The following is a 115,343-nucleotide window of genomic DNA, read 5'->3' on the forward strand; positions in this document are numbered from 1 at the left end:
GGATCGGTTCGACCTTGACATTGCCTTTCCCACCCGCCGAAGATCAGACCGTAACGGTCTCGGGAATTCTAAAAGAAAGCGAAAGCTTGTCCCGTCTTTTTATTTTCAATTATGATTGGATCAGCAAGCTGACAGATCATACCGGACAGGCTAGTGCGCTGATCCTGAAGCTGGATAACGGGAATGTAAAGAGTGAGGTCATCGAGCAATTGAATGACCATTTCGACGGACTTACTATTGATCGCCGCAGCGCAAAGGAAGAGGAACAAAAAAATTTGGGTGGGCTTCGGCCGCTGGTAACCGGACTGTCCGTTATTGTTCTGCTTGGGAGTATTTTGATCGTCATTAGTACTTTGCAAATGTCCGTCCAAGAGAGACAGAAGGAACTGGCGGTTCTCCGGCTTTTGGGAGGCACACGGAGACAATTGTTCGAGATGGTCATTTGGGAAGCCTTGTGGATCAGTATTCTGTCCTCATTCATAGGATCCGCGGGGGGGATTATGCTGTGTTATGCTACTTCTGGGGTGCTTGAAAAATGGATGGGATATCGTGTGGATTCAGTTGTGGTATCCTATCCGGTGATTGCCGCTGTCATGCTCGGAAGTATTCTCGTTACACTGCTTGCTTCCTTCATCCCGGCTTATTCCTCCAGCAGAATGTCTCCACTTGCTGCCCACCGTCAACAGCCGGCACGTCTTACACAGCACTCTTTGTGGAAGCATATCGCCGTGTATTCCCTATTTGTTGGACTTATTGCACTTTCCATTCTGATCCCCGGGGGCAAGGAAACGTCCAAAACCGCGGTCATTATCGTCGGTGTACTGTTTGTTCTCCTATGTTTTTTGTGCATTTCCTTCCTGCTTAAGCCATTAATCAAAGGGATTGCACTGTGCCTGAAGCCTTTATATGCCATGGAAGGGACCATTGCTGGCAGAAATGCACTTAGCCGCATCGGACGAAGCAAACAAATCACCCGGGTAATCATGCTCTCCGTTATTGTCGGATTCGTAGGGTTCAGCGTTCTTGATAGCATAGTGAAGGAAACAGAAAAAAATATGGCCAATCAATTCCCCCTGGATTATATTATCCAGTCGGCCGAAGCTTCATATGAACCTGGATTCTCACCCGAACTGAGCAATCAGCTGAACCGCCTGAAAGGAATAGACAGTATTACAATAAGTTCAAGTCTCCTCGTAGATATCCCGGTTAATCAAATGTCACCGGATTGGAACGGTTCTGTGTTTAAAATTGATAACAAGGATCACGTGTTGGCAAGCCTGCAATCGATGGATTTGATCAAAGCTCAGCAGTTTTCTTCTTATCAGGTCGTTGAGGGTAAGATTCAGGATCTGCAAAAGAACCAGATTGTAGTCACGAAGGATTTCTGTCGTTACTTCGGGTACTCTATTGGGGATACACTGGAACTAAAGATGGATGAAGTCAGCGAGGCAGCTGGCGCTGCTCCCTTACAGATGAATATTGTGGGTGTTATCGATCAAAATCCATTGTTTCCGGGAGACGAAATGACCATGTATACTTCCGTTGACGCCGTTAACAGCTACCGGGAAGCCAAGGTGGAACAAATTCTGTTCAATATCACGGACAAGAATCAGCAGGAAGCCATAAAAGCACAGGTTCAGTCCCTACTTGAACAGCCCGAATATCAAAATACTGTATTTTATGACCGCATGGCGGAACTGGAGACGTTCTATCAGCAATACAAACAGCGTACGGCTTTTTTAACGGCCTCCATACTGCTTTTGACGCTTATTATCCTTGCCGGACTAATGAACATTATGTCCAGCAATCTAAGAGAAAGTCAAAAAGAGTTTGCCACGATGCGCTCCATCGGAAGCAAACCCTGGCAGGTCATCCGTTTAGCCTGGTTCGAAGGAATAATGATAGCGGTATCCGGGACTGTCATGGGACTCATTGCTGGCGTACTGTTACGTTATCAATTTTTGAGTGCTCTCGATGCCCAAAGCCCTGCTCCATACGGAATGATATTCGTCATCCTGGCGATCAGTCCCATTATAGGCATTGCCTCTGCTCTGCCATCAACGTACTGGTTGTCCAAAATCCAATACAATCGGGATTAAAAAAAGAGCTGCCATTGCATAACATGCAGGCAGCTCTTTTACTCACTTTATTTTACAGCAACGTAGAACAGGCGCTGCGCCTCCGGCCCGGCTTCATCCCACTCAAAGTCTGCATAGACACCGACTTCCCTGAATCCTGCCTTAAGCAGCTCAAGCTTCATCCATTCCGGATCGTAGGCCCGCTGTACGTGCACTTCCTCGAAGCGCTGATACATGTCCTTGCCGGCTTCCTTCATGCGTGCAAAGATGCTCAAATGATGTTCGATTTCGCACCGCTCCCGGTCCATGTCGCATGTCCAGATATAGGACACGGCGCGTTCGTCCAATACAAAAGGCTGTTCGTCATCATATCGAATCAGGGTATTCGGATGATGCACGTCGAACATAAACGTGCCTTCCTCCTTCAGCATCGCGTACGTCCGCTGGAACGTGCGAACGACATCCTCTTTTTCGAGCAAATAATTGATGCAGTCGCAGAACGAAATGACCGAATCTACCGGCTCGGGAACGCTCCAGTCCCGCATGTCCTGCTGCACCCACCGCACGCTGCCTCCACGGTACATGCGATGGCCCTGCGGCGTGGCATCCATTTTGTTTCTTGCCACGGACAGCATGTCCGCTGACAAATCGATCCCGATCACTTCAAAACCCGAATTGACCAAAGGAATCGTGATGGAGCCCGTCCCGCAGCCCAACTCGACCACGCTTTTCGGCATGCCGTGCCGTTCCCAGGCCGTCCGCGCAAATCGGATCCAATCGGGATAGGGCATATCCTCCATTAATTCATCGTATACGTAGGCAAATCTACGGTAAGACATGTCAGACACCGCACTTTCGAATTCAATTTAAAGCTTTTCCAAAAAGAAAGCAGGGCATCCGGCTTTCGTCCAGTTTACCCTGCCATCTTTATTCGGCATTCAGCTTTATTCCGAGAGGTGACCAGCTGCCGGATCGAGCCAGATCCAAGCCCGTAGGGTGCAGATCTGCATATATCCTGTCGCAAGCCCGTCAAGGAATGGAAGCGAAGCGCCTATTTAGGTTGATCGTCGTCCGCAGGAACCGCGTCCGCGAGATATGTCCAGCTTTCTTTTTGCTTCACGAGCCCTTCTTTCATCAGTTTGCCAAGGCCCCTCTTAAACGCGGATTTGCTGATGCCGAACCGTTTCTTGATGATGTCCGGCGGCGTGCTATCGGAATATGGCATGCCGCCTGTCGGACGTTCCTTGAGGAACGCAAGCAGCATGTCCGCGTCCTCATTGCGTCCAACTTCCTTGCGAGGCGACATCGCAAGATTTACGCGTCCATCCTCGCGAACGAGCGTTACCCGGCATTTCACCTTTTCGCCAAGGCGCAGCATCCGGTTCCGTTCGGAAGAATGAATCATGCCGATGGCCCCGAAACCGAGCACTCCGCCTTCGACGAGCACGAATGTACCCATTTGCAGCGGCTTGTACACAAGGACGTCGACCCATTGATTCAGCCAGGTCGTCGGTGCATGGAACGCCAGCGGAGCAAGCTCCCGTTCGCCGGCCAGCTTGGCCCGCAAACGCCCTTGCTTATCATGCTCCATGATCACGAACACTTCATCGCCAACCTGCGGGTGAAGCTCAGGCAGCTCAGGCAATTCGCGAATCGGGAGCAGCAGCTGCCGTCCAAGTCCCATCTCGAGGAAACAGCCTAAACGAGGATGAACATCAGCCACGACGAGGCGGCCCATTTCCCCCAGCGTCAGCAGCGGCTTTTTCATCGTAGCCGCGAGACGGTCCTCGGTATCAAAAAACAGAAATACTTCCAACGTTTCGCCAATCTTGATTTCTCTAGTCAGTTCCGTGTAATGGAGCAATACATCCTCCGTGCCTGTCGTCAGGAAGTAGCCGTACGGCGACACTTCGCGCGCAACGGGCAAAGAAACGATCGTACCCGCAATCAAACTCATACCGTCTCCACCACTTTGGCGTCAGACCACAGACGCTCGATGTTGTAGTATTCGCGTTCATCCCGATGGAATACGTGAACGACCACGTCTCCAAGGTCCATCAGTACCCAACGCGCCGAATCCATGCCTTCGATGCCGCGGATATTGACGCCGGCAGCGTGTGCCTGTTTGCGAATTTCCGTGGCGATCGACTGCACCTGCGTATCGGAATTCCCGTGACAGATCACGAAGTAATCCGCTACAAGGGAAATGCCTTTCAGATCCAAGGCAACGATGTTGGACGCTTTTTTATCGTCGGCGGCAGTAACCGCCATATTCATAAGTTCTTTCGATGATATTGTCATGAACCAACCTCCATGTTCGATAGTTGTAAAATCAAATCATTCCGGGCCAGCATCGTCAGCGGATAAATGACGCGCCGCTGGGAGATCAGCAGGCTGATCGTCGAATCAAAACCGGCAATGAGCCCCGCCTCCAGGCTTTTCTCGGCCTGTTCGCGGATCAGATCCACGCCGGGAAAATCCCTGCCCGGTTCAATATAGTCGGCAAGACATACCACTTTATCAAGCAGGCTCATCCCCACTCTCCCTGAGGTATGCCACTGAATGGCATTAAGGATTTCGGGGTCGTCAATGCCGTAATCGCGCCGGGCAACGAATGCGCCGACCTCGGAGTGCCACAATTGTTTGTCATGCCGCAGCAGTTCCTCGTTCAATCCGTTATTGCGAATGACGGCCTCCATCTCCGAGACGGGCCAATATTTGGCCACATCGTGCAGAATCGCCGCCAAGTCGGCTTTTACCGGATCAGCGCCATACTTTTCGGCAAGGCGCACGGCCGAATCCATGACGCCTTGCGTATGCTTCCATCGCTTTTCGGGCATCTGTCCGGAAACGGCGCGGATTAATTCATCACGGCTTAGCTCCATATAAACCGCTCCTTACAATGTATTCGTAAACCGAATCGGGAACCATGAAGCGGACGGAATGGCCGCTTGCCAATCGTCTGCGTATGGCTGTCGAGGAGATGTCCACCAGCGGCATCTCGGCCAGCAGCACTCGGCCTTGCAGCTCGTCAGGAAGATCATCCAGATGCAGCTGGAATCCGGGTCGCCCTACGCCGATGAAAGTAAGACGGGCTGCCAGCTCTTCGATCTGTTCCCATTTGGGCAAATAGTTCACCATGTCCGCTCCGATAATGAAATAAAAATCATGCTCCGGGTAGCGTCTCCAGAGCTCTCGCATCGTATCGATCGTATACGAGACACCGCCCAGCTCCATTTCGATATCCAGCACTTCGTACTGCTGCACATCTTTCACGGCAGCCGTCGTCATGTCCAGACGCTGCCGGCCCGAAGCTCCAGCCCCGCGTTTGTGCGGCGGCACATGCGATGGCATGAACCAGACTTCGTCGAGCGCATGCGAATCCCGGGCCGCCTCGGCCGCGAGCAGATGCCCCATATGGATCGGGTCGAACGTTCCACCCATGATGCCGATCTTCACCCGCTTCACCGCCTAAGGGAGTTCAATTTGCTTGTTGTCGCGCGATTCCTTGTACAGAACGATCGTGCTGCCGATCACCTGAACGAGTTCGCTGCCCGTCTCGCGCGCCAGCTCTGCGGCGATTTCGTTTTTGTCGTCCAGGCAGTTGTTGAGCACCTGCACTTTCATCAATTCACGTTTCTCGATCGCTTCCTCGATGTGACGGAACAAATGCTCGTTGGTTCCTCCTTTGCCGATTTGGAATACAGGGGTCAAATGATGTGCTTGCGAGCGCAAAAAGCGCTTTTGTTTTCCGGTTAACATAAATCCTTCATAACTCCTTATGCCGAGCAGGTCACGGAAAAAACAAAAACAACCTCGTTCAATGTCATTTCCGAACCTGAGCGTTCAATTATATTTTTAACAGGTTAAAACTGTTCAATACCGCGCGCCGCATCGTTTCTACCGGCGCAGGTACGCCGAGCCAGTGCTCGAAAGCCACCGCTCCTTGATACACAAACATGCCCAAGCCGCCGTGCACGATGCAGCCGCGCTTCTTCGCTTCCTGCAGCAGGCGGGTTTCCAGCGGGTTATAGATCAGGTCGCTTACGGCCGCCCCCTCCCGAATAAATGCAGGATCTACAGGAACATCGTCCACATAGGGATGCATGCCCGCGGACGTTGTGTTGATGACGATATCCGCTTCGGCCAATATCGATTCGGCTTGTTCCATGCCGCTGCCCACGATTTGTCCGAGACCATGGCTGCTCAGATCCGCAGCCAATGCAACAGCCCGGGCCGCAGTGCGGTTCAAAATGCTGATCCGTTCGGGCATTTCGAGGGCCAAAGCGTAAATGACGCCCCTGGCCGCTCCTCCGGCACCAAGAACGGCGATGTTCTTGCCTTTGAGATCAGGCACAGCTTCTTCCTTAAGGGACCGGACATATCCGATACCGTCCGTGTTGTAGCCCGTCAGCCTGCCGTTTCTATTGACGATGGTGTTCACGGCCCCGATGAGCCGCGCGCTCTCGTCGATATGGTCGAGATACTGCATAACCTGTTCCTTGTGCGGAATGGTCACGTTAACGCCAAGATAACCAAGGGCAACAATGCCTCGAACAGCCGCCTCCAGCTGCCCTGGCAGTACATGCAGCGGCATGTACATGCCGCTCACGCCTGCCGCCTGCAGGGCCGCATTATGCATGGCCGGGGATTTGGAGTGCGCGATAGGATCGCCCATTACCCCAAGCAGGACAGGAAGCGCAGCATGCTCTTTCTTCGATTCCGTCATTCGATTCGCCTCCGATCGGCCGGGATGCTCGCCGCAACCGTCATTTTAAATCAAGGATGGGCGGAGAAGCACGCGGATGCCTTTTGGCGCATGCACCGCAACCAGTGCCCCGTTCTCTCCGTTCGCCTTGATCCAGCCCAGACCGGAAATAAAAATGTCGGACTGGCTGCCGCGTTTGATGCGGAACTCGTGCCGGGTCCATTCAGGCATGTCCGCCGCGTTCTCGCGCGTCGGCGGCGACAGCAGCTCCCCGGCATGGTCGCGGTACAATTCGTCTGCACGCTCCAGCTTCGTGCGGTGAATGCTTAATGCGTTGCTGATATAACACGTAAAGGATTGGCGGTCTCCCTCGATGAAATCGAAGCGAGCCATGCCGCCAAAGAACAACGTCTGGCCTGCATTCAATTGATATACCGCCGGTTTAAGCGGCTTTTCCGGCATGATCGCGCCCAGATCCTTGCGGGACACGATCTCGCTGAATCGCCATGGATACATGATTCCGGGCGTATCGATGATATGTTTGCCATCGTCCAGCGGAATGTTCACCATGTCCAGCGTCGTTCCCGGATAACGGGATGTGGTCAGTTCCTGCTCCAGATCGCTGTAGTCGCGGATCAGCCGGTTGATCAGGGTCGATTTGCCGACATTGGTTCCGCCCACGACATATACGTCGCGGTCCCCGCGGTACTCGGACACCAGTTCAAGCAAACGATCGAAGCCCTGATTCTGCTTGGCGCTGCACAGCACCACGTCCACGGTGCGCAGCCCTTGCTCCTTGGCCTGTTTCTGCACCCAATTGCGGACTTTGTTCCAATTCGTTACTTTGGGCAGAAGGTCCGTTTTGTTGACGACCAGCAGCACCGGATTGTTGCCGACGAAACGCTGCAGTCCGGAAATGATGCTGCCGTCAAAGTCGAACAGATCCACGATATGGATGACAAGCGCGTCCTTATTCCCGATTTTGCTGAGCAGCGCCAGGAATTCGTCCTGGTCTACCGTAACGGAAGAGGATTCGTTATAGTTTTTAATGCGAAAACAGCGCTGGCAAATGACCGGTTCGCGATCCAGCGCTTTCTCGGGGATGAAGCCGGGTTTTTCCGTATTTTCCGTCTGCAGATGCGCACCGCATCCGCTGCATTTCACGGCAAGTTGGCCGTTATGCGTTTCTGTCATTTCTTTTTATCCTCCTCAAGCCATAAGCCTTTCTTGCTCAAACGGGTAACGGCTATTCGCTCCACGCGCCGATTGAACCGGGTCATGAAGCCTTCGTCATCGATGGAGATGGGCAACACCAGCACCGTGTACAGTCCGAGGCGGTTGCCGCCAAACACATCCGTAAGCATCTGATCGCCAACGACCATCGTTTGTTCCGGCGTCAGGCCCATCATGTTCATCGCTTTGCGGAACGGCACGTTCGACGGTTTGCGCGCGCTGTGCACGTATTGGATGTCCAGCGGCGTCGCAAATACCGATACGCGGTTCAAATTGTTATTGGATACGATGATCAGCTTGAAGCCGACCTCTTTCACGCGCGCAAACCATTCGATCAGCTCCGGCGTGGCGTCGGGCGCTTTGGCTCCGACGAGCGTATTGTCCAGGTCTGTAATAATCCCGCGATAGCCTTGGGCATACAGTCCTTCCAAATCAATATCATAAACCGTGTCCACCCGAAGTTTGGGCATCAGCATTTTAAACAAAAAAAGTCACCTCAGTTTCATACGACACACTATATCACAAATCCATCTTCCCTGAAAATGCATCCAGCCCTGCCGGACAAGAAAAAGGAAAAAACGGGACAGGCCGAGGCTTAGGCCTGTTCCGCTTTCAGTTCCTTGCGCAGCCTCTGGGCTGTCTCATAAACCTTCTTCCAGTCATCGGCATGAACGGTCGCCGGACTATATCTGGCCTGCTCGAACGTGCGGAGCAGCTCCCCGAAGGTCCCCGCCGCCGCCGGTTTCGCCTGGCTCCAACGAACCACCGATTCCCGCAGCGTTTCGTCGCCGCTCCGCTTCAGCCCTTTTCGCTGCGCGTAACGAAGCCAGCGCTCCGTTTCCGCAATCACTTTTTGCTCTGGCGTCAGCGGGCCGCCGCTCCGAAGCCGGAGCAGCAGGAAACGAAGCGACAACCGGCTGCGCCAAAACATATATCCGATCCACAGCACAAGGATTGCACTGGCCATCCAGATCACGAAGGACGGAAGCGCAGACTTGGCCTGCTCCGGTGCCGCTGCCTGCTCCTCTTCTTCCTGCACCTGCTCTTCTTCCGGTTGCTCTTCCGGCTCGTCCGCAGGCTGCACCTCCGGCAATTCGGTCAACAGCGGCATGTCAAAGCCCGGCGTCGCTTCAACCGGAATCCATCCGTATTCGCCGAAGTAGATTTCGGCCCAGGAGTGGGCATCCGCATTCGTTACGGTATACGTCGTTTCGATATCGGCACCCGGCTGGCGCGGAGCCTGCATGTCCGAGTTCAGGGACAGCTGCCCGGGAGCATATCCTTTAACCCAGCGTGCCGGAATGCCCTCGGAACGGGCCATCATGACAAGCGCCGTAGAGAAATAGTCGCAATAGCCCTCCATCACTTCGAACAAAAAACCATCGACGAAGTCATCACTGACTTTCCGGGACAAGTCCGGGTTGTTCGTGTAACTAAAGTTTTGCTGCAAATAGTTTTGCAGTAATGCCACCTTTTCATACGGCGTGCTTGCGGCCCCCGTAATTTCGCTGGCGAGATCTTTAACCCGCTGCGGAAATTTGGAAGGCATCTGCAAATACATGTCGTCGGCCGGATGACTATCGTACAAATCGTCGTACGTTTTGGTTCGTAGCTCATCCACCACGATGACCGGGGCCTCGGATACCACTGTATATGTTTTGGGATATTGGGGCTGATTGCGGTTCGTCACCACATGCAGTTCGGCCTGGTCGGCGTTCCAAAGCATGCGGTTCGACTGCTGCTCGCCTTCCACCGAGCTTACCTCGGAGATCGAATAGGCACCGAACAAAATGGGATAAACGTTGTCGTTCAGCATCGTGACTTTCTGCGTAACCTGCTTCGTTTTCCCGCTGCCCGCATCGTTGTTCTCCAATGCCTCGCCAGGCTGCACGGCCTCGGCCGATACTCTGCGGTTGTCGTCCCAGCCCGTGCCTGTATATTCTTCCCGCGTTTCCCCGCGCCAATAACTGCGCTCACTGGTCGTGACCGACATGACGGGAGTATAGTCAAAATTGAATCCTCCGCCCAACTGGTTGTCTTCCCGGCTGTACCCGGACTCGGTGGAGGTTGGGATGTCCAGCGTACCGTTTCCCGCCTCGATCGAACCGCTTCCGGTATAGTTCCGCCATGCCGTATACGGGTCCGTCAGGGTTGGCGGAACCTCGGGCATATTTACGCTCGCCACGATGATCAATGAAAAAATGATGGCAATGTTGGCGATAATTTTGTACGGATACCGAATCAGCCGTTTCCACCCTTGCGGATATTGCAATTGGAAGCTGCGGAAATGCTGGCATACCAGCCACCCCATCCCCGCAAACATGACCCAAGCCACTTCGGTCCAGAGCGGAATCCGGGTGAACGAATCCAAAATGCCCATGGACACGATGTTGATCCCTAAAAAGACAAGAATGCGCCGTTTCGTTGTCACCAGCCGGTGCGCCGCCTCCAGCATGGCCCATGCACACAGCGAAAACCAGACATAAGGAACCATGTGCAGCAGAAATTGCTCCGTTCGCTCCGTAAACGTTCCGTAAGGGATATATACCGAGTAATCCACTAAGGTTTTATGCAAAATAAAAAAGATAGCGATGACTTTGATGACCGTTCGATACAACAGTTTAAGCGGCAATATAATCTCCAAAACGCATACCGCCGCCATCGTCCAAAGCACCAGCGACGTCGTCTCCGTGTACCAGGATTCCTCGGTAAACGAGATCCACTGCAGCCCGATCAGGAAAATCCAAAGCAGGGATGCCGCATGGTACCAGGACCGTTTGCCTCTCGACAAATCTATAGGTGCGCTCATGCGGCTCCTCCTCCCATCACGGTCGGAAGCTCCTGCAGGCTGGAAACCGTAAACGCCCTCGTTCCCCGGCTTCGCAGCAGGGCAGTCCATTCTGCGCTTTGCCGCTCTTCCTTGATATCTACTAAAATGTGGCACGGCGTCATGCCGCGCTGATCTGCCCAACGCAGCAATTCAAGCACCTTCTCATCCTTCTGGGGAGAAACGACGACAAAATAGGCTCCTTGCGGCAGCTGGCGTGCCAATCTTTCCACACCAGGCAGCAAGCGTGCATCCCGACCGTCATGTTGAACGTCCACCAGATGATGAATCATCCTTTGCCGATCCAGCAAGCTCTCGCTGGGCGGAATCAGGGAAGGCTCGTCCGACAGCGTCATGAGTCCCATCCCCATTCTCTCCCGCGTGCCATACTCCAGCAGCGAGGCTACGGTGGATACGGCCAGTTCAAACGCCTCCGATCCCGCGTAGCTGGCGGCAAGCGCATCAAGTACAAGCACCGTTTTGGGAATGGATTCGTGTTCGAACTCCTTCGATTTCCACGTTCCCGTCCTTGCGGTTGCGTTCCAATGGATTCGGGATAACCGGTCACCGTATACGTAATCCCGCACCCCGTTGATTTGGGTCGTTTCGCGCCGCGAACGCGTCATCGCCGTCTGCGGCCCTGCCAATCTCGACTTGCGGTCATACAGCTGCCAAAACGGAATGAACACGGTTCGGGGGAGAACCCTGAATTCGCTATGCGCCTTGAAGGTGCCTTTGTGCTGAACGAGACCGAATATATCCTCGCTGGTGCACTCGGTATCCAGAAACGCATATTTCCCTCTTTCCAACGGAGGCGTCTGAAAGGTCAGTTCCCCCGTCCCCCGCATATTCGGCAGCAGGCTTTCCCGGAAAGACCAGGATTCGCCGTTATGGCGTCGCAGCATTTCCTTTACGACGACATAAGGAAGAGGCAGAAATCCTGGAATGCTCAATCGCAACCGAACCTGGACCTGGTCTCCCGCGTGCAGAAGCTCCTCGTGATCCTGACCCGACGAAAGGAAACGTTCCCCTCTGGCACGCCTAACCCCGCCCAAACCCGCAATGACGAGATACACGCACAACAAGGTTACCATCGACAACAGCATAATGGACGTTTTGCCTCCCTGAAACAAAACGTAAGCCAGACAGCACAGCCACACTGCCGCGATGCTCCACGCGCGGGGATGGCGTAGCTTTTTTCTGACCGAACCCATGATCTGTTTCATGATTTTATTGCCCCATCGTGACAGGCACGCGGACCTGATGCAGGATGGAAGCAAGCGCGGCTCCTGAACTCATGCTGTCCAGCCTTGCCTCCGGACGGAGCACGATTCGATGCGCCAGAGCGTAAGGAGCCATCGTTTTCACGTCGTCCGGAAGCACGTAATCGCGTTCCTGCAAAAACGCGAAAGCTTTCACGGCCATCATAAACGAGATGGCTGCCCGCGGGCTGGCACCCAGCAATACCGACGGGTGGGAGCGCGTGCTGCGAACGATGTCGAGCAGATAGTCCATGACCGGCTCGCCAAGGAACACATCCTTGATTTCCTGCTGGATCACCGAGATCTGTTCCATGTTGGTCACCGACTCGAGCCGGTCGACGGGCTGTCCCGACTGGTGCTGCTTCAGCAGCGTTTTTTCAATATCCTTGTCCGGATAACCCAGACTGATCTTCAGCATAAAACGGTCCAGCTGCGCCTCGGGAAGCGTATACGTCCCTTCAAAGTCGATGGGATTTTGCGTGGCGCAAAGCATGAACGGATGTGGCAAATCGTACGTATCGCCGTCCACGGTCACGCTGCGCTCCTCCATGACTTCCAGCAGAGCGGATTGGGTTTTGGTGGTCGCCCTGTTGATTTCGTCCGCGAGCAGAATGTTGGTCATGACAGGACCCGGACGGAAATAAAAGCGCTCGTCGCGCGGATGGAATACCGATACTCCAGTAATGTCGCTTGGCAATATATCAGGATTACATTGAATGCGGCGGTATTCGCCGCGCATCGATTTGGATAAGGCCTTGATCAGCTGCGTCTTGCCGGTTCCGGGTACGTCTTCGATCAACACGTGTCCACCTGCAAGCAATGCTGTGAGCAAAAGCTGGATTTCAAAGGATTTCCCCATAATGCACGATTCCAGATTGGAACGGACTGCCGAAATGATTTGGATCGATTCTTTGCGCACAGGCATTTGGTCTAAACCTCCTAAAAAAGCAAACAGATTTCCTTTTATTGTACATGATTGTAGGTCCTGAGTACACTCGAAGGAAATCGCAATTTGTTTCCAGCCGCCGCCTCTGCCGCAAAGTTTGTCCATTTACGACAAAAAAGCCCGGAGATTACCGGGCCATTGCCATTTTGCTTTTTGCCGCTGAACGCCCGGCGATTATCCTTTGGGACGGACGACCAATGCCGCCAGAAAGGAAAAAATAATCGCCGAGGAAATGCCCGCCGCGGTCACGTCAAAGATGCCCGTAATGACACCGAGCCATCCATCGCGTTCCAATTCGGTCAGCGCCCCATGAACCAACGAGTTGCCAAAGCTCGTAATCGGAATGGATGCCCCCGCGCCAGCGAACTTGACAAGCGGATCGTACCATCCGAACGCATCAGCCAACGCACCAGCCACGACCAGCGTACTCATCGTATGCGCAGGGGTCAGCTTGACGCCGTCCATCAAAATTTGCCCAATCACGCAGATGAGGCCCCCGATGATAAAAGCCCACAAAAACTGCATCGTTTAATCCTCCTTTTCAATGGCGACCGCATGCGCGATGCATGGAATGCTTTCACCCTGTTGGTACGATAGCGGGGACAGCAAAGCCCCTGTAGCAACGACGAGCACCCGCTTCAGTTCGCCTTCCTGCATTCGGTTCAATATGTGGCCATACGTTACAGTCGCCGAACAACCGCAGCCGCTGCCTCCTGCAACGACTTGGGGCTGCTTGTCCCGATCATAGATCATCAAACCGCAATCGTTGAACGTCGTCTGCTCCATAGAGATACCTTCCTTCTGAAGCAATTCCTTTGTGATCGGCAGTCCCACGGAAGCCAGATCGCCGGTGACGATCAGGTCGTAATAACTGGGGTCAAGCTGGGTATCCCGGAAGTGGGAGACGATGGTATCGGCTGCTGCAGGAGCCATCGCAGCGCCCATGTTGAACGGATCCTTAATGCCCATGTCCATGACTCTTCCGATGGTTGCCCTTGTAACGGCAGGGCCTTCTCCGGTACGAGCCACGACGCCGCAGCCTGAACCGGTAACGGTATATTGGGCATACGGCGGCTTCTGCGAGCCGTATTCCGTCGGATAGCGGAACTGCTTCTCCACCGTGCAATTGTGGCTCACCGTACCGGCCAACACGTAATCTCCGGCTCCGGAATCGACGATCATGGAGGCCAGCGCCAGCGTTTCCATCGATGTGGAGCACGCCCCGAACACGCCCAAATAAGGCGCTCCCAGCTGCCTTGCGGAAAAGGAGCTGCTAATGATCTGGTTCATCAGGTCACCGCCAACGAAGAAATGAAGCTCCTCCTTGGTGATATTGGCATTGATCAGCGCCAGTTGAGTCGCTTTTTCCAGCAGTTTGCGCTCCGCTTTCTCCCACGTCTTCTCGCCCATTTCAAGCGTGTCGTATACATAGTCGAAATCGGAAGCGAGCGGTCCCTGCCCCTCGTCCGGCCCTACGACCGTCGCTCGGCCGATGAGACGGGGACGGCTGTCGAACTGCCAGGTCTGACGGCCGACCCTTTTCATAAATGCCCACCCCCGAATCCGAGAAAGGCATACACGACGCCGATAATAAACGCGGCGACGACGCCAAAGACGATGACCGAGCCGGCCAGCTTGAACATGTTCGCACCGACGCCGAGGACAAGGCCCTCCGCCCGATGCTCAAGCGCGGCGGAACACATGGAGTTGGCGAACCCGGTTACAGGCACGGCCGTTCCCGCTCCGGCCCATTGGGCGATTTTGTCGTAAACGCCCAAACACGTCAAAATGACCGAAATCAAAATCATGACCGCCACGGTAGGACTTGACGCTTGCTTGGACGTCATGTCAAAGCCTGCCATAAAAGCCTGTTGGATCGCTTGTCCGATCAGGCAGATCGTGCCGCCCACAAAAAAGGCCTTAACGCAATTGCCCCAGATCGGCCGTGCCGGTTCATGTTTTTTGGCAACCTTCTTGTACTCCTGCTCGCTGATGGATATGGACGATGCTTTTTTCCCACTGCCGAATCCCTTCGTTTGAGTTGGCAAGGTGAAGACCTCCTTCGAAATGGAATCACGCTGCTCACAGCATGTTGGAGTCAATTCCTCTCTACATTGTTTGTTATTGCTCCCAAGGTTATGTATCCGGCAAATCGAGGCATTTATTTCCAAAGCAGCTCAAGCCCGCAACCGGATGTCGGAGGTTTCAATACTCTAGCGTCACAAATAAATCAGGACGATCACGAGCAGCATAAACAGTACGATGATGATGATCTCTTCTTTTCTCTGGTAATCCGGCTTCATCGTTGTCTCCATCTCCTTCAGGGGTCCGAGTCCGTTCCAGTTATGCATATTCACAAACCATGCTGCCAGACAGGGGCATGTGCGGAGATTTGCAGACCTTCTACGCGGCTGTGGGTTATTCCACCTTTCCTATACATGACGCAAACATGGACATTTGGGATAACAACGTTCATACTATGATGTGACCAGTGGTTAATTTGTCTTTCCTTTTCCGGAAAGCCATCCGTCCGGCAGCCGTTCTGCCGCGACTTCGTTTACCTTACATACAAACAGAGGAGTTGGTTATGCATGAATCAAAAAACGCTGGACATGTTTCGCACATTGACCGAATTTCCGTCCGTTTCGGGTTTTGAGCGCGAACTGCGCGCTTGGATGAAAGAACAAATGTCGGCTTACACGCAAGAATTCGTTCAGGACCGATTGGGAAGTCTTTTCGGCGTACTGCGCGGGGAAGAAACCGGACCGAAAGTCATGGTAGCCGGTCATTTTGACGAAGTGGGCTTTATGACGACAGGCATTACGGAGACCGGCATGATCAAGTTCCGTCCACTCGGCGGATGGTGGAGCCAGGCCGTGCTGTCGCAGCGATTGCAGATCATTACGCCCGATCGCCGGATTACAGGCGTAGTCGGATCGACACCTACCCATTTGCTGGACGAATCCCAACGCAGCAAACCCGTCGATCTGAACCACATGTATCTGGACATCGGAGCGGATAACCGGGAAGAAGCCGAATCATGGGGCATCCATCCAGGCATGCAGATCGTGCCGATCTGCGAGTTCACACCGCTCGCCAATCCGAAAAAAATCATGGCGAAAGCTTGGGATAACCGTTACGGGGTTGGCTTGGCGCTGGAACTTTTGGAGGAACTGCACAAAGAACAGCTGCCGAACACGCTCTACAGCGGCGCAACCGTTCAGGAAGAACTGGGTCTACGCGGTGCTCGTACGGCAGCGAGCCTCATTCAGCCTGACATTTTCTTTGCACTCGATTGCAGTGCAGCCAATGACATGACCGGCGACAAACAATCGTTCGGACATATCGGCCAAGGCGCCCTGCTGCGAATCTTCGACCCGACCATGTTCACCCACCGCGGCATTGTGGAATACGTGCAGGATACGGCTTCCACGAATCAGATCAAAATGCAGTATTTCATCTCTCCGGGCGGCACGGACGCCGGACAGGTTCATCTGAGCGGCATCGGGGTGCCTTCTACGGTCATCGGCATTTGCGCGCGCTACATCCATACGTCTTCTTCCATTATCCATACGGATGATTACGATGCGGCGAAAGAGCTGCTCGTGAAGCTGGTCAAAGGTCTGGACCGGACCACGCTGAATACCATTATTGATAACGCCTGAGCGATCGTAATAACAGATTGGGGCTGTCCCGTAGGTCATGAAAATGACGAGGGTCAGCCCCTATTTCTTTTCAGGTCGAGAACCTTTCATCCGAAGATTTCATAAGATAGAATACATAAGCAAGTTCCAAACCGAGAAAACAGCAGGTGATCCGTGATGGCAACCGGAAGGAAAGGGAAAACAACCAGATCATCCAATAAAAATTCAAATAAAACGAACGTAGCCAACGATCTGCTGAACGGAAGCCTTTCAAGCAAAAAACTGGCTTTCATCGTCGCGGCTTTGCTTGTTAGCGGCAAATTAAGAGTTGACGCCGTTACGCTATTCCGGGGAGCAACCTTGCTGGTTACCTTGACGGGACGATATAAAACGTTGAAGGATTTTCAACCGAGCAATGCGGATCAATTGAAGGATTTTCTGGATCAGAATGGAGATATGACCATCAATGACATCATTCAGGTTTTCCAGCAGCGAATGAATTCCTGATGCAGGATGCGGAAGGTGAGGGATTGTTGTGGAATCATCCGCTTTCGATGGCGTCGGCTTTGCCGAATTGCTGATTGCTTTCATTCTTATTATGCTGTTCGTGTTCGGATCAACGGACATCGAAACTCTGTCCGGTGCACCCACCAGCGGCTAAACCATTCAACATGCGAAGCGGATTTGCTCTATGGCTGCGCATAGTTAAAAAAACGCCAGTCCCGCATCATCGGAACTGGCATTTTTGGTTCGAACGTCATTTGCGGTTGCCTGGCCGGCCATTCATAAAAACATCGGCGAAAAGGCGATCCAGGCCAAAATCAGCGTCAACACGATACATACGTTTTCAACCACGGCCCCATGCCTTGATCCGGTGCTCATCAAGTTGGCGCGGATCCGCCACTTCAATGGCGGCAACGGCTTGATGCCGCGATTCGTCAGCGAATCGGCAAGAAGATGCATGGCATAAGCCGAACCTCCGGCCAGCCAGATGGCATCCCCCTGCTGCTGCTGGGTTGTCGCATACAACAGCCCCGTCCATACGGCGGTTCCATACAGCGTATGCGTAAGCCCCCGATGCGTGAGCGTGGTGCAGAGCATGAGCAAGCTTCCCCCGATCAAGTTCCAGGGTGCAAGCGAATGGCCATAAAACACAAGGCCAAGCCCGATCGCAAACATCAACACCTTGCGCAGCGACCTGGACGGCAAAAACGAAACGAGCGCGATCAGCGCGGCAAGCAGCAAATTCCACGGTTTGGCCGGAACGACAAAATAAACGAACACGGCCGCAGGAAGCAGAATCGTTTGCAGCAGCCGAAGCAAGCCGTTTGGCAGCGCCTTGGACACCAGCAAGGAATTCGGTTCGTCGATGTCCGGCAGCAGCGAACCGATTAACGCCGCGGCAACGGCAGGAACGGTTACAGGCACGCCCGCAAATTGAAGGACAGAAAGAGAAACGCCTGTCCCGATAATGAGGTGGGATCTTCCCATCATGATGCCATAACATCCTTTCGCAAAAATAGGGAACAGGGACGGTCCGTCTTTTATCATACAATGAAAGCGAAATAAGAACAATAGTTCGCATTCATCGTTTGCCTTGATCCTCCATTTTGTGGTAGTAGCGCGTATATCCCATTCATACATGAAAAACACAAATAATAAATTTTCGTTTTCGTGAGCCCCGTCACACTTTTAAATTAGTGATCGTTTTATCGTTATTAGTGAAAAATATCACATAATATGTCGGCTATGTCATGTATGATTCAAATATGGACCACTAAAATTCGTGGTAACGCACAGTGTACATCCAAGGAGGCATATACACATGAACGGGAATAGAGAAAAGTTAGTTATTATCGGAAACGGCATGGCAGGAATCAGCACGGTGGAGCAAATTCTGAAACTCAGCTCCCGCTTTGACATTACCGTCATTGGAACAGAACCTTATCCCAACTACAATCGCATCATGCTTTCTTATGTGCTGGAAGGCAGCAAAACGATCGACGACATCGTGCTGAACGATCTGCACTGGTATGCGGACTACGGCATTACACTGCATACAGGCACAACCGCTACACGGATTGACGCGGAAACACGCGAAGTCGTAACCGACGCGGGCACAACCATTCCTTATGACAAAGTGATCATCGCAACAGGCTCCAGTTCGTTTATCCTTCCGGTTCCGGGACATGACAAACAGGGCGTCGTCGGTTTCCGGGACATCGCGGATTGCAACGAAATGCTCGAGGCGGCCAAGCAATACAAAAAAGCGGCGGTCATCGGCGGCGGACTCCTCGGCCTCGAAGCGGCTAAAGGTCTCGTGCAGCTCGGCATGGACGTTACCGTGGTGCACTTGATGCAGGACTTGATGGAGCGTCAGCTTGATCCGCAAGCCGCAGCCATGCTGAAGGCGGAACTGGAGCGACAAGGCATCAAATTCAAAATGGGCGCGGAAACGAAGGAGTTGATCGGCGGCGAGCGCGTGCAGGGCCTTCGATTCGCCGACGATTCGGTGCTGGATGCGGATTTCGTCGTGATGGCGGTCGGCATCAAGCCAAACACAAGCGTGGCCCGCGAGAGCGGCATCGAAGTGAACCGCGGGATCGTGGTTAACGATTATTTGCAAACCTCGATGGAAAACGTCTATTCTGTCGGCGAGTGTACCGAGCATCGCGGCACCTGTTACGGCCTCGTTGCCCCATTGTTCGAACAGGGCATGGTTCTGGCGAAACATATTTGCGGCGTGGAAACCGCCCCGTATGAAGGCTCGGTGGTATCCACGAAACTGAAAATCTCGGGCGTCGACGTGTTCTCGACAGGTGAATTCCTTGATCGTCCCGAACATACGATCATTTCGCACAAAGACGACTGGAAACGCACGTACAAAAAAATATTGCTGCGCGACAACATCATGGTCGGGGCCGTGCTGTTCGGGGACATCTCCGATTCGGCCGAGCTGCAAAAATGGATCAAACAACAGGCGGTAATGACCGATGACCTGTACGCTTCACTCATGGGTACCGGCTGCGGCGGCCACAAAAAGGCTACCTCCGTGGAAACGATGCCTGAAGACGAGATCGTTTGCGGCTGCAACGGCGTTACCAAAGGGGCCATCGTGGATGCCATTACCAATCAAGGGCTGAGCAGCGTGGACGAGATCAAAGCCTGCACGGGTGCAACCCGTTCTTGCGGCGGCTGTAAACCGGTCGTGGAACAGATTTTGCAATATGTACTTGGAGACGGCTTCACAAGCGGAGCCAAACAAGGCATCTGCAGCTGTACCTCGCTGAGCCGGGACGAAATCGTGGCCGAAATCCGGGAAAAAGGACTGCAAACAAGCAAAGAAGTCATGAACGTGCTTGGTTGGTCCCAGCCTGAGGGATGCTCGAAATGCCGTCCAGCCATCAACTATTACCTGGGCATGATTTACCCCGACACCCATGAGGACGAGAAAGAATCTCGTTTCGTGAACGAACGCATGAACGCCAACATTCAAAAAGACGGTACGTATACCGTTGTACCTCGCATGTATGGCGGGGTAACTACGCCGGAGGAACTGAAACGCATTGCCGACATTTCGGTGAAATACGACGTCAAAGCCGTGAAAGTAACGGGCGGGCAGCGGCTCGACCTGATCGGGGTTAAGAAAGAAGACCTGCCACAAGTATGGGCCGAACTGGATATGCCTTCAGGTTACGCGTACGCCAAATCGCTGCGCACGGTCAAAACATGTGTTGGATCGCAATTCTGCCGCTTCGGTACGCAGGATTCGATGGCCATGGGCGCGCTGCTGGAGCGCAAGTTCGAACGCCTTGATCTGCCTGCCAAATTCAAGATGGCCGTGAACGGCTGCCCGCGGAACTGCGCGGAATCGTGCACGAAGGATATCGGGATCGTGGGCAACGATGGCGGCTGGGAGCTGTTCATCGGCGGCAATGGCGGCATCAAAGCCCGCTTGGCCGACTCGCTCTGCAAAGTGAAAACCGACGAGGAGCTGATCGAGCTGTGCGGCGCGATCATCCAATATTACCGCGAAACAGGCAATTATCTGGAGCGGACGTCGGAGTGGGTAGAGCGCATCGGACTAGAGCAGATCCGGTCGGTCGTGGTAGACAATATCGAGGAACGCAAAGCATTGATGGCCCGAATCGAGTTCGCCTTACAGCAAGTCGAGGACCCTTGGAAAAAAGCATTGCGGAACGAACAAGGACAAAGCAAGCTCTTTCAAGGCATCGAGGTGGCAGCTCGTCCATAAACCCAGGCACCTTCCGCCCCGGCCTCGGTCGGGGTTTTCATAGATGATCATTACAGACAAAGGAGAGATTCATATGACGACCAAGCAAACGGGAACGTATTTCGCAGCGGGAGAGATTGAGGAATTTCTGCCGCGCATCGGAAGAGTGGTTGATATTGAGGGCCATGAGCTGGCCGTTTTCCGTGCTTCCGACGGGACTGTATTCGCTGTGGACAACAGCAATCCTCACCCTAAAGGCGGACCGCTGGCGGAAGGCATCGTGTCAGGACATTATTTGTACGACCCGCTCTACGATTGGAAAATCGACCTCAGCACAGGCTTGGTGCAAGCTCCCGATGAGGGTCAAGTCCGCATGTATCCGGTAAAAATTGAGGATGGCCGAGTCTGGATCTCCATATAACTCGCCAGCGCCTTCGCTGTATCGCAAACCTTTTATTTGAGTTCCTTAATGGGGGAAAACGACATGTACACACCTAATGTTGAAGGCATTATTGAAGCCGCCGTCAAAAAGCGGGACGCGATGAACAACAGCCTGCCGCGCTATATGGTATCCGCCCTGATGGCGGGCGCTTACGTGGGTCTGGGCATCATTCTCATTTTCAGCATCGGCGCTCCGCTGCTTGCGGCCAAATCGCCCCTGCAAATGATGCTGATGGGCATGTCCTTCGGACTTGCGCTCACCCTGGTCATTTTTGCCGGTTCCGAGCTGTTTACGGGCAATAACATGTTTTTTACGATGAGCACGCTCGCCGGGCGCACCACCGTGAAAGATACGCTCAAAAACTGGGGCCTCGTCTTCCTTGGCAACCTGATCGGCGCCGTGCTGCTCTGCCTGCTGATATTGGGCAGCGGTCTATTCAAAAGCGCGGCCCCGGAGCATATTATTTTTGCCGTATCGGCCAAAAAAATGGCCGCCCCGGTTACCGAGCTGTTCTTTCGCGGCATCCTGTGTAACTGGCTCGTCTGTCTCGCCATCTGGATGTCCGCCCGCTCCAAGGAAGACATCGCCAAGCTGGTGCTGATCTGGTGGTGCCTGTACGCCTTTATCGCCAGCGGATACGAGCATAGCGTGGCCAATATGACGCTGCTTTCCCTGTCCTGGCTTCTTCCGAACCATCCGGATACGATTACGCTCGCAGGCTGGTTCCATAACATGATTCCGGTTACGCTGGGCAATATCGTCGGCGGAGCGCTTTTTGTCGGCATGGCGTATTGGTACGTGTCCCCTGTACGCAAAAAAGCAAGGCCGTAAAAGCTAACACAAGAAAAAGGCAACCCTGGGAATGTTGCTCTCCCCGAATGCCTTCTCATTACAGAGGCATAATAAAACCACGGAACTCAGCAACCGCTCACATATGGAGCGGAAGAGAACTCTGTGGTTTTTGTGTTTCCAGGAAGACGCTGATCCCGTTATTACCGAATCGTCTACGTTCGTTAATACTGCGTTGACAGATCTGGAGTATAGTCGGTTCATACTACAGCAAAGGATGATCACTCCATGGGCATTCATACGTACTTTCGATCACTGAACGATCTTGAACGCATTATCCGTACTCCGGGCAAGTTCAAATTCGAGGAGCACAGCGTCTCGGCGCATTCCTGGAAAGTCGTGCAGTACGCCAAAACGTTGGCCGATATCGAGGAATTGAATGGCGTGGCCATTGATTGGAAGAAGCTCTACGAGATTACGAGCAGCCATGATTATGGCGAAATTTTCATCGGCGACATCAAAACCCCGGTCAAACATTATTCCCTTGAACTTCGCTCCATGCTGCAGCAAGTCGAAGAAGGCATGGTGGCCCATTTCATCGATGAGAACATCCCCGAGCAATTTCAACCCATCTTCCGCAGACAACTGCGCGAAGGCAAGGATCACAGTGTCGAAGGTTTGATCCTTGAAGTTGCCGACAAGATGGACCAGGTGTACGAAGCATTCGCTGAAATGCAGCGCGGCAATACCGAGAAAGAGTTTATCGTCATGTACCGCTACGCCCTGATCAAGATCAAAAACATCGACCTGCACTGCGTGCGTTATTTCCTCGATCACATTCTCCCCGATATCGTGCAGGAAGGACTTCTCTCCCCGATCGACATCCGCAAAATTACCGAAGAAGCGATGGCCCAGTAATAGCCCTGCCGATCAGCTCACGTCACCCTGATGCGCAGACTGGGCTTTTTTTCGTTGCGCGCACTGCTGCCGGTAATCGCTGGGATACAGTCCCGTTTTGTTTTTGAAAATCCGGCTGAAATAGTGGGAGTCCCCGTACCCTACCGCTCTGCCCACGCTCTTGATATCCATGTCTTCATGGGCAGCCAGCATCCGCTTGGCCTCGTTCAGCCGCAGCCCGGTCAAATATTTGAGCGGCGTTTCCCCGGTGACCTTTTTGAAGCATTTCCCCAAATAATCGACGCTGAAATGCAGCTGCCCCGCCATGTCCTGCAGCGTGATCTCATGCATGTAATTTTGTTTCAGGTAGAGCTTCACCGCATCGGCGATATCCTCCGGCTGCGCCTGCTCCTCCGTCACGGCGCTGACATGGGTGAGCGAATCCGCAGCATGGCCCAGCTTGATTTCCATCGCATCCAGCAGCGCTCGCAGCTGATCTTCCCTTAACGGCTTGAGCAGATAATCCTCCACTTTGTAGCTGATCGCCTGCCGCGCGTACTCGAATTCATGATGGCCGCTCAAAATGACGATCTTCACATGCGGGTAGGCGAAATATAGATGTTTGGCCAACTCCAACCCGTTCATCACCGGCATCTGAATGTCCGTCACTACGAGATCGGGGACCGTTTGCTCCATCAATTGCAGCGCTTCACGGCCGTTCCGCGCCTCTCCGATGACTTCGAACCGGGAATCCAGCTCCCGAAATTTGCGCGACACATTGCGACGAATCAACGCCTCGTCTTCTACGATGATCGTTCGATAAGTCATTGCCATCGTTATCCCTTCTCCTTTCGAATGGAACCGCCGATCGTGATGCGCATCCCGCCGGACGGCAGATTCACGATGTGCATGCAGGCCGCGTCACCATACCATAATTTCAGCCTGATCCAACTGTTTTTGAGCCCCATGCCGTTGATCTGCATGTCGGGCATCCGCTCCCAATCGTGCGAGGATTCGATGTACTGTTCCATCGCCGCGAGCGTCTCCGGCTCCATGCCTGGGCCGTTGTCTTCCACTGTCATGCTCCATGTCCCCTGTTCCTCATCCTGCTCCCCCGTAATTCGCAATTTCCATGGCGGGACGTCGCTCAGCCCGTATTTCATTACGTTTTCCAGCAAAGGCTGAATGAGCAGCATTGGAACGACCTGTCCTTTCATGTCTTCTGGAATATCGAACTCATACTGCAGATCATCCTCAAACCGGATTTTCATGCATTCGAGATAACGTTCGCAGTACTCCAGCTCTTCCGCCAACGTAACGCCGTTTCTGCCGGAAGCCGATATATAACGCAGCATCGAAGCGATGTGGCCGCAAAAAGCAACAATTTCTTCGTTCATGCCTTCCTCGGCCATAATGCTGATGTTCGTGATGTTGTTGTATAGAAAATGAGGATTCATCTGCGATTGCAGCGCCAGCAGGCGAGCCTGCGTTTCTTCCGACTTGAGCGCCAGCATGTCCTGGAAGGACTGTACCAGCTGCTGGTTCAGCCGAATGAACGTATCGTTCAATTCATCCATCTCCCGAATGGAGCCTGGGTGCTCCAGCTTGAACATTTGCGCAGGGTCCTGTCCCGTTTCGAGCTGCTGAACGCCCGTTTTCTGAATGATGCGCTGCAGGCGATGCAGCGGCAAAGTGACCCTCTTCGAGATCAGATAGGATAAAAGAAGAATAAGCATAAGCGTGCCCACGGTCACCCCGATGATCAACAGCGCCATCCGGTTCAGGCCGGCAAACAGCGATGATTTCGATTGCGTCAAAATGACCGTCCATCCCGTCTCCCCGGACATCGCGTAAGTCATCATCTGCTTCGCCCCTCCGTCAAATGCGGCTACTTCCTGCATCGTTTCGGGTGCATAACCGCCACTGCGAATCATTTCTTCGTAATAATTGGCTACCGCCGCCGAGGAACCCTCTCCGTCCGCAGAGAACGGATACAACCGTCGGCTTTGGTCATCCAACACGTAGATATGCAGCTCATTGTTGCTTGCCTGCAATTCGTCCAGCGAACCAAATACGGTGTGTGCATCCTGCAATATTTCGACGATGCCCTGACTGACATAATTGCCGTCTTTGTACACCCGTGTTAACGAAAGGTACTGGCTCGTCGGTCGTCCCTGCCCGGTCGGCATGGGTAAGGAACCGCCCTCCAGAAGCTGCAGGACGCGCCATCCGTTTCGCTTCCACGTTTCTTCGTACCACGGACGTTTGGTCATGTCGACGGACAGCTGCCCGTTGAACGCCCCGGCGCCGATCATTTTGCCGTTTACGTCATAAATGTTCGCCTGCTGCGCCGTATTCGAGCTGCTGATGACGGCAAGAATGACATCGATGAGCGTGGTCGTATCCTTGTAAAATGCCGAGTCCGCAATGGGCCGCTGAGGATCTTCCTCCGCAGGGGACAAGTAATGGCTGAAATGCTCCTTGACCAGGTTCGAGTAGACGATGCTCATCGAAAAATTGTTCATTTTAATGATTTCCTGATCGAGATTGCTCACGATCGACATGCTTAGCTGTCTTTGCTGGTCGGCGCTGCGGCTGCGGATGTCGTTTGCGAGAAACATGTACAGCAAGCTGGCCACCAGCAGCGCAAACACGATGAACACGGCGGAGTAATACGTAAACAGGCTTTGCTGCAATGTTCTAAAACGATATCGGACCATGGTTTATCCACCCCGTCAAAATGATCATGTCTGGCGCCCGGCGAAAATGTCCACCTCAACAGAACGCTTTTGTCTATTGAGCGATGTTCCCGTTCACAGTAAAGTTATGCACATAAAGAATACGCTTACATTAAGCGTTATGCAAGACATCATATCTTATTCCATCGGGAGGTTCAATGATGAAAACGAAATTTCTAGCTACGCTCGCAGGCTTGCTGCTTCTGTCCGGCCTGCTGCTTGCCGCATGCGGCTCGGGGGACAAATCCGAAGGTTCGGGCAAGGTAACGCTGACCTTTGGCACAAGCCAGACGGGCATTCCGCGCACAGGCATCATGCAAGAAATGGCCAAGGAATACGAGAAGGAAACCGGCGTCAAAATCGACTTCCAGGTCGTTCCGGATGCCCAGTGGCGCGATCTGATCAAAGTCAAGCTGGCTTCGGGAGAAGCGCCCGACATTTTCAACGTGGACGTGGACCCGCTCAGCATGCCGGCGAACGTAAGACCGGAAGAAAATGCGATTGACCTGACGAGCGAGGAGTTCACCGGCCGCATGTCGGAAGAGATTTTGCCAACGGTCAGCCACAACGACAAAGTGTACGGGGTTTCCTTTGCCCCGACGAAAATATGGTACGTGTATTACAACAAACGCATCTTTAACGAGCTCGGCATCGAACCGCCGACCACGTACGCGGAATTTAAGGAAATCAGCCAAAAGATCAAAGAGAAAGACATCATTCCGTTCTATCAGGCTGCGGCAAGCGGCTGGTACCAGGTGCTGCCTCTGTTCGAAACCGGACCAAACTACGAGAAAAGCACGCCTGGCACCTACGACAAGCTGAACAGCAACGAAATGAAGGTCGCCGACCTGACGCAGCTCAGAACGGTATTGGAGCAGCTGAACGAATTTGCCGAGCTGGGTTACTTCGGTAAAGACTTCCTGTCCAACACGGTTGAGGCGGGCATCGAAGCCTTCGGCCAGGAAAAGGCAGCCATGCTGCTTCGCGTTCCGGGCACGGAGAAGGAAGTCGCCGAGGCCTACCCGGCCATGAAGGACAACATGGGATTCTTCGTGATGCCATGGGGCGATAACCAAACGATCGGCGTGAACCCGGGCGGTTCGGCGGCCATGTTCGGCAACAAAAACAGCAAACATCCGGAAGAAGTGTTGAAGTTTTTCCGTTGGATCACCAAACACGAGAACCTGCAAAAAGTATTTGACGGCGGCGAAGGCAATCTGACCATCTGCTGGCCGGAAATCGAACCGAAGCTGACCCAGGATTACATCGATTACGAGAAAGCGCACGAAAAGGGCACGGTGATGCAGGCCGCAGTCAAATATATCGATCCGCAGTGGATGGATATCGGTAAAGACATCTCCGGCATGTTCGCCGGTGCAATGACGCCGGACCAGATTCTGCAGAACATCGATAAGCGCCGGGCCGAACAAGCCAAGGTATTGAAGGATGAGGCGTGGCAATAAGCCGCGTCCGGCATCGCCGCGCGCGAATGCACGCAAAGCGCGCGGCAGGAAGGAAAGGTGTTGCTTGACATGAATGCAAACAAAATTTACCCATGGTATTTCTCCTCTGGCGCGATCGTGCTGTACGTTCTCTTTATCGTCGCTCCCGCGGTGCTGGGCATCTACTATTCCTTTACCGACTGGAACAGCTATAGCCCGGAGAAAAACTTTATCGGGTTCGAACATTTCCGCACCATTCTGGCGGGAGACCCGACATACCTGCTGTTCATCAAAAACACGGTGATCTTCACGATCGTGACCGCCGTGGCCAAAACGGTCATGGGCCTGTTCCTCGCCCTGCTGCTCGTCAGCGGGGTGAAGATGGCCAACCTGCACCGCATGATCATTTTTTCGCCGCAAGTGCTGTCGTTCCTGATCATCGGCCTGGTGTTCAAAAGCTTGCTTGATCCGAACAACGGCTTCGTCAATGTGACGCTGCGTTCGCTTGGACTGGACGCATTGGCCCAAAACTGGCTCGGTTCGCTTACCTGGGCCATGCCATCCATTATGGCGGTCGATACGTGGAAAGGCATGGGGTACATCATGGTATTGTTCATCGCCGGTCTGCTCTCCATCCCGCGCGATTATTACGAAGCTGCCGCCATTGATGGAGCCGGGTTCTGGCAGCGTTTATTCAAGATTACGATCCCGATGCTGATGCCAACCATCACGATTGCCACCGTGCTGAACATTACCTACGGGCTGCGCGTGTTCGATGCGGTTTACGTACTGACCAACGGTGGACCCGGCAACGCCACCGATGTCATCAACACAGCTGTATATTCCTCGTTCGCGAAGGGATACTGGGGCCTTGGCAGCGCGCTGTCCACGATTCTGTTCGTCATTATGGCAATCATTTCGTTCTTTATCATCCGCTTGATGAGCCGAAAGGTGGAACTGTAGATGCAACTGAAAAAAAGACTCGTGTCCATCGGCCTCAACGTGGTCGCGTGGATACTCAGCCTGATCGTGCTGATTCCGTTCGTGGTCATCGTGCTGAACTCATTCAAGTCGGACGCGGAGGCCAAGGTACTGAAGCTGACGCTGCCCGAAACCTTCATTTTCGACAACTACCGCATCGTCTATGAACAAGGGCATCTCGGCGGCTCATTCTTCAACAGCCTGCTGCATTCCACGGCCTCTTCCCTGCTGCTGGTCGTCGTTGTGGCCTTCTCGGCCTTTACGCTGTCGCGCAATCATTCGAAGCTGAGCGGTTTCCTGTACTTCTTTCTCATTCTCGGCATTACGCTGCCGCTCAACTACATTCCGCTGATGGAAGTGATGAAAACGCTGGGCATGATCAATTCCCATATCGGCATGATCCTGTTATACACCGCCATGGGCATTCCGATCTCGCTGTTCATCACGTACGCATTCGTTTCGGGGATCCCGAAGGAGCTGGACGAGGCGGCCATCATGGACGGCTGCAATGCCATCAAGCTGTTCCTGAAAGTGATCATGCCGCTGCTGACTTCCGTGCTCGTCACGGTATTCGTGCTTAATTTCCTAAGTGTGTGGAATGAATTTACCGCTCCCCTCTACATGCTGAACACGGTGGAAATGTGGCCGATGACGCTGGCCGTGTACAATTTCTTCGGGCAATTCAGCGCCCAGTGGAATCTCGTCAGCGCCGATATCGTGCTCACGTCGCTGCCGGTGTTGATCGTTTTCCTGATCGGGCAAAAATACATCGTCGGCGGCCTGACGTCCGGCGCGGTGAAAGGGTAAGTCGCAGGTTTGATGAAAGCGATGTGCGCTCTACCTTTTCTAGAGGCTTGAATGCCTATATAAGTTGAACCCATAATTCTTACACGAAGTCACTACGGGGGCAGAACCATCTTCCGATCGTCATTATCCCCAGATTTTTTGATCCCTTTTCAAAGGGAAAATCCGGTGATAAACACGAGGTGTATGCTTCCGATAGAGCTTTCTTACAGAAAGCTTTTAGCTCCGCTTCTCCGGATTCTTTCTGCCCCCTTCGTTTTTGTGTAACGGTCTAGTTCAACTTATAAAGTGCAATACGTTTTAATGACGCCTGACCACAAAAAGCTGCCCCCATTTAGCCAAACGTAATGGCTTCCAAGGGGCCGCTTTTTAATGCGTTTCTCGCCTTAATCATGCGTCAAGTCTGTTTCGCCCGAACAACTTATATGCGAATCATTGTTCCAGCGCTTTGATCGTTTTCAGACGGGACGTGATGCCTGCGATGATCACAACGAACAGGCCGGCAATGATAAACAGCAGAGCGATGCCCCTTCCTTCTCCCGTACCCGTCACCTGACCCACCGTGGATGCCAACGGGCCACCCTCCACCAGCAGCGGATTGAACACATGATCTGCCAGGAAACCAGCCAGGCTGTAGGCAATGATAAAGCCAAGCTGCGACAGGATGCCGATGATGCCCCATACCCTGCCCTGTTTTTCGTTGGAAATATTGCTGCGCACCAGCACGTCGGCGCTCATGTTGACGAACGGCAGCGAAGCCAGGAACAGGAAGCCTGCGGAGATCATCAAATACATGTTTGTAGATACACCGATCAGCGAGAATGACAGACCGCACATCACCAATCCGGTAACCAGCACGCTTGCATATTTCTTGGACATCCTAAACACGCCAATGCACAGGCTGCTGATCAGCATGCCGACGGCGCTTACCGACTGAAATGTCCCGAGCGTTTTTGCATCAGCAAAGGCGAGGATCATCGGACCGATGAGCGTCTCCAGAAATCCGATGTAAAAGGTAATCAGCGAAATAATCATGACCAGCAGCAGCACGCCTTTATTGGTGACCACTTCCGTCCAGCCTTCCCGAAGATCCGTCAGCCAATGACGGTTTCTCTCCTCCTCCATGCGTTCCACCTTCAAGCTTTTGCGGATAACCAGCACGGCCAGAATCGCCACCACGTAGGTCAATATGTTGACAACCAAAATCGTTTCAATGGTCGTTATGCTCAGAAGCATGCCTGCGATAATCGGCGAAAACAGAAACTTGGAGGATTCCGCGAGCTGTACGAGGCCGCTTCCTTTGGAGAATTGCTCTTCAGTCAGCAGATCGGTTGCCGAAGCCTTGTAAGCCGGGCTTTGCAGGGCTGAGAATACGGAGCTGAACGCTGCCCCTGCATAGATATGCCATAGCTGGATATCTCCAGTCAGCATGAACGACAAGATGAAAACCAGCCCGGCAGCCGAACCGAGATCGCCAATGATCATCATCAGACGTCGGTCGAACCGGTCGGCCATAACGCCTCCAATCGGCCGCAGCAGAATGTTCGGCAGGAAGGTAAAGAGGGTGATCAGCGCCACGCTTGTGGCGGTATTGGTTTTCTCGAAGGCATACACGCCGAGCGAAAACGCCGTCAGCCCGATGCCGATCATCGAAATCAGTTGGCCGAACCATACCAACAGAAATTTTTGAAACGATTTTTGCACGTTTGGTTCCATTGTTCCGACTCCTTTCAGAATAACGCTTCAGGTTAATGGGACAGATACCTTTGGCTCATATAGGCAAAGCTGCCCTTCTCCGCACCAAGCACACGTCGAAGGTACCTTTGGTTTGGCAATCTCGCATGCGCGTAAAATATCGTTTACCGTTGCTTTGCCGTATTTCCGGCGATGAAGCGCGCTTCTGCAGCTTCAAGAATGTCGTTGCGCCGCCGTTCTTCCGGGTGTTCGACGACTCTCATGCGATCCTCCAATCCACTCGACCGACTGTCGGTCTATTCTAGTCATCAGAGCGCCCTTTTAGAACCCCATCTCTGCCTGCCATTGCAACAATCGTCCTCTCTCTTCCACCATATACAGGCTTACGCCCCGACCTTGCCGCTACCTCCACATCATGAATAGCTGATGCGATCCATCCCGCTGATGTTGTACGAAAGCGCTGATTTGCCAAAGTCGGAAAGCCCCATGCCCATCAATAATTGGATATATATGTATGAATTAAATGGATTATAGCAAGGATGACAGTAAGACAAATCGGCCTTGGGTTCGGATTCATGCTCCGCCCGGAGACCGATCCGCAACGTCTCGGATGTTCATTTGACGAAAAAGGAATTGACTTTTATTCATTTTGTAACTATTATGGTTACAACGGTGGTGATGATCGATGAAACAGATCAGCAGTCGCTTTTCCATCGCGGTGCACACCCTATCCCTGATCGCAACGATGCCGAATGAATGCACGGGAGACCTGATCGCGCAGAGCGTGAACACTAATCCAGTCATCATTCGCCGGATCATGTCGAGCCTGAAGAAGGCGGGCCTGATCGACGTAAGGCCAGGCGTGGGCGGTGCTTCCCTGCTGCGGGACCCGGCAGAGGTTACGCTGCTGGACGTGTATCGCGCCCTCGATGTCGTGGAGGACGGGCAGCTGTTCAACTTCCACAAAAATCCGAACCCGGCATGCCCGGTCGGACGAATGATCGAGCATTCTTTGCGGGCCGAGCTTGACGAAGCCCAGAAAGCGATGGAACGGCGTTTGAATAGCGTAACTTTGCAGCAGATGATGGATCAGGTCGACGTCTCGGATTAAAAGCTCCTCAGGAGCTTTTTCTTCCCCCTTCGTTGTAATCACTTCTGTTATAACTATATTGATAACAACAAGCAAAACCATACAAACTACTTTTTGGAGGGACATTTATTATGAAATATCTCGTTACTGGTGCTACAGGTCATTTGGGTTCATTCGTCGTGGAGGCTTTGCTGAAAAAAGTGCCGGCCTCCGAGCTCGCTGTCAGCGTGCGCAATCCGGAAAAGGCACAGCATTTGAGCGCTCAGGGCGTAGAGGTCCGCCACGGCGATTTCGACCAGCCGGAGTCGCTGGCTGCGGCATTCGCGGGCGTGGAGCGCCTGCTGCTCATCTCCGCGGACGGCGATAACGAAACGCGCATTCGCCAGCATGAAACAGCCGTACAGGCTGCCAAAAACGCCGGGGTGCAATTCATCGCCTATACCAGCGTGGCCAAAGCCGACGAGAGCACGCTCGGACTCGCCGAAGTCCATCGCGCAACCGAGAAAGCCATTCGCGAATCCGGCATTGCATACTCCCTGCTGCGCAACAACTGGTACCTCGAAAACGAAGGCGGCAGCGTTCAAGCCGCGGCGCAAGGCGCGCCGTGGGTGCATGCAGCAGGTTCAGCCAAAGTAGGCTGGGCTACGCGCAGCGATTATGCTCACGCGGCGGCGGCGGTACTGGCGGGCGAAGGGCACGACAACACCGTATACGAGCTTTCCGGCAAACCGATCACGCAAGCCGAGCTTGCTGCCATCGCCGGCGAAGTGCTTGGCAAGGACATTCCGGTGCAAAACGTGGACAGTGCCGCTTACGCGGAAATCATGAAAGGCGCCGGCTTGCCGGACTTCGTCGTCTCCATGCTGGTGGATATGCAAAGCGCGATCGCGCAAGGCGCGCTCGATGTCGAAAGCGATACGCTGGAACAGCTGCTGGGCCGTCCGGCGCAACCGCTGAGCGAAGGCATCAAAGCGCTTCTCGGTTAATCGAAAGGAAAACGAGTACGACCGTTTAAAAAAAAGCATTGCATGCACAAAAGGAGCACCCAAGGCGAATCATCTTCGCTGGAGGTGCTCCTTTGTATATTGCGTTTGTATTCGTGTCGACATTCGGCCTAATCCCGGTGAATGTATTTCACGGGAACGTGGTCGGCCAACCAGATGTTCTCGTTGCCATGATAAAAGGAAAGGCCGTCCGCTGCAGCCGCCTGTGCATCGATGCGCAGGATGACCGGCTTCGGGTCACGCCGGCTGCCCACCAGCGAAGCCGTCTCGACGTCGGCAGACAGATGCACGTATTGTCGCTGCCGCGGCTGCAATCCCTGTGCCATGATCGAGTCCACCGCGCGCGTCGGCGTTCCGTGATACAACCATTGCGGCGGCTGCGCAGGGGTTCGGCTTATTTTTTGCGGCGTCGAATGGCCGTATAATGCCCGTATGCGGCCGTCCGCGATCTCGTGGCGCTGCTTGTCCGAGGCCTGAATCATGCGATGCAGGTCCGCTTCCGTGACGGCCGTCCATTTCCTGCTCTCATGCAAAGCCGCCAGCAGCTGGCTGATCTCGACCCAGCCTTCGTCGTCCAGCTCCAGTTCATACTCCCAAGGCGCGTGCCGCAGCGCGTAAGACAGCTCCTTGCTTAATTTCATCAAATCCATTGGACTCCCCCCCCTTTTCCATTCGCTGCTGCTATTGTTCTAAACTCTTATTACGTTAGCTGGCAGACTGCACTGCCGCCAAAATCTCCTGCATGTTCCGCCCCAATCCTTCGTCATCGTTCTGGGTGAACTGCGCATATCCATCTATGCCCCGGTGAATAATCGTATTCATGACAGGGTGGGCATCACGGTTGGACGCAACCTTGATCAGGTCGTCCGCGAAATCAACTGCCTGCTGTTCGCTGTAACCAAACGGCTGAATCAGCATGCGAATGCTCAGGGCATGAGCCTGGTGCTCGGCCAACCGATCCCGGTGCGTAATGCCGTAAACGGCTCCGAAACCAAAAGCGGCAATAACCTGGCGCTGCAGCTCGGTCGTCCGTTCCAAGGGTATATCGATCAATTCGCATATTTTATGTACCATCTGTTCGAGCTCCGTCGCCGCCGCAGCCAGAATGGCATCGCTCAAGTCGCCGAAATTCATATCGTCTGTCATTATTATGTCATCCTTCCTTCCCACAATGGCACGCTGAATGTGCCAAATCCATGGAACCATTGTAGCGAGTTGGGGACGCAAATTCAAATTGCTTATTGAAAGGGAAAAATCCGGTGATCAGCCTATACTTCCGATGCAGCTTTCTTTCAGAAAGCTTTTAAGCGACCGCTTCGCTTCTCCAGATTCTTCTGCCCACTCCGTTATCGTGTAAATATTCAGTTCAACTTCATCACGTTATTTAGATCTTCGTCGTCGGTGCTGGCAGTTGCTCGTACGCCTCTTCAGTAAAACCACGCTGGTTCATCATGTTCCGCAGCTTTGCGGCCACTTCCGCAAAATAAACGGCTGGCACGCGCTCCCCCGCGTAATCTCTAAAATCATAATCTCTCTCCATCTGTGGATACAGATCATGCAGATCGTCCACTAGCACCTTCCGGATCGCCTCGCTCGTAATCGACGAGTCCATGGCGCACTCATTCACAAGCGTCTGCAAGGTTACCCGCAATGCCTGCTCATCATAAGACGGATGGGCCAGCAAAAATGTCAAGTCGTACAGATCCTTGAATCTCGGTCTGACGATCGTCTGATGCAATTTCCAGGCAACCTGCGTAGACAGCGGGACGGTATGCGGAACAACGAATGCTTCCCCAACCGACGGTTGATAGGTCAGCGGCACGGGTTCGTTTTCCAAAGGCAAATTAAACGAGATGTCGAGATACATCTCATCCGCATACGTGCTCTCGCCAGTGGAAGTCCGGGAGAAACGATACGCCAAATCGGTGTTCACCGTCGGGAAGTCGTCCGCCATCGCGTAGTCGATGCATCTCCAGAACGCATTTTCCCGGAAGCTGCGGAACTGAACGCCGTCGTTCAGATCCATTTCGGTCACCTCGATCATCCAATCCGTGAACATACGTCTGGCCTCGTTCTCGTCCCGAATCGTCTCCAGGCACAAAAAATCGATGTCGTCCGCATCGCGCACGCTCCGGTCCGCCAAATACTGCCTCGTCAACAGGCTGCCCTTCAAGGCAAACGGCCCATTCACCAATGCCGCCCTTCGCAACAACGCTTCCAGACCGATTAACAATCGTTCCTCGTAACTCATCTGATCCAAATTCATAATGCCAGCCATTTCGTGTCCTCCTTTGGTTTACATGTGAGTATCCTAACAATGACTATTCTGCGATACCCAACCTTTATCCAGCTCTTCCCGGCTATCGTGTACGCACAATTCGTGCTGCTGCTTCAGCAGCTTGATCCCGTTCTGACGGAGCACTTCTTCAATGCCGGCGATCCGTTCGTAAAAACGAGCGGCAGAGCCGTATTCCCGCAACGTAATGAACCTTACTTTACCATTGGCATTCAATGAATTGCGCGAGATATGCCCGCCATAGGGCTCGCATTGCTTTTTCAAGTCTTCGATATTGCCGACTTCCACCTTGCCATGCCATTCAAAATACGGCTTCGAGCCTGCAACCATCGGTTCGTGAAAATAACATTCTTCCTGCGCGGGAATTTCGATTTTGGTACGCACCACGTTAAACCCTTGTTTCCCGAAAATCGCAGCCAGCGCATCCATGCCTTGTTTCACTTCTTCATAACGGTCGCTATGTACGATCCCCGTAAACATCGGCTGATGCACATACTCCCCTTGATCGAGCACAATCATCACCGGTTTGACCTTCTGTTCCTCGCATGTCCGGATGAACGCCTGCTTCTCCTCCAGCTTCAAATCCTCTACCGTTACGTGAAATTCAAATTCCATACTGTGAGACACGCCCTTTCTAGTTTTCTATGTAAAGTCTATATGAAGTCGGTATGAATGTTTCTCCGATAATTCGTAATCATTTGAGTTTGTAGTTTCTACTCCTCATTCAACCAATGTTTCAAATTCCGTCTTCCAAAAAGAGGAGTCGGAAAAAGCCGCGCCATCTATTTCTTTTATTTTTTTCATGGTTATAGACATCAAATGAGATGGAATGGCATTATCAATGAATGCATCTTCACCATTTATTTTGATCGCTTCAGAGATCATTTCGGAAAAGAACAACAAACATGAGGCAAGCTGGGTTACAGATGAGTTCACAAATACTTCTTTGCAAGAATTCATTTCAGAGATCAGCACGACTTCAGTACCTTTCTTTATGCAAACTGGTTCGCCTGAAGCGGTTGATCCCAAATACGTATAATCAACATAGCAATTAGACATATTTAATTTGGTGGATAACGATACTAGTCTTCCTTTAGAAGAAACAAATTCAAGATAAGGAGCTGGCGTCTCCGGTAACCCCACATTTACCAACCATTCTTTATCACTTTCTTGTATATTTATATTTTCCAAATCGCCCCGGTTAAAAGTAATTAAAGGACCATAATGCTCGATATCCCATACCCTCTTGAATTCCTCTGCCTTCATTTTGCACCTCTTTTTTCTCCATCTTTGTTTTCAGCTTTCATCTCTCAGACGTAATACTGAATATAGCGCGCCTCATCAGGACTGCCCTCATCTCCCAACAGATCCACTTGAGTCAAGGCTTCCTTATGCTCAAGTTCAGTGATGAACAAAGCGTAGGTGTCATCGAGGGTAGGAAACGTAAATAATCCATAGCCTTTCGATGCAAACACTTGGTTCACTGCCTTGATTTTGTCAGGCAAAAACTCGTATTCCAGTTCGGCCAGCCTCTGCAACTCATCCTCCGAAGCCAGTTCAACATCATAATTTGACTCGTAATCCATCATGTAATCCGTGATTTCGCACGAAAATTCCCCCTTCCAATCCAACACCAAAAATTTCTCTGTTGAAGTTCCGTATTTCAGCATGCTGAAAAATGCAATAGACTCATCCGGATTATTCAGAATTTGCTCGACGTCCGCAGCATCTTTGAAAATTAAAGGAACCAGATCTTTTTCTTGTACGGAAGGATCGTTCTCCTTCAATGTTGGCTGTATATTGGCTTCATCATTCTTTGTTCCTTTAAAAATGCTTTGTATGTACGACTTCCATCTACTCATGAATATTATTCCTCCATCAGACTCCAACGTTAAAAGCGATACTTCTAAGAAACCTCCCCCCATTTCCTTGGTTCTTCTTCTTAACCCTCTTCACCCAATCTTTCACATAATATATATCGGTTTCAAATGAAGAGAAAAATAGGATTTAATCCGTCCTCAATCGTGTTGGCTACAGTCTTCAGATCCCTCATTTTTCAAATACTGATCGAGCGCCTTCGATTCCCACCAATTCACCTTTGGGCCAATTCGATGTCTGACAAGGTAGCTTAACCCCTTTTTAGAATTGATCTTTGATAAAGCTATAATGGCAAATGCCGAAATTGCATTAAGCTTATATTTTTGAAGAATCAGTAACTTATCTTCTACTTCGATCAGAAGGTCCTCAGAAAAATGGGAAATCCAATATGAAGCTTTTGCAGATGCATCCGTCGAATAATCATCCATAGCGATTTTGATTAACAAGTCCAACAATAGCTTGTCATTTAATCGTTCCTGAAAGTAATGGGTTGCTTCCTCTATACCATGGACAGCATCAATAAGCTGCTCTCTAATCAATTTTCTTGAATACGTCACAAATAGATTCCCTCCTTGCTCTTTTATAACGAAAGCTCTTTCGCTGAAGAAAATATTCTCAGTAACACTCCATAGACGCATTGTTCTGCTTTTTGTCACTTACTGTTATACAGAACAGTTGCCTACTTCAGGTGAAAAAGTATCTACAAAAAAACTCTTAATATCCACACCGTGAAGCTTTAATTTTTTTTATCGACACCTAATTCAGCCAGTAAAGTTGCGCCAATAGTGTCGATATGTTTATCTAAATCACCTGCTATAAATCCATGCAAAGCATTATTTTTACTATCAATGTAAACGCTTATACCGTCCTTATAACCGATATGATGGGTCGGGTCACTAAACCAGGCTCTTTGAAAATCATAGGTTTCGAAAAATGGATCAATGATGTCCCTTGCATCTGATACATGGTGCCTTTCCATTGCTTCTTTAAGCATGTAACGGGATCCAGCAAAGATAATACACTTATCATAATTCAATCTTTCGTATTTACTAAACGCACATTGAAATAAGAGCTTTTCAAAATTTTCGGCAAAATAACTGACAAACTGGCTTTCTTCATTAGTCATAACAATTTGAGGATGATCAGTTTGGGTAAAATCAAAGGATAGTTGACCATAAAATAATTCAGTTTGAAAAAAATGTATATATCTATCACTTAAAGTGTCTGGTTCTTCTTCATGGATCCCTTCATACGTTTCAATGATCTCTGAAATGGAAGCATATCCCGGAAGTTGAGTTTTGAGTAACCCCTGGTCGTTCTGCCCCATATAATTCAAATACACCTCATATTCTTTAGGGTAATGATACCCGTGATTTTTCATTTGTGTCAGATGAATCAGTGTAGTTATATCCTCTTGTTTTGCTGGTTCGATTCGATTCACCCAATCCTCATCGATTCTGGATATATATTTTAACAGTCGATCAAAAAGATTTGTAGAATCCCCTATAGGTGGGATATGGTCACTTTTTAATGGCATTTGCATAGTAGTTTATGTACTCCTTTCCCTGGAAGAACACAGACTTGCTGTGACATCCATCCGTTGTATAACCCAATGCAGCCTCAGGATGAGGTTCATAATCCAGTTGCATAGTCCTCAATTAGATGTGACCAATATCCTTCAGCATCTTTCATTGCCAGAGGATCTAATTGTTTATACAGCCTATGTAGTTCTTGCGCATATTTTTGTGTAGTATATCCACCTTCTCGTTTCATTTCCATTGCCAATTCATTTTTTATTAAATGAAACCAAAAAAATGTTTTCAAGTTTTTATTTAGCATATAAATTTGAGGTTTACGATAGCTTGTAAAAAGTTCATCATCCCCTTCTTTTATGTACAGTCCAATTGAGCCAAGTATCCCGTAACACGCATAATGACCAATTTTAATAAAAACTGTACCGTCAATTAACATTTTTTGAATAGCATCCGTTCCATAAAATACAAAATCATCATAATCCTCTGGCACTCCCACAGAAACCATGAACTCAGCGTTATTTCGGCTCACACCAATTTCTATCAATTGATCGTAATCATATACTCGCAAATCTGAATCGTAATATTGAAGAATCTCACGAATATCATAATGCATAAGCTCCTCCTTCAATTTATATCTTGTTATATAAGTTGAACGAATTTTTTACACGAAGTCACTAACGTGGTCAGAACCATTCAAATACAATGTTACATTTGCATATTTCACTATTTTTGTTACCATTTCATCTGAGGTCATTTTTATTTTATATTCACATTTTGGATACTCTAATCCTACCTGAGAAATTTTTGTTTCTTCAATTGTTGTGCTTTTTACTCCAATTACTATAGTAAGCATTTCATAAATCAACTCAAGAATCTCTTGATGTGACTTGTCTCTTAGACTTCCTTCATAAACGACATTACCGTACGTATCACTTGAAGTGTAATTTCCCTTTACCGCATCATCAATAAACATCATTTCCTCATTCAAGAAAAAAATTGACGTTTGATGGCGGTAAAAACTAACGTGAACTCTTCATGTTCTCCATCTAAAACAACGTATTCGATCCGTTTCCCTGAAGCAGGTATAAATTCTTCATCACCTGAAAGAACTCTAAGCTCTACCTTCGGATGTTTGCTCAAAGGTTCTACCAGATATGTAATAATCTCTTCATTGGAGAAGTCCATACAGAGTTGACCATTGTCATAGACATAGCTCATTACAATGCCTCCTTTATCATGGGTATAAAGTTTCTCATGACGATTAACCCCCAAAAATCAAAGTTGAAATGAATACATTGGTATCTGACCATAATCAACCTGTTTGATGTATCTGGAATAGCGTTAGATGAGTTATAAGTGTTATTGGTTGAATGATGGGTTCTTTCGGAACTGGGTAGCCCCACTTATTAAATTAATGTAGTTTTGATTTGGTTTGACGGATTGTCAAGCCAAGTGCGACAGTTCCTCTGAAAAGGATTCGTGAGCGGTTCTCCAGTCCAGACATAATGGGTTAAATCGTCTATTTCAGTAGCCCCTTTAATGTTTTTCGACTGTAGTAGCGTAGAGTTTTTTCAGGGTCAATGAAACATTTTTGCTTAGAAAAGCTTTCATCGCTTTGGGATTGAATGCTTAAACAAAATTTCGATTTATTTAAGTTCATGTAATTCAAGAATCTTATCAATTCTATTTAATAAATCTAGGCTTTCCTCTTGAGAAAGTTCAAATTGGGAATTATCGATGTAATTATCTATAATCTCATTTATGACATGGTCAGGTACTTTATAATTGCCTCGCATTAAATTTTCAGCTATTGTTGCAAAAACAATTTTTTTGGCACATGCTTTATTTCGAAATTCACTCTTGAAATAAGCGATCACATGATCAATAGTTTCCTCAATATTTACAGACTTCACAAATAAATCATTCACTTTATCTGTGATTTCTTCATAAAACCATCTTGCTTTCGGGCAAAAATCCGTTGGCATTTTTTCAATTTCCACAAGTACTCTGTTTCTTCTTAAATAAAGATCCTCAAATTCTTCTTTTGTTAGTTGCTTTTTTTCTATATATTCTTTTACCACTTGAAAATTTATTGACTTAAGTTTAAAAATGTAATTATCCTTAGCATTCTTATATATTCGAGGCTGTTGTAACCTTAGTTCAGCTACAATAATCCAAAGGACTGCCTTTTCCATTTCATCAGAATTTTTTTCGCTATAATTCTCATCAAACGCCTGAGATACGGCCTCATAGTGACTCAGATGATTAATATTTTTATATCCTTCGCACTCTTCAATAAATGACTCTATTAATTCTTGATAGTTCCATGCCATATTTTTCAAATCCTTATAATGCAGATTTCTATTAAATTCATAGTAAAAGAAGGTTGGACTCTAAATACTCATTATCAATCGCGGCTATGTTCATTATATGTATTGGAGGTGAGGCCCATTGTTCCCTTCTTCTGAAGCTATAGATATAAATCAGCCTGTTCATGTCTTTCGAAATAAAACATTTATATCTACACCATACGCATTTCGCCTTCTGATAACGTTCAGTATAGTCTTCATCATCATCCTCTAAATTATTGCTCATTGAAAAATACGTGCAACCAATTCTTAGCCTCCCTCCCGCTCTAATTACTTGACAAGGTACAAATCTCGCTGGGGTGAGAATCACTCACAACTTTTTAGAGGAACTGCCACACTTGGTTTGACAATCAATCCCACAAGATTCTTGTGCTACTATGCAAACAAAATAGTAAAACCTGTTCCATAGGTTATACTATTTTAAATCTTTGTTTAATTTGATGTAACCAAGATTCAATTGCATCCTTGTCATTAGAATGTCTCGACAAATATGCTTCGCTTGCTTCTTTAAGATAAACATAAAAAGTAGGGTAATCCAGTACAATGGCTTCATCTTCAGTTACTGCAGGGTGATCAAAATAATAACAAACTCCATTTTCTCCGAAATATCCTTCTTCCCACTCTTCTAGTTCGCCTGCAAACAAACACCAAATATGCTCAACTCCAAACCCCTGCCCTTTACTATGCTTTTCCAAAGCTCTAAGTAGATTCCCGCCTCCAATAGCAAAATAAAAAAGATCTATCATTTCTTTTTCATGTGTTTTTTTTACATTTGACATAGAGCTGCCCCTTGATTATTTTTTTCAAATCACGGATGAAAATTTGAAATTTTCCCATTTTCATCAAGATATTTCGTAAACCTAAGTCCATTTGAAGCGTATCCAATTACTAATCTTCCTTTAACCACACCACTTTCATAGCCTCTTTACCTCAAATAATCATTAGCACATTTGATATGATCTTAGGATCGTAGACAGTCTTGGGTTTAGAGATATTTTTATATTCACCAGGAATTTCCTCTAAAGCTCTATTCAATGCAGGAATTCTGTAAGATCTACCCCCATCCTTCTTCTTCGATGCTTTAGGTTTCCAAGAGTTCATCTCATTTGGAGCTTCATCTTGGTTATTTTTATTCTTCGACGTCGTACTATTTTTTGGCGTTGTCGTTGTATCTGTCTCACTTGTTTTAGATGAAGGTATGCGACTCGTATTTTTGCTCTCCGACTGGGATGCATTCTTTGCTGATTTACCGGTTGATCCAGAGCCTGCTGCATTATCAGCTACTTCTCTGCTTCTCGAAACAGTCTCTCCCGTTTTACTTTTCTTTTTATTGCCCCAATTGCTGCCTCCACCATACACGATCCTCATCATGTGACTATTTTCCAAAAACTTTTGGGAAAACGTCAAGGTCCACAGTGTTTATTCCTCTTCGGTCCATTCCTCAAAACATAAGGTAATAGTTTTTTGCTTGTAATGCATGACTTCATCAATTGGTAGGTTAACAGATACTGATTTTTGATTGTCATTCTTAAAGTAATGATCAAGCGACACCTAAGCCTTCTTCTAAGCATCTACTTGTTCTATTTTTTCTATAAACTCTTCAAAAGTATCTGCTAAAGGGAATATTGCGTAATCAATGCTCTCAAATGCCCGCTCATAGCACCATAATATAACTTTTGGTGGTAATTTTCGATCAATAAAATATAGACATATATAATCTTCCTACCCAGCATTTGCAATAGGGATACTGCCTTCCTACATCAAATCTCTAAATTCGGTATATACTCTAAAAATACTCTGCTCTTTTTCCGAATCAAATTCTAAAACCTTTATTATTGAAATAGGACCAATTCGATTGTTCAAGACAAGCTTATTACCACAACAAATTTTTTTTTGAGATATAACCCATTTTTTCACTAAATTTATTTGGAAATTCTACATTAAAAACCTTTTCTAATATAGTAATACTTCGCATCTTATTTACCTCCATAAAAGGGAAATTGTGAGTCTCTATTGGTCTTTGGCGGCTTTTTCTCAAGATTAATAAAGACCCTATGAGATCCAGTCGGAGTAGCTGGTGTACTTATATTAAATGGATACTCTTTTTTATAGATCATCAGGATTATACAAGTGTTTTTCAGAAATCTGCGGCATTCATGCCTTCATTTTCTTCATAAAATTGCTTAGGAATGGAATTGTCAAGTTCACCCGTCCCCTAAGTTGTAATCTAAAATAGAAATATTAAAAAGATGATAGCTGTTCTACCAACTATCACCATGTTATCTCTTAATTCAATTTGATTTTGTTTGAAGAAAAGGTATGTCTTTGTCTCTAGAATTCACACAAAATTATTGATATATCTAAATAAAAAATATTGATTGCTATAATAATATCCTTAACTATTTAACTCAAGTACTTTTTTAATTCGTGACTCTAAGTCATTTATCTCTTCAAATAGCAGCTGATCTCCAATATCATCACGATTAAACTGTACCAATTCTTTTAATATGCTATCTGGAATGGATGTATGTTCTTTAACTAATTTTTCTCCTAGTAACATATATATAGTCATTTTTTCACTAGTTGTGTTGTTGCAGGCCCTATCAAAATGTTCTAATACATCTTGAACAATAAATTCTGGCCTCTCATTCTCAACTGTTACAAGATATTGATTTACTTCATTTATAAGTTCCTCATAGTACCATCTTGTATCTGGATATAAATCCACCTGAATAGTATTAAGTAGTTCTAACGCATTATCTCGACGAATAATCAATTCATCAATTTGGCTTTTAGTAATTTGTTTCATTTTGATTTGACTTATGATTTTTTCGAAATTAATTGACTTTAATGCTTTCTCCCTATTCTCCTTTGCCTTAATGAAAATCCTCGAATTTATTTGAGCCAGTTCTACATATAACACATTAATTATTGCCTTCGTCATTTCATCCTCCATGTTCGGACTATAAAATTCACCAAAAGTTCTAACTAAAGCCTCGCTATTACTTACATTGTCTCTCTGCTTCCGTTCTGAAAATTCTTCCATAAATGCATCGATGCACTCTTCATATTTCCACATTTAACTCATTCCCCTTCTGTCTCCATTTTCGGAATCTTATTTCCGTTATTATGAATCACTTCAATATCGAAATTCGGAAAATCTTTTTTAAATTGACTGATAATACTGTTGCAACTAGTACATGTATCTTTTTCAGTAAATAATTTTATTGTTCCTTTTGCACTGTAGTTATTCTTTAGCTGTGATGCTATATCATTTATAATCTTATACTCAGTATCATCATCTCTTAAATATGGTATTCCATCATCGTCTGCTGCTTTTTGCGCTTCGTATTTTGGCTTATTTTTCTTATTAGGTTTAGGAGAAAAGTCCATTAAGTTAGGGTTTTTACCGTGTTCTGTAACTTGACTATGAGCAAAAAACTCTGTTTTATTTATTCCTTCAATATTTACCTCGGCATAGCCCATATTAGCACCAGATTTATTCAAAACCCTATTTGATAGAGTTGACTTAATTATTGTTTCTTTTTCATTTTGTTCCCTACTTCTATCCAAGTTCAAATAGGGGTTTAACAAAAGAGGAAATTTACCCCTATTCCCATCATCCCTATGGAGCGGTGTATTCTAAAGTTCCGAGTAAATTAAAAAACGCAAGAAAACGAAGATAACTAAAAACAGGTCAATTACGGTAGTATCTGACCATAATCAACCTGTTCAATGTAACGGAATAGCGTTATTTAGGGTATAAAATTCAAGCATTAATGTGCTTACAAACGAAATGTAGAATCTTTATTCGGGTATTATATGGGATAAATCTGCTTGGCTCAGAGCCCAATACACTCCCTACTTGGTGGGGTCCATCCATCAACAGCTGATACAGAGAGAACAGGGAAAAAGAAACCATAGCACTGGCGGCTATTTCACTATTTCCTCACTTCAATATTTACATTTTACTGTTTTGGATTCTGAAGTCAATTTCACAAATTCCCTCTTGAGCAGCTTCCTTTATCTCATCATCATTGTAGTTCAGATATTTTTCTAGTAGCTGTCTGTACTCCTTTTTACCTGAAAAGCCCAGAAAGGTCAAAACGTACGTCAAATGATCTTTTCTGAATTTTCAAACAATCGGGCGATCCCGAGGCAGAATAACGACCAAAATACATGTCATAGTCGACGGTCTTGCTAACCCGATTTGTTACGAGTTAACCGGCGGTCACCGTCATGACTGCGTAACAGGGTGTGAAATGCTTCAGTCGATGGGTCTTCAAGGGATGAAGGTAATTGCTGACCGAAAATACGACATGAATAACATTCTAAACCTCCTAGGTGAGAAGAAAGCTATGGCGGTCATTCCAAGCCGAAATCATTGCAAAATCTAGCGTGAATGCGATTGGGGGTTGTACAAAGAACGCCATCTCGTAGAATGTTTGTTTAACAAATTGAAGCACTATCGCAGGCTGGCTACACAATATGATAAGTATCCTGCACGTTTGGAGCCTTTTTAACGCTGGCTTCTATTTTGCTATGGTTAAATTAGGTTTGAAAACACGCTCTAATTTAAGGCCTTTTTTTTCAAATATCACTTAGACGGAAATACTTTTAAAACAACCACTCTAACAGCATCTGATATTGTTGAAAAATCGACCACCCGGATTACAATGGTTATTCCCAAGTAGTAAAAAGCTTAACCGGGCACACTCGATTAAGCTTTCACGTCATACATTTAATACAGATTCTCTTACAGCTGGGCTGTAGTTAATATAACCATGTTCAAACATGGCATCCGCGACAATGTATATATCATCTTCCGTTTTGGCAATCTGAAGTTCCTCAGCGGTTACGCCTAATAACAAGTTAATTCTACCGTAGCCAGAAGCAACAGGTATAAATTCAGGTAAGTCTATAGGTGGAACAACGATGAACCCACTTAAATCTGTATTCGGAATCTTCCCTTCCCGATATTCTACAAACTGACCAGGATAAATATGATTGTTGGTTTCTTTCCTCCCTTTACCAAAGATCAAAATTCCAGGGTTTAAACACCCATTTTCCTGTATGATCTACGTAACCCCATTCTCCATTATACGTTACATGCCCAAGCCCATTGCAAAGTTCACTAGCTGTAGTAAACACACTCTTCAAAATGTATTTTCCTCTTTTATCCACATAACCATACATATCTTTATGTTCAACAGGGGCCACATTATTGTGAAATGCACCTACGCTCTGAAATTTAGTTTTAATAACAACATTCCCTGATTTATCAAGAAATCCCCACTTCCCCCCGGATTTCAGTCTAAATCCTGCCAGTCCTTCTGAGAAATCAGACACTTGATAATACATAGGTTGTATAACAAACTCCCCTTGCTTATTGATAAATCCATAAAGATCTCCATCTACAGAAGCTGCAGCCAGTCCTTCTGAAAAATTCGATACCGAATAAAATTGATAATCGATTTTCAGTTCACCCTTATTATTGATATAACCGTATTTGGACCCTTTTTCAACCATTGCTAAACCATCTGAAAATGTACCGATAAAATCAAAGATCGGATCGATCATAACATTTCCTACCACGTCAAAAACGCCATATTTCCCGTTTCTCTCGGCAATAATTGAACGATCTTCATTTATACCTTGTATTCGATCATAGATTGGTTCGATCTCAAAATCCCCTTGCTTATTGATACACCCATACTTTCCTTTATGATAAATCATGGCCAACCCATGTTCAAAATCACCTAAATAATCAGCATTTAATTCAATGACCCATTCGTTTTCAGTATTTATATAGCCTTTCTTATTATCAAAAGTCCAAACATACGCTAAACCTTCATGAAAATTGTTCACTTCCTTATATGAAGGCTCAATAACAATATCTCCTTGCCCATTAATAAAACCATATTTTTCATTTACCTTAATTTCAAATAAATTAGCGTTGCTCATATAAAATACCATCTCCTAGTGAAAAGGTCCTGGAAATCTACACCAATCTTTAGGCCACTTTTGTATATTTGTTGAAACAGGATTGTAAACTACATCTATATTTTTGCCTGGCATGCCGACTCTCTACAAGCTCTTTTTTTTCTGTCCAACTAAGTGTAGCCGATCCAATGCACAATTAAATGAGTATAACGCTCTCGTTCCATAGATATTTTCATCTCTCAATAAATCGACCTGACTAAACGCATGGTTATGCTCCAGTTCAGCGATAAACAACGCGTAAAAGTCTCCTGTCGTCGGATAGGTAAACAAACCATAACTTTCAGGTGAGATTAACTTGTTCACTTCCCTAAGTTTTTCGGAAGATATGTATGGTCAAACTCTCCCAACACCTTCTGAGCTCCTTCAAATCGATTTACAGCTGGATCTACGACGGACGGCTGGTTCAAAGGGAGTTACAGGTTCTCCGCCATAAAGGAAAGCGTCAGAAACCCAATAAAAACCGTGGTAAATTTACCATTGAATATTTATAAGTAGATTTGTATCCACACCATAAGCTTCAAGATTCATGTCTCGAAAACGTTCTAAATATTCTTCATCTTCATCTTCATCTAGATTAATATTTAAAGAAAAGTAAGTAGCAGTCATACTTATCTGTCGATCACCCGACCAATCTTTTATATATGCATCATAATTTATTAGTTCTACAAATAACACTTCGTATAAAACACAATGGATAAGTTTCCTCAATTCTTCTTTAGAGAATGGGCAATCAAAAGATAATCTAAAATCCATTTTATTCAAACCTCCAGTAATAACCGGATGAACTGAGTTCATTTTGATTTTCACAGAAAAGAACCCACAGCAGTGTGTCAAGTTCGCATTGTGAGTAATTAGTAATCTCTATTTTTCACTTTCCTTTAAAAAGTCTTCTTTATCATAAGGATAATTCAGTAGTTCTAGATTTTCTGTAGTCAAATACCACCATCGATAATCTAAATTACTGTTTATTAATAAACGCCCCTTAACCCTCTTCAATAGCGGATATGAGGTATCGTCCAACACAAACAAATCCGAATCGTTTAACTGTAATAGTTTTCCAATGACTTCGAGCAGCTTTAACCATCCGATTTCAAACGAATATGATTTAAATTGAATACTAAAAAAGACATTCGTATCCACACCATATGATTCGAGATTTGCTTTCCTAAAACGTTCAGTATAGTCGTCATCATCATCTGAATTAGTGTCCATTGAAAAATATGTGCACACGACATTTACCTCCTGAGCAAAGGACGAATCCCGTACCTCGGCCTCATAATCGATTAATTCTACAAATAATACTTCAAATATCATACTGTAAAGCAATTCCCCCAATTCTTTTTTGGGCAAATCAGAACCAATATATAATGAAAAATCCATATTACTTATACCTCCAATACTGATCTAGTTACTTTACGAGTATATCTCCAGATTCAATTATCATTAAGGTCAATGCTCTCCAAATTCAAATCGCTAATATCTTTTTCTATTCTACTATTGTAGATATCAACCCATTAATATTTGCTACTTTTAAAGCTTCTGAATGCCCCATTTCAACAATACTTGCTGCCTCTAAATAATTTCTACAAATTTTATAATGTATAGGATTGTTGATCCTGTACTTCTTACTTCTTCAGCTTTCTTTTCAGCAACAACATCAATCTTAACTTTAAATTCTTCCCAGGAGGGTCACCATACCTCTTCGTAAATTCATCCGTCCCCTAAGTTGTAAACTTAAAATTGGGAGTAATGAAGGTGGTAACCATTTTTCTAATTACCACAATTATATCAGCTTGCTTGGCGTTCTATTAGAGTTGCCGCCGCTCTATAACTAAAAACAGCTCTATCATGGTAGTATCTGACCATAATCAACCTGCTGGATTTATCGGAATAGCGTTATTTAGGGTTTAAAATTAAAGCATTTGATGTGCGTACAACCGCAATGAAGAAATCTTTATACGGGTATTACAAGGGTTATATGTGTTATTGGTTAAATGATGGATTCATTCGGCACTGGGGGTGATCTATTTCATCTACCGCCATACATATGGAGGATAAAAAAAGACCACAACACGGGCGGCTAGCTCATATTGTGGCACTATTGGTTATTATTGAATTAAACTCGATATATATCAGTCATACAATGAAATTAAAAATTCCGAAAGTGTATCACTAACTTTCTTGAAATCAGTTAGATCAAGACTTTCATCATAAAGATACACAGGTGGATTATCACCCTCATCCAAATTGAAAAACCAAAACATATATCCTTGGTGCATCATAAACACAAACTGATTATCTGTGAGTTTTTTTGAGAAACTATTTTCCTCTAAAAGTTCTACAGCCCATTCTTTTAACTCTAATATATACTTCATAGTATAATGTGTACCAGTCAAAAACTCTGCGCCATTCCCAAACTTACTCATAAAATCTAAATAATTCGAGGGCAGCGTTTTTGTTGGAGAAAAATGTTTTAATTTTGTTAGCTCATCTTCACTACAAGGCTTCATTGGGTATGATTTTTTTTCTAATGTTAATAAGAATTCCTTTAAATCACCCTTATTTGAAATATCCATGTTAAATCTCCTCCATATTCTACTCAATTCAAGTCATCCAAGATTTGAACTCTCGTGACTTTGATATTCGGAAAATCAATTTGAAATTGATCAATAATATCATTACAACTTTTACAAATAGGGTTATGTGACATAATTTCAATACTGCCTTTAACATGAGGATTATTTTTGAACCTTTCTCTCAGATATTCTATCATCTTTTGCTCTGTATCTTGCAACCTTCCTTTATTATCTGACCCTCTATATTTATAGTGATTTTTAGGTGGTCTAGGATAGTTATCCTTATGATTTGGATGATTTGGATGATTTGGATCATATCCACTCATTGATTCAAGATTTATTGATACGTGTTGTTTTTACACTTACTGATCAGAATTATCTTTTTATCAAGAAGACGCACTTACAGTAGTTATTGATCTCAGGTTCGGAAAAAATGGGCACCCGCTTCTTGAGCGTAGCAGATGAAATCGGCGAGTAATAAAAAAACTGCGAGAAAACGAGGGTAACAAAAACAGGTCAATTATGGTAGTATCGGACCATAGTCAACCTGTTTGATTGTATCGGAATAGCATTATTTGGTTATAACTGTACTTGCCCAAAATTGGTTCCATGAAATGTAAAAAGAGACACACCCGACTCTCTGCGTAAAATAGAAGTATCACCAACCCCCCCGCGCAGAGGTGAACAAGCTTTGCTTCCTACATCTAAAAATCGAAAACCAACCTGGTGACCGTTAGCTCCTCCGCTTATCGAATATATCGTTATGAAGGGAAACTCGATCTCTTGGAATACGCCGTCCTGCTGCTGTATTGGAAAGAGGGGAAAGGTTTTGATCCCAAGCAAATGAAAGCTTTTCTAAGTACGGATGTTTCACTAAGCAATGATGAGATTCTGAGTTATTATAGTAAACGTTGGGCGATAGAAACGTATTTTCGAACCGCGAAAGTCCATCTGGCCATGGATTGTTACCATTCTCGATCAACTCAAGCGATTGATCATTACCTGACCCTGTAGATTCCCTCGCTTGCAGAAGCTTTTAGCCCTGAACCGAGTCATGAGCTTCACCATCCGTTAATTCGAAACGTAGTGGATTTCCTAACGCATCGACGATGGCATGAATTTTGGTACTTCATCCACCACGGGAACGTCCGATCGCTTGCTTGCTTTTGCCCCTCTTTGCGCCCGATCATGGTGATGAACACGCACAATCGTGGCATCAATCATAATACTTTCTCATTCGTTATCCAGGGAGACAGCCTTCATCACCTTATCCCAAATCCCGGCGTTCTGCCAACGTCGAAAGCGAGTGTACACGGATTTCCAATGGGGAAAGTGGTCAGGAAGATCACGCCATGGGGCGCCTGAACGTGCAACCCAAAGCATTGTATTTAACATGATTCAGTTGTCCAAAGCGGGATGTCCTCCTTGTGGTTTTCGTTCAGGTGGAAACAGATCTCGGACTCGCTGCCATTGGTCTCTTTGATCTCATATCGAGTATTCATCTAAACTATTTAACCCATGCATTACTATATTAAACGGTTTGAAGACACACCTTAGCTGTTTTGACACTAGTAGCACGATACTACAAAACCGATTTTCGTTCAATATCGAAAATATCAATCTGCTTCTGCTCAAATAGGTCTTCAAGTTTATTGGAGCCATATTCTTGAGCAAATAAGTATTCATTTTCAGAAATTGGGACAGCAAGCAACCATGCAACTTTTTTATCTTGAAAATCAATTGTTTGTAATTGCTCTTCCCAAAGAAATGGAGGCACGAAGAGCATATGTTTCATGTCTATATCAGGATAATACATCTTCACCACATCATTGAATATTGCGCCTGGATAAATCGGCATTTTTGAATTAATTATACAAAATGCACAAGTTGCTAAAATATTCGAAAATTTTTTATGGCTTGTTGCACTTGCCCCTACAATTTCTACCCTCAAAAACTTCCCATCTACAATTTTTCCTATTGAATGCATATATAATCCGAGAGTTGCATATGACGTAATACCTTCCCATGGTCTATCAACAGTTGATAAAATATCAATATTACCCACTTCATCATCATCCCAATATTTGTGAATAACGGGATTCCCACCTAATGCTTTTAAAGCTGATTTAGCGAGCAATTTACTATCATTTGGTATTTCCATTATACCCCTCCTGCTCCAACACTCCTAAACTTAATCTCCGAAATAATTGTCCGTTAAATCTTCACCCTTATGGCTGTGATTGGATTCTGGGAGCTCCGGATAGTAGTGTTTAGGATTGTTGTGCTCATCTAGAAATTGTTCTCTTGTTATACCTCTTTGTTGTGCACTTTTCTTATGCTTTCTAAATTCATAACCTGGCTTATGCCCCATTTCCCATGGCTCGTCTTTGTTCATTATGACATTAGTCAATGGATCTCTTACATTACCATCTTCATCTTTAGCATTATCCCAAACCGCATCTCTTACACCATTTCTATATATTTTCAATTTGAAACTCATTCCATGTTATCGTGCTAGAAGCACTATTATCCATCCCCTCAACACTTTCCGAATCGTCCTTCCGTTGATCCGAACTCCCCCTAGGTTTCTCCGATGTAGTGGTGGATCGGCTACACTTAGTTGGACAGAAAAAATAAGGGCTTTAGAATAGAACTATCATATTAAGGAGCGGATTTCTACAATGCCTAAACAACAACGACGCACATTCACAACGGAGTTTAAAAAACAAATGGTAGAGCTCTATGAAAACGGCAAGCCCAGAGCTGCCATTGTGGAGGAATACGACCTCACTGCTTCGGCTCTAGACCGTTGGATCAAGCAATCGCAGGCCACTGGCTCTTCCAAAGAGAAGGACAACCGTTCACCTGAAGAAAACGAATTAATGGCTATGCGTAAAGAGCTTGAGCGTCTACGGATGGAGAACGACATTTTAAAGCAAGCCGCGCTGATCATGGGACGAAGGTAGCTATCATCCAGAATAACCGTGAACAATACTCGGTATCAGCAATGTGTAATGTCCTCGAAATCGCCAAAAGCACCTTCTATCATGAAGCGAAGGAAAAGCCCAATGTAGATGAGCTCACGGAAGCTATTGTGGAGATATTCCACAACAATCGAAAAGTCTACGGTACACGAAAGATAAAAGCCAAGCTTCAGGTCGAATCATGCAAGAGCAAGGCCTCGTCTCCGCGTACACCGTTGCCCAGTTTAAACCTCACAAAACGGCCTGTAATGAGGCAACAACGGCGAATGAACTGGGTCGTGAGTTTAATCAGACGGAAGCAAAGCGCTTCGTGGTAAGCGAGCTCACATATGGGAAGGTCGGGTATCGATGGCATTACGTTTGCGTCCTCATTGACTTGTTCAATCGCGAGATCATTGGCCATAGTGCAGGTCCACATAAAGACGCTGCTCTGGTTTCCCCTGCCTTCGCAACGGTAGAAGGCGACTTGAGCCAAATCCAGTGGTTTCATACGAATCGTGGGAGTGAGTTTAAGAACCATACGATGGACCAGCTTTTAGGCATGTTTGGTATTGGCCGATCACTCAGCAAGAAAGGATGTCCTTACGATAACGCCGTGGCCGAAGCCACCTACAAGATCATGAAAACGGAGTTTATTTACCAGATGGAATTCCGAAACCTCCGTCATTTGGAATTGGAATTATACGACTACATCAACTGGTTTAACAGGCACCGAGTTCATGGATCACTGGGATATTTGACGCCTGTTCAGTATCGTCAAGCAGCCCTTAAAAAAGTTGTCTGATCTAATGTTGACAATCCACTTTCGTGTGTCTTCATCTATCAAATGAACCTAAAAAAACTCACTCCTAATTATAGTTTTATATAGGAGTGAGTTCTGTATGTTATAGAATCTACAGACATTTATTAATCATGCAAGCTCTCAAGTAGTTCAGTGAATGAATTAGCCACAAAAAATATGTTCTCTCGCGCTCTTTCTTCAGCTTGTTCGACAGACAAACCTTCGTCCTGGACGAGAATTGATTTCTCCCACGCTCCTTCATGCTCCCAAAAAACGATCTTCGGCATATCTTCACTCTCTTTATAGTCAAAACAAATTAAGTTTCCAGCCGGATCGAATGCAAAAGGAATTACTCCAGTCGGTAATGTTTCTTTATAGTTCTCATAGACCTTCAAAAAGTTGTCTGGACTTGACTCATCAAATGACAGGAGAGAACCAAACACCTTTTGTTTATGTCCTACATCAAAGACTTCAGGTTCTACATTCGCACCATGATTAACCATCGAACATAATATATAGTCTAGTGGAAATCTATAACCTATTTTTTTTGAAACTGCATCAATTTCTTCTCGACTCACTTCTTTATCAGCAAATTGCCATTCAACATTCATCATCTTATTCCATCCCCCCATATCGCATTTCCACCCAAGTGATTTACGCCATGTGTATCTGTGACCACTAATTGCATTTTTCCAGTTACTTGATGATGATGCCAAGTTAAACCTTGAATTCTAGCTTTCCCCGCTTCAATCTGTGCTAATTGTTTCTCATTAAATTTACTTTTGGAACCTCTCCATTTTCAATTGCTCTTTGAGCAATCCATTCATTTTCTTCTGATGAACGGTTATCCTCCTCTTTGAAAGAACTCGAGGTCTTGGCTTGCTTGATCCAGCGATCCAGAGACGAGGCAGTGAGGCTATATTCCTCAACCAGATCCGCTTCTTAGGAAGATAGGTTTATTCTACAAGCCCTTATTTTTGTCCAATTAAGTATAGCTGATCCAGAGATTTTCTACAGTTGCGAGTAAATTGAAAAATCGTAAGAAAACAAAAAACAGATGAATTAGATCTGTCCGTAATCCACCTGTTTGATTATACTTTTTTTCTACACACGTATCTTTTAGTACATACAAGCAAAACATAGGTTATTGAGGTAAGGGGAGACATTTCACTCGACATTTGGTAGCCTATAAGTGGAAAGAGTACACTGAGTTTATTATCGCCTAAAGAATAAAAAAACTACAACACTAAAAATCCACAAGAATTCGGTGAGAGTTTTTTGAATACCACAAGATCAATTCTCCCCTTACTCTCCTACAAATTTTATATGTATAATTGGATATGACGTTCCTTTTTGGGTATGTCTTCATCTTTCAATAAATCCACTTGCGTTAATCCTTCCTTATCCCCAATACTAGCAATGAACAGAACATAGAAGTCCCCTGCTGTCGGATAAGAAAATAAACCGTACCCTTTTGGATAAATCAGCCTATTCACTTCCCTAATTTTCTCAGGAAGATATTTATATTCGAACTCCCCCAATAATTCCAACTCATCCGAGGTTCCCAACTCGAGATTATGGGCAAACTCATAGTCCAAAATGTAATTGATGATTTCGTTGCCCTCTTCCCCTTTGTAATCCAAAAACAAAAATCTTTTGGACGCCAAACCATAATTCAGCATACTGTAATATGTCGATGATTCGTCTGGGTCATTCAATATTTTATCAACGACCTCTGCATTTGCAAATATGATAGGTACCAAATCTTTCTGAACCATATGCTCGCCGCGCTCCTTTTCTATTCAAACAGATTTCCATACTGATTTGGGATATACTCAGGGTAATTTTCACGATAAAAATCATCAATCATTCGTAACATAGGGTCCCATTCTGGATAAGGTTCTGGATGTTTAATTTCCATTTTAGCCTCTGGTGTATTCATTAGGTAGTCATTGAATTCATCAGGGTTGGTTAAACCTAGACTTTTTCGTACATAAAGCAAAAACAGAATTTCGTAAGGATAAAATCCATACATATAATCACCAAATTCCTCAAACTGACCAATTTCCGCTGCTAAGTTGAGATGATAAATAGACATATCGGTGATTAGCACAGTGATCAATCCAAGATCAGATGTTCTCCATTGTTGCAACACATCTTCATACACACTCAGGTTCTCTGGAATCAAGCCTGTGTTTATGCCCTGCTCATTCAATCTCTTTATTGTATTTTTCGAAACCTCTATGTCCGTACCCCATATCTTCTGATTTCTAAATTGTAAATAAAGCTCTAAAAGAAACCATAGATGTTTATGGGTCTCCTTTACATTCAAATATTTTGTCCCAAATCGTTTTTCCATGAAGTTAAATAGTATGTTCTCCTCTTTCTCCCACCCAAAAATAACAAAATGGACCAACGCAATAATAATTTTTTCAAAAGAATACTCCAGCATCATATTAGGATACCGATCCTTATAAACATCTTGAGCCATGCATTGATAGAATACAACCTTTTGAACTGTTTTAAGATGCTCAGGGATGTTTCCTCCGTTAATGAGAACATCTTGTTTCCACAACGAGAGATGATAAGACAATACTGATTCAAGATTAATTAATAATATGTGATCTACAGCTTTTTTATTTTGCTCAATTATTTCTTTTATTTTTTTAAAATCCTCTGTGTACTCTTTTTTCACATCTTCCAACTTAATGCCATCTATAAAGTTTTTCCGATATTTTTAAAGGAAATATCTACTTTCTTTATGTTTATCATAGCCAACCTCCTTATATTTACTTTAATGCATTTTCCACGTTTTTACTTTAACCACATTCACACCAAAACCAACTTTCGTATATTTACATCGGCCTCCACTCTATAAAATTCAAACCGTAAATCAGGATACAGCTCCTATGGTAATCCATCTCTACCCGTCCGAAGAAAGTCCGTTCTCGTGAAACGTTTAGGCACTGGGGAACTGATACGTGGTTTCAGGTCGTGGAAAAGGTAAAGAGTGCATAGCCACACTCATTGAATGAAAAACGCATCTGTATACCGCGTTCCCATGCCTGATAGAACTGATTGTGTTTACGCTCTCTATGTTGAAGTTGTAGACAAGATTTGATTATTATATCTATCTAAGTCATGATATTGGTTAGAAATGTTCTCGCCAACTTATTCAATGTTGAACTTTTGTTTGATTTCCATTAATCGAGCTTCAACCTCATCCTTAACAATTGGATTCCGTATTAAATAATCCATACTTGCTTCATTTAGATACTGATAGAAAGTTGGGTAATCTAATACAATTCTCTGATCTTCCTCTACCGCAGGGTAGTCAAAAAAATAACAAACTCCCTCATCTCCGAAATAACCTTCTTCCCACTCATCTAACTCACCAGCAAAAACACACCAAACACTCTCACTACCACCAAACCCATTTCCATTGCAGTAGTTTTTAAGTGCATCTAAAAAATATTTCCCCTCAAGGTGTCGATAATACATATCTAATAATTCTTTCTCTGTTAATTTGACACTCATCAAATCACCCTCCTAGAAATTAGTCTGAAGTGGTCGGAAAGAAATTAGTCACTTTTCCATTTTCATTGAGGTAACCCGTGAATTTCAAGCCATTCGATGCTGTTCCTCGAATTTCCCTACCCACAATTTCTCCATTCATCATCGCTTCTTTCCCCCATTGTATTATTTGATCATTCGAGATTACACTTGGATCATATACAGTCTTAGGATGTGATATATTTTTATACTGATCAGGTATTACTTTCAATTCCCTATCAAGTGCTGGTATTCTATACTGAATTTGATAGACTCCAGGGATTGTGGGGTGTGGCGTTTTGGAAACAATAAGGTCATCAAAATTCCAACCTTGATCTGTTAAAATCTTTTCGAAACTATCTAAATTGTGACCTCCCACAACGCCTTTATTCCCTTTCCTTACAATACTCTGTGCATTTATTAGATGATCGTCAAAACCGTCTACATACTCGAATTTATTCTTAGTCACCCATGTAACATTATTATCTCCGTATTTAGATCTAAAGTATGCATCCCAGTCTTCGCCAAACATAGGTTTCTGGGCTTCCCAATTGTCATCTTCTCTATCATCGAAATCTTTCGTATCTTCCTTCAGCTTATGGACATTCGAATTCTCCTTAGGTTTATCTGTCTTGGAGGATTCTGGCGGTTTAGAATCATCTTTCGGTTTACCCTCATCCTTCTTCTTCGATGCTTTAGGTTTCCAAGAGTTCACCTCATTCGGAGCTTCATCTTGGTTATTTTTATTCTTCGACGTCGTGCTGTTTTTTGGCGCTGTTGTTGTATCTGACTCACTTCTTTTAGATGAAGGTGTGCGGCTCGTATTAGTGCTCTCCGACTCGGATGCATTCTTTGCTGGTTTAGGAGGTGATTCTGATTCATTTTCGTTTGGTTTGTTCTTCGACGCTGTGTGATTCGTTGATGGTTTTGTCGTGTCTGACTCACTTGTTTTCGACGAAGGCGTACGACTGGTATTATTCTTCTCCGTCTCGGATGCATTCTTCGCTGGTTTAGGAGGTGATCCTGATTCATTTTCGTTTGGTTTATTCTTCGACGTCGTACTGTTTTTTGGCGTTGTTGTTGTATCTGTCTCACTTGTTTTAGATGAAGGTGTGCGACTCGTATTAGTGCTCTCCGACTCGGATGCATTCTTTGCTGGTTTAGGAGGTGATCCTGATCCTGTTTCATTATCGTATACTTTTCCGCTTTCTGAAGCAGATTCGCCTGTTTTATTTTTCTTTTTATGCCCCAATTGCTGCCTTCACCAGACACGGCCCCCATCTTTTGACTATTTTCCAAAAAATTCTTACCGATAAGTTAAAAAACGCAAGGAAACGAAGATAACAAAAAACAGATCAATTATGGTGGTATCTGACCATAGTCACCTGTTTGATGTAAAGGTATATAATTATTTTAAATTATAAGTTGTTTGGGATATGACTTATCAACTTGGAACACCACCACGCAAGTCCAAGAACTGGCACTGGGCCGTGGCTGATTCAAGTTACATATTTTATTAATTCAAGGGGCTTGCACCCTAAACATTGTTTCATTAAGATCAATTCTCTCCAAATTGAAATCGCTAATATCTTTTTCTATCCTACTACTATGGAAATCAACCCAATTTTCAAGAACAAAAGCAGCACTACCACAACTCAGTGCCCTGTCGCTATCAAATCTTAAATTTCCACCCCTTTCAAAAAAATTAATAATGGGTTCATAAATATTTGCTACTTTTAAAGCTTCTGAATGCCCCATTTCAACAATACTTGCTGCCTCTAAATAATTTCTACAAATTTTATAATGTATAGGATTGTTGATATTGGGTAATTTTTCATCAAAATTCCTATCGATCTTTAGCAACAAATTATTGTCATCTATATTGAAAATTTTAAGCGGACTTCCTATCGGGTTATGGTTAGAAGAATAAGTTTTCACAAAAACAGCCATTCTTCTCAAGTATTCGGACAACAAGACCGAATGGGATTCTTTGGGTTCTTCTTCAATAGACCAGTTAATATCCTTTATCCTTTTTACTGCACTACTAAAAGACAATATCATAAAAGTCACCTTTTCTAATTTGATGAAATTTCGCACTTTCTTCCTTATAACCCGGGAATGTTCCAAATTTAGGTTGAGGTACAGCATTCTCATGTGCACCTGGAGGCTTTGATCTCCAAACTTTCTCCTCAAAATCCCAAGATTCTGGATTTCTATAATATTCATTTCCTGAATCCATTCGGGCTTTTTCATCTAATTCATGTGCTTTTAACTGCTGAAACCATTTTTTCTGTTCTGGCGTTAGTTCTCCTTCCATTGCCTTATGAAAAGCATATATTACTTCAGGATCCGGTGTTAATTTAGAGTTATAAAAGTACAAACCTTTCTCATCGTAAGCTGGAAGATCATATTTATTAAGAAAAAGATGTGATTTTAAATTTATTGCCTCTTGTAACTCCAAACCAGTATTCATTGCAAACTCCTCTATATTTTTCAATCCTGTACTTCTTACTTCTTCAGCTTTCTTTTCAGCAGCAACATCAATCTTAACTTAATTCTTCTACAGGAGGGTCACCATACCTCTTCGTAAATTCACCCGTCCCCTAAGTTGTAAACTTAAAATTGGGAGTAAAGAAGGTGGTAACCGTTTTTCTGATTACCGCCATTATATCAGCTTGCTTGGCGTTCTATTAGAGTTGCCGCCGCCCTATAACTAAAAACAGCTCTATCATGGTAGTATCTGACCACTATCGACCTGTTCATTGCGACGCAATAGCGTTGTTTAGGTTATAAAATTAAAGCTAATGTGCGTACTCCCGAAATGACAAAATCTCTAAACGGGTATTACGTGGGTTATTCGTTGAACTGTTGGTAATTCGGCACTGGTTGGGATGGACTACTTCACCAACTGCTGTGCCCATACCAAGGAACGAAAAAAACACAACACGGGCATTGCTCGTGTTGTGGATCCGTTCATTGTATTGTCCAATTCCTGACGCTCTTATGGATTATACTCGCCAATTCAATTGTTATTCTTTAATATTATATTTTTCTTTTATTCTTAATAAAGATTTGTTTATTAAATCTTTTTGGTCAGCGTTCTTTTCAATATAAAAACTACATGCTACCTTCAAGTAATCATACAGTTCTTTGTAACTTACAATATCATAATTATCATCTACACCATAATAAAATAAAACACTATTCTCGCCAAAGTAACCTTCTTCGCCAACATCGTATTCATCTGAATATATAACCCCCATATAATCTCGTCTCTCAACGTATTCGTTTAAAAATCCATCTAATACCTTAACAAAGTCATACTCTAATACAAAATCGCCAAGAACATCAATAACTGAGCCTTTTTCAAGTCCGTTTTCTTCGTACCTGAGAATAAACTTATTCTTATCATCGTAAACAGTGGTCATTATGGCTTCACCTTAGTTTTCTCCAAATTTTAATACCGGATAAAAGTTTTCAATTTCACCAGTATCAATATTTTTTATCCCTTCAAACTTCAACCCATTACTTGAAACTCCTCGGATTATTTGCTTATTATTTTGACTTTTCAATTGACTTACTCTTTTCGAGTTAATTCCTTCCTCCATTGCCTCTTTTCCTAATCGTATAATTTCGTCATTAGAAATTATATTAGGATCATATATAGTTTTTTTATACGGTGGTTTATCTTCCTTGGGTATATACCTAAATTTACCTGTACCTTTCCCTGTATAATCTTTTATTTCAACCATCATTCTATATTCCAAATCATAAATGCCAGGAATGTCGGAATGTTCTACTTTTTTCACCTCTTGTAATGAGTACTTCTCATTTGCGCCAAAAAACTTCCTAAATTCTTCGTAGTTATGACCACCGCTAACACCCTTCCATTCTGTTACTTTTTCTACCTTTCCAGTTAAATGCTCAAAATAATATCCTTCTTTGTATTTAACTTCACCCGTCCCCTCAGTACCTTCCGAGCCCTCCTTCGGCTTATTAGTATTTGAATTCTCCATAGGTTTATCTGACTGTGAGGATTCTGGTGGTTTAGAATCATCTTTCGGTTTACCCTCATCCTTATTCTTCGATGCTTTAGGTTTCCAAGAGTTCACCTCATTCGGAGCTTCATCTTGGTTATTTTTATTCTTCGACGTCGTGCTGTTTTTTGGCGCTGTTGTTGTATCTGACTCACTTGTTTTAGATGAAGGTGTGCGGCTCGTATTAGTGCTCTCCGACTCGGATGCATTCTTTGCTGGTTTAGGAGGTGATTCTGATTCATTTTCGTTTGGTTTGTTCTTCGACGCTGTATGATTCGTTGATGGTTTTGTCGTGTCTGACTCACTTGTTTTCGACGAAGGCGTACGACTGGTATTATTCTTCTCCGTCTCGGATGAATTCTTCGCTGGTTTAGGAGGTGATTCTGATTCATTTTCGTTTGGTTTTTTCTTCGACGTCGTACTGTTTTTTGGCGTTGTTGTTGTTTCTGTCTCACTTGTTTTAGATGAAGGTGTGCGACTCGTATTAGTGCTCTCCGACTCGGATGCATTCTTTGCTGGTTTAGGAGGTGATCCTGATCCTGTTTCATTATCGGCTACTTTTCCGCTTTCTGAAGCAGATTCGCCTGTTTTATTTTTCTTTTTATTGCCCCAATTGCTGCCTTCACCAGACACGGTCCCCATCTTTTGACTATTTTCTGAAAACTTTCGGAAAAACCTCTTGCCCTTGGACGGCGTAGTTTCACCTGATTGCGGGATCGACTTCGGTGGGCTTACAAAGCCGCCTCCAGAACTCCCCTTTGTTCTAAAATTAGCTTGACCATGCAAGCCTTTTTGCATTGCATCATGTTCATAATAGCCATACCACAAGTCTACAAAAGCTTCATCACTCATGGGGGCTTTCAGTCTCCATGCCAAATACTTCATTTCATCAAGGCTCAGCCCTTGAGACTTCCAATAGTCGTAACTCCCTAGCTCTTCCTCAGTAATATAAGGTCTGCCAATGTCAAAGGTAATGTTTGCAAATTGAGCACCTACGAGTAGCACATTATATTCATCCGGATTCTTCATCATTTTTTTGAAGTAATCCAGAGAGTCCCTCAGTTCCTGATCCGCTTGTTGATATTGTATAAATTGACTTGCCCACTTCTCCCGAATATACGGAGGGGTTTCATAATACGCCGCACTAACTTCGTTACTCTGTTGATGCAGTTTCTTCATGAAATCCGTCAGTGAGGTGGAAGTGGTCAATTCTTTGGCAGCTGTCAAAATTTTTCCCAACAAGTTTCGTTTGGCGTCATTCTCTTGCTGTTGTAACTCGGAAAATCCGCTAATGAAGCGATTCAGCAAATTCAGCGCCGATGGCTTAATAAACATACTGTTTCTTTTTCATTTTGTTCCCTACTTCTATCCAAGTTCAAATAGGGGTTTAACAAAAGAGGAAATTTCCCCCTAATCCCATCATCCCTATGGAGCGGTGTATTCTAGAGTTCCGAGTAAATTAAAAAACGCAAGAAAACGAAGATAACTAAAAACAGGTCAATTACGGTAGTATCTGACCATAATCAACCTGTTCAATGTAACGGAATAGCGTTATTTAGGGTATAAAATTCAAGCATTAATGTGCTTACAAACGAAATGTAGAATCTTTATTCGGGTATTACATGGGATAAGTCTGCTTGGCTCAGAGCCCAATACACTCCCTACTTGGTGGGGTCCATCCATCAACAGCTGATACAGAGAGAACAGGGATAAAGAAACCATAGCACTGGCGGCTATTTCACTATTTCCTCACTTCAATATTTACATTTTACTGTTTTGGATTCTGAAGTCAATTTCACAAATTGCCTCTTGAGCAGCTTCCTTTATCTCATCATCATTGTAGTTCAGATATTTTTCTAGTAGCTGTCTGTACTCCTTTTTACCTGAAAACCCCAGAAAGGTCAAAACGTACGTCAAATGATCTTTTCTGAATTTTGACATATAAGGTAACAATATATCAAAAGAAACCTCTGTCCCTACATTTTGATAAACCAAAGCGTTATTCACAGCATTTAATAGACTTTCTTTCACCGAAATACCAATTTCTCGAACTATAAATGATAACATTAAATTAACTGCAGCAATTAATTCTTCTCTCTCTAGGCTGCCATATTCGATAATGTCCCCTATCTCACTAATCTTATTTTTTTGTTCTAATTCAGTTTTCAAAGTGAATATATGATTTATTTTTTCAACTAAATTCATAGATATCCCCCTCATCATTCTTTAATATTCGGGATCTTTAACGCTCTGACAATGTACCTACGGTTTCCCCCTTTACCCAGGTATATAGTTGTTGGGCTCTATCTTCACTGCCTACATTTCCTATGTTGGAAATACCTGTATCTCTCCGCCTATCCAAGTGGAAAAATCGCCTTGATCTTGGACAATAGCCGGATTCATCACGCTACGGAGTTACAGCCTTTCTTGAAGAAACATCCGCGTATGCAGTTGGTGTTTTCACCCCCTTACAGCCCAAACTTAAATCCAGTTGAAGGGTTATGAGTGTGGCTCAAAGCGGACATTGTAAACAACGTTTTCTTTGACAAATTTTATAAAATCAGGCTTTATGTGAGTCAATTATGAAGAGAATTAATCAGTATCCGATGGAAATGATTGATCGTCTGCTTGTCAGGTTATGATCTTAATTGCGGTTTATATATCAATGAGTCTACTATTAAATAGATAAATTTTCCCTTCGATATAATGAAGACAATTTTAATTAGACTCTGGCGCCTGAACAATCGACTCAGAATAATTCGTCGTTGTCCAACTTAAATCGGATATCCGGATATTCTTCTATATACCTGTTTATTAATCCTCTCATCTCTTCATCCTCTGGTAAATTACCCAAATATTTATATTCCCAAATAAGCAACTGATCATCAAAACTATAATTCGTATCAAACCAATTTGTATAATCATAATGAATCTTGAATTTACCATTCCTACTAAGCGATAATGTGAATGAATACCAAGGTTCTTGTTCATTTTCTATAAAAGTCTTTCTTAGTTTTTCACTTAATTCGAGTAGAATTCTGCCTTTAATTTTATTTCGTTCTTTATAATTATCATAATAGTAAGGGATTTCTAAACTATATTTAAAATTTTGCACATCCTCAGGTGTGTTATAAAAAAAGTAAGTCCCTCCACCTGTTTCAGAAATTTGAGCATAGAAATAAAACGTTTCCCATTCTTCTGGAATCATTTCATTCACTGTTTCAGCTATTCGATTATAAATTCGATTCATTTCTTTTTCTATACTCAACGAAATCAACCTCCGACTTGATTTTTAATTGTTTTTTGTACTGGCTTCTTTCCTTCAATTTGATAAGTTACCTCAAAGGAGTCTGGTCTCATGGAGGTCCCTGAATAAACCGGTTCAATCTTTACAGTAACTTTTTTCGGAGGTGTCTCACTCAAAGCCTCTGCCCACTTAGACTCCATATTATACCATTCCCCACCAGAGCGGTTAATTTGGCTAATTTGTGGAACCAAGTTGTCAATATCCTTTGGACCTTTAAACTGTGCTCCTATCAAGTGTCCACCATCGTCATCAGGTAACCTACCTTGCCCTTTCCCTACCGTCCTCTGGGCATATTCACTTCGGTCTCCTTTACCAAGCACAAGTGCCCCTTCACATTCAATAACACGCCCTTGACTATCCGTACGATAAGTATACCCATCTGGTGATGTGTATTCTATATTTGGTTTTAAAACTTTTTTTCTATTTTTTCTTGTAAAATGATCACCATACTTAACTGTTTCATAGACTATTGGTGGCGGTTTAACAGCTTGTCCCGTCCCCTATGTTGTAAAGCTAATCTATTGAAAAGTAACGGTGGTTGCTAGAATACTAGCAATACCACCTGTCAGCTCGCTTGTTTTTCTACTTGTTCGGGGAGACGAAACGCTGTCTTGTGCTTCATCATGCCGTAAATAATGTTGACTAGTCTCCGCATCACACATACCAATGCTTGCGTTGGTGTTTTGCCTTCTTCTTTCTTGCGGTTGAAGTATTCGTAAAACAGTGGATTACGTGGTTTCTTGCTACCTTTTGAAACTTGTACCTGCTGGACAGCTAGGTTATAAAACAAACCATGAAGTATCCGATTACCCTGTCTGCTTTTTTGGTTCGTACCTTTGCCGCCGGAACTGAAATTGACAGGGGCTATCCCTGCAAAACGTGCCAGTTTATCTGCGCTGGCAAAACGGCTAATGTCGCCTATTTCTGCCACTAGAGAAGATGCCGTTACCAAATCTATGCCTGGCATCGTTTCTAGTTGGTAGTCTAGCCGTTTCATCATACCTTGCAGTTCGCCTTCTACATATTCGATTTCCTTCTTGTTGAACTGTATGTCCCGCATATGGCTCTTGATTAGAAAATCTCGTTGTTCCTGATAGCTTCTGGTTGTGTCTCCATCTGCATGCACGAGTGCCAGTATTTCTTCTGCCTTCCTTGTCGAACACGCATTGTTACTTGATCCTGGGCAATAGACCCCACTTCTTTTTCTACTTCCTGTGCTAGTTGCTGGTTCTTCAACTCTTCTGCCACTACCTGTTCACGTTTTGCCATTGGTTACATCCTCCTTTGATTTTGGGCATGCAAAAAAAGCTCATTCCTACTCATGGTTCAAGTGGGAAAGAGCTTTTGAAAGTTTATCAAGTGTTTGAATTATTTAGTGTTTGGTTTGTTGGTTGTATTGTACGATCTTGCTTCTAAAATGTAAACCCGAGATATAGCCTAAATTTTTTCAAACCTAAAGTGTACTACCCTTGTGACTTAATCTCTTCAAACCATTGTTCGAATATATCGTCTGGAAGTAATTCATCATCATTTGAATATACCAGATCATATTTAAAATTTGCCGCTAAACTATTTTTTTCAACGTTGTAATGTAATTTCATTTCAGTCGGCATCTCTCGTCTGAAAGCTTTACAAACCTCATGAATTTTCTTTAGATCCTCGGTGCCAATATCTAAGAGCCCTAATTGTCTATCCCTTGAAACATCATAGTTATATTCTGGTGTACCATTTACTACTTTAACGGCATCGTTAATCTTATGCTTTAGTACAAATGTCTTATTAATCCTATAAAACACATTAAAATAATAGGCCTCTGGTTCATAAGAACAATATAAATAAATATCATCTGCTTTGCGATCTACGTACTCCAAACATGTAGATACCATGTCAGCCTGCAACTCTGAAAAGTAATCTTCAAAACTCTTAGTCAATAGAATCTCTCCTTAATTTTTTATAACAAGCTTATCAATAGCTCCATCAATTTCATAAATTACTTCAAATTCTGTAGGTCTAGGATTCTCGCCGTCATACTTAATTTTAACCTCAACCTTTACATTTTTGTTGTTTTTTAATGCTTTTGCCCATTTGTTTTCAAGTTTTTTATATTTGCTTAAATTTACTTCACTTGATTGCGAAACAAGGTTGTCTAAATCAGGAGAACCGCCGAACCTATCCCCTGCCAAGTGACCTGCATGGTCGCCAGGCTGCTTACCTGGTGTATTTGCAGCATGCGGTAATCGTTCATCTCTTGTAGTCAATTTTAAATCATCAGCAGTAAATTTTTCAATTCTCCCCATATGATCCGTTTCGTAGTCATATTGGTGCTCACCAGCTTTATATTTCACATTCGGTTTTAGCTTACCTGCATCGTCAAATGGATTATCAACATGAGTCTTATTAGGAGCTTTAGGCGTCCCCTCAGTGGCTCCAGAGTCATCCTTTGGCTTATTGTTATTCGGATTCACTTTAGGTTTCTCTGACTGGGAGGATTCCGGCGTTTTCGAATCAGCTTGCTGTTTACTCTTATCCGTCTTCTTCGGTGCAGAAGACTTCCATGAGTTCACCTCATTCGGCGGACCATTTTGGCTGGGTTTATTGTTCGACGTTGTATTGTTTTTCGGCGTTGTTGCCGTCTCTGACTCACTAGTTTTAGATGAAGGCGTGCGACTCGTATTATTGCTCTCCGACTCGGATGCATTCTTTGCTGGTTTAGGAGGTGACTCTGATTCATTTTCATTTGGTTTGTTCTTCGACGTCATGTTGTTTTTCGGCGGTGTCGTCGTGTCTGACTCACTTGTTTTTGACGAAGGCGTCCGACTCGTATTATTACTCTCCGATTCGGATGCATTCTTTGCTGGTTTAGGGGGTGATCCCGATTCGCTATTGGTAACTTTTCCTGCTGGCTTTTTGATGCTCCCTACTCGATTTCCCGTACCTTCTTCTTTAGACCAAAAGTACCCAGGTACGATCCTGATAACCGAGTGGTCTTCCCAGTACTTCTTGCCAAAGTTCTTCACCCCAGTGATCATCGTACTCGTCACACTGGTTTTTGTACCTGTACTAGGTATAGCCTTCGATCCAGACAATGCCTTGTTAAGCTGTGCTCCTGATACTCCCTTGGCACCATACACGCTGCCTACCATCATTTGAAGTCCAGAAAAAGCTTGATTTACCTTCAGCCAAGTTATCATCATTTTAGCATATTCTTCGCTAACCGGTCTTCCAGAAAAAGGCTGTTTCCCTTGCTCAAGATCATCAATCTGCATCTGATAGAGATCCACAACAGGTTCTACCGGGTATGGGCCTTGTAACAAGGGACCCATGTCTATCTTCCCTTTATCCTTCTGGTACGCCTGCAAAGCAGCCTGATCCGTAACTCCCTGCTCATTAACAGGCAACCACAATCGCCATTGTGAGTTGTACACCAGACGATAACCCGGATCTGCGGGTTCTGGTGGCGCAGAAGCTTTAACCCACTTCTCCCGAATATACGGCGGAACCTCATAATAAGCAGCGCTCATCTCGGTGCTCTGTTGCAACAGTTTCTTGACCCAATCCGTAGGGGACGTGGCCATCGTGAGCTCTCGGGCAGCCGTCAGCATTTTACCAAGCATCATCGCCTTGGCATCGTTCTCCTGTTGTTGCAACTCAACAAATCCGCTTGTGAGACGATCAAGCAAATTCTGTGCGGAAGGCCTGAATGACCCTGTTTTGGGGATGCCCCCAATGACGCCTGCCGCCGCAGCTACCATTCCAACGGCTGGAGCTCCAGCGGCCGCTCCTACAAGTGCACCTACGATCGGTATCATACCGGCAACAGCGAGCGCTGCTCCAAACAATGAACCTGCCTTGGGGTTGGTCGTCGATGCTTGCGTTGCCGCGGCGGCTTCTGCGGCTGCAGCAGCCTGGGCCGCTTCATACTCCTCGATCGGCATTAACGGCGGCTCCGGCTCTGGCGGCAAATCTGTTACATGCACAGGCGCTTTGTTGCTGCCTTCCTGCTGAATCACGCTCCCCCGAACATTCGCTTCTCCGTCCAATATGAAGCTGCCTCCGCCGCCAAGCAGCCAGATCGCTTCCGGTGCCGTAGCTTCGATCTGTCCAGCTTTAAATGTAATATTGCTTCCCTGAATGGACAGGTTTCCCGGACTTTCCAGGATTACACCCTGGTCGTTCAAGGTGATCGTCATCCCCGATCCGGCTTGCAGCGTAACCTCCTCAGGCGACATACCGATGGAGCTTCCAGCAGGATGCCCCCACACCTTATGATCCGATCCACCGCTGACAGATCGCTTCCCCTCAGGAACAGCATGGCGGATGTATGCTCCGGACTCCCGGCTCCCCGGAAAATAGAGTTCCACCGTATCCCCGATTTCCGGCATGATGTACAACCCGCTATGTCCTTCAGCCGCATAAGCCGGAGCGATCGGATAGGGGCAGGCCGCCCCTTGCGTCATAGGGCCTTCGTCCATCGGCAATGAAAGCTGAACATGATCGTGAATGACACGAACCACCTCACCGTATAAGGACAAGCCAATCAGGTCCGACAAGTCGCAGCGCGGAACGCGAATCTGATCCTCGGGAACCATGCGATAGGTGGTCATCAACAGACCCGATTCCAGACGGGAATATGCATACACGACGGTTAGCTCCCTGCCATCGGGAAGCTCAACCTTGTCTCCGAGTGCATAGGTCTCGGAACTTTCCATGGTATATTGTAATACGCCTTGCGTGCCTTTCGGCCCACGGATGATATAACGATGCTCTACATCGGAGCCATGCCAATCCATTCCGCCCAGCTCTTTGCGAACCTGGTAAGGCTGGTCCTCCGGCCACTTCCACAACTTGCCTACCGGCAAACCGATAAAGAGCTTGGGAGACGCTGCCGTAATCTCGGGCACCAACACTGTGCCGAACCTTGAGGCGAGCCGGCGCAGGAACATCCAATCGGTCTCCTTATATTGTAAAACAAGGTGGCTTAATTTGGTATCACCAGTCACCTGATCCAGAACGTCCGAGTTCGGATAGGGTTTCATGATGAATTGGATCAGTTCTTTGAACGTCCAGCCTCTGTTTTGAAAGGCCCGTTCCTCCAGGCGAATATCCATTTGGTAGGAATTGGACATCGCCTCAAGCTCAAACCGATAAATGCCTCCCGACAGATGAACCGTGAACGAAGTCAAGACCCCATGGAAGAGACGCCGCACGGATCTGCCGCTTTCATCGATTTGCCTGAGCACAATAGGTTCTCCCTCTGCCTGAACCCGGAGAATACCCGGTCCATCCTCTTCTGGAAGGATGCCGCTAACATATAGCTTCGCATGCTCGTTTACCTGACGGGTGATTTGCACGTTTTCCAGCCACTGTGCACGATAAGGCCAATATAGGCGAAGTTGTTCGTATCCGATACGATCAGGCTTCTTCTCCGTGATTTCACTCATCGTCAAAAGTCCAATTGCTGCCCGTCATCCTCAATGACGATATCGCCGCCATACAGACACTTATGCGTACAGTGACTCAGCAGCGCAGCCTTCCCTTCCACCTTGGTATCTCCCTTTCCGTGAAGCCAAGGCATAGTCAATACAGGTACGCATGGGGCTTTCTTGACCCCATAGATGTCAACCATTGTACTTGCCGCCACTGCTGGATTCAGTGGATTGGAACAATTGCCGAATGAACCGATATGAATGCCTGGTACATAATCTTCGACCGTCATCTGTGCCTTGCCTTTAATATAAACTCCATGGCTGAATGGAATCTTCAATCGTGTACGTTGCGTCCCGCAATTGCATTTAAGGATCGCTCCTGCAACGACGTAACCTTTGGAGGCTTCTCCAGACGTTCGAATCTGTGCCTCCTGATCTTGATTTTCCGCCATCTTAACGCTCCTTTCTAATAGGCTTGCTCCATGTCCAATGGAACCAACCGCACTCCCTTTACATCACGGCGCAGAATGCTTTCGGCCAAAGCAAGGTTGACAATGATCACGGTTTCGCGCAGCTCCATTAATTGGAACAAGGGCGACTCCGGGAATTCCCGCTTCAGAACAATCTGCTCCAGACTTCCGTCCTTTCGCCTAAGGGTTTGAGGGGATAATACATTGGCCAATGCAGGAGGATGAATAGCCCAGTATGTCTCCTGGGTCATCCGTTCCTTGTCCGTTAATACAGTGGCCCTTCGTTGGATTCGCGGCTGGTACAACGTAAGTATTTCAAGCAGCCGATCCGATACCAGGGGCATGGGTTGTTCTAAATAATCCGTATAATCCACATGGAACCCGCCGCGCACATAAAGGTTAATGGCAGTGTGCTCACTGCCCGAATCCTGGAAAGCTTGAACCCAAGCCCTGCGCTGCAGTTCCCCAACAGGTTCCGTTTCTACCCGGTGGATCCACCTGTCATCAGCCGTTAAACGAAAGTATCGGATCATCGGCGTCTCCCCTCTCTGTATGGTCAAAAATAGCCCCCTCTACATCGGCGCCGTCCCATAACGCACCGGTCAGGTTAGCCCCGCGAAATATGGCTCCGCGAAGGCGTGCCCCGCGAAAATCGGCTCCTGCAAGGTTTGCATTTTCGAAGTTAAGCGCATCATAACCTGGCCCCTGCACGAGTCCTTCCGCATGCCCTACCTCTCCGATCGTGTCCCGGAATACAGCTCTTGCCAATGAACAGCCACTAAAGTCTACTCCATGCAGAACACTTCCCGTGAAGTTGGCGTCATCCAGATCGCAGTTGCGCCAAAGCGTCCCCACCAGAACACAGCGCTGAAAATCGGTTGAATGCATGTCGATATGTTCAAAGCGGCTGTAACGAAAATCCAGATCGCTGCACTCCATTTCGCTCATATCGAGTCCTTTAAAATGTGCATACATGACCTCCAGACCGTCGCTTTCTTCCAATGCCGCGCCAATATCCTCAATGCTTCTGTTTCGCCGATCCAAACGAAAGACGCACTCACTGGCATCCAGATACTCACCCACTCGCACTTCGAATACCTGGTCCAAATGCATAAGCGAGTCTAGCTGGATGTTTTCCAAAGCGCGACAGCTGCGGCGTATGAACTGTACGAGATACCGGTTTACCAATCCCGCTTCCCGTAACATGATTCGGTCCAATTCCACCAGCGGCACGCTTCCTTGGTAGTTGGGGATCGCTTCTCTTAATCCATCCAGCATCCGTCCAATGCACTCATACGCCCAGTTAGCTGAATAGAATGCCCGGATTGGAGCACGATCCAGCAACCATGAATCATCGCATGCCTCAACCAGGATGTTCATGGCCCCTCCTACCAATTCTGTTCGCAGCATGGAATACTGGATATAGGCAACATTCCCCTTTTCCCCCCGTTCTTGGGCTTCGCTAACATCCCGAATCATATGCTTGAAATGATCTATGAACTCGGCTTCCAATTCCGTGCGCCTCGTAACCAGCGTATGCTGCAAATCTTCCATAAGCTTTGCTCTAGCGGGTTCCACCTGGCAGGTATAAAAATGCAAGAGAGACTCCTTGCGATCCATCTGCCCTTCTCCTCCTTCCCTTCATGAAAGCCAAACTAGTTGGCTTTCACTTCCGATCCGCTCATTTTTGCCTGTCCATCCAATTTGAACGTTCCCCCGCCACCTTCGAGCAGTAACTGCGAATCGGCAGATAACGTTATTTTCTTCCCGGCTTTCAGTGAGATGTTGCCTCCGGCAGACATGCGGACTTGTTGGCTGCCCGTAATCTGGATGCCCTCATCCCCGCTGAGCCGAATAAATACTTCGCCCTCTTTGCTGCTAATGGAAATGGCATCCGGCGTTAGTCTGATCTCTTTGCCGTAAGGCGTACGGAAAATTTTGTGATCCGGCTTATTCAACTGATTCGTTCCCGTAACCTGGTTATCCAGGCGGGGAGCTCCTGTCGCATAGGCCTCTTCCTCATCATGCGTTGGAAAATAGACCGCAACCGGATCTCCCACTTCCGGCATGACATACCATCCTGTCTTTCCCTCAGCGATGTAGGGCGACTGATACAGGAGCCACAATGCTTCTTCCGGCTCCTGCTTTTCATCGCAGTCCAGATGCACTCTGACATGACCGCTGTGCACGGAAATGACGCGTCCAAGCAGCGAGCTACCGGCAATTAACGAATTGTAGTATGTCTTTTGCCGCAGCCCTCTGTGAAGACTGAGGACATATTGATGTTTCACGATTCCGCTCACCAATTCGGTATAAGCTTCTGTTACATATAAGCTTCTGCCTCGAAAAGTAATATGATGTCCAAGTTCCATGACCTGGTCGGTTTCGATTTCGTACACAATGAAATCCGACTCGCTGACCTTCAGCGAATCATTCTCGGTAAAGTACATGAATGGAGACATGTTTTTGCGAATCGTATACCGCGTATTATCCAGATCGATCGAATTTCCGTGCTCGAAGACGCCGAAATAAAATTTTGGACTGTCAAATTGGGCGGCGGGCATCAGACTGGTATGAAAGCGCGAAGCAAGTCTCCGAAGAAACGCCCAGTCCGTTTCCTGATATTGCACGGCAACCTTGCCAATCTTGGCCCCGCCCGTCCCCTCATCAATGACGTCAAGACCCGGATAATCCTGATCCAGTTCTTTCAACAATTCAGGCAACGTCATTTGAATATTTTGGAACGTCCGCGTCCGCTTGGTAATATCCATCCGATATGTATGTGAGATCGCTTCGACTCGAAGCGTATACACGCCTCTGACAACCTGCACTTCAACCGACAACGGTATGCCTTTGAACAACGGGGTTTTGTTGCCTTCTTCGTCTTTTTGCCACACTTCTACAGGCGTATCTCGATCCGTAACATCGACATAGCGATCTTTCCATTCCTCCGATACCATGCCTTGGAACACAAGCCTGGTGTGCTCATTCATCTTTTTGCGGATCGTCAGTTCTTGCAAATGCAGTAATTCATACGGCTCAATAATCAGATTTTCATAAGTCAGACTCATGCTCCCATCTCCCTTCTACATCAAAGGATCTCAAGCGAATTCAGTATCATTTCGCCAGGCTCGACCCAATCCTTCTTCTCCTCATCCGTGCAATTAAATCCATATACCAGAACCTTCTGGTCCAAGATCGTAAAACCGATGTAATTGTAAATCTGATCATTCAACCCCTGAACGGAAAACTGGCAGTAACCCAGGACATGCCCTGTATCTGTAATGCGTACACCCTGTTTATCCCATTGTCTAATGGGTTGTGTACTGCGAAGGACATTCGCCATCGTTTCGGTAAAGGAGGTCATCTCCTCTGCCGAAATCCGATGGTCCAATCTATTGAACGTAAAATTGACTGTGCCCGTATCGTTGGTATATATCCGTTCCGGTCGATTAGAAGAGGGATATTTCATGTCTGCTTCCTTCTCCGAAATCAAACGCAACGAACGTGGGAGAAAGGCGGCTACTCTACCGTCGAACAACTCCGTACGTTTCAAAAATACGTTTTCGTTTCCAATGCGCAGCATCGTTGGCATTTCGGCAGGATCACCAACGCGCTGCCTATGCGCAGCTGTAATGTTCTCGTCTACAGTACTGCTCTGATCAACCTCTTCATTGCCTCGTTGGCTGTATAACATGGGAATCACTTTGCGATCAAGATATTCCATACGATAAAACACGCCCTTCTCTATTGGTATTGTTAATCCACGATCATTCGCTGTGGACCGCCACCCAAGTAGCCTAGACGTCCGCCCCGGCCTCCTGCTCCGGCCAAGATCCGGTCCGCATAATCCCTCACCATGAGCGGGGACAACGTGCTGACCATAGGGAACATGGATGACATGCAATGTGTGAACTCGGTCGCAAGATCCGCGAACGTCTGGTAATCCTGCCGGAGCCTTGCACCTTCTTTCAGCTTGAAGCGCCCCAACTCCAGTTCACCGACATTGCATTCCTCTTCATCCAACACAAGCTCCATCGAACCTGACAAGCAGGCCCCAGTTGTTTTAACCGGCGCCCCTTACACTTTTCCAACAACCTTTAAATGTACAATTGAATACAACGTTCTCGTTCCGGGATATCTTCATCTCCCAATAAATCAACCTGACTAAACGCATGGTTATGCTCCAATTCAGCGATAAACAACGCGTAAAAGTCTCCTGTCGTCGGATAGGTAAACAAACCATAACCTTTAGGTGAGATTAACTTGTTCACTTCCCTAATTTTCTCCGGAAGATATGTATAGTCAAACTCTCCCAACACCTCTAATTCTTCTGCAGTTCCTAGTTCAATGTCGTGAGCAAACTCATAATCCAAAATATAATTGACGATTTCCTGTCCCTCTTCCCCCTTGTAGTCCAAAAATAAAAATTGTTTCGTCGCTAAACCATGGTTTAGCATGCTGAAGTATACCAACGATTCGTCAGGGTCATTCAAAATTTGATCAATGTCCTTTGCATTTTTGAAAATCAAGGGCACCAAGTCTTCATCTTCCATACTCTTCTCCTCCTCTATTCAAACAGCGTTCCGTACTTGTTCGGAATATACTCAGGGTAGTTTTTACGATAGTAACCATCCACCATTTGCAAAATGGGGTCCGGATCCGGATACGGCTCGGGGTCTTGAATCTCGATGTTAGCTTCGGGCGAATTCATGAGGAAATCATCGAAATGCGTTGGATTCGGCAAACCTATCCTTTTTCGTACATGCAGTAAAAATAAGATTTCATGTGGATAAAAGGTATAGCGAAAATCTCCGAATTCTAATGACTGCCCCAGCTCCGCTGCTAGCACAGAATGGTACTCTGACATTTTACCAATCAGTTGTGTGATCTCATCCAGGTCAGGCGTGTTCCAACGGTCTAACACTTCACCGTATATGCCAAGTTCTTCCGGAATAATATCATGATCCAGACCTTTTTCAGCCAGCTTTGATCTAACCCTCGTATGGATATTTTGATTCACACCAAAAAGCGTTTTGTCAGAACTTCGCAAATATAACTCAAGCAAATACCAAACATGTCGATTATCATCATTGGCCCTCATGATGTTTTCCCCGAGATATTTTTCAATAAAGTCAAAGAAAACATCCTCTTCTTTTTTCCATCCATACATGCTGAAATGAATTAGAGCGACTATATTTAACTTAAAAGAATAATGAATCAACATCATGTTCGGGTAACGATCTTTATATATATGTCGGACCATACATTGGTAAAAAACAACTTTCTGTATTTGTTTTAGCCCCATTGCGTTCTTCTCACCCTTAATCAGCACACGATGTTTCCATTCCGATAGCCAGTAAGAAGATATTCTATACATATTAACTAACAGGATATGATCCTTTTCAGTTTCGTTTTTTTCCACAATATCGGAATTTTCTATTTTAGCCTCTTCATACTTCTTTAACGATTTTTCCAGTGTTAATCCCTCAGAAAAATTCTTGATATATCTTTTCTATGCCATTTGCAATTTTTTTGAATTTATCATTTTCCTTCTCCTTAGAAGAAATTATTTTATAGCCTTACTCCAATCCTTTACTTTGACAACATCTACACCAAATCCAGTAAGTCTATACGTTGCCTAGTTTAGAAGCCTCTTCTCCAAAATCACTTTTATTAGAAAAATCGTATGTATTTATGCTTCAAAACCCTGACTATATGTATATCGGTTTCTTAATCAACATTTGTAATAATACGGATGTAATTGATAAATTAACCACAAAAGTAACAATTGTTATTCGAGTTCCTTAGCAGCCACAATTAATTACCGCAGCCAGAAGCAACAGGTATGAAAATATTCATCGTCCGGCGTTTCTGTCTTTCGTTGCCATGATTTAGATCAGCGTATCTATCTGATTTACCGTTGTAAAAAACTTTGAGAAACAGGGAAAGTACGAGTTCCAATATTCATACCCAACTACTTTTATCTAATGGTGTTGAAAACGTTACATCTGCAAAAAATCCCCTTAGTCAACAAGATTAAGTCATCTTACCAGATCCTGTCTACTATAGGGGATAATACCATTGTGCCAGCTTTTCATTTTAGAGTGAGGTTCCTCTTTGGATCAGATTAACGTAATTATTTTCCCCTTTATTATCTCATCGAAAACAGCACCTTTGATATTTGCACCTTTCCATCTAACCCTGTCAAGTTTAGCATTAGTAAAGTCGGCTTCCTCGAAATTTCCATAACTTAAATCCGCCCCCGTAAGATCAGCACCTATAAATACTACACTTTCGGCATCTGCACGACTTAAATTAGCATTTACGAATGATGCATCATCAAAAGAAGTCCCCACTAAAATACTCTCAGATAAATCGGCCCCATCAAAACAAGCCTCTGAACAAAAACTAATAGCTAACTTAGCTTTTTTCATAGAAACATGTTGAAATTGTGTTCGATAAAAAAAACAGTCAGCTATATCCGCTTCCTGAAAGTTACAATTTTCGAATACTGCTTCATCAAAATTGCAATCCCTAAAAGAGGCATTCATAAGTGCTGTTCCTTTAAAATCTGTTTTTTGACCTTGTAAACGATCAGCTGTAATTCCTGTAAAGTTTAGGAAAGACAAGTCAACACCACTTATATCAATGTTATCTAATATTTCATTATTCTCTATTGCACTTTTAATTTCGGTTAACAACTTGTTTCTAACACTCATAGCATTCTATTCCTCCATTAATTATCTCCCTGATATCATCATTTATTTCTATTCCTCCACGCAGTGTTAGGACTAAAAGTTACACCTCTTAATTGTTCGTCAAATTCTGGTATGGCCAAAACTTCTTTCTGTTCTAAATAAACCATTGTTTTCTTAAAATTATCGACGATCTGAGCAACATCCGCCTGCCACGGTTTATCATGTAAATCAATTTGTAACCCATCCCAATCAGTGTTTGATACTATGGCAGGCATGTTTTGCAAGAAATCTTTACCGAATAATTCCATTACTTTACCACTAATATAAGTTCTCATGCCAACTCCGGCTGGCCCACTTTGTATAAAATCTACCGGAGCTGGCTGAGCACAGTAATCCATCCACAAAAAATCCTTTTCAAATTCAATATCCATGTTATCCGGTGCGGGCCAAAAAATATGAGTAACTCCATAACTTGGTTTGATAATTTCTGCAAGCTTATTTGAAAGATCAAATATATGTGGCCAGTAATCTGGTTTAATATTTTTATCAAATTTAAAACTTACAAATGATCTTGGAGACAATTGAGTTGAAAATTTCCCATCATACTTGAAGGACTTATCTCTTCGAAGATAAATCTCGGAGAGCACTTGATTTAAGGAAAACTCTTCAACAATAACATTTCGATCATAATGAGCTTTTGATCTTTCTCCTTTTCCCCATGTAGTCGGCTTAAAATATTCAGTTTCTTCAAATGCATCTAATATTTTATTTAGAATCTCCCCTTCAATGGGGACAGTTGGAAACATTCTAATAAGAAAAAATTCTGGATTTAGATCATTTTTCAGGTTAAACTCCTCCTTCTGAATTAATCAATACTATATTTTTTCCAATACCCTCCACCGGATAAACGATCTTCCCTTGCCTATATATGGGATATCTTACCACTATCAGGATATGTCTAGAATACCTTACTGTCTGATTTTCTGTTGACAATCCACTACTCCATTATTTACTGATTGAAACAAACTCCAAATTTCCGTATTCGACTTACTCGAATTTGAATTTTCAAATAACAGGTCAATTCTTGATTACTGTAGCTGAAGTATGTATCACATAGGGCTTTTAAATTAATGTCCACAGTGGACAAACAAAAGAACCAAGTATTGAAAAAGCTTCAACACTTAGTTCCGGATTAGCGCAGCTTATTCGGGGATGTACAGCAAATCCAAAAACTCACTGAAAGAATTAGCTATCAATAAAATGTGTTCTTTTTTCAGTCCCTGGTCTTGTTCAAAATACCCTATGTCACAAAAATATACATCCCCTCTGCTCTTATCATCCACTGAAATACAAATTAAATTATCTGCTGGATCGATTCCAATAGGGACTAGATGTTTAGGAACAATTTCACCTAAATTATAATTAATAAAATACGATTCAAGGTTTTTATCTTCTTCAGCGTCTAGTGGCAAAAATAACATAATGGAGGATGTGATAGTGTCGTCTTTTGTATCGAAGCGGCGCTTAACCGCCTTCCCACCATTATTCCTCAGAAGAAACTCCACATAGTCTGAAGCTAGTAAAATATTATACTGAGTTTGAAAAGTTCTTATTTTGTCTGCTGTTGTAGGTCTATAGTTAATTTCGAATTTCATAATCTCCTCACCCTTTTATTGAGAGTATAGTTCAGATAATAGTTGTGTAAAAGTATCACATACATAAATAATTTTTTCTTCTTCGACTTCACTTTCATGATCATAAAATACAATTGTAGGATTTTCCTGCATAGAACGATAATCAAAGCATAAAAAGTTACCAAAAGGATCCCTTCCGAATGGAACTATTCTTTCCGGAAGCTCTTCTTTTGAATATTCGTATATCATAGACATATTCAAATCTGGGTTAGTAAAGCTAATCAAATCATTGAATATTCCTTGTGCTTCATTATCATATTCAAATAAATTCGGCTCTGGATATCCTCCATTAAAATTCATGACACATTCCTTATAATCTATCGGAAATACGATTCATATTCCTTTGATACTGAAATACAGCATTCTTTTTAATTTCCGTTACGTTGGATTGACTTAAAAGCTTTAATTTCTCTTGAGATTCTGGCGTATTAATATCTCCTAGTGCCCAAATACATTTTACGGCAAGAGCAGTTGTGTAATGAAGGTACTTAAATTCAGTTGTTGCCGCTCTATAAAGACTTTCTACTGATGTATTGGATTTGAAATACTGAAGTAAACCAGCAATATCTTCATGTGCCTTGTGCCAAGATTCAGTGATTAACTGGTTTAATATTTCCAGATGTCTTTCTTTAAACAGATCGAATGTAAATCCTACATAAAATATTAATCCCAGGTCATTTTTATTCTTCTCTCTGCAAATACCCTCTAATAGTTGGTCAAAGTTACCGGCTATGTCCTTGTTTCCTTTGAACCAATCCAAAAATTCATTAGCTGTTATTTCGTCACCAATCAGTTTTTTTATTAGAATTCTAAGTACTTGATTCATTCATCCCTCCAACCTGCTTCTTCAGATTCTTTCTGCCCACTCCGTTTTCCGTGTGAGTGTTTAGTTCAACCTATATAAACCCAATTAATAATTCCCGTTTTTTACAATATAATCGCTTTGTATATGTAAAGCGTCTCAACAATCTCTTCTACAGTGATTCCATCACCAAGCATTATTGTTTTTATTACTTCTGGATTAGAGGTTGCTAATTATATCTCGGATATCCATTGCACAAGTTCTATGTCATCACCTTCTCCCTTTCTAATTTTTCTTACAAGTTCTGTCACCTGCTCCTCAGTCAATTTCTCCATGTATACATCACTACTTCCCCCATTAACTTAGCCATTCCAACCAAATCTTATTTGCAACTAAACTGTTTTGAATTTAAATCCTATTAGTTGGTGTTTGGTTACAGTCTCCTTCACGACATTCGAAACAAATATAGAGGTGCTATATAGATTATCATTAAGATAGACTTTGAATATATGATGGTTTTCAATAACGTTTTGTATAAAATGAAGTTTTTTAAACCCAACAATTAAACCACTGGGCAATTGTCTTAACTCTGTTTTCGTGCTATCAACGGCATGCAAATTTTTGAGCACATGGATAGCATAATATGTTATTTCACCGTACATAACAGGAAGAAACTCCACTTCATGTTCCAATACGTCTTCTAATATTCTCTTTGCATTCTCACTTATCATAGGCACTCCAGTAGCACCCCAGAAATGAGGAAAATCACTCTCCATGCCATCATCTGCTACCTCAACAAACACAGGACTCCATTTATGATCGCGAATTAACTCTGCACCATTGAACGCGTTTGAAAAGACTTTAGATTTTCTCTCAAATTCAACAAGTCGAAATGTTTGGAATCCTTACGTATTACTTTCTAGCTCCCAAATCATCACTAAACACCCCATATCCATAAGCGCTTTTATCAATATTGAACATACACATCAACGCTAGATTACGTGAACTTGATGTTTGCTGAATCCTTTGAAATGATCTTGCATTAGCTCTTAATCATGTTCAAACTAATTTTAATCGGACTAAAAAGTGATACCACTCATCACACTCAAAGCCAGGCACTAATTCCTGATAGCCTTTCCCAAAAATATGAAGTATTAAAAAGTCATCCAACTGTTTATATTTTTTCGACTCATTTAACGGAATCTCATCCATGAGTATGCATATTTCACTCGTCCATCTATTCATAACTATTGGTTCGTACAGAAGTTGTCCAATTTCAAGCCATTCATCGCTTTCTGCAATCCATTGACCTAGCCGATATTGATGTTCTTTCAAGTCCTCGTAGGACCACAAATCCACACTCCCGAACCTCGCACCATTACAGATTGTTAGAAACTCGTATAACTGCACGAATTGCCCATGATATTTTCATACGTGTCAATGCCTTTTTGCATAACTCCATAAATAATACTGCTACTGTCCTGTTCAAGTTCATGCCTAATCATTTGGAGTAAAGAATTCAATTCAGGATTCATATTTTCCATCTCCTTCAATCAACAACTTCACCCACAAATCATCCGTGTCAATGGGGACCACCGTTCTATATTTATCCCCCAGCGCATAGTCCATGACAAAGTCATCAAAACATCCGAAACATTCTGTTGGTTCATCTTGTTCAGAATCACGATAAATCCTATATACATGACCATTATCTTTTTTTATTATTAGAGGTTCATACAAGATATGACCAATACATCTCCAATTAGCCTGCCCACCAATTAAGTGGTCTATATAAAATTGGTTTCGTTCTATTTCCTGCAAAGGAAAGAGTTCTATTTCGCCCAGCGATGCACCATTAAACTCGCGTAGAAATTCAACGTATTTCGTGTACGCTTCCATTTTGTTAATGATCTCTTGTTCGCCCGAGAGCACTTCGCCTATTTTGCCCAACAGAATACCATCAGGCATATCCATTAACTTTCCTTTGATTTCGTTCATTTTATTCCTAATCATACGATTCATTTCGGATGTACTCCTTATAATTTGCATACAAGTTTAGTCCACTTCAAGGTATAGGTACGTTTGGATGTTTACTCGTATGAACGAATTAAAAACCATCTTCTTTACTTTGGCGACCTGCCGCCGGTATGTATACCACAATTTCATCCTGCGGTAAACTTCAAGAAACTCTTCCATCACTCCATCCAATATTCTCCATTTTCCCCTTGCCTATTGAAGTTCCGTCAAACTTCAAATTCTTTCACAACTACATCTTCTTTTTCTGTCCCTACTACGGATAACAAATTACCAACAATTTGAATAACACGCTCTTTTTCCACGTTTAATTCTTCCCTGGTATCAAGAACCAACACGCTTGCCTTTTAACCTTAAGCGCCAACGTTCCTCACCACTCCAATGTTCTCCATTCAAATGAATATGCGAGTATATCGATACATGAATCATGACCGCGTAATACCCAGTGTTTTACTTTCGAAGAATTGTATCCATAATTCTCCTTCATTGTTGACTTCTTAATCTCATAGAGGCCTGGATCTGGACATATATTGGTTGTATCCCATTCATGACTTAAAGAAGCTTCTCCTGTATAGTACTTGTTTACTTTGCTGAAATCGTATTTTTCATAACCCTCTACCTTTCCGTATATATTAAACACACAGATCGGAGTGAATTTAATTTCAATCATACCATTTCCAGCTCTATTATATTCTTTATCAGGAATATCTTCTCCATATACTCCGTTTAATCTTGATATGACTTTTTCATAATGCTGGTTATTATACCCAACCATGACTTGCACCTTTACTTCCCGATTTTCTATACCGTTAAAACAGGAAAAATCGTGGGAGGCACTGATCATCCAAGGCACTTCAACAGGCTGTAGTTCCATTTTAAGCATAGATGTTCTCCTTTGAATTTTACACAAATTATGCACTGTATCGTAAATATTATCACCAAACTTCATCAAATACACCTGCATCTAGTCTTCTTGAATCACAATAAGGTATCCACTTATTTATCCCCTATTCAGAATCCGGCCGGAACACGAAGTCCAATCTTGTACAGCAGCAGGTTGATATTTCAATAACATATTTGAATAGTCGGATATAAGGAAATCCAATCTCTAAAAAAGCTTTTCATCTAACAGTTCCGGACATATTTTTTGACTACAAAAAATAAAATCCCTGAATAATCCTTCCAACATTTTTTTATAGATAATTTTTTCATTATCAAATTTGATGGAGAGGGTGACCATCCGTGCGTTATACTTTTACAAGCAAGATGTAGACTCCCCTCTTTTTCACTAAAATTTATCTCTCTCATCACATTTTGTTCGTAAAAACCCAAGCAGAAACTAAATTCATTTTTGTTGAACTCTTGAATTATATCTGGCAATTCCTCAATTATCAGTGGAAGATCAAATTTACAATCTACAGGCCATCGCTCACTTCCAAAGCCTGAAACAATAAAATCAATCTCTCCAGTTTGATGCAAATATCCACAAATGTCAGATATTATACTTGTGTGATCATCAAAATTATCATCATACTCTTTTTTTCAATCGTAACTTTATCAAAGTTATTTTCATAATGTAGATACATTTTAAACACCGTCTTACCACCTTTTTATTCTTTCAACCTGAATGTGTCACTTACAGGGTATCATTTCTGTTTTGAATTAAGAAAAATAACCGCTCTTGTAACTGATAAAATTCCCCAACTTCACTTCTAATTCTAAACCTTCTGGACTATCGTTGGCTTATCAACTTTACCATATGAATTCAAAATTCTGCTTCTTCCGATTTATCAAGCCACTGACATATTCGTAGCGCAGTACGGGACGTGGTGCCGCATCCGTTGTCCGTACACCGAACTGACTCTGAGATTTGGCCGTGAGCAGACCATCTTCGTTATAGTCGTAGTCGTAAGCACTTCGTTATTCGCGGACGAAATCAACAGACCGTCTTCGCGGTAGGTGTACGTTTCTTCCTCGCCGCTGGACAGCTCTCGTCTGCGAACAAGCTGATCATTGAAATTGTACGCCAGGTCCAGTACCCGTTGGTTCCGGTCCTGCTGCTGCAATCTCCGCAAATCCTATCTCCTCTGCTACTGCTTGCACTTCTTTTGCCATTCGATTCGTCCTCCCTTGATTTTGGGCATGCAAAAAAAGCTCATTCCTACTTATCGTTCAAGTGGAAAAGAGCTTTTGAATGTTTATCAAGTGTATTTGTTAAGTTTTGGATTTTTGGTTGTATTGTACGATCTCGCTACCAAAGTCGTAAATAATCCTAATTATTCAGTATTTTAAATTCTTGAAAATCAGAGAAAAGTGTTTCTAAATACGCACTAAGATTGTGTTTTTCACCATTTCGAGGAACTCCTCTCAATGGACCTAGCTCAAGTACAAATCTCTCATCTTCATCAAATCCATTATAACCGCTCAATACGACTCTTAAACCTATTATGAGTTCAGAAATGTATATAGCTGGAATCTCCTCGTATATATACTCTTCTTTGCCTTGAAATTGCAACCCTCCAAATAATCGTTCAGAAATTAATTTACCAACTTCCTCAAGTGATTGATTCGATTGAAAAGCTACTATTCCTTCTAAGTAAGGCACCATAAAAACACTCCTATTCAATAAAATTTACACCTTTATCAAAGATTTTTTTGTTAAATTCTTTTTCGGTATATATTCTAAAAGTAAACGGTTTATCTGGCTCATAACGATACCCTGGGAAAATATTACGGAAATCCGACTCAAGATTGTCTGATAGTTGGTTTATGTCATCACTAACTTTTCTGGCTGATCTCCAATAAACTTTCTTAGGAAAGGTCTCTGCCAACTTATCGCTAACAATAAATGCATCAATATCAAAATTTGTCGGGTCAAATGGAGCATAACCCTTATGCTCACCTTTCTGACCTGTTGCTAAAGAACCTCTATATCCAACCACAGCATTAGGATCCAATTCTTTAATCTTTTGTAGTGCCGGGCTTAGTGTATCCTGGACAGTATTTATTATATCTGCTCTTGTTTGAGCTCTACCTGTCCCCTCAGACGAACCATCCGTGTTACCCTTATTCACACAAGAAGCCGATGTTCCTCCGCTTCCTGCTTTCGCATACCCACTCGGGTCCACATATCGGATCGGGTTGTTGGCAACATACGCATACAGGTTCAGACCGTCTCCACGGTACGTGTCTTCTTGCGTAAATCGCGCGATGATCGGATTGTAAAACCGGGCGCGCAGGTAGTAATGTCCTGTCAACGCATCTTGCATTTCTCCCGCATAACGGAACGGATTGACACGTTGCTCTCTTGCAGACAGCATGTTCCCGAAGGCATCATACGTGTGCGCATTCAGGATCTGGCCCTGTGATCCGGTCGGGTGAGTGACATCAACGTGGATATTATTTACATAATAAGCCACATCGCCCTGATCGTCCAGTTGCGAAAGCCATTCATGACCACGGATATAAGAAGCTTGTACTCGCCTTGAATCATCCAACTCGTTGACGACATGCCAGCTATCATGCACAAAATGGCGTAGGGTCTCGTCCTTGTCCAGCCTACTTCGCAAACCTTCCGGGTCGTAGCCATGCTGCACGATTCGTCCATCCGCTTGTTCGACTCGAATGGTACGGTTGAATCCATCATAGACGTAGCTTGTCGTCTGCTCTCCTTGATGCTCCTGAATCAGATTGCCTTGCGCATCGTAAGCGTAACGGATGTTTTTCCCGCTTGTTCGCTCATTCGCTCTACCTTGTTCCTCGTTCTCTTCCTGCAATGCTTCCTCAATCAGGCTGAGCAGACGGTTCCTTGTATCATACGTATAGCTTGTCCGTTGTCCGTTCCAGATGCGAGATATTCGGTTGCCTGCCGCGTCATACGCCAGTTGCTCCGTGCCATATCCGGCATACCGGGCTTCCACCAACCGATCCAGTGCATCGTATCGATACTCGGCCTGATCCTGCGTGCCATAACAGCCGATCGTATTCCCGCTCCGGTCATAGGCATAGCGGTTGTCGAGCAGGACCGTGCCATCGGCTGCCCGGGTGTGGAGCCGCGCTACCTGACCTTCGGGCGTATATTCATACGCCGTTTGCACGCAAAAAAGCCTTGATTAAAATTCAATCAAGGCCCAAACTCTTTTAGTAACTCAAAAGTTATAAAGGTTCAACAACTCTTTATAAATATTATTTATAAAACCTTTTTTGTCTAATATATCATCACACGGTGAGTACATTTGAAATAGTTCTTCTATTTCTTTCTCGCTCAAATCCATGCACATTCCGAGTACATGTCTGAACTTGTCAAGCTCAAAATCATTGTACTGAGCATTGATTCCTATGACGATCAATCTTCTTATGATTTCTATTTGATCTTCTTCAATATTAAAATCGAAGTCTTCAATTTTGTCATAGTCTTCTTTTGTCATATATTCGGTATCAATAAACTTTAATAGACTCCCCATATATTTAAAGTCTGGATCAAATTCTTTCACAAATTTCTTCTCCTCTTGAAGTCTTCCATGTTTATCTTCCCCAAATTGGGAATGAGGTAGTCACACCTGTAGTTGGATTCCCCCCCCCCGATCCGCTCAATTGAATTGAGCTAGCAACATCGTTTGGGCGATGTTCGTTCCCTTTCAATAGGAAAGCACTGTTTCGTTCATGAATAGATCTCCTACAAAGTCACAATTAATAATGTAATGTTATTTTTAAAATTTTACCTATTAATACAAGAATCCTGATTGGAATAAACCAAATCAGGGCAAAATTTTGATGAAGATAATCTAGTTATAGTCTTATATTTCATATAACAATTTCTCAATCGTTTCCATTTCCGGGGCTATCTTTCTTCAGATAATTTTCGAGCGCCTCTGACTCCCACCATTTCATATTTGGACCAACTCTATGTCTTAACAGGTACTTTCTCCCCTTTTCGGAATTTATTTTTGATAGAGCTATAATAGCAAATGCTGAAATGGAACCGAGCTTATATTTTTGAAGAATTAACAGCTTTTCTTCTACTTTTTCTAGAAGCTCTTCTTCAAAATGTGAGATCCAATAAGATGCCCCCGCAGATGCATCCGTAGAGTAATCATCCATAGCGATCTTGATTAATAAATTCAATAAGTCAGGATCATCAAACCTTTCCTCCAAATACTTTTTCGCTTCTTCCACACCATGTATTGCATCAATTAATTGTTCTCTGATAAATTTTCTTGAATACATTTATCATCACCTTTACTTAATCCCAACTCCATAGCCACTACATTACCACACCTTCTTTTGTTCCCTTTTGAACGGCGTAATTTTCGAACCCACCTTGACTAGGTGGCGCAGTTAATTTGTTTAAACTAGTTGTAATCCACTTATCAGAATCCGTTGCATGGATTGCTGGTTGAAGTTGCTTGGTTTCTCGTGCATGTTCCCGAAGGCATCATACGTGTACGCGTTCAGGATCTGGCCTTGTGATCCGGTCGGGTGAGTGACATCAACGTGGAAATTATTTACATAATAAGCCACATCACCCTGATCGTCCAGTTGCGTTAGCCATTCATGACCACGGATATAGGAAGCCTGTACTCGCCTTGTTTCATCCAACTCGTTGACGACATGCCAGCCAAATCATGCACGAAATGGCGTACGGTTCCGTCTGTGTACAGCCTGCTTCGTAACCCCTTCGGGTCGTAGCCGTGCTGTGCATTGCAAGCATGAAAAATTCGTTTAGGATCTGAGCCACAAGTTATAAAAAAGGCCTATTCCCAATAGGAATAGACCTTAGACATTTAATGATTTGCTTGCTCATTGAAGTATTGGGCAGATGTCGCACTTCATATTACAATCCGTCATATAAAAATCCTAAAGCTCACTCTATTCGTTCCTAAGATCATCATATGCGTCTCCTAAAGGTTCAAAATCATCCTCATCCCAGTACCATGTAGTTCCTTGTCCTCTTGTTTTAACGAGATTGCTTAATAACTCTGTAAAGCTGTTAGCAATGATCGCACAACTCCCTGCGACAGCATGTGTATCCCAATGACTATCGTAACATCTTCCTAATCGGTCTCTGTGGAGGTCAATTGTTAAATAATCTCCATTCCGATCATCAGCTATAATGTACCAATTAGAAGAAATGTCATATTCGCACAACTCATTAACGATGACTGGATTTGCCAAGATAAATTCTTCTGGAGAAACAATATCAACTCCAAAATCTTCATCTTCAAATAGTTTTATCCCTCCGCAAATTCGATAAAATTCTTTTACATCTTCAGGAAGGATATGGTTCCCATCGAGTCTAGGTAGACCTGTAGGAGGAGAAATTATACAATTATTGAATTCTTCAATTTGTTGAACAATTCTTTTTATTTCCATTTAATATTCTCCTTTATAATTGTATTTTCACTTATAAAGTAGATCCCTTAGTTGATTTGAAAATTCTATCTTCTGAGCCCTACTCATTACCTTAGACGGCGGCAGATTGTACAAAAATTGATTCAATGTTCTATAATATTCTTTACGACTAGAATCCGGAACTTTAGCAGCATTAAACATATCTTCGGAAAGTTTTTGAATTTGGTTCGGAGACATCTTAGTCCATTCAATTTTAGCTCCAACTGGTATACCGTAATTCTCTCGACTCCACTCTCTAAAAACCTCTTTGGTTAACTTATGGTTGTCTACACTTAAAGCCACTGTAGGGGACACGTTTACAAATGCAGTATATCCCGGTACATTTTGTTTAGCCCATTCATTCATTACACCATGATGATTCTCAAGACCAAATTTTCCACTTGTTGGTCTGTATGGTACCACATCATACTCATTAATAGCAGGCTCTTTATCCTTACCGGTTACAGCGTTACCCTTATTCACACAAGAAGCCGGGGTTCCTCCGCTTGCCGCTTTCGCATACCCACTCGGGTCTACATATCGGATCGGGTTGTTGGCGACATAGGCGTACAGGTTCAGGCCGTCTCCACGGTACGTATCTTCCTGCGTAAATCGCGCAATGATCGGATTGTAAAACCGGGCGCGCAGATAGTAATGTCCTGTAGGCGCATCTTGCATTTCTCCCGCATAACGGAACGGATTGACGCGTTGCTCTCGTGCAGACAGCATGTTTCCGAAGGCATCATACGTGTATGCGTTCAGGATCTGGCCCTGTGGTCCAGTCAGATGGGTTACATCACCGTGGATATTATTTACATAATAAGCTACATCGCCCTGATCGTCCAGTTGCGTTAACCATTCGTGACCACGGATATAGGAGGCCTGTACTCGCTCTTTTTCATCCAACTCGTTGACGACATGCCAGCCATCATGCACGAAATGGCGTACGGTTCCATCCTTGTCCTTCTGGGTCGTAGCCGTGCTGCATGTTCCAGGCATGGAAAATTCGGCTCAAGTTAGTTCTGAACCACAAATATCAAAACAGGCCTATTCCCAAATAGGAATAGACCTAAATCATGTGTATACTGGACTGTCAACATTCTATTAGTTGTCGCACTTTGAAATCCCACATATTATGGATAATTTTCGGGCCAATTGAGAGGAAATTCAAAATTTTCACAACTCTTTCAGTATCTGATACCACTTGTCATCATCAACATCTGGAATGATAGTCTCATATTTTTCTCCAAAAACATACTCATTTAAAAAGACATTAAAAGAACCATAGCACTCCCCTTGCTCTAGAGGAGTTCCTTCATAAAATTGATAAACTAATCCACTTATTTTATTCAAGATTATTGGGTCATATAAACATTGACCTACATAAACCCACTCACGTACATCATATTGTCCTTCATCCAAAAATTCTAAGTAATATTGACTTTCTAGCATCGTCTCATAGGAGAATATATCTATCGCGCCACATCTTGCCCCGTTGCTTATAACTAAAAAACTATAGTATTCAGTAACCCCATTTTCTAATCTTTGCAAATTTATGGCTTTTCCACTTCTTAACTTTCCGATAACCGGACCATCCGGATTGTTTTCCAAAACAGACCTCATCTTTTGTATTTTATTGTATAGCTTATCAATCAAAAAGTTTCACTCCCTAATATTCTATTTTTATTTTTATTTTCGTTCCAACTGGTAACCCTTTTATTTGAGGCCAGATCTGCCTCATTCGATTATCTTCATTTGTGAATGAATCTAAAAATTTCAAATTACTAGGAACATTAGGACCACTCAACTGCAGTTCCCATACATGATCAGGAGCCACAAGTTATAAAAACAGGCCTATCCTTAATAAGAATAGACCTTAGACATTTAATGATTTGATTGCTTACTCATTGAAGTATTCGGCAGATGTCGTCCTTTATGTTACAATCCGTCTTTAGTTAAATAGAATTAAAGATTATCATACGCGTCCCCATATCCGTTAAAACCAGGGTTATCTTTCCAATAAAAGTATTCCCCTTCATATTTGAGTATATTACTTAACAATTCAGTAAACGACAATGCAATAATTGGACAATTTCCCGCAACAGCATGACTGTACTCAAAACTCTCATAACATCTTCCTAGCCTAGACGGGTTGCAATCTATAGAAATATAGTTTCCATCCTCAGCATCCGCAATTAAATACCATGATGAGGATATATCATCCTCATATTCTTTTCCCAGCAATGAAATATTCGCCTGCTTCACACGGGTTGGCGATAATATTTCAATCGGGAAACCTCCATTTTCGATATAACATACTAAACCACCACTTAGAGAAAAAAATTCCAACATATCATCTGGTAATGTATGTCCATGTTTAACCATTGGATACCCCATGGGTTCCTTAACTTCAAAATTTGAATGAGTTTCAAATTCCTTAATAATATCTTTTATTTTCATTTCAACCTCCAGTTATAAAAATATCAAACAATTCAAAATACTCATCCCTTATACCTTGGGGTACTTTAGCCGCTTCAAACATATCATGCGTTAGCTTCATTGCATCTGTTTTTGACATGTTTGACCAATCCGGAGACACTCCTACAGGTTTTCCATAATTCTCTCTAAGCCATTCACGATAAACCTCTTTTGTTGCTTCATGAGTCTTTGGAGTTAACAATATTGTTGGTGCATTCTTTTTTGTATACCCTGCAATGTTATGTTCTGCCCATTCATTTAAAACGCCATAATGCTTCTCGTAACCCGGCGTTTTATATGTTCGATTGTCATAAGGGACAATATCATATTCTTGATAAACCAGTGCTCCAGTGTCGTACTTATCACCCTTATTCACACAAGAAGCCGGGGTTCCTCCGCTTTTCCCTGCTTTCGCATACCCACTCGGGTCTACATATCGGATCGGGTTGTTGGCGACATAGGCGTACAGGTTCAGGCCGTCTCCACGGTACGTATCTTCCTGCGTAAATCGCGCGATGATCGGATTGTAGAAGCGAGCGCGCAGATAGTAATGTCCTGTAAGCGCATCTTGCATTTCTCCCGCATAACGGAACGGATTCACACGCTGTTCTCTCGAGGATAGCATGTTTCCGAAGGCATCATACGTGTACGCGTTCAGGATCTGGCCCTGTTGTCCAGTTAGATGGGTCACGTCACCGTGGATATTATTTACATAATAAGCCACTTCGCCCTGATCGTCCAGTTGCGTTAGCCATTCATGACCACGGATATAGGAGGCCTGTACCCGCTCTTTTTCATCCAACTCGTTGACGACATGCCAGCCATCATGCACAAAATGGCGTAGGGTCCCGTCCGTGTCCAGCCTACTTCGCAAACCTTCCGGGTCGTAGCCATGCTGCACGATTCGTCCATCCGCTTGTTCGACTCGAATGGTACGGTTGAATGCATCATAGACGTAGCTTGTCGTCTGCTCTCCTTGATGTTCCTGAATCAGATTGCCTTGCGCATCGTAAGCGTAACGGATGTTTTTCCCGCTTGTTCGCCCATTCGCTCTACCTTGTTCCTCGTTCTCTTCCTGCAATGCTTCCTCAATCAGGCTGAGCAGACGGTTCCTTGTATCATACGTATAGCTTGTCCGTTGTCCGTTCCAGACACGGGAAATTCGGTTACCTGCTTCGTCATACGCCAGTTTCTCCGTGCCATATCCGGCATACCGGGCTTCCACCAACCGATCCAGTGCATCGTATCGATACTCGGCCTGATCCTGTGTGCCATAACAGCCGATCGTATTCCCGCTCCGGTCATAGGCATAGCGGTTGTCCAGCAGGACCGTTCCATCTGCTGCCCGGGTGTGGAGCCGCGATACCTGCCCTTCAGGCGTGTATTCATACGCCGTTTGCACGCCGTTGCCGTACAGCATGGACGCGATTCGGTTGCCCGCTGCATAGGTGTACCGGGCCATTTCGTTCTCGCCCTGCCGAATGGCAACCACCCGGCCCAACGGATCATACGCATACTCGACGCGTGTTCCGCCAGCATCCGTGCGGGCTACCGTCCGGCCTTCCACATCATACTCGTAGCGCAGCACGGGACGTGACGCCGCATCCGTTGTCCGTTCGCCGAACCGGCTCTGATATTTGGCCGTAAGCAGACCCTCTTCGTTATAGTCATAGTCGTAACGCACTTCGTTATTCGCGGATGAAATTAACAGGCCATCTTCGAAGTGAAAAATTCAACAAAAAAACAGATTAATCATGGTGAAACTCCCATAATCAATCTGTTCAATATAAAGCTCAGCACGAATCATCTGTAATATTTTGGATTAATTAATCCATATATCTCTATGTTTAAAAAAAGGGCAACCCATGGTAGTCATCTTTTCACAATTAACCTGTTCATTTTTATGATATTGTAGTAAATATCTGTTTTAGTAAATGACTTTATTCATTAAGATTCTTCCATACCAACTTCAATCGAAAAGACCTCTACACCTAATTTATCTGTGATTATAAATCTGTTTTCTTCCCACTTGGATTTTTTAAAGTGATCTCTTAGATCTAAATAATCCGGTTTGCTGGTCAACCACTCCACTCTGGTCTGACCTGAGATTCCATTTTCTATTTCCACGCACCATACTTCACCAGATACTTTATTCAGGCATCTAAACACATCTGCTTTATATTTTCCTACCTTCGACTTTTTGGATAAGGTTTTCATTTTTTTCTTTAGTGAGAATTCCATTTCCCTTACTTGTTTAATGGTATCTTTTATCACGGTTCTTTTTTGTTCATCTTCACCAATTATGTTGGTTATATCAACTAATACCTCTTCAATAATACCCAAAATGAAACTTTCTGCATCTTCTGGGTTTAAGGTCTCCAAAGTCTTTATCTGCGCTTCTTCAAGATAATATGCCGAGGCATTAAACGCTTTATAATTGTTGTATTTCTTGGCGTTTTCTCTTCTATCCCTTGTAGCTAAAATAGTCAACTGTCTGTTCCCATCCAATTCAATATCAGGAAATAACTCCATAAATAATTCGGTTACATGATGAGACTTCCATCTTATAGGAAATAATTGATTTTCCTTTTCATATTTAGAATCTCCCTCTAAGATAATCGTTTTTAATTTCACAATAAAACCTCCTACAACAGATTGAATATCCCGCAATGTATTTCAGTTTTATTAATCCCTTACTTAGTAGGATTTTTATTTTCGAACAATTCCTGTATAAAGTCTACATACAGAGCTCGGTTTCCATGTCATGTATGACGCACTCACTAGGAAATAATTCCTTATAGTATGTAGGATAACCTCTAGATGTCATATTCCGCTTGCAAGGTACAAGCACTCTGAAACAAGCCATTCTATGTCAACAAGAAAACAAAGATCCACAAAACGAGTCAAGTATTTTGATTCTTTTGTACGAACTAACAGAGAAACCTTAATACAGGTATTAATTGGGTTAAGCGTGTTACTGGTTGAATGTTAAGTTCATTCGCTAATGCTGCCCTGGAGGATTCACTTATCACTATATAAACCGCAAAAAACATACACACGTTAACGGAGAGGCAGAACCAATCTGGAGAAGCAATGCGGTCGCCTTTATCACCGGATTTCCCCCTTGAAATAAGGAATTAAAAAAAAATCTGGGGATAACAGGAAGATGGTACTGCACTCACAGTGGCCTTGTGTGATTGATTAGTGCTGTTTATATAGAAAACCATGTTCCGGCCTTCTATACTCTTTCCTTCTTCTATTCTGAAACTTGCAAAGAATGATACAAAGACATTTTATTGATTAAAGACAGATTCATAGTGCAGATCTACACAAGGACGCTACTCTGATTTCATGCGCCTTTGCTACAGTACAGGGTGATTTGCGTTACATTCAGTGGTTTCATACGGACCGCGGTAGTGAATCTAAAAATCAAAGGATGGACGAGCTTCTGAAGACATTTGAAATCGGCCGATCTCTGAGCATGAGAGGCTGCACCTATGACAATGCTGCGGCTGAAGCCACTTTACAAAGTCATGAAAACGGAGTTCATCCCAGATAAGCTTTCAAAACCTTCGTCATCTGGAATTAGAATTATGCGATTACGTAAACTGTTTTAACAAACATCGAATTCACGGAACACTGGGATACATGACACCTGTTCAGTATCGCCATGCAGCCCTTAAAAAGCTGTCTGATTTAATATTAACAATCTAGTGGTCAGGGTTTTCGCTTACCCCGTCAGAATGGCTGTTGTGTCTCGCCCTCATTCTTTTCTAACGACGGCTTTGAAAATGCTCACCGTGTGCATGCAAAAAAAGCTTACTCCTTCTCAGCATTCAAGCTGGAATAAGCCTTTGATTGTTTATCAAGTATTGGCAGTTCTTTAGGGTTTGGTTTGCTGGTTTTATCTTTCTATCTTGTTGTGGGAGTTGCGAACCACGTTTCCACAAATCTTAACAAACTCCTGGCGTAGATCCATAAAATGTTATTCGAAAACAGAAAGGGTAATAAATGGATCGCTCCATTTTACCACCCTTCCTTCGATTACCTTGTGCTATAACGTAACAATAATTTTATTTTCAATAATAGTTCTAAAATTAGAGTAATTCCTCATCATATTATTACCGTATACACTCACAGCTTCATTCCCCTGTATCATACTCTCATAATTGTCTTTGAATACATTTTGTTCGTACTCGCTCAAACTCGCATAATACCTAATGGTCGCTTCTTCTGCTAATTCACGCGAACCATGATCTAACACAAATCCAATATCAATTATATAACCATTTTCGGGGTAGAACCCTTGCACAACAACTTCTTTTACGAAGTTATCCAAATCATTCATACATTTATCTACAATTGGCATGAATACACTGTCTAACCAGTTGGTGAATTCACTAACCACCTGGTTCCAGTCTTTCTCATTTGCTATATTCCAATGTAAACTTCCGCTTGGAATATTACATTTGTGGGTACTTGTATGAAAGATTTTATTTTTAGATTTTAGCGGAATAATGGCACATTCCCCATAAAACACGACAGTTTTATCAGAAATATTATTCCAACTTGAATAAAAAACACCTTATACATGAATTTTTTATCTTTTTTAGTCATCCAATGACTTGACTTAGCATATTTCCAACCATCGTCCTTATATTTCTCAGCTACTAAAGCACATACATTATCAAATGCCTCACTTGCCTTCATAATTTACACCTCATATATATGTCCATCGGGTTCATTAACTCTAAAGACAATCTGCAAATCCTGTGGCTCACCTTAAAAATTTCTAAATTTTTTTGCAATTTTCAGTTGGTTCATGCTTAAATTGTAAATCGAATATAAATCCATCTACTGACTTTAAATCTTGATAAATACTATAAATCAGGGAAGCCTTTTTCTTGATTTTCTGTATATATGGTGCAGTCTCAGAGCTTTTTTATTCTTGTATTATAACATTACCATCTTTATCAGTTGCAATTGCATCAACCCTAATTTTTGTCCCATCGTTTGTTACAATCGTTATTTCTTTTTGCGCATTTTTGTATTGTTCTTTAAATTCCTCAAACTTTTCGTTGGAAAATATATCTCCTTACTCTCTAAGCTTCTCTCATTTTTCACTTGCTTCCTTCCATTCTAACATACGTTACTGGTTGGATGTTTAATTCATTCGGCAATGGGTACCGACTATTTCAGTATTAATGCAAATTGTAACAAAACATATTAATTTTATTCATCATCATACAAACTACCAATAAATTCTTGAATATTTTTCGCCAAGAAATGCATGTTGTCCATAGCATCATCATACTCTTCATCGTGTATCCAGAAAAAAATCTGATCATAGAACTCTTCTCTTATACCTAAACAAATTTGATTACCCCCGGAATCTCTCGCTATGGGAATAAACCCCATTTCTAATATCTCCTCAAAAAATCCAATCTTCTTTTCAAGATTATTTTTCATATTACCAATTCCGTAAAAAACATTTAATGCACTTTCACCCTCATCAGATGAAATTTTAAAAACATTCGGTTCTACACGCCCCCCATTATACTCCAACAAAAAATCTTTATATAACTTAGGTAATTCGATCTCATTAGTTTTCTCAAAGTTCTCTACCTGTTCTAATGATACCGGTTCATGGATTTTTGCAATTTCAGCCATTCTTATTACTCCTCACTTTTTTTATTTTTACCGTTGACATTTCTAAGTTCGCATTTGGTAACTCCTCTGGACGTTTCAATGGAGATGCATGCAACTTCCCTTTGAACAACGGTGTTTCCTTTCCCGTATTATCTGTAGAGCACTAGGTCTTGTTTTTGGTGTATCAAGAAATATGTATTTCGCAAGAAAGTTTATATTTACTACTCAAACCGCCATTCAAAACAAGCAGGCTCCGGTTGTCTTGACCGGAGCCCCTTACACTTTTCAACAACCTTTAAATGTACAACTGAATATAACGTTCTCGTTCCGGGATATCCTCATCTCCCAATAAATCAACCTGACTAAACGCATGGTTATGCTCCAATTCAGCGATAAACAACGCGTAAAAGTCTCCTGTCGTCGGATAGGTAAACAAACCATAACCTTTAGGTGAGATTAACTTATTCACTTCCCTAATTTTCTCCGGAAGATATGTATAGTCAAACTCTCCCAACACCTCTAATTCTTCTGCAGTTCCCAGTTCAATGTCGTGAGCAAACTCATAATCCAAAATATAATTGACGATTTCCTGTCCCTCTTCCCCCTTGTAGTCCAAAAATAAAAATCGTTTCGTCGCTAAACCATGGTTTAGCATGCCGAAGTATACCAACGATTCGTCAGGATCATTCAAAATTTGATCAATGTCCTCTGCATTTTTGAATATCAAGGGCACCAAATCTTCATCTTCCACACTCTTTTCCTCCTCTATTCAAACAGCGTTCCGTACTTGTTCGGAATATACTCAGGGTAGTTTTTACGATAGTAACCATCCACCATTTGCAAAATGGGATCCTGATCCGGATACGGCTCGGGGTCTTGAATCTCTATTTTAGCTTCGGGCGAATTCATGAGGAAATCATCGAAATGCGTTGGATTCGGCAAACCTTGCTTTTTTCGTACATGAAGCAAAAACAAGATTTCATATGGATAAAAGGTATAGCGAAAATCTCCGAATTCTAATGACTGCCCCAGCTCCGCAGCTAGCATAGAATGGTATTCTGACATTTTACCAATCAGTTGTGTGATCTCATCAAGGTCAGGCGTGTTCCAACGGTCTAACACTTCGCTGTATATGCCAAGTTCTCCCGGAATTAAGTCATAGTTCATACCTTTCTCTTCCAGCTTTAATTTAACTATCATATGGATATTTTGGTTTACACCAAAAATCGTTTTGTTAGAACTTCGCAAATACAACTCAAATAAATACCAAATATGTTTATTCCAGTCATTGGCCTTCATGATGTTTTCCACGAGATACTCTTCAATAAAGTCAAAGAAAACATCCTCTTCTTTTTTCCATCCATACATGTTGAAATGAATTAGGGCAACTATATTTAAATCAAATGAATAATGAATTAACTTCATATTCGGGTAACGATCTTTATATATATGTCGGACCATACATTGGTAAAAAACAACTTTCTGTATTTGCTTTAGCCCCATTGCATTCTCCTCACCTTTAATCAGCACATGATGTTTCCATTCCGATAGCCAGTAAGAAGATATTCTATACATATTAACTAACAGGATATGATCCTTTTCAGTTTCGTTATTTTCCACAATATCGGAATTTTCTATTTTAGCCTCTTCATACTTCTTTAACGATTTTTCCAGTGTTAATCCCTCAGAAAAATTCTTGATATATCTTTTGTATGCCATTTGCAATTTTTTTGAATTTATCATCGCTTTCTCCTTAGCAGAGTTATTTTATAGCCTTATTCCAATCCTTTACCTTGACAATATCTACGCCAAATCCAACATTCGTTTTTGAAATGTCTACTTCAACCCTTATGAAATCAAATTCTAAGCCAGGGTTTTCTCTTACCAATTTGTCGAATTTTTCCTGAAATCCTTCATATCTTGAATCGCCGTTTTTCAGCATATTATCAAAATACCCATCACCACCCATTTTTTGATTTGTTGAATAAGTGAAATTTGCCCATTCAGAAGTTTTTGCTTCAATCATGGTAATTTTAGGCGGTGGACCTTTTGATAAAAATGTACCGTCAACTCCATTACGACCAACTTGGAACAAATCCGATATATCTTCGCCAAAATTATTATCTTTGGCAATTTTTCTAGCAACTTCCTCGCCAAAGTCACCTTTATCGTGATGATAGTACTTTGTATTATCGATTTTACGCTCATACCCTTCCACATTAGATAAATTGTAGTTACTGCTTATGTCATCTGGAGTATCAAGTTGATTGGCAAGTTTACTTCGTTCACGTTTAATTTTCTTTAGTTCTTCTTTATCCGCCCCTTCTTTTTCCATTTTCTTAATTTTCTTATCTAGGGCGTCAACTTCTTTTTTAATTTGTTTCTGAGTTTTTCCTTTTTTCTTTTTCCCGCCGCCTCCAGGCGCACCCATTAGCACCATTGAAGCCATCATAACAATGTTGTTATCGCCATATCGTCCCAACATATCTAGCGCGGCGCTAAACATGGCATCAGACATAATGTCGGTCATCAAATTCATGCTAAATGAATTAGCCATATCTAATGCTTTAGTCAACATCGGCGATTTCATCATCAGATCATTGAGCTTGCCCTTCAGCTTGTTCGCCAGATCCATCGGGCTGAAATTGCTCGCCAGACCCTTAGCTTTCGTTAGCACCTTGCCCAAGGCACCGGAGATCGCATCTCCCGTCTTTTTCGCCAAATCCCCAACAGCTTTAGCTACTTGTCCAGCTTTGTCCATCACCTTGCCGGCGACGCCCATCACGCTATCCACGACTTTGCCGGCCTTGGACAACAGCTTGGAACCCTTCACTGCAAACTTTGCACCCGTCGCCGCCCAACCTACGAACGGAATCGCAGCTGCGGCGGACAATGCGGCATTCACATAATCTCCCCGTGCCGCATAGATTCCTGCGTTGGCCAAGTCCGCTACCTCTCCAATGACAGGGATCATCCCGGCAACGTCAAGCACGGTTTGGGTAACGTCCAGCACTTTTCCCCAGAAGCCTTTTTTCTCCTCGGGCTCTTCTTCCACCTGAACCTCGGATACAAAGGGGGCCTCCGGCACTGGCTCCAAATCCTCGACCGTCACTGGCAACTTGATCAATCCATCGAGCAGCACTTCACTGCCCTTCAAATCGGTCATGCCATCCAGGATGACGCTGCTATCACCGCACTGAAGATAGATGGTCTCCTGAGCCTCAATCCCTATCTTCTTCTCGCTTTCCAGTATGAATTCCTGCCCGGCTACCGCTACAATTCCGGTATCACTCTGAATGTTGATGCCGCCACCATCCAGCGTAATGAACAGGCTGCCTTCGGTCGCAATCAGGGACATCTCGGAATCGGTCATTTTCATCTCTTTGCCATAGTTCGTTCCCCAGCTCTTGGTGGCAGGATCGGCCGTCTTTGGGGAAGGCTGACCTCCACGTCGAACCGACCCCATGGCGAAGGCATCCCGTTCCCGGCCCGTCGAAAAATACACCTGGACTGCATCTCCGGATTCGGGCATGCTGTAGAATCCGCCGCCGTCCCCGGCGTAGACCGCCGAATACGGCATCCAGCTGGCCTCATCTTCGGACTGTGAGGCATCTACGTCCAAATGTACCTTCACGGTATCTTTGGATACCCCGATGATCTTGCCGTCCAGCGCTGCGCCTGCAATGTCATCATTCACGATCTCGTTCTGGCGTATGCCGCTCTCCGGGCTTAGCGTCACCGTATGCCGCAGCATGCCTCCCCGTAGCAGACTCACGCTGGCTTCCACTTTCAACTCTTCTTCCTGGAACAGCACGGTATCTCCAAGTGCGAACCAACGGTGTGTATCCACCGTATATCTCGTAAAATCCTTTTCCGTCACGCCTGCTGCACCCACGGCCCACGCTTCCTTCAGCGCCTTCATGTCACGGGTTAGCGTGTAGCCTTGATCCGGCAATTCCGAGAATCGTCCATCCGGAACCCCGATGTAGAGCTTCGGTGAATCCGCCGTCACCTCCGGAATAATTACCGCCCCGAACCTCGAAGCCATCCGCCGCAGAAACTGCCAGTCTGTCTCCCGATACTGCAATGTCAACGCACCCAGTTTCGTACCGCCGCTGACGTAATCGATGACATCCGACTTCGGATAGGCGGTCAGCACCTGGCGAATCACGTCTTCACAATCCTGGTCCTTGTTCTGAAACGAACGGATTCGCGGCTGAATATCCAACAGGTAAGAATAGGATACCGCCTCGAGTTCCAACAGATAGATCCCTTGCACCCGGCGTATGCTCACGTCCTGCACCATGCCCTGGAACAACTTGCGCACTTCCTGCCCCTGATCTCCGGTTTCGATCAACTGCACATTTTCCGACTGAACAGCCCGTTTCAACTCCCGATCCTGTTGCTCATCCGGCACGATGCCTTTGAGAAACAGCCTTGCATGATCTCCTGCCCTTCGTTCGAGCCGCAATTCCTGAATGCTCTGCAGCGTATAGGGCGACAGGCACCGGATGTTCCCCGCTCCGACAGCCGACTCCACGATGCTCATCGTTCTCCTCCTCTCCTCGCCTTCATCCTTGCCTCATCCCTACATCCGTTGATCAAGGACATATAGTGATGGTCCTCTGTAGACCTACATGCCAGCACTTTCGATCAGCGGATATTGCCTCCGAACCCGGTTGTTCCGCCGATGGACGATCCCCCCAATTCCTGTCCATCGTCTTCAATCTGGATGTATCCGCCATACAGGCACATGTTCATGCAGGTGCTTAATAGCGCAGGTTCGTTTTCGATCAGCACATCCGTCTTTCCGCCCATCCACGGCGTGCTCACCACGGGGATGCAAGGTGCCTTCTGCACGCCTTCGATATCGAATTCGCCCGCCTGTACGGCCGGATTCAATTGACTCGTGCAGTTGCCAAACGGCATGATGTGAATCATCGGCGTGGCATCTGCCACATTCAATTGCGCTTTCTCTTTCAAATGCACGCCGTGACTGTACGGAATCTTCAGCCGATTCAGCTGCGTTCCGCAGGAACAGCTCAGAATGGCCCCGGCGACGACGTAAGCCGGCCCGCCGGCCCCCTCATCCACTACATCCGGTTTCGTTGCTCCGATTGCCTCTGCCATCATCATTTCTCCCTTCGGGTCGGCAGCAATGCGGCTGCCCATAGTTCAACTTGACGTTCATGCCTCTCAGCGTTGTAACTCCCAAGTGGTCAATTCCACCCGTTCCAACTTCAAACCAATGAATTCCCGTCTCAGTATCGCTTCCGCCAGTGCCAGATTGACGAGCAGAACCGTTTCCTGCAAACGCTGATCCGTGAGCTGAACGACAGGCCATGCAGTGCGGTTCAAGCGATCTCCATCTACCTGTAAGCGGCGCAGACGCCCGCTCCGATCGAATTCGCTGCCACCAGCCAGCGCAGCGATTCGTGGCGGAACCATGAACCAATATGGATATAACTTTTGGCGCTCCAGATCCATCAGTCCAGTCACACGAAACAGCAGTTTTGGCGCAAAGGCCTGCATCACATATTTCAGATCATCAGACCATAAAGGGTAAGGCTGCTCGATCAGATCAACAGCAACCGGGCTGCGGCTTGGGCGAATCGTAAATTGCAGTGTTGCCTGCTCCAGCTCATGAAGCAGCTCCCCCCGCATCCATTCCGGTTTTATCCGCTCCTTCACATGCAAAGGTTCAATCGCATCCGCAATCCGCTGATCCTGCGTAATCCGAAACCAGCTTTCTTTCATCATCTCTGACCTCCCACTGCTCCAATCTGCTGCATGGCTTGCTTCAGCTCTTCCGGGGAATTTCCGATCGGCTGACCATCCGGCAGCGTCCGTTCCCTGGCTTCCGGGCGACCATGAAGCAAACAGAACGCTCCTTCGTCCATCCGTGCTTCTGTCAGCAGAGAACCGGTGAAATCCGTTTTCGTTACATCCGCGCCGCGGAAATCTGCTCCCGTCAGATTACACACGCCGAAGACGGCTCCCCGCAGATCGGCTCCGCGAAAATCAGCTCCTCCAAGATTAGCCAGCATGAAATCCGCTTCCCGCAAATCGCATTCGGCAAACGAAATCTCATCGAATCCCGGCCCGTTCCATTGTTCTGCATCAGGCAACCCTCGCTGTGCGTTCACTCCATAAAATGTGGCTCCAACCAGCCGGCTTCCTCGAAACCGTGTCCCATACATGTCGCTTCGATCCCACCGAGTATCCGTAAGTTCGCACCCTTCCCACGATGTGCCCGTCAAGTTACAAGCCTGGAATCGTCCGCCGCCGAACAACAGACTGCGAAAAGCCGAAAACCGCAGATCCATCCCGTCCATATTCATGCCGGATAGATCCATTCGTTCCAATGTGCCGTATCCGTAAGCCTCATCGTTGCCTTCCGACAGCCATTTGCGAATGGCTGCCTCGTCCTGATCGGCATAATCTCTCCGGTACACCGATTCGCTCACATCCAGGTACTCGCCCACCCTTACCTCGAATGCATCGCATTTGTCCAATTGGTCGAATGCCTCGCAAGCCAACGCGTCTGGCAACGCATGACGAATGAGCGAGGTAACATAGGCATGGCCATGCGCAGACTCCTGAATCAGCAACCGCTCAACATCAGGACGGTGAATCGCTCCCCGAAACGGCGATCCGGGCCGTTCCAATTCCTCTTCCCAACAGCTCTTCATGACGTTCAGGTAACCAAAGGCCCACGCGGCATCATAACTGCTCTCCACCGAACGTGGATCAAACAGCCATGTTTCGTCCGAAGCTTCGGCCAGATACAGAAACCGGCCTTCAAGCATGGAGGTCCGGAGCATAGAGTAAGTAACGTGACCAATCGGCCCGTGCTCTCCAATCTGCTGCTCATGCAGAACCCGCTCGCAGAACTGGCCAAAATGATGGACGAATTCTTGCTTCAATCGTTCGCGTTGTTCGACATACAATCGCTCCCAATGGAGTAACACCCGACTACGCACCGGAACTACAACCTCTTCCTTGAACCTTTCAAGTGCCATATTCATGCATAACCCACCACCTAGATAGCATTAATATGTTGTTATATGAATATCAGACATAACTTACATTCATCTGACCGAATGGGGGAATCCGCCCGGCAAAAGCCATGTTGTCCAAATTGCTTCCGCCCCGATCCCGATCCGATCACCTAATTGGTTTTCAATTCTGTCCCGACCAATGCGGTCGTTCCGTCAAGCTTGATGTTGCTTTCCTTGCAAGTCAGGCTGATCTCCTCTTTTGCGGACAGTACGATGCTTTTCTCGGCATTCATCATGATGTCTTCCTTGGCGGTGATTTTGACCTGCTGGCTGCTTATGATCTCGATTCCTCCGCCTTCGCTGAGCCGGATGAAGATCTCGCCATCCTTGCCTGTCACAATGACCTCTTCCGGAGTCATCTTGAGCTCCTTGCCTGCCGCGGTACGGAAATACTTGTGGTCCGGGTTGCTGACCTTATTGTTCTCTCCGTCATCGCTGTTCTGGCGGACAGAACTTGTAGCCACGCCTTCTTCTTCCCGGTTGCTTGGAAAATAAATTCGAACACTGTCGCCCTTCTCGGGCATAACGTACCAACCGCTGTTGCCTTCCGCCGTGTACACGGATTGATAGGGGAAATCATGAGCACCAGATGCGCTCTGCTCTTTGTCAATGTTCAGATGAACCTGCACCTTGTCTTTGTTGATGGCGATCACGCTTCCTTGTAAAGAGACGCCTATGATTTTGTCATTGTGAAAGGTATTTTGGCGCAAGCCGCGATGTGTACTAAGCGTATAGCGATGTTTCAACAGGCCGTTCCTCATCTCGGTCATGGCTTCATAGACGTAGAGCAGGCTGCCCTTGAATTCGATGGCATTACCGAGATCCAGCACCCGGTTCGTCTCGACCTCGTAGTACACGTAATCGTCTTCGCCGACTTCTACTTTCGTGTTCTGGGAAGTATAACGATATTTGTCCATCCGTTTGCGCACCCGGTAATTGAAATCCTCAAGCTTGCCTTTGGATGACGTATCGAAGACGCCGAAATAGAACTTGGGCGTATCGAATACCGATGCTGGCATAAGGCCCGTGCGCAAGCGGGAAGCAATCCGCTTCAGAAATTGCCAGTCCGTCTCTTCGTATTGCAACGTGAACTTGCCGATGGCCGCACCATCTGTCGCAGCATCCATGATATCGATATTGGGGTAATCGGACGCAATGGCGTCCAACAATTGGGGGTAAGTCATGCTGTGGTTTTGGAATGAACGGCTTTTGCGACGGACATCCAGATCATGCGTATGAGAGATGCCTTCCACTTCCAGGGTGTAGACCCCGCCGTTCGCGGTTACGCTAACGCTGAGAATCAAACCGCTGAATAACACGGAAGTGCCTCGTTCCTCATCCACTTGACTAATCTCCACCAGCGTGTCCGAGCCGCTTAATCGGACATATGAATCCTTCTTCTCTTCGTCAACAATTCCCGTAAACTTCATGCGGGCATGCTCGTTCATCTGTTTCGTGATGGATAGTTCCTGAAGACTGACCAACTCAAACGGGCTGACTCTCACATTCTGGTAAGACAATGCTTCTATGCTCAATTCAAAGCACTCCCTTCATGCTCATGTTCGACTTGAAAACGGATAGAGTTCATGATCGCAGAAGCAATCGGTTGCCAGTCCTCCATCTCCCGATCGGTGCAATTGAACGTGCACATCAGTGCCCTGTCCTCCAGTGAAGTGAACAGCATGAAGTGATAGAGATTGGCATTGACGACTGGGGTAAGGAACTCGCAAATGGCCACATCCCTGCCATCGATCTTACGATCATGATCCCCATACCATTTGGTCAATTTCTGAGTTTGGCGCAAAATTTGAATCATGCTCTGCTTAAAAAGCGGCAAGTCTTCCTGCGGCAATCGGTTGGTCGTGTGGTTCACTGCCACATTAATGGTGCCGTCCGCATTCGTATAGACCCATTTCGGCCGATTCTGGGATGGATATTTCAATTCCAGCATTTGGGGAGACATCGGTTTGAACGTACGCGGCAACATCAGGTTGATTTTCCCGTCCAGACATTCGGTTTCCTCAAAAGAGTATGGTTCGTCTCCGATCTGCACAAATTCAGCATGAAGGTCCGGTTCGGGTTCATCCGGGATATGACCATAACCATCATCGGTTGGCGATGTAGACATGCCGTTCATCATCGCCATAATCTTTTCGTCCCAATGCTTCATCACGCTCATCCTTTCTACTTGGAGTACAACATGTCATTCCGTGAATTAACCGTTTGAGCCGCAGCTTTCTCTCGCTCCTCTTAATCCACGATCATTCGCTGCGGACCGCTACCCAGGTAGCCCGGGCGTCCGCCACGGCCTCCCGCTCCGGCCAAGATCCGGTCCAGGTAGCGATGAATCTGGGCATTGCCGTAGTCCCTAACTTCCTGTCCGAGCCTGCTCGCAATGTAATGCTGGATCACCCGCCGATTCACGATCCCCTCGTTCAGGCACATCATGGCAAACGTCAGGTCCAGCGGATCGGTCGTGCCGGTACGCATCAGCCGGTCCGCATAATCCCTCATCATGAGCGGGGACAACGTGCTGGCCCCTTCGGCCGCATAAGGTACATGGATGACGTGCAAGGTGTTGAACTCAGTCGCCAGATCCGCGAACGTCTGGTAATCCTGCCGGAGCCTTGCACCTTCTTTCAGCTTGAAGCGACCCAGCTCCAGTTCGCCAGCACTGCATTCCTCTTCATCCAGCACAAGCTCCATCGAACCTGTTGTGATATCCTGTATCGTGGTTTCTTCGAGCAGCCGAACCTTCAGCAGCGTCATACGGCCTGTCGCCACGTAAGACATGTCTATTTGTTCGGTCAGCATATACAGTTTGCCGTGGTACAGCACGATGCCGGGGGATATGGACAGCTTGTCTGCCTTTACTTTAACCTCCGCCCCAGCAATAATGCCGTTTGCATAGTTGCGGTAGCGGAGTTCCAGATAGTCGCGCGGATAATCTCGAAGCTGCTCCAGCATGGCGGTTTTGAGAATGCGGCCCTTCTGGAAATGCGGATACGCATGCGTGAACATCAACTTCTCCCTCCCTTCGAACCGGAGCCAGCGCCTGACGACACACTCCAGGCAATCTTCACGGGCACTTCATCTTGTGCCATTCCCTTGGTCCGGTTTCTCTACTTCATCCCGTCAAAGAAGTCCAATTCCGACAGATCCGGCTCGAACGGAAACAGCTTCTGCGGACCAAGATAGAGCCGTTCGTTCTTTCGAGCAATCGGCAGGACGTAGAAGCCCCAATGGCGATCATCCGGGAAAACGAAAAACTTCGTCTCGCCGTTCACGATCGAGTCGGTATCATCCTGCGGAATTTTGCCTTGGTATTGATCGCGAATGTCCTCATACAGCACTTCCTTGTACATGTTCGGACGGTTGCCATATACCAGCTTGTGTCTGAGAAATCCGTCGCTGCCGCTGACGTACAGCTCGACTTCGGTCGTCTCGGACGGTCTGGAGATGCTGCCCGGCATGCCGTCGCTTCGATCCAGGCTGCTGATGAGTGCCTTTTCCCGCCCATTGTGGGTGTATGCGCTGATTTTGTATGGAATCACGGCGGCATCGTGGGTAATCTGCGCCCGTACCGTGCCGTTCTTCCGCGAGCTTAAATACCGGATTGCCCCTCTAAGGCAAGCGAGCTTCAGATCCGGCACCCGGCCTTCCGCCGGTTTCTGGCGAAATTCAATGCTTTTGCCTGGTACGAACTCTTTCAGCGCTTCCCGGAAAACGTCAATCCGGCACGACTGACCTGTCAGCTTGATGATCGAATATTGGCTCATCCGGCCCTGCCTGTAAAATTCATCAAGGAACTTGCGCACGACATCGTAGATGTCTGCTTTGATCAGCTGCGTAATTTCCTTGATGTTGAACACCACATCGGGGAATGCGTACTCATCCTTCAGCACGCCGTCCCGTTGGACCGACAGGAACCAGCGCTCCATGGTCGTAATTTGCAAGTCGTTATCGCCGTCATCCTCCAGTTCCGAATGGAACCGATTACGCAGAATGCCCGTTTTGCGAAAAAACTGCTGCTTCATTTCCTCGGCGATTTCCCATAGAAAATAAAAATTGCCCCTGACTCGCAAATACTCGTCGCGCGAAGCGTTCTCCCGCCGGGCAAAGGCGGTCGGGATAAGCCTTTCCGCTTCACGGTAACGTTCCTCCAGCTTGGCGTACACGGCCTGTACCCCTTCCTCGTCCACCTGACGGAACACGTCCGCGCCGGGGGCTTCGATCAGGCTGTCGATGTCGACCATGCGGCGCTTGCCCTCGTAATAATCGGCAAACGCGATTTTCATGAACTGCATGATGCGATACGTCAGGTTATGTCCGCCGAAGTTGGTATCCCCGTTCTCATAGGTGGTGTGAATGTCGAGATGGTAGGCGATCTGCCCGTCCTCGACCGTAAAGGCACATGACGACAAATCGGTCGTTCCCCCGCCGCAATCGATCACCAGCGCATGATACGTCTGCCCTTCCATGAAGGACCCTCGTTCCATGCCGTCCGCGAGCGTGTTGTACAGAACCGCCATTCCTTCATCCAGCGCATATTCCCGTTCGATGTTGTACTCCGGCAGCATCTCTTCGAACATTTGCAGAAACTGCGCCTTCATCTTCACCGGACTGGACAAATGCACGTGCCGGAACCGGCACTTGAACTGATGCTCCGCCGTACGGATCACATAGTTCATATACGCCCGCAGCAGATCCATGCGCGTCACGATGGCGGCATTGCCGTGCGGGTCCACGATCTCTTCCTTTTTGTTGTAATCATTCACCCAACGCTTCATGTTGCGGAACAAACTCGCCCTGCTGCTGTATCCCCCGCGCCTCATGCTGCGCAGTGCCTCGTAACCGAATTCGTAACGAATGTTCGCAGGATCGGAACAATCGGCCACGCCGACAGCGGTAGGCAAAACCTCGATCCATTCCGTCTGCCTGTAGGTCGGATCGGGAAAAGCCACGTAGTTGATTTCGTCCAGACGAACCCGGCCATTCAGCAGATCCTGGCTGCTCGGTGCCTGAATGTAGCCGGTATGCAAATAGGCGCCTGCCGTCGTGTTGGAGGTGCCAAAATCAACCGCAAGCACGGCTTCCGTCGGCTCAAGCTCCCGGATTTCGAGATCGGCCAGCGGAATTTGGGTGTATTGAATATGTACCGGAGGCAGCGGCCTGTCGGAATAATAGCTCTGATAGAGGTATTCCGAATCCCTTTTCCGGAAAAACAGCAAGCTGTACTGCCTGTTGCCCGTCCGTCTCCAAGTCGAACCGGGAGCTGCGGTCAGATAGAACGTGCCATGAGCCCCTTCGTCCTTTACCAGATTGAAGATGCCGCATAACTCCATCGTTTCGTTCACCAACAGCACATTGGACTCGACCAATCCTCCCGGCGCCGTGACGATGTAGCGGTCCAGCTTGTCCACCTTCAGCCCTTCATAAAGAATCAGCCTCGCTGGAACGCTTACGCCCCCATCACTAGTCATCGGCGTGGACATATTACGAGAAATGGCCTTCTGCAGCCGCTCGAACCCGCCCTCGCGCTGTTCCCGAATCCACAGCACATCGTCTGCGCCCAGAAATTTCAGAATGATGCGGATCAACTCTTCGCGCTCCGTTCGGGCCCCGATCCCTTCGACCAATCTTTCTTTGTAGCAAATATTGCGCAGCTGAAAAGTGGTCATGTCCATCAGCTCTTCACGCGTATAACGCATCGTTCCGCGGGCCCGCTCCCGTCCGGCAGCGTCTGGATACAGCCTGTATGAATATCCGTTCATGGTTCCTCCTTCTTGCAGGCGGCTGAAGCCAACCGCTAATCGTCCTTTGTACTCTATGGATGGGCGTTGCTTGGCGATCAATACAGCGCGATTCCATCCTGAACCAGCGTATAGTCCGCATCCAGAATGCCAAAGTGATGCTCCCAATAGATCTCCGTATCGAACCTGACCGGCAAAAACAGTTCCAGAATCAGTTCCAGCTTCTCGCGCGCCTCGGTTCGTTCTTCCTGTCCGATATACAGGAGCAGTTCATCCTTTTCTTCGCAATTGGCATACAGCGTCGAGCGCGGAAACATCCGTACGAGCGTATCCCGAAGCAGGTGAACGGCCTCTCCGGTGTCGTACAACCGAAGCAAGTTGCAGGCAATGACTTCCTGCTGCTCCCGATCGAACAGTTCGAGTCTGCGGCGTATGCGTTCACCGTAAATTCCCGAGCGCATGTCCCTCAGAATGAAACGAATGTGATATTCACGTTTGTTCATTCCCTGCATGAGATCCATGTCTGCAAGGAAATGCATGACCAGATCGAACAAGGTTTCGCGCAGCTCCACGTACTCCTCGTTGTTGATATCGAAAAGATCCCTGAAAATATCGTAAAACCGGTAATACGGGTTCACTTCGACGATCTGTCCGACATCAGCAGCATTCAAGTCGACCTGGCTGAGTTCCATGTAAGGAGAGTACACTTTGGCCGGAATGAACGTGAGCTCCCGCAAGTCTGTCCCATTTTGCTTCGCTCGAATGATCAGATCCCAAATGTAGTTCATGGCTCGTCACACCCATTTCCCTTCGCATCGATATTCCGGGAAGGACAGCTGGATCTCCGATACCAGGAAGCTGAGCAGATCGTCCAAATAAACGTCCTGATCCTGCGGGGCAGCCCGTTTGGCGAACTTCATGATCATCCGGCGTTTGTCCGCCTCGACGCGAACGTGGTCACTCATGAACGAGTTCAGCGGATACGTAACGCCCGTCGGGATTCCCGGAGGAGCAATCTGCACGTCTTCCAGCTCCAAGCCTTCTGCAGCCTGAAACGCATGGATCATTCGCGCAATTTCCCCCTTGGAACGGACAGATCGACCTTCCTGCCGGGCGTACTTGCCTGCAAATCCTTCCCGCTTTGCATTGGAGAACAAGGGGTAATCCATTTTGCCAATGCGGGTAGCTACGGGAACGGTCACTTTCATGACCGTCCAGGAATCCGATTTCTCCAGCGGAGAGACGATCGTGATGTCCTCCTCCGACCGTTTGATGTATCGAATGTGCGCTTCTTCGCCATCGACCAGGTATCCATGCTCGGTCCCCGTCTTGCGAAGCGGCAGCACATGCTCATAATTGACGCGGTCCGCTGCGGGAACGGGAAACCCGCCGGTCTTCATGTCCAGCTTCTGAATGTTCCACAGCGGAACGAGGTTGGTCCGTTTATATCGTTCGAATTCTTCCAGATGCACCGTCAGTTCCTTGACCTGTTGTCCCGTATCCCACATCTCTCCATCTTCGGATGCAACGAGCACGCAGTCGACGAATTTGTAAGCATAAGGCGCATTCACCGTCTTCCAGGCAAGACTGTTTTTACGAAAAATCCGATACAGTTCCTCGATTTTGCTTACATATAACGTGCTTGGTTTCAACTTTACCTTGATCCCGTAACGGCCCTCGGCCGTAACGATCTCCCCGGTGAAAGTGCGCTGGCTGTTCAACAACTTCCCTAACTCATACTGGCTGCAATCCATGTAGAAGGTGAACAGCTTGAGTTCTTCCTTTTTCGCCAGAGCTGCGGCTGCGTCGCTCAAGTACACGGTCTGCGGCTCCGCATCCTCCGGCAGCATCGGATACAGGTATTCATGAATCGGGTCCAGATCTTCCCGGGAGCTCAGGGTGACAAAGACGTCATGGCGCTCCTCCTGATTCTCCACCTCGTCGAACACGCGCTGCTCAATCTGCCGGTTCAACTCTTCCTGGTATTCGACCAGGTTCAGGAACACGCCGGTCATCAGGTTTTTCAACACGCGGCGCTGCTCCAAGTCTTCCATCTTGTTTAGCCGGTCACGGATAATGTCCTTCATCCTGTCTCTCCCCTCCCGGGTTAATGATCGTATTGATTATTACTGCTCCTTGTTCGTGCTGACCGCTCCCGATTGGGCTTCCCCAACCTCTGATGGTAAATCGCTCTCGCTCTCATGATCAGAGGAGCCGGACGAGCTGGTGCCGGTTGCACCTGTACCCGCTGACTGGCCCGAACCCGCAGCGCCGCTTCCGTTCGAACTCGTCGTGCCTGAAGACGTCGCGGGCCCCGAAGAACCGGCCGGGCTGGTGCCCGTTGGTTCCGCTGCGCCGGACAGATTGGACGACAGGCCCGCGGAATCTAGGCCAAGACCTGCATCCAGTCCGCCGTCCAGCAGCGGATCGGTGGCCGGAACCGGCGGGTTCAGCTTTTCATCGAGCTTGTTGATTTTGCGTTCCATCGCCAGCACACGCTCCAGCATGTCGATCTCCTGATAAATGCCCTGTGCCTTTTCATAAGCTTCCAACGCACCCGCGTAATCCCCGGCTTCGTTGTACCTGTCACCCTTCTGCTCCAGCGTATCGGCCTGAAGCTGGCGCGATTGGCGCTTGATGTCGGCACGTTTCGTCTCCGCTTCTTCAAGCTTGGTCGCGATTTCCTTGAGCGCTTCCTTGTACGCCGTTTCCGTCGCCGCCGTACGCGCTCGTTTGTACATGGTGATCGCTCCGCTGTAATCCCCGTTCTGCATCTTGATATCGCCTTCGGTCACCCAGTCCTGCACCTGCTGGAAGGTCGTCATTTGCTCCAAACGCTCCTGAATGGATGCCCGGTCGAACATGCTGTACGGCTCGGATTGCTCCAATGCCTTCGTATAACTGGCTGTCGCCTTGGCAATATCGCCTTCTTTGAGATGGGCTTCGCCGTCGACGAGCGTCTGGGCCGCCGCCATCTTGGCCGTAAGCAGTTTTTTGTGGATCGGGTCCTTGATCTTGATCGAGTTGTTGCGGGCCAAGCTGTAATCCGACACGGCCTTGGCGTATTCCTGCTCCTTCACGAACTGGTCCGCACTCTGCTCGTATTCCAGCATCTCTGTCGCCCACTCCGCCCTGTTCGCCGCCGTTTTGATTTTGTAGAACAGTCCCGCTCCCCCGAAAATAAGCAGCATGACCAACATGATCGCAATGCGTTTGATCCACTTTTTGCGGTTTTTCGGTTCTTCGTGGAAAATTTTGTTCACGTAGATTGCGGCAGCCGTATAGTTCTCTACCCGGCTTCGCTGTTTGCTGAGCATGACCTCTTCCAGCGTATCCACCAAGGTGCGCGGATCGTTCGCCGCTTCCGCGGCATCGATCATTTCCGCGTCATGCACGCCTTCCCAGATGCCTGGCGTACAGAGCACCAATGCGTCCCCATCGGCCAGTTTGATTTTATCGGACACAAACGGCGTGATCTTGCCCGGCTTGCCCGCATATTCATTCAGGTTGCCGCGCTCGTCATGCTGATCGATCCGGTCCTCGGGGATCTGTCCGTCCGAAGCCAGCTGGGCCGCCATGCTGTGATCCCGGCTTTTCAGCACAAGCCGGTTCCCCCGCAGATGGTACAGGCGGCTGTGGCCCGCCGAACCCCAGACCATGCGGGTATAATCCGTCACAACGATGACGAAACCGGCTTTTAATCTGACCCGGCGGCTCTCGTGTTGAAGCCATCCATGCGCTATACTGATATACTCGGTCAGACGCCGTTTCGATAACGTCGGTTTGTCCATGAAAGACTCCAACAAGGCCTGTACCAGCATCTCGGCGCTGTTCACTTCGGCATCCGTATCCAGTCCGTCCGCGATGATATAGCAGGCGTAATCCTCAAGCTCCACGCAGCCATAGTAATCCCGGTTTTTCAGAAATGACCCTGCCTCCGAGACAAAGGCCATCTTGAAGTCGCTGTTCTCCTTTCTCATCTGTCTCCCCATTTCATGTGTCGGTGCCCCGCTGTCCCGAACGTTCTACCATCCCTGTTCCAGAATGATGATCGTGGCGTTATCCTGATGCACCAGTCGTTTTTCTTCGATCAAATCGATGATGTCCTGTGCCGTATCGTGCGGAGACTGGTCCCGGGCAAGCAGCGTTTCCAGCTCCATCTCGGTCAGCGTGTTGTACACGCCGTCGCTGCACAGGACGATCTTGTCCCCCGGCTGCAGCGCAAACGGCTCGTCCGCGATTTCCATCTGCCTGAAATGCTCGTAGCCCAAATAGTTGACCAGCCTTTTGCGCTGCGGATTGTCCAGGGCCTCCTGTTCCGTGATCTCGCCGGACATGTACTGCTCTTCCAGCTGACTCTCCAACGTATGCTTGTGATTGATCGGAACGAGTTCGCCCTTGCGAAATACGGCAAGAATGCTGTCTCCGACCGCTCCCCAGTACAGGTTCCGGCCCCGAATCAGCGCGCTTACCAAGGTTGTTCCTCCCGGCACGCCCTGCTGTTTGCGCAGAATGGCTTGATTGGCCATGTGGGATGTGTTTTGATAAAACTCCTGCACGTCCGGGAAATACTCCTGCTCCTGGAATTCGCGAATAAAGGTCTCTACGGCCGTCGTACTGGCCATCTTGCCCCCTGACAGACCGCTGATGCCGTCGGCGAGCACGGCCAGCAAACCGAACGGCATGGATGCGCTGGCAAAATAATCGTCCTGTTCGCTGCGTGCCCCGATGGTCTGACCGTTTCCGATCTGTGCTTCCAAGGGCACGTCGTCACGCTGCCGCACCGGAATTATTCGGCTTCGGACGAACAAGAGCAGCCCGACCAGCATGCAGCCGCACGCAAGTACCCAATACGGGGTCAGCTCCTTGTCATTCCACAGGATCATGAACGTACTCACTGCTGCTCCCACTCAAAGTGCACGCCGCACAATGGAATGAAGAGAAATTTGCTGCGTCCGAGCTGAATGACGTCATATGCGGCCAACTCTACCGGTGAATAAACGGCCTCGTTATTGTGGTAGGCAAGCCCAGAGGCATCGCCAGGCAGCAGATAAAAATTGCGCTTCTTCGGATCGTACACGATGACCGCATGATTGCGGCGGGAGATCGTATTGTCGCCCAGAATCCGTACATGCATCTCTTCGGAACGGCCAATGAAATTTTTCTCCGCCATAATGCGGTAATCCTGACCCATCTGCGCGCCTTCAATGCACACCAGCCAACCGGTTACCGGCTCAATGCCCGTGGTTTCGCCCAAATAAGGCATCGTTTTGTCGTCTTCCGCCGTGCGGGGCGCACGCGGTACGGCTGCCGCGGTTCCCCCGCTAGGCGCAGCTGGCGACTCCACCGTCAGATTGCAGTATGGGCACGTATTTCCATGCCTTCTCGTGCTGAACATATGTCCATTAGCGCATCTCGTCAGACTCATTTCGTTTCATTCCCCCGTAAGCTTGGTTATTGTCGCCCGCCAACTACTTGACCAGAATCCGCGTGTTGGCAATATAAATTAAGTCCCCGGCCTCGATCAGGCTGGGTTCCTCGATTTCCAATTTGTTCGCTCGGCTCTGATTGCCCTTGCGTATGCCGACGCCGCTGGTCGAATCGATATCCTCGATGTACCATTGGCCGGATGCCTTGTTCAACACGGCATGCTGCGGGCTGATCAGGGAAGCATACGGCGTGTCGGACAGATCGATATCCGCTTCGATCGATTTGGTGCTTTTGCCGATCAGGACGCTCGTTTCGCCCTGGATATACCATTCTTTCACGCTGGTTCCATCGTCATCGAGAAGCACCAGCTTCACGATACGAGAAGACACCGCGGTTTTCTTCCTGACCCTGCTTCCTTGCGATGCAGGCAAATATTTGAGCAGCAAATACGCTCCTCCGGACAAAATGACGATAACACCTGTTACCCACTGGGCACCCATGTCCCGATTGATAAAAAATATGTAATATAACACGGTTAACGAAATTGCGGCGACGCAAGCATCCAGCGTCATCGTTAATACCGATCTTCCTCGTCTCACCTTTCAAACCCCCGCGTGCACCGGATGCGCCCATTCGCTGGATTTCCGGCCTACTTTTTTCGCACTCCGAAATAACGCTCAAACATGGCGGACATGTCCGTTGGATCTTTGGCCCCTGTTTTACTCCCGTTCGCGGCATCCTTGCCCTTGGAACGATAGCCGAAAAATTGCTCGAATTGTTGTTGCATCCGCGACGGGTCTCCCCAGAACTGACCAGGATCTTTCATGTCCTGATGGGTTCGGGCCGAGCTGCCCTGCCGTGCATCAGCATGCGCTGACGAACGACCTTTACCGCTACCTTGCGATGCAGGATCAGGCTGCCTGTCATACGCGGCTCTCAACTCCGGGTTCCCCAGCGTGCTATAGGCTTCATGCACCAGCTTGAAACGTTCCTCTGCTTTGGGGTCGCCTTTGTTGACGTCAGGATGGTACTTTTTGGCCAGCCTTCGGTACGCTTTTTTGATTTCTTCCGCCGAAGCGCCTTTGTCCACCTCAAGCACCGCATAATAATTTTTCATCGTATTCGTTGCTCCCTCTCTGCGGTAAGAGTAAAATAAAGATTAAGGGGCACAAGTGCCCCTTAACCTGATGGTGCGTTCGGTGCCGGTGACGGCCGGCCCCGAACGGAAGCTCCCTCTTAAACCGGGAAGCCGCCTTCAATTTTGGTGAATTCAGTTTTGTCTTTCTTCTGTTTGATGAACAGGCTGAATTCACCAACCCCTTC

123 protein-coding genes and 5 pseudogenes (2 of these 128 running past the window's edge) are annotated in these 115,343 nt (G+C 45.7%); 19 read left to right on the top strand and 109 right to left on the bottom strand.

The genetic code is table 11. The features are described 5' to 3' along the window. A protein-coding gene (locus tag SNR34_RS22530; RefSeq protein ID WP_486180204.1) for an ABC transporter permease crosses the window boundary here: on the top strand, window positions 1-2,099 show its 3' portion. The gene continues 382 nt to the left of window position 1, outside the view; only the last 2,099 of its 2,481 coding nucleotides appear in the window; its start codon lies beyond the left edge, outside the window; it ends in the stop codon at window positions 2,097-2,099. 47 nt (window positions 2,100-2,146) lie between these two features. On the opposite strand, the gene SNR34_RS22535 is transcribed toward SNR34_RS22530, so the two are convergent. The 16 genes from SNR34_RS22535 to SNR34_RS22610 all read right to left on the bottom strand — a co-directional run bounded on the left by SNR34_RS22535 (window position 2,147) and on the right by SNR34_RS22610 (window position 15,411). Then, window positions 2,147-2,917 (bottom strand): class I SAM-dependent DNA methyltransferase, encoded by a 771-nt coding sequence (locus SNR34_RS22535; protein ID WP_236421279.1) that lies wholly within the window; start codon window positions 2,915-2,917, stop codon window positions 2,147-2,149. Between the two features lie 212 nt (window positions 2,918-3,129). Continuing rightward, window positions 3,130-4,035 (bottom strand): CvfB family protein, encoded by a 906-nt coding sequence (locus SNR34_RS22540; protein WP_236421278.1) that lies wholly within the window; start codon window positions 4,033-4,035, stop codon window positions 3,130-3,132. Further along, the gene (gene rsfS / locus SNR34_RS22545) at window positions 4,032-4,379 is read right to left on the bottom strand and encodes a ribosome silencing factor (protein ID WP_236421277.1); all 348 of its coding nucleotides are present in this window, start codon (window positions 4,377-4,379) and stop codon (window positions 4,032-4,034) included. Before rsfS ends, SNR34_RS22540 begins: the two co-directional genes overlap by 4 nt. Further along, window positions 4,376-4,963: a bis(5'-nucleosyl)-tetraphosphatase (symmetrical) YqeK gene (yqeK, locus tag SNR34_RS22550; RefSeq protein WP_236421276.1), complete on the bottom strand. Its 588-nt coding sequence runs from the start codon at window positions 4,961-4,963 to the stop codon at window positions 4,376-4,378. The genes rsfS and yqeK overlap by 4 nt, the downstream gene beginning before the upstream one ends. Further along, window positions 4,947-5,537 carry a nicotinate-nucleotide adenylyltransferase gene (locus tag SNR34_RS22555; RefSeq protein WP_339273891.1) on the bottom strand — a complete coding sequence of 197 codons (591 nt, stop codon included), beginning with the start codon at window positions 5,535-5,537 and terminating at the stop codon, window positions 4,947-4,949. The genes yqeK and SNR34_RS22555 overlap by 17 nt, the downstream gene beginning before the upstream one ends. A gap of 12 nt (window positions 5,538-5,549) precedes the next feature. Continuing rightward, complete coding sequence (yhbY, locus tag SNR34_RS22560; RefSeq protein ID WP_236421274.1) at window positions 5,550-5,840, bottom strand: ribosome assembly RNA-binding protein YhbY; 291 nt, start codon at window positions 5,838-5,840, stop codon at window positions 5,550-5,552. Between the two features lie 88 nt (window positions 5,841-5,928). Then, window positions 5,929-6,807, bottom strand: coding sequence for a shikimate dehydrogenase (gene aroE, locus SNR34_RS22565; RefSeq protein WP_486180205.1), 879 nt, complete (start codon window positions 6,805-6,807; stop codon window positions 5,929-5,931). A 45-nt stretch (window positions 6,808-6,852) separates the two neighbouring features. Further along, the gene (gene yqeH / locus SNR34_RS22570) at window positions 6,853-7,980 is read right to left on the bottom strand and encodes a ribosome biogenesis GTPase YqeH (RefSeq protein WP_486180206.1); all 1,128 of its coding nucleotides are present in this window, start codon (window positions 7,978-7,980) and stop codon (window positions 6,853-6,855) included. After that, window positions 7,977-8,504 (bottom strand): YqeG family HAD IIIA-type phosphatase, encoded by a 528-nt coding sequence (locus tag SNR34_RS22575; RefSeq protein WP_236421271.1) that lies wholly within the window; start codon window positions 8,502-8,504, stop codon window positions 7,977-7,979. The genes yqeH and SNR34_RS22575 overlap by 4 nt, the downstream gene beginning before the upstream one ends. A gap of 110 nt (window positions 8,505-8,614) precedes the next feature. Then, window positions 8,615-10,828, bottom strand: a complete 2,214-nt coding sequence (locus SNR34_RS22580; RefSeq protein ID WP_486180207.1) for a transglutaminase TgpA family protein — start codon at window positions 10,826-10,828, stop codon at window positions 8,615-8,617. Continuing rightward, complete coding sequence (locus SNR34_RS22585) at window positions 10,825-12,060, bottom strand: DUF58 domain-containing protein (RefSeq protein WP_236421300.1); 1,236 nt, start codon at window positions 12,058-12,060, stop codon at window positions 10,825-10,827. The genes SNR34_RS22580 and SNR34_RS22585 overlap by 4 nt, the downstream gene beginning before the upstream one ends. Before the next feature lie 16 nt (window positions 12,061-12,076). Next, window positions 12,077-13,033 (bottom strand): AAA family ATPase, encoded by a 957-nt coding sequence (locus SNR34_RS22590; protein ID WP_236421269.1) that lies wholly within the window; start codon window positions 13,031-13,033, stop codon window positions 12,077-12,079. A gap of 195 nt (window positions 13,034-13,228) precedes the next feature. Then, entirely contained in the window at window positions 13,229-13,579 is a 351-nt protein-coding gene (gene spoVAE, locus SNR34_RS22595) for a stage V sporulation protein AE (RefSeq protein ID WP_236421268.1), read from the bottom strand. Window positions 13,580-13,582: 3 nt separating this feature from the next. Continuing rightward, entirely contained in the window at window positions 13,583-14,599 is a 1,017-nt protein-coding gene (gene spoVAD, locus SNR34_RS22600) for a stage V sporulation protein AD (RefSeq protein WP_486180208.1), read from the bottom strand. Then, the gene (spoVAC, locus tag SNR34_RS22605) at window positions 14,596-15,102 is read right to left on the bottom strand and encodes a stage V sporulation protein AC (protein ID WP_236421266.1); all 507 of its coding nucleotides are present in this window, start codon (window positions 15,100-15,102) and stop codon (window positions 14,596-14,598) included. Before spoVAC ends, spoVAD begins: the two co-directional genes overlap by 4 nt. 171 nt (window positions 15,103-15,273) lie before the next feature. Continuing rightward, window positions 15,274-15,411: a hypothetical protein gene (locus SNR34_RS22610; RefSeq protein ID WP_339273894.1), complete on the bottom strand. Its 138-nt coding sequence runs from the start codon at window positions 15,409-15,411 to the stop codon at window positions 15,274-15,276. Between the two features lie 234 nt (window positions 15,412-15,645). Between SNR34_RS22610 and SNR34_RS22615 the strand changes: the two genes are divergently transcribed. From SNR34_RS22615 to SNR34_RS22625, 3 genes are all read left to right on the top strand, one after another. Next, window positions 15,646-16,719 (top strand): M42 family metallopeptidase, encoded by a 1,074-nt coding sequence (locus SNR34_RS22615; protein ID WP_236421264.1) that lies wholly within the window; start codon window positions 15,646-15,648, stop codon window positions 16,717-16,719. Window positions 16,720-16,875: 156 nt separating this feature from the next. Then, entirely contained in the window at window positions 16,876-17,205 is a 330-nt protein-coding gene (locus SNR34_RS22620) for a hypothetical protein (protein ID WP_236421263.1), read from the top strand. A 28-nt stretch (window positions 17,206-17,233) separates the two neighbouring features. After that, window positions 17,234-17,359 carry a hypothetical protein gene (locus SNR34_RS22625; protein ID WP_290371509.1) on the top strand — a complete coding sequence of 42 codons (126 nt, stop codon included), beginning with the start codon at window positions 17,234-17,236 and terminating at the stop codon, window positions 17,357-17,359. 122 nt (window positions 17,360-17,481) lie between these two features. Here the strand turns inward: SNR34_RS22625 and SNR34_RS22630 are convergent, their stop codons facing one another. Beyond that, the gene (locus SNR34_RS22630; RefSeq protein WP_236421262.1) at window positions 17,482-18,192 is read right to left on the bottom strand and encodes a metal-dependent hydrolase; all 711 of its coding nucleotides are present in this window, start codon (window positions 18,190-18,192) and stop codon (window positions 17,482-17,484) included. Between the two features lie 331 nt (window positions 18,193-18,523). On the opposite strand from SNR34_RS22630, the gene nirB reads away from it, so the two are divergent. The 4 genes from nirB to SNR34_RS22650 all read left to right on the top strand — a co-directional run bounded on the left by nirB (window position 18,524) and on the right by SNR34_RS22650 (window position 23,081). Continuing rightward, window positions 18,524-20,953: a nitrite reductase large subunit NirB gene (gene nirB / locus SNR34_RS22635; protein ID WP_486180209.1), complete on the top strand. Its 2,430-nt coding sequence runs from the start codon at window positions 18,524-18,526 to the stop codon at window positions 20,951-20,953. A 73-nt stretch (window positions 20,954-21,026) separates the two neighbouring features. Next, entirely contained in the window at window positions 21,027-21,353 is a 327-nt protein-coding gene (nirD, locus tag SNR34_RS22640) for a nitrite reductase small subunit NirD (protein WP_236421260.1), read from the top strand. A gap of 63 nt (window positions 21,354-21,416) precedes the next feature. After that, complete coding sequence (locus SNR34_RS22645) at window positions 21,417-22,205, top strand: formate/nitrite transporter family protein (RefSeq protein WP_339273896.1); 789 nt, start codon at window positions 21,417-21,419, stop codon at window positions 22,203-22,205. A 246-nt stretch (window positions 22,206-22,451) separates the two neighbouring features. Next, on the top strand, window positions 22,452-23,081 hold the full coding sequence (locus SNR34_RS22650; RefSeq protein ID WP_236421258.1) for a YfbR-like 5'-deoxynucleotidase: 630 nt from the start codon (window positions 22,452-22,454) through the stop codon (window positions 23,079-23,081). Window positions 23,082-23,093: 12 nt separating this feature from the next. On the opposite strand, the gene SNR34_RS22655 is transcribed toward SNR34_RS22650, so the two are convergent. Both SNR34_RS22655 and SNR34_RS22660 read right to left on the bottom strand, forming a co-directional pair. Then, window positions 23,094-23,894, bottom strand: coding sequence for a response regulator transcription factor (locus tag SNR34_RS22655; RefSeq protein ID WP_236421257.1), 801 nt, complete (start codon window positions 23,892-23,894; stop codon window positions 23,094-23,096). A 2-nt stretch (window positions 23,895-23,896) separates the two neighbouring features. After that, on the bottom strand, window positions 23,897-25,780 hold the full coding sequence (locus tag SNR34_RS22660; protein WP_486180210.1) for a cache domain-containing sensor histidine kinase: 1,884 nt from the start codon (window positions 25,778-25,780) through the stop codon (window positions 23,897-23,899). A 179-nt stretch (window positions 25,781-25,959) separates the two neighbouring features. Between SNR34_RS22660 and SNR34_RS22665 the strand changes: the two genes are divergently transcribed. From SNR34_RS22665 to SNR34_RS22675, 3 genes are all read left to right on the top strand, one after another. Next, window positions 25,960-27,261 (top strand): ABC transporter substrate-binding protein, encoded by a 1,302-nt coding sequence (locus tag SNR34_RS22665; protein WP_343261764.1) that lies wholly within the window; start codon window positions 25,960-25,962, stop codon window positions 27,259-27,261. Between the two features lie 69 nt (window positions 27,262-27,330). Further along, complete coding sequence (locus SNR34_RS22670) at window positions 27,331-28,203, top strand: carbohydrate ABC transporter permease (RefSeq protein ID WP_236421254.1); 873 nt, start codon at window positions 27,331-27,333, stop codon at window positions 28,201-28,203. After that, window positions 28,204-29,028, top strand: coding sequence for a carbohydrate ABC transporter permease (locus SNR34_RS22675; protein ID WP_236421253.1), 825 nt, complete (start codon window positions 28,204-28,206; stop codon window positions 29,026-29,028). Window positions 29,029-29,457: 429 nt separating this feature from the next. Here the strand turns inward: SNR34_RS22675 and SNR34_RS22680 are convergent, their stop codons facing one another. After that, on the bottom strand, window positions 29,458-30,741 hold the full coding sequence (locus tag SNR34_RS22680) for an MFS transporter (RefSeq protein WP_486180211.1): 1,284 nt from the start codon (window positions 30,739-30,741) through the stop codon (window positions 29,458-29,460). 664 nt (window positions 30,742-31,405) lie between these two features. Between SNR34_RS22680 and SNR34_RS22685 the strand changes: the two genes are divergently transcribed. Together SNR34_RS22685 and SNR34_RS22690 are read left to right on the top strand one after the other, a co-directional pair. Beyond that, the gene (locus SNR34_RS22685) at window positions 31,406-31,831 is read left to right on the top strand and encodes an Rrf2 family transcriptional regulator (RefSeq protein WP_236421250.1); all 426 of its coding nucleotides are present in this window, start codon (window positions 31,406-31,408) and stop codon (window positions 31,829-31,831) included. A gap of 110 nt (window positions 31,832-31,941) precedes the next feature. After that, complete coding sequence (locus tag SNR34_RS22690) at window positions 31,942-32,796, top strand: SDR family oxidoreductase (RefSeq protein ID WP_486180212.1); 855 nt, start codon at window positions 31,942-31,944, stop codon at window positions 32,794-32,796. A gap of 128 nt (window positions 32,797-32,924) precedes the next feature. Here the strand turns inward: SNR34_RS22690 and SNR34_RS22695 are convergent, their stop codons facing one another. From SNR34_RS22695 to SNR34_RS22770, 16 genes are all read right to left on the bottom strand, one after another. Then, window positions 32,925-33,464 carry an RNA 2'-phosphotransferase gene (locus SNR34_RS22695; RefSeq protein ID WP_486180213.1) on the bottom strand — a complete coding sequence of 180 codons (540 nt, stop codon included), beginning with the start codon at window positions 33,462-33,464 and terminating at the stop codon, window positions 32,925-32,927. 55 nt (window positions 33,465-33,519) lie between these two features. Next, window positions 33,520-33,960 carry an Imm48 family immunity protein gene (gene imm48 / locus SNR34_RS22700; protein ID WP_343261767.1) on the bottom strand — a complete coding sequence of 147 codons (441 nt, stop codon included), beginning with the start codon at window positions 33,958-33,960 and terminating at the stop codon, window positions 33,520-33,522. Between the two features lie 238 nt (window positions 33,961-34,198). Further along, window positions 34,199-35,092 (bottom strand): nucleotidyl transferase AbiEii/AbiGii toxin family protein, encoded by an 894-nt coding sequence (locus SNR34_RS22705; protein ID WP_486180214.1) that lies wholly within the window; start codon window positions 35,090-35,092, stop codon window positions 34,199-34,201. A 33-nt stretch (window positions 35,093-35,125) separates the two neighbouring features. After that, the gene (locus SNR34_RS22710) at window positions 35,126-35,725 is read right to left on the bottom strand and encodes a hypothetical protein (RefSeq protein ID WP_486180215.1); all 600 of its coding nucleotides are present in this window, start codon (window positions 35,723-35,725) and stop codon (window positions 35,126-35,128) included. 105 nt (window positions 35,726-35,830) lie between these two features. Then, window positions 35,831-36,376: an SUKH-4 family immunity protein gene (locus SNR34_RS22715; protein ID WP_486180216.1), complete on the bottom strand. Its 546-nt coding sequence runs from the start codon at window positions 36,374-36,376 to the stop codon at window positions 35,831-35,833. 44 nt (window positions 36,377-36,420) lie between these two features. After that, complete coding sequence (locus tag SNR34_RS22720) at window positions 36,421-36,972, bottom strand: DUF6630 family protein (RefSeq protein ID WP_486180217.1); 552 nt, start codon at window positions 36,970-36,972, stop codon at window positions 36,421-36,423. Window positions 36,973-37,128: 156 nt separating this feature from the next. Then, window positions 37,129-37,644, bottom strand: coding sequence for a hypothetical protein (locus tag SNR34_RS22725; protein ID WP_486180218.1), 516 nt, complete (start codon window positions 37,642-37,644; stop codon window positions 37,129-37,131). Between the two features lie 80 nt (window positions 37,645-37,724). Next, window positions 37,725-38,531, bottom strand: a complete 807-nt coding sequence (locus tag SNR34_RS22730; protein WP_236421241.1) for an SMI1/KNR4 family protein — start codon at window positions 38,529-38,531, stop codon at window positions 37,725-37,727. 89 nt (window positions 38,532-38,620) lie between these two features. Next, the gene (locus SNR34_RS22735) at window positions 38,621-39,136 is read right to left on the bottom strand and encodes a hypothetical protein (RefSeq protein ID WP_486180219.1); all 516 of its coding nucleotides are present in this window, start codon (window positions 39,134-39,136) and stop codon (window positions 38,621-38,623) included. A 48-nt stretch (window positions 39,137-39,184) separates the two neighbouring features. Continuing rightward, window positions 39,185-39,496: a hypothetical protein gene (locus SNR34_RS22740; RefSeq protein WP_486180220.1), complete on the bottom strand. Its 312-nt coding sequence runs from the start codon at window positions 39,494-39,496 to the stop codon at window positions 39,185-39,187. A gap of 11 nt (window positions 39,497-39,507) precedes the next feature. Continuing rightward, the gene (locus SNR34_RS22745) at window positions 39,508-39,741 is read right to left on the bottom strand and encodes a hypothetical protein (protein ID WP_486180221.1); all 234 of its coding nucleotides are present in this window, start codon (window positions 39,739-39,741) and stop codon (window positions 39,508-39,510) included. Window positions 39,742-40,169: 428 nt separating this feature from the next. Beyond that, window positions 40,170-40,856 carry an Imm3 family immunity protein gene (locus SNR34_RS22750; RefSeq protein WP_486180222.1) on the bottom strand — a complete coding sequence of 229 codons (687 nt, stop codon included), beginning with the start codon at window positions 40,854-40,856 and terminating at the stop codon, window positions 40,170-40,172. 446 nt (window positions 40,857-41,302) lie between these two features. Beyond that, window positions 41,303-41,671 carry a ribonuclease toxin immunity protein CdiI gene (gene cdiI / locus SNR34_RS22755; protein WP_343261779.1) on the bottom strand — a complete coding sequence of 123 codons (369 nt, stop codon included), beginning with the start codon at window positions 41,669-41,671 and terminating at the stop codon, window positions 41,303-41,305. Window positions 41,672-41,822: 151 nt separating this feature from the next. Next, window positions 41,823-42,299 (bottom strand): hypothetical protein, encoded by a 477-nt coding sequence (locus SNR34_RS22760; RefSeq protein WP_486180223.1) that lies wholly within the window; start codon window positions 42,297-42,299, stop codon window positions 41,823-41,825. Between the two features lie 988 nt (window positions 42,300-43,287). After that, on the bottom strand, window positions 43,288-43,971 hold the full coding sequence (locus tag SNR34_RS22765) for an Imm3 family immunity protein (protein ID WP_343261781.1): 684 nt from the start codon (window positions 43,969-43,971) through the stop codon (window positions 43,288-43,290). A 5-nt stretch (window positions 43,972-43,976) separates the two neighbouring features. Then, window positions 43,977-44,471, bottom strand: coding sequence for a deaminase domain-containing protein (locus SNR34_RS22770; protein WP_486180224.1), 495 nt, complete (start codon window positions 44,469-44,471; stop codon window positions 43,977-43,979). 563 nt (window positions 44,472-45,034) lie between these two features. On the opposite strand from SNR34_RS22770, the gene SNR34_RS22775 reads away from it, so the two are divergent. Next, the gene (locus SNR34_RS22775) at window positions 45,035-45,289 is read left to right on the top strand and encodes a transposase (protein ID WP_486182504.1); all 255 of its coding nucleotides are present in this window, start codon (window positions 45,035-45,037) and stop codon (window positions 45,287-45,289) included. 336 nt (window positions 45,290-45,625) lie between these two features. On the opposite strand, the gene SNR34_RS22780 is transcribed toward SNR34_RS22775, so the two are convergent. Further along, a complete protein-coding gene (locus SNR34_RS22780) occupies window positions 45,626-45,934 on the bottom strand; it encodes a suppressor of fused domain protein (protein WP_486180225.1) in 309 nt (102 codons plus the stop codon). After that, window positions 45,921-46,856 (bottom strand): WG repeat-containing protein, encoded by a 936-nt coding sequence (locus tag SNR34_RS22785; RefSeq protein ID WP_486180226.1) that lies wholly within the window; start codon window positions 46,854-46,856, stop codon window positions 45,921-45,923. Before SNR34_RS22785 ends, SNR34_RS22780 begins: the two co-directional genes overlap by 14 nt. A 398-nt stretch (window positions 46,857-47,254) precedes the next feature. Between SNR34_RS22785 and SNR34_RS22790 the strand changes: the two are divergent. Beyond that, window positions 47,255-47,374, top strand: a pseudogene (locus tag SNR34_RS22790) (IS30 family transposase); the annotation flags it as partial. Here the strand turns inward: SNR34_RS22790 and SNR34_RS22795 are convergent. The 4 genes from SNR34_RS22795 to SNR34_RS22810 all read right to left on the bottom strand — a co-directional run bounded on the left by SNR34_RS22795 (window position 47,367) and on the right by SNR34_RS22810 (window position 49,797). Beyond that, entirely contained in the window at window positions 47,367-47,648 is a 282-nt protein-coding gene (locus SNR34_RS22795; RefSeq protein ID WP_486180227.1) for a hypothetical protein, read from the bottom strand. The pseudogene SNR34_RS22790 and the gene SNR34_RS22795 sit on opposite strands and share 8 nt — an antisense overlap. A 108-nt stretch (window positions 47,649-47,756) precedes the next feature. Further along, window positions 47,757-48,275: a hypothetical protein gene (locus SNR34_RS22800; protein WP_236421230.1), complete on the bottom strand. Its 519-nt coding sequence runs from the start codon at window positions 48,273-48,275 to the stop codon at window positions 47,757-47,759. A 752-nt stretch (window positions 48,276-49,027) separates the two neighbouring features. Then, complete coding sequence (locus SNR34_RS22805) at window positions 49,028-49,471, bottom strand: SMI1/KNR4 family protein (RefSeq protein ID WP_486180228.1); 444 nt, start codon at window positions 49,469-49,471, stop codon at window positions 49,028-49,030. A gap of 23 nt (window positions 49,472-49,494) precedes the next feature. Then, a complete protein-coding gene (locus SNR34_RS22810; RefSeq protein WP_486180229.1) occupies window positions 49,495-49,797 on the bottom strand; it encodes a deaminase domain-containing protein in 303 nt (100 codons plus the stop codon). A gap of 457 nt (window positions 49,798-50,254) precedes the next feature. Between SNR34_RS22810 and SNR34_RS22815 the strand changes: the two genes are divergently transcribed. After that, window positions 50,255-50,485 carry a hypothetical protein gene (locus tag SNR34_RS22815; protein ID WP_236421055.1) on the top strand — a complete coding sequence of 77 codons (231 nt, stop codon included), beginning with the start codon at window positions 50,255-50,257 and terminating at the stop codon, window positions 50,483-50,485. Window positions 50,486-50,704: 219 nt separating this feature from the next. Here SNR34_RS22815 and SNR34_RS22820 read toward each other — a convergent pair whose 3' ends face one another. The 3 genes from SNR34_RS22820 to SNR34_RS22830 form a co-directional block, all read right to left on the bottom strand. Next, window positions 50,705-50,866: a transposase gene (locus tag SNR34_RS22820; RefSeq protein ID WP_356724693.1), complete on the bottom strand. Its 162-nt coding sequence runs from the start codon at window positions 50,864-50,866 to the stop codon at window positions 50,705-50,707. A gap of 187 nt (window positions 50,867-51,053) precedes the next feature. Beyond that, window positions 51,054-51,632 carry a suppressor of fused domain protein gene (locus SNR34_RS22825; protein ID WP_486180230.1) on the bottom strand — a complete coding sequence of 193 codons (579 nt, stop codon included), beginning with the start codon at window positions 51,630-51,632 and terminating at the stop codon, window positions 51,054-51,056. A 30-nt stretch (window positions 51,633-51,662) separates the two neighbouring features. Then, entirely contained in the window at window positions 51,663-51,971 is a 309-nt protein-coding gene (locus SNR34_RS22830) for an HNH/ENDO VII family nuclease (RefSeq protein WP_290371502.1), read from the bottom strand. Between the two features lie 181 nt (window positions 51,972-52,152). Here SNR34_RS22830 and SNR34_RS22835 point away from each other — a divergent pair. Beyond that, window positions 52,153-53,239: pseudogene (locus tag SNR34_RS22835) on the top strand (IS3 family transposase). A 122-nt stretch (window positions 53,240-53,361) separates the two neighbouring features. Here SNR34_RS22835 and SNR34_RS22840 read toward each other — a convergent pair. The 11 genes and pseudogenes from SNR34_RS22840 to SNR34_RS22890 form a co-directional block, all read right to left on the bottom strand. Further along, window positions 53,362-53,850 (bottom strand): SMI1/KNR4 family protein, encoded by a 489-nt coding sequence (locus SNR34_RS22840; protein ID WP_236421057.1) that lies wholly within the window; start codon window positions 53,848-53,850, stop codon window positions 53,362-53,364. Then, complete coding sequence (locus tag SNR34_RS22845) at window positions 53,847-53,987, bottom strand: HNH endonuclease (RefSeq protein ID WP_356724750.1); 141 nt, start codon at window positions 53,985-53,987, stop codon at window positions 53,847-53,849. The genes SNR34_RS22840 and SNR34_RS22845 overlap by 4 nt, the downstream gene beginning before the upstream one ends. A 571-nt stretch (window positions 53,988-54,558) precedes the next feature. Further along, entirely contained in the window at window positions 54,559-55,014 is a 456-nt protein-coding gene (locus SNR34_RS22850) for a DUF6630 family protein (RefSeq protein ID WP_486180231.1), read from the bottom strand. A 20-nt stretch (window positions 55,015-55,034) separates the two neighbouring features. Then, window positions 55,035-56,008, bottom strand: a pseudogene (locus tag SNR34_RS22855) (hypothetical protein). A 399-nt stretch (window positions 56,009-56,407) separates the two neighbouring features. After that, a complete protein-coding gene (gene cdiI / locus SNR34_RS22860; RefSeq protein ID WP_236421059.1) occupies window positions 56,408-56,773 on the bottom strand; it encodes a ribonuclease toxin immunity protein CdiI in 366 nt (121 codons plus the stop codon). 19 nt (window positions 56,774-56,792) lie between these two features. Next, a complete protein-coding gene (locus SNR34_RS22865) occupies window positions 56,793-58,040 on the bottom strand; it encodes a CdiA family toxin C-terminal domain-containing protein (RefSeq protein WP_486180232.1) in 1,248 nt (415 codons plus the stop codon). Window positions 58,041-58,309: 269 nt separating this feature from the next. Next, a complete protein-coding gene (locus tag SNR34_RS22870; RefSeq protein ID WP_486180233.1) occupies window positions 58,310-58,858 on the bottom strand; it encodes a hypothetical protein in 549 nt (182 codons plus the stop codon). After that, window positions 58,833-59,261, bottom strand: coding sequence for a hypothetical protein (locus SNR34_RS22875; protein WP_236421062.1), 429 nt, complete (start codon window positions 59,259-59,261; stop codon window positions 58,833-58,835). Before SNR34_RS22875 ends, SNR34_RS22870 begins: the two co-directional genes overlap by 26 nt. Before the next feature lie 556 nt (window positions 59,262-59,817). Next, the gene (cdiI, locus tag SNR34_RS22880) at window positions 59,818-60,216 is read right to left on the bottom strand and encodes a ribonuclease toxin immunity protein CdiI (RefSeq protein ID WP_236421063.1); all 399 of its coding nucleotides are present in this window, start codon (window positions 60,214-60,216) and stop codon (window positions 59,818-59,820) included. A 12-nt stretch (window positions 60,217-60,228) separates the two neighbouring features. Beyond that, window positions 60,229-62,160, bottom strand: coding sequence for a CdiA family toxin C-terminal domain-containing protein (locus tag SNR34_RS22885; RefSeq protein ID WP_236421064.1), 1,932 nt, complete (start codon window positions 62,158-62,160; stop codon window positions 60,229-60,231). A 426-nt stretch (window positions 62,161-62,586) separates the two neighbouring features. After that, the gene (locus tag SNR34_RS22890) at window positions 62,587-63,030 is read right to left on the bottom strand and encodes a hypothetical protein (RefSeq protein ID WP_236421065.1); all 444 of its coding nucleotides are present in this window, start codon (window positions 63,028-63,030) and stop codon (window positions 62,587-62,589) included. A gap of 51 nt (window positions 63,031-63,081) precedes the next feature. On the opposite strand from SNR34_RS22890, the gene SNR34_RS22895 reads away from it, so the two are divergent. After that, complete coding sequence (locus tag SNR34_RS22895; protein WP_236421066.1) at window positions 63,082-63,330, top strand: transposase; 249 nt, start codon at window positions 63,082-63,084, stop codon at window positions 63,328-63,330. 244 nt (window positions 63,331-63,574) lie between these two features. On the opposite strand, the gene SNR34_RS22900 is transcribed toward SNR34_RS22895, so the two are convergent. The 33 genes and pseudogenes from SNR34_RS22900 to SNR34_RS23060 all read right to left on the bottom strand — a co-directional run bounded on the left by SNR34_RS22900 (window position 63,575) and on the right by SNR34_RS23060 (window position 92,761). Continuing rightward, window positions 63,575-64,087, bottom strand: a complete 513-nt coding sequence (locus tag SNR34_RS22900; RefSeq protein ID WP_343261791.1) for an immunity protein YezG family protein — start codon at window positions 64,085-64,087, stop codon at window positions 63,575-63,577. Between the two features lie 11 nt (window positions 64,088-64,098). After that, window positions 64,099-64,602, bottom strand: a complete 504-nt coding sequence (locus SNR34_RS22905) for a DNA/RNA non-specific endonuclease (protein WP_343261792.1) — start codon at window positions 64,600-64,602, stop codon at window positions 64,099-64,101. A 95-nt stretch (window positions 64,603-64,697) separates the two neighbouring features. After that, window positions 64,698-65,306: pseudogene (locus tag SNR34_RS22910) on the bottom strand (transposase); the annotation flags it as partial. 289 nt (window positions 65,307-65,595) lie between these two features. Further along, entirely contained in the window at window positions 65,596-66,063 is a 468-nt protein-coding gene (locus SNR34_RS22915; RefSeq protein WP_236421067.1) for a DUF600 domain-containing protein, read from the bottom strand. A gap of 12 nt (window positions 66,064-66,075) precedes the next feature. Next, window positions 66,076-69,573, bottom strand: a complete 3,498-nt coding sequence (locus tag SNR34_RS22920; protein WP_486180234.1) for a DNA/RNA non-specific endonuclease — start codon at window positions 69,571-69,573, stop codon at window positions 66,076-66,078. A gap of 2 nt (window positions 69,574-69,575) precedes the next feature. Beyond that, window positions 69,576-70,010, bottom strand: a complete 435-nt coding sequence (locus SNR34_RS22925; protein WP_236421069.1) for a DUF4280 domain-containing protein — start codon at window positions 70,008-70,010, stop codon at window positions 69,576-69,578. A 14-nt stretch (window positions 70,011-70,024) separates the two neighbouring features. Then, the gene (locus SNR34_RS22930; RefSeq protein ID WP_236421070.1) at window positions 70,025-70,561 is read right to left on the bottom strand and encodes a hypothetical protein; all 537 of its coding nucleotides are present in this window, start codon (window positions 70,559-70,561) and stop codon (window positions 70,025-70,027) included. After that, the gene (locus SNR34_RS22935) at window positions 70,533-71,648 is read right to left on the bottom strand and encodes a pentapeptide repeat-containing protein (RefSeq protein ID WP_486180235.1); all 1,116 of its coding nucleotides are present in this window, start codon (window positions 71,646-71,648) and stop codon (window positions 70,533-70,535) included. Before SNR34_RS22935 ends, SNR34_RS22930 begins: the two co-directional genes overlap by 29 nt. Before the next feature lie 35 nt (window positions 71,649-71,683). After that, window positions 71,684-73,099 carry a phage baseplate assembly protein V gene (locus tag SNR34_RS22940; protein ID WP_236421072.1) on the bottom strand — a complete coding sequence of 472 codons (1,416 nt, stop codon included), beginning with the start codon at window positions 73,097-73,099 and terminating at the stop codon, window positions 71,684-71,686. Window positions 73,100-73,119: 20 nt separating this feature from the next. Then, window positions 73,120-73,767, bottom strand: a complete 648-nt coding sequence (locus tag SNR34_RS22945) for a hypothetical protein (protein ID WP_486180236.1) — start codon at window positions 73,765-73,767, stop codon at window positions 73,120-73,122. 20 nt (window positions 73,768-73,787) lie between these two features. Next, entirely contained in the window at window positions 73,788-74,078 is a 291-nt protein-coding gene (locus SNR34_RS22950; RefSeq protein ID WP_236421074.1) for a hypothetical protein, read from the bottom strand. 50 nt (window positions 74,079-74,128) lie between these two features. Further along, entirely contained in the window at window positions 74,129-74,584 is a 456-nt protein-coding gene (locus tag SNR34_RS22955) for a DUF6630 family protein (RefSeq protein ID WP_486180237.1), read from the bottom strand. Window positions 74,585-74,598: 14 nt separating this feature from the next. Further along, a complete protein-coding gene (locus SNR34_RS22960) occupies window positions 74,599-75,534 on the bottom strand; it encodes a hypothetical protein (RefSeq protein ID WP_486182505.1) in 936 nt (311 codons plus the stop codon). A gap of 619 nt (window positions 75,535-76,153) precedes the next feature. Beyond that, window positions 76,154-76,750 (bottom strand): pentapeptide repeat-containing protein, encoded by a 597-nt coding sequence (locus tag SNR34_RS22965; protein ID WP_486180238.1) that lies wholly within the window; start codon window positions 76,748-76,750, stop codon window positions 76,154-76,156. Window positions 76,751-76,788: 38 nt separating this feature from the next. After that, window positions 76,789-77,535, bottom strand: coding sequence for a hypothetical protein (locus SNR34_RS22970; protein ID WP_486180239.1), 747 nt, complete (start codon window positions 77,533-77,535; stop codon window positions 76,789-76,791). Window positions 77,536-77,931: 396 nt separating this feature from the next. Beyond that, window positions 77,932-78,384 (bottom strand): SMI1/KNR4 family protein, encoded by a 453-nt coding sequence (locus tag SNR34_RS22975; RefSeq protein WP_236421079.1) that lies wholly within the window; start codon window positions 78,382-78,384, stop codon window positions 77,932-77,934. A 15-nt stretch (window positions 78,385-78,399) separates the two neighbouring features. Then, the gene (locus tag SNR34_RS22980) at window positions 78,400-78,723 is read right to left on the bottom strand and encodes an SMI1/KNR4 family protein (RefSeq protein WP_486180240.1); all 324 of its coding nucleotides are present in this window, start codon (window positions 78,721-78,723) and stop codon (window positions 78,400-78,402) included. Between the two features lie 10 nt (window positions 78,724-78,733). Next, a complete protein-coding gene (locus tag SNR34_RS22985; protein WP_486180241.1) occupies window positions 78,734-79,249 on the bottom strand; it encodes a hypothetical protein in 516 nt (171 codons plus the stop codon). A 368-nt stretch (window positions 79,250-79,617) separates the two neighbouring features. Beyond that, window positions 79,618-80,028 (bottom strand): imm11 family protein, encoded by a 411-nt coding sequence (locus tag SNR34_RS22990; protein ID WP_486180242.1) that lies wholly within the window; start codon window positions 80,026-80,028, stop codon window positions 79,618-79,620. Between the two features lie 256 nt (window positions 80,029-80,284). Then, on the bottom strand, window positions 80,285-80,560 hold the full coding sequence (locus tag SNR34_RS22995) for a hypothetical protein (RefSeq protein WP_486180243.1): 276 nt from the start codon (window positions 80,558-80,560) through the stop codon (window positions 80,285-80,287). 189 nt (window positions 80,561-80,749) lie between these two features. After that, window positions 80,750-81,247, bottom strand: coding sequence for a hypothetical protein (locus SNR34_RS23000; protein ID WP_486180244.1), 498 nt, complete (start codon window positions 81,245-81,247; stop codon window positions 80,750-80,752). 382 nt (window positions 81,248-81,629) lie between these two features. Further along, window positions 81,630-82,142, bottom strand: coding sequence for a hypothetical protein (locus SNR34_RS23005; protein ID WP_486180245.1), 513 nt, complete (start codon window positions 82,140-82,142; stop codon window positions 81,630-81,632). 907 nt (window positions 82,143-83,049) lie between these two features. Next, window positions 83,050-83,334 (bottom strand): hypothetical protein, encoded by a 285-nt coding sequence (locus SNR34_RS23010; RefSeq protein ID WP_236421087.1) that lies wholly within the window; start codon window positions 83,332-83,334, stop codon window positions 83,050-83,052. Between the two features lie 197 nt (window positions 83,335-83,531). Continuing rightward, window positions 83,532-83,867 (bottom strand): hypothetical protein, encoded by a 336-nt coding sequence (locus SNR34_RS23015; RefSeq protein ID WP_236421088.1) that lies wholly within the window; start codon window positions 83,865-83,867, stop codon window positions 83,532-83,534. A 10-nt stretch (window positions 83,868-83,877) separates the two neighbouring features. Beyond that, window positions 83,878-85,356: an RHS repeat-associated core domain-containing protein gene (locus tag SNR34_RS23020; protein ID WP_486180246.1), complete on the bottom strand. Its 1,479-nt coding sequence runs from the start codon at window positions 85,354-85,356 to the stop codon at window positions 83,878-83,880. A gap of 51 nt (window positions 85,357-85,407) precedes the next feature. After that, window positions 85,408-85,752 (bottom strand): hypothetical protein, encoded by a 345-nt coding sequence (locus SNR34_RS23025; RefSeq protein WP_486180247.1) that lies wholly within the window; start codon window positions 85,750-85,752, stop codon window positions 85,408-85,410. Between the two features lie 325 nt (window positions 85,753-86,077). Continuing rightward, entirely contained in the window at window positions 86,078-86,485 is a 408-nt protein-coding gene (locus SNR34_RS23030) for a hypothetical protein (RefSeq protein WP_486180248.1), read from the bottom strand. 642 nt (window positions 86,486-87,127) lie between these two features. Continuing rightward, entirely contained in the window at window positions 87,128-87,631 is a 504-nt protein-coding gene (locus SNR34_RS23035) for an SMI1/KNR4 family protein (protein WP_486180249.1), read from the bottom strand. 27 nt (window positions 87,632-87,658) lie between these two features. Next, window positions 87,659-88,585: an RHS repeat-associated core domain-containing protein gene (locus SNR34_RS23040; RefSeq protein WP_486180250.1), complete on the bottom strand. Its 927-nt coding sequence runs from the start codon at window positions 88,583-88,585 to the stop codon at window positions 87,659-87,661. A 240-nt stretch (window positions 88,586-88,825) separates the two neighbouring features. Next, window positions 88,826-89,305 carry a hypothetical protein gene (locus SNR34_RS23045; protein WP_486180251.1) on the bottom strand — a complete coding sequence of 160 codons (480 nt, stop codon included), beginning with the start codon at window positions 89,303-89,305 and terminating at the stop codon, window positions 88,826-88,828. A gap of 309 nt (window positions 89,306-89,614) precedes the next feature. Beyond that, entirely contained in the window at window positions 89,615-90,109 is a 495-nt protein-coding gene (locus SNR34_RS23050) for an SMI1/KNR4 family protein (RefSeq protein ID WP_486180252.1), read from the bottom strand. Window position 90,110: 1 nt separating this feature from the next. Then, window positions 90,111-91,811, bottom strand: coding sequence for an RHS repeat-associated core domain-containing protein (locus SNR34_RS23055; protein WP_486180253.1), 1,701 nt, complete (start codon window positions 91,809-91,811; stop codon window positions 90,111-90,113). Between the two features lie 263 nt (window positions 91,812-92,074). After that, a complete protein-coding gene (locus SNR34_RS23060) occupies window positions 92,075-92,761 on the bottom strand; it encodes a hypothetical protein (RefSeq protein ID WP_486180254.1) in 687 nt (228 codons plus the stop codon). Between the two features lie 921 nt (window positions 92,762-93,682). Here SNR34_RS23060 and SNR34_RS23065 point away from each other — a divergent pair. After that, the gene (locus SNR34_RS23065; RefSeq protein WP_356724755.1) at window positions 93,683-93,841 is read left to right on the top strand and encodes an IS3 family transposase; all 159 of its coding nucleotides are present in this window, start codon (window positions 93,683-93,685) and stop codon (window positions 93,839-93,841) included. Between the two features lie 340 nt (window positions 93,842-94,181). Here SNR34_RS23065 and SNR34_RS23070 read toward each other — a convergent pair. From SNR34_RS23070 to SNR34_RS23165, 20 genes and pseudogenes are all read right to left on the bottom strand, one after another. Continuing rightward, a pseudogene (locus SNR34_RS23070) lies at window positions 94,182-94,837 on the bottom strand (hypothetical protein). 522 nt (window positions 94,838-95,359) lie between these two features. Then, window positions 95,360-95,797, bottom strand: a complete 438-nt coding sequence (locus tag SNR34_RS23075; RefSeq protein ID WP_236421091.1) for an SMI1/KNR4 family protein — start codon at window positions 95,795-95,797, stop codon at window positions 95,360-95,362. A gap of 274 nt (window positions 95,798-96,071) precedes the next feature. Next, window positions 96,072-96,527, bottom strand: coding sequence for a DUF6630 family protein (locus SNR34_RS23080; protein WP_236421092.1), 456 nt, complete (start codon window positions 96,525-96,527; stop codon window positions 96,072-96,074). 14 nt (window positions 96,528-96,541) lie between these two features. Beyond that, entirely contained in the window at window positions 96,542-97,519 is a 978-nt protein-coding gene (locus tag SNR34_RS23085; protein ID WP_236421093.1) for a hypothetical protein, read from the bottom strand. 19 nt (window positions 97,520-97,538) lie between these two features. After that, window positions 97,539-100,325 (bottom strand): phage baseplate assembly protein V, encoded by a 2,787-nt coding sequence (locus tag SNR34_RS23090; RefSeq protein ID WP_343262664.1) that lies wholly within the window; start codon window positions 100,323-100,325, stop codon window positions 97,539-97,541. A gap of 104 nt (window positions 100,326-100,429) precedes the next feature. Next, window positions 100,430-100,906 carry a DUF4280 domain-containing protein gene (locus tag SNR34_RS23095; RefSeq protein ID WP_236421140.1) on the bottom strand — a complete coding sequence of 159 codons (477 nt, stop codon included), beginning with the start codon at window positions 100,904-100,906 and terminating at the stop codon, window positions 100,430-100,432. A gap of 66 nt (window positions 100,907-100,972) precedes the next feature. Then, on the bottom strand, window positions 100,973-101,536 hold the full coding sequence (locus SNR34_RS23100; RefSeq protein WP_343262665.1) for a serine protease: 564 nt from the start codon (window positions 101,534-101,536) through the stop codon (window positions 100,973-100,975). Next, the gene (locus SNR34_RS23105) at window positions 101,533-102,804 is read right to left on the bottom strand and encodes a pentapeptide repeat-containing protein (protein WP_236421098.1); all 1,272 of its coding nucleotides are present in this window, start codon (window positions 102,802-102,804) and stop codon (window positions 101,533-101,535) included. The genes SNR34_RS23100 and SNR34_RS23105 overlap by 4 nt, the downstream gene beginning before the upstream one ends. Window positions 102,805-102,947: 143 nt before the next feature. After that, window positions 102,948-104,372 (bottom strand): contractile injection system protein, VgrG/Pvc8 family, encoded by a 1,425-nt coding sequence (locus SNR34_RS23110; RefSeq protein ID WP_236421099.1) that lies wholly within the window; start codon window positions 104,370-104,372, stop codon window positions 102,948-102,950. Then, the gene (locus SNR34_RS23115; protein WP_486180255.1) at window positions 104,369-105,010 is read right to left on the bottom strand and encodes a hypothetical protein; all 642 of its coding nucleotides are present in this window, start codon (window positions 105,008-105,010) and stop codon (window positions 104,369-104,371) included. The genes SNR34_RS23110 and SNR34_RS23115 overlap by 4 nt, the downstream gene beginning before the upstream one ends. 77 nt (window positions 105,011-105,087) lie before the next feature. Beyond that, on the bottom strand, window positions 105,088-105,858 hold the full coding sequence (locus SNR34_RS23120) for a DNA and RNA helicase (protein ID WP_236421101.1): 771 nt from the start codon (window positions 105,856-105,858) through the stop codon (window positions 105,088-105,090). Between the two features lie 101 nt (window positions 105,859-105,959). Then, window positions 105,960-108,611 carry a molecular chaperone gene (locus SNR34_RS23125; RefSeq protein WP_486180256.1) on the bottom strand — a complete coding sequence of 884 codons (2,652 nt, stop codon included), beginning with the start codon at window positions 108,609-108,611 and terminating at the stop codon, window positions 105,960-105,962. 77 nt (window positions 108,612-108,688) lie between these two features. After that, on the bottom strand, window positions 108,689-109,378 hold the full coding sequence (locus tag SNR34_RS23130; protein WP_343262667.1) for an iron-dependent peroxidase: 690 nt from the start codon (window positions 109,376-109,378) through the stop codon (window positions 108,689-108,691). Between the two features lie 6 nt (window positions 109,379-109,384). Further along, window positions 109,385-110,677 (bottom strand): normocyte-binding protein, encoded by a 1,293-nt coding sequence (locus SNR34_RS23135; protein ID WP_343262668.1) that lies wholly within the window; start codon window positions 110,675-110,677, stop codon window positions 109,385-109,387. Window positions 110,678-110,716: 39 nt separating this feature from the next. Continuing rightward, complete coding sequence (locus SNR34_RS23140) at window positions 110,717-112,570, bottom strand: PP2C family protein-serine/threonine phosphatase (protein ID WP_486180257.1); 1,854 nt, start codon at window positions 112,568-112,570, stop codon at window positions 110,717-110,719. A gap of 45 nt (window positions 112,571-112,615) precedes the next feature. Beyond that, on the bottom strand, window positions 112,616-113,488 hold the full coding sequence (locus SNR34_RS23145; RefSeq protein ID WP_486180258.1) for a PP2C family protein-serine/threonine phosphatase: 873 nt from the start codon (window positions 113,486-113,488) through the stop codon (window positions 112,616-112,618). Then, the gene (locus SNR34_RS23150; protein ID WP_236421106.1) at window positions 113,485-114,018 is read right to left on the bottom strand and encodes an FHA domain-containing protein; all 534 of its coding nucleotides are present in this window, start codon (window positions 114,016-114,018) and stop codon (window positions 113,485-113,487) included. Before SNR34_RS23150 ends, SNR34_RS23145 begins: the two co-directional genes overlap by 4 nt. A 43-nt stretch (window positions 114,019-114,061) precedes the next feature. Further along, window positions 114,062-114,619 (bottom strand): FHA domain-containing protein, encoded by a 558-nt coding sequence (locus SNR34_RS23155; protein WP_236421107.1) that lies wholly within the window; start codon window positions 114,617-114,619, stop codon window positions 114,062-114,064. A gap of 50 nt (window positions 114,620-114,669) precedes the next feature. Then, window positions 114,670-115,137, bottom strand: a complete 468-nt coding sequence (locus SNR34_RS23160; RefSeq protein ID WP_486180259.1) for a DnaJ domain-containing protein — start codon at window positions 115,135-115,137, stop codon at window positions 114,670-114,672. A 119-nt stretch (window positions 115,138-115,256) separates the two neighbouring features. Next, a protein-coding gene (locus SNR34_RS23165) for a membrane-associated protease 1 (RefSeq protein WP_236421108.1) crosses the window boundary here: on the bottom strand, window positions 115,257-115,343 show its end. It continues 339 nt past the right edge of the window; 87 of the gene's 426 nt are visible here — the last part of the coding sequence; its start codon lies beyond the right edge, outside the window — the gene reads right to left on this strand; it ends in the stop codon at window positions 115,257-115,259.

It is taken from the genome of Paenibacillus sp. XP01 (assembly GCF_057364885.1).

What these genes read in the sequence shown, in the direction of transcription:
- SNR34_RS23125 (WP_486180256.1), bottom strand. Translation starts at nt 108,611, where the DNA reads ATGAACGGATATTCATACAGGCTGTATCCAGACGCTGCCGGACGGGAG.
- SNR34_RS22615 (WP_236421264.1), top strand. Translation starts at nt 15,646, where the DNA reads ATGAATCAAAAAACGCTGGACATGTTTCGCACATTGACCGAATTTCCG.
- SNR34_RS22750 (WP_486180222.1), bottom strand. Translation starts at nt 40,856, where the DNA reads ATGGCATGGAACTATCAAGAATTAATAGAGTCATTTATTGAAGAGTGC.
- SNR34_RS22720 (WP_486180217.1), bottom strand. Translation starts at nt 36,972, where the DNA reads ATGAGTAGATGGAAGTCGTACATACAAAGCATTTTTAAAGGAACAAAG.
- nirD (WP_236421260.1), top strand. Translation starts at nt 21,027, where the DNA reads ATGACGACCAAGCAAACGGGAACGTATTTCGCAGCGGGAGAGATTGAG.
- SNR34_RS23075 (WP_236421091.1), bottom strand. Translation starts at nt 95,797, where the DNA reads ATGGCTGAAATTGCAAAAATCCATGAACCGGTATCATTAGAACAGGTA.
- SNR34_RS22765 (WP_343261781.1), bottom strand. Translation starts at nt 43,971, where the DNA reads ATGTGGAAATATGAAGAGTGCATCGATGCATTTATGGAAGAATTTTCA.
- SNR34_RS22710 (WP_486180215.1), bottom strand. Translation starts at nt 35,725, where the DNA reads ATGGAATTTGAATTTCACGTAACGGTAGAGGATTTGAAGCTGGAGGAG.
- SNR34_RS22970 (WP_486180239.1), bottom strand. Translation starts at nt 77,535, where the DNA reads ATGTTTCCAACTGTCCCCATTGAAGGGGAGATTCTAAATAAAATATTA.
- SNR34_RS22670 (WP_236421254.1), top strand. Translation starts at nt 27,331, where the DNA reads ATGAATGCAAACAAAATTTACCCATGGTATTTCTCCTCTGGCGCGATC.
- SNR34_RS22630 (WP_236421262.1), bottom strand. Translation starts at nt 18,192, where the DNA reads ATGATGGGAAGATCCCACCTCATTATCGGGACAGGCGTTTCTCTTTCT.
- SNR34_RS22660 (WP_486180210.1), bottom strand. Translation starts at nt 25,780, where the DNA reads ATGGTCCGATATCGTTTTAGAACATTGCAGCAAAGCCTGTTTACGTAT.
- SNR34_RS23150 (WP_236421106.1), bottom strand. Translation starts at nt 114,018, where the DNA reads ATGAGTCTGACGAGATGCGCTAATGGACATATGTTCAGCACGAGAAGG.
- SNR34_RS23140 (WP_486180257.1), bottom strand. Translation starts at nt 112,570, where the DNA reads ATGAGAAAGGAGAACAGCGACTTCAAGATGGCCTTTGTCTCGGAGGCA.
- SNR34_RS22935 (WP_486180235.1), bottom strand. Translation starts at nt 71,648, where the DNA reads ATGGATCGCAAGGAGTCTCTCTTGCATTTTTATACCTGCCAGGTGGAA.
- SNR34_RS22665 (WP_343261764.1), top strand. Translation starts at nt 25,960, where the DNA reads ATGAAAACGAAATTTCTAGCTACGCTCGCAGGCTTGCTGCTTCTGTCC.
- SNR34_RS22650 (WP_236421258.1), top strand. Translation starts at nt 22,452, where the DNA reads ATGGGCATTCATACGTACTTTCGATCACTGAACGATCTTGAACGCATT.
- SNR34_RS22875 (WP_236421062.1), bottom strand. Translation starts at nt 59,261, where the DNA reads ATGAATACTGGTTTGGAGTTACAAGAGGCAATAAATTTAAAATCACAT.
- imm48 (WP_343261767.1), bottom strand. Translation starts at nt 33,960, where the DNA reads ATGACAGACGATATGAATTTCGGCGACTTGAGCGATGCCATTCTGGCT.
- SNR34_RS22795 (WP_486180227.1), bottom strand. Translation starts at nt 47,648, where the DNA reads ATGGATTTTAGATTATCTTTTGATTGCCCATTCTCTAAAGAAGAATTG.
- SNR34_RS22580 (WP_486180207.1), bottom strand. Translation starts at nt 10,828, where the DNA reads ATGAGCGCACCTATAGATTTGTCGAGAGGCAAACGGTCCTGGTACCAT.
- SNR34_RS22930 (WP_236421070.1), bottom strand. Translation starts at nt 70,561, where the DNA reads ATGATCCGATACTTTCGTTTAACGGCTGATGACAGGTGGATCCACCGG.
- SNR34_RS22890 (WP_236421065.1), bottom strand. Translation starts at nt 63,030, where the DNA reads ATGAATTTAGTTGAAAAAATAAATCATATATTCACTTTGAAAACTGAA.
- SNR34_RS22825 (WP_486180230.1), bottom strand. Translation starts at nt 51,632, where the DNA reads ATGGAAATACCAAATGATAGTAAATTGCTCGCTAAATCAGCTTTAAAA.
- yhbY (WP_236421274.1), bottom strand. Translation starts at nt 5,840, where the DNA reads ATGTTAACCGGAAAACAAAAGCGCTTTTTGCGCTCGCAAGCACATCAT.
- aroE (WP_486180205.1), bottom strand. Translation starts at nt 6,807, where the DNA reads ATGACGGAATCGAAGAAAGAGCATGCTGCGCTTCCTGTCCTGCTTGGG.
- SNR34_RS22840 (WP_236421057.1), bottom strand. Translation starts at nt 53,850, where the DNA reads ATGATGAATGTTGAATGGCAATTTGCTGATAAAGAAGTGAGTCGAGAA.
- SNR34_RS23050 (WP_486180252.1), bottom strand. Translation starts at nt 90,109, where the DNA reads ATGAAAATAAAAGATATTATTAAGGAATTTGAAACTCATTCAAATTTT.
- SNR34_RS22850 (WP_486180231.1), bottom strand. Translation starts at nt 55,014, where the DNA reads ATGGTTCAGAAAGATTTGGTACCTATCATATTTGCAAATGCAGAGGTC.
- SNR34_RS23030 (WP_486180248.1), bottom strand. Translation starts at nt 86,485, where the DNA reads ATGTATTCAAGAAAATTTATCAGAGAACAATTAATTGATGCAATACAT.
- SNR34_RS22680 (WP_486180211.1), bottom strand. Translation starts at nt 30,741, where the DNA reads ATGGAACCAAACGTGCAAAAATCGTTTCAAAAATTTCTGTTGGTATGG.
- SNR34_RS22800 (WP_236421230.1), bottom strand. Translation starts at nt 48,275, where the DNA reads ATGGATTTTTCATTATATATTGGTTCTGATTTGCCCAAAAAAGAATTG.
- SNR34_RS22920 (WP_486180234.1), bottom strand. Translation starts at nt 69,573, where the DNA reads ATGAGTGAAATCACGGAGAAGAAGCCTGATCGTATCGGATACGAACAA.
- SNR34_RS22655 (WP_236421257.1), bottom strand. Translation starts at nt 23,894, where the DNA reads ATGGCAATGACTTATCGAACGATCATCGTAGAAGACGAGGCGTTGATT.
- SNR34_RS23130 (WP_343262667.1), bottom strand. Translation starts at nt 109,378, where the DNA reads ATGAACTACATTTGGGATCTGATCATTCGAGCGAAGCAAAATGGGACA.
- SNR34_RS22685 (WP_236421250.1), top strand. Translation starts at nt 31,406, where the DNA reads ATGAAACAGATCAGCAGTCGCTTTTCCATCGCGGTGCACACCCTATCC.
- yqeH (WP_486180206.1), bottom strand. Translation starts at nt 7,980, where the DNA reads ATGACAGAAACGCATAACGGCCAACTTGCCGTGAAATGCAGCGGATGC.
- SNR34_RS23160 (WP_486180259.1), bottom strand. Translation starts at nt 115,137, where the DNA reads ATGAAAAATTATTATGCGGTGCTTGAGGTGGACAAAGGCGCTTCGGCG.
- SNR34_RS22695 (WP_486180213.1), bottom strand. Translation starts at nt 33,464, where the DNA reads ATGGATTTGATGAAATTAAGCAAGGAGCTGTCTTACGCGCTGCGGCAC.
- SNR34_RS22590 (WP_236421269.1), bottom strand. Translation starts at nt 13,033, where the DNA reads ATGCCTGTGCGCAAAGAATCGATCCAAATCATTTCGGCAGTCCGTTCC.
- SNR34_RS23090 (WP_343262664.1), bottom strand. Translation starts at nt 100,325, where the DNA reads ATGAGCATCGTGGAGTCGGCTGTCGGAGCGGGGAACATCCGGTGCCTG.
- SNR34_RS22810 (WP_486180229.1), bottom strand. Translation starts at nt 49,797, where the DNA reads ATGAGTGGATATGATCCAAATCATCCAAATCATCCAAATCATAAGGAT.
- yqeK (WP_236421276.1), bottom strand. Translation starts at nt 4,963, where the DNA reads ATGGAGCTAAGCCGTGATGAATTAATCCGCGCCGTTTCCGGACAGATG.
- SNR34_RS22885 (WP_236421064.1), bottom strand. Translation starts at nt 62,160, where the DNA reads ATGTTTATTAAGCCATCGGCGCTGAATTTGCTGAATCGCTTCATTAGC.
- SNR34_RS22675 (WP_236421253.1), top strand. Translation starts at nt 28,204, where the DNA reads ATGCAACTGAAAAAAAGACTCGTGTCCATCGGCCTCAACGTGGTCGCG.
- SNR34_RS22820 (WP_356724693.1), bottom strand. Translation starts at nt 50,866, where the DNA reads ATGTTAAATACAATGCTTTGGGTTGCACGTTCAGGCGCCCCATGGCGT.
- SNR34_RS22730 (WP_236421241.1), bottom strand. Translation starts at nt 38,531, where the DNA reads ATGCAAATGCCATTAAAAAGTGACCATATCCCACCTATAGGGGATTCT.
- SNR34_RS22940 (WP_236421072.1), bottom strand. Translation starts at nt 73,099, where the DNA reads ATGAGTCTGACTTATGAAAATCTGATTATTGAGCCGTATGAATTACTG.
- SNR34_RS22985 (WP_486180241.1), bottom strand. Translation starts at nt 79,249, where the DNA reads ATGAATCAAGTACTTAGAATTCTAATAAAAAAACTGATTGGTGACGAA.
- SNR34_RS22645 (WP_339273896.1), top strand. Translation starts at nt 21,417, where the DNA reads ATGTACACACCTAATGTTGAAGGCATTATTGAAGCCGCCGTCAAAAAG.
- SNR34_RS22830 (WP_290371502.1), bottom strand. Translation starts at nt 51,971, where the DNA reads ATGAGTTTCAAATTGAAAATATATAGAAATGGTGTAAGAGATGCGGTT.
- SNR34_RS23105 (WP_236421098.1), bottom strand. Translation starts at nt 102,804, where the DNA reads ATGAATATGGCACTTGAAAGGTTCAAGGAAGAGGTTGTAGTTCCGGTG.
- SNR34_RS22735 (WP_486180219.1), bottom strand. Translation starts at nt 39,136, where the DNA reads ATGCATTATGATATTCGTGAGATTCTTCAATATTACGATTCAGATTTG.
- SNR34_RS22690 (WP_486180212.1), top strand. Translation starts at nt 31,942, where the DNA reads ATGAAATATCTCGTTACTGGTGCTACAGGTCATTTGGGTTCATTCGTC.
- SNR34_RS22925 (WP_236421069.1), bottom strand. Translation starts at nt 70,010, where the DNA reads ATGGCGGAAAATCAAGATCAGGAGGCACAGATTCGAACGTCTGGAGAA.
- spoVAD (WP_486180208.1), bottom strand. Translation starts at nt 14,599, where the DNA reads ATGAAAAGGGTCGGCCGTCAGACCTGGCAGTTCGACAGCCGTCCCCGT.
- SNR34_RS23095 (WP_236421140.1), bottom strand. Translation starts at nt 100,906, where the DNA reads ATGGCAGAGGCAATCGGAGCAACGAAACCGGATGTAGTGGATGAGGGG.
- SNR34_RS22955 (WP_486180237.1), bottom strand. Translation starts at nt 74,584, where the DNA reads ATGGAAGATGAAGACTTGGTGCCCTTGATTTTCAAAAATGCAAAGGAC.
- cdiI (WP_236421059.1), bottom strand. Translation starts at nt 56,773, where the DNA reads ATGAGTGTCAAATTAACAGAGAAAGAATTATTAGATATGTATTATCGA.
- SNR34_RS23000 (WP_486180244.1), bottom strand. Translation starts at nt 81,247, where the DNA reads ATGAATCGTATGATTAGGAATAAAATGAACGAAATCAAAGGAAAGTTA.
- SNR34_RS22975 (WP_236421079.1), bottom strand. Translation starts at nt 78,384, where the DNA reads ATGAAATTCGAAATTAACTATAGACCTACAACAGCAGACAAAATAAGA.
- SNR34_RS22535 (WP_236421279.1), bottom strand. Translation starts at nt 2,917, where the DNA reads ATGTCTTACCGTAGATTTGCCTACGTATACGATGAATTAATGGAGGAT.
- SNR34_RS22895 (WP_236421066.1), top strand. Translation starts at nt 63,082, where the DNA reads ATGTACCTACGGTTTCCCCCTTTACCCAGGTATATAGTTGTTGGGCTC.
- cdiI (WP_236421063.1), bottom strand. Translation starts at nt 60,216, where the DNA reads ATGACCACTGTTTACGATGATAAGAATAAGTTTATTCTCAGGTACGAA.
- SNR34_RS22585 (WP_236421300.1), bottom strand. Translation starts at nt 12,060, where the DNA reads ATGGGTTCGGTCAGAAAAAAGCTACGCCATCCCCGCGCGTGGAGCATC.
- SNR34_RS23085 (WP_236421093.1), bottom strand. Translation starts at nt 97,519, where the DNA reads ATGATAAATTCAAAAAAATTGCAAATGGCATACAAAAGATATATCAAG.
- cdiI (WP_343261779.1), bottom strand. Translation starts at nt 41,671, where the DNA reads ATGTCAAATGTAAAAAAAACACATGAAAAAGAAATGATAGATCTTTTT.
- SNR34_RS22980 (WP_486180240.1), bottom strand. Translation starts at nt 78,723, where the DNA reads ATGAATTTTAATGGAGGATATCCAGAGCCGAATTTATTTGAATATGAT.
- SNR34_RS22740 (WP_486180220.1), bottom strand. Translation starts at nt 39,496, where the DNA reads ATGTTTATTGATGATGCGGTAAAGGGAAATTACACTTCAAGTGATACG.
- SNR34_RS22965 (WP_486180238.1), bottom strand. Translation starts at nt 76,750, where the DNA reads ATGAGTGTTAGAAACAAGTTGTTAACCGAAATTAAAAGTGCAATAGAG.
- SNR34_RS22785 (WP_486180226.1), bottom strand. Translation starts at nt 46,856, where the DNA reads ATGAGCAACGCTAATTTATTTGAAATTAAGGTAAATGAAAAATATGGT.
- spoVAE (WP_236421268.1), bottom strand. Translation starts at nt 13,579, where the DNA reads ATGCAGTTTTTGTGGGCTTTTATCATCGGGGGCCTCATCTGCGTGATT.
- SNR34_RS22805 (WP_486180228.1), bottom strand. Translation starts at nt 49,471, where the DNA reads ATGGATATTTCAAATAAGGGTGATTTAAAGGAATTCTTATTAACATTA.
- SNR34_RS23120 (WP_236421101.1), bottom strand. Translation starts at nt 105,858, where the DNA reads ATGTTCACGCATGCGTATCCGCATTTCCAGAAGGGCCGCATTCTCAAA.
- nirB (WP_486180209.1), top strand. Translation starts at nt 18,524, where the DNA reads ATGAACGGGAATAGAGAAAAGTTAGTTATTATCGGAAACGGCATGGCA.
- SNR34_RS23100 (WP_343262665.1), bottom strand. Translation starts at nt 101,536, where the DNA reads ATGATGAAAGAAAGCTGGTTTCGGATTACGCAGGATCAGCGGATTGCG.
- SNR34_RS23135 (WP_343262668.1), bottom strand. Translation starts at nt 110,677, where the DNA reads ATGAAGGACATTATCCGTGACCGGCTAAACAAGATGGAAGACTTGGAG.
- SNR34_RS22705 (WP_486180214.1), bottom strand. Translation starts at nt 35,092, where the DNA reads ATGGCTGGCATTATGAATTTGGATCAGATGAGTTACGAGGAACGATTG.
- SNR34_RS22620 (WP_236421263.1), top strand. Translation starts at nt 16,876, where the DNA reads ATGGCAACCGGAAGGAAAGGGAAAACAACCAGATCATCCAATAAAAAT.
- SNR34_RS23035 (WP_486180249.1), bottom strand. Translation starts at nt 87,631, where the DNA reads ATGGAAATAAAAAGAATTGTTCAACAAATTGAAGAATTCAATAATTGT.
- SNR34_RS22540 (WP_236421278.1), bottom strand. Translation starts at nt 4,035, where the DNA reads ATGAGTTTGATTGCGGGTACGATCGTTTCTTTGCCCGTTGCGCGCGAA.
- SNR34_RS22715 (WP_486180216.1), bottom strand. Translation starts at nt 36,376, where the DNA reads ATGAAGGCAGAGGAATTCAAGAGGGTATGGGATATCGAGCATTATGGT.
- rsfS (WP_236421277.1), bottom strand. Translation starts at nt 4,379, where the DNA reads ATGACAATATCATCGAAAGAACTTATGAATATGGCGGTTACTGCCGCC.
- SNR34_RS23015 (WP_236421088.1), bottom strand. Translation starts at nt 83,867, where the DNA reads ATGGTGCCTTACTTAGAAGGAATAGTAGCTTTTCAATCGAATCAATCA.
- SNR34_RS22745 (WP_486180221.1), bottom strand. Translation starts at nt 39,741, where the DNA reads ATGAGCTATGTCTATGACAATGGTCAACTCTGTATGGACTTCTCCAAT.
- SNR34_RS23005 (WP_486180245.1), bottom strand. Translation starts at nt 82,142, where the DNA reads ATGCTTAAAATGGAACTACAGCCTGTTGAAGTGCCTTGGATGATCAGT.